The following is a 112,315-nucleotide window of genomic DNA, read 5'->3' as shown; positions in this document are numbered from 1 at the left end:
CCAGGCGCGCATTCCGATGGGGGCGAGCGCCGGCTTCCTCAACGGCCTGATGCACAAGCAGCTGATCGGCGACCTCTTCCTCGCCAAGCGCGACCCGGCCCGGCTGGAGGCGGCCGGCAAGAAGGACCTGATCCCGACCTTGCAGGCGCTCGCCGACGACGTGTTGAAGAACCCGGCGCGCTTCGTGGAGATCCTGCGCGAGAAGCGGGATTTCCTCGCCGCCAACTACGTGACCTGCGACCAGCTCGTCGAGAACGAAGGCCATCGCTTTGGCGAGGACCTCAGCGAAGCGGACAAGAAGGCCATCACCGCCTTCCTCGCCACCCTGTGAGAGGAGCGTCGCCATGAAGACCTCGTCGATTGCCGCCGTCCTGTCCTTCTCCGCGGTGCTGGGCCTGAGTGCCTGCAGCAAGAAGGTGGAGGCGCCGAACATCCCGTTCGCGCCCTACGACAAGAGCTATTCCTCCAAGCTGGACATGGCCCAGGTGGATTATCTCTACCCGATCCCCACCGCCGAGCTGGCCAAGCTGACGCCGGACTATCTGGCTACGCTGGACCAGGAGCAGCTCGACCAGATCTACGCCCGCCTGACCGCCGGGCCGATTCCCGACGGCGCCTTCGACGGCCGCATCCTGTTGCCCAAGGGCAGCAGCGGCAAGTTCCGCCTGTCGGAGATCGTCGGCGGCTTTGCCGGCACCGCGCTCAACCTGAAGGGGCTGGTGCTGGAGGACGTCGGTGAGGCCCTGTGGCGCGGCAAGGTCTTCTACCGCCAGGAGCGCGTGCTGCGCAACCGTATCGAGGACCTGGCCGTGCTGAAGAAGATCGGCCTGGTGCAGGGCGAGCCGAAGAAGATGGACTTCAACGGCAAGCAGACCTGGCTGCTGTTCCCCGCCAAGCTGTACTGCGGGCAGAGTCTGCTGGATGCGCGGCGGGAGTCGATCATCATCGACTACTTCTTCACCGACGAGATCCCCGGCTACCAGGAGAACCCGGACTTCCTCGCCGGCCGGCGCGGGCTGCGGGTGCGCGACGAGATCCGCATGATCCGGCCCGGCTTCTACCTGGGGCGCGCCTACCTGGACAAGGGCTTCGCGCTCAACTTCACGCTCTACAACAAGGACATGGACGACAAGGGGCAGGAGGCCTTCGTGAAGACCGGCGCGGTGCAGGAGGATTGCTGGCCGGGCACCCAGCAGCGCAAGGTCCTCGCGTCGGCGGGGCGCTGAGGGGCGGCGACGTGGAGCACTGCAATGAACGGCCCCGTGCGCTGCTGCGCCCGCCTGGTGGGTCTGCTGCTTGCTGCCACGGCAAACATGGTCGCGGCGGGGCCGCCTGATACACCGCAGACCGGCGGGGCGACGGCCTGGGTCGTGAATCCGGCCGAGCCCGGCGCGCATCTGCCGCCGCTCGGCCAGTCCCTGTTCGACCGCCTGTTCGCGGAGGAGGGCGGGGCGCACGATTTGCCCTTTCCCTTTGAAAGATTGCTGGCGCGCGTCGACCGTGAATTGGCCCGGGACCCGGCCAGCGCGCTGCCGCCGGTGAAGCGCGTGCTCATCCCGCTCGGGCGCTCATTGCAGCGCACCGCCGCGGCGCCGGATTACTTTGACTACCCGCGGGTGGTCGTCGCTGTGGATTCGCCACCGGCCGCTGGCTCGCCCTTCCTGCTGAAGGACCGCCTCTACATCGGCTACCAGGAGAAGTCGGCGGTGCTGGAGGTGATCAGCTACAACGAGGCCGCCGGCCGCTTCGAGTTCCAGCTGGTCAAGGACTATCGCCCCGGCGGGCGGCCGCAGGTCTTCTACGCCAACCGCAACATCTGCTTCGCCTGCCACCAGAACGGCGCGCCGATCTTCTCCCGCGCGCTGTGGGACGAGACCAATGCGAACCCGGCGGTCGCCGCGCTGCTGGCGGCCAGCGGACGATCCTTCTACGGAATTCCGCCGCAACGCGGCGTGGACCTGCCCTATGCCATCGACAACGCGGTGCGGCGGGCCAACCGTTTTGCGCTGGCCCAGCGCCTGTGGCGCGAAGGCTGCGGCGACGGCGAGGCCGGGCGGCGCTGCCGGGCCGGCCTCTTCACTGCGGCGTTGCGCCTGCGTCTGGCGGACGGGCGCATGGCGGTGCCGGACGCCGCTTTCGAAGAGTCGGTCGGACGTCCGCTGCAGGCTACGGCGGCACGCCGGTGGCCGGCTGGGCTGGCCCTTGGACGCTCGGACCTGCCCAATCGCAACCCCTTGCAAGGTACAACCGACTGGCCGTCGGCGCCGTTGGAGCGGGTTGCCTTGTCCCATGTGCCGGCGCGCTTCGAGCCGCTGCTGCCGCGACCGGCAGAGGCCTGGTGGCGGGGCGACGCGCCGGAGGCCATCGCCGACGCGGTGGCCGGCGTGGCGGAGTTCGTCGAGGACGGCGACTGGCCGCGGCTGCAGGCCGCGTTGGGGCGGCGGGCCGCGCGTCTGCCACGTCGTGAGGTGACGCTGACTTGTGCCGCCGCGCCCGGTGGGTACGTGGCTGACTGCAAGGGTGAGGGCGGCGCTTCTTTGCGACTCGATCGGCAGACGGGCCGCGTCGAACGCCTCAGCCTGGCTGGCGAACCGCCGCTGCCGGGTTTTTCGTTGCGGGGGGCGCAGGGTGGCGTTCGCGTGGCCGGTGGAAACGTGCTTGAGGCGGTGGACGTGCGTGGCCTGCGCGATGGCGCCGGCCCCTTGCGGTTGCGCCTGCGTGCTGATGGACAGGTGGCCGAGGCGGTCTTGTTGGGGATCGCTGCAAGCTCGCAGGGGGAAAGCCTGCTGGATGCGCCGGCGATTGCCGGCAGCGGCTTGATCCGCGCGGTGCTGGCGCAACTGGGGGAGCCCGTCGCGGCGGCCCGGCTGCCGGTGCCGGCCGCGCCGCGCCTGGAACGCCCGGCCAGTCCGCCGGGGGCGGCGATGGGCGGGCCGGTGCGTCCGGACCTGGCCGGTTTCTACGCCTGGTGTGCCGCGTGCCACCTGAGCGCCGAGTCCTTTCCGCCGAATTTCCTGCAGGGGCCGGCAGCTGAGTTGGAGGCCCGCATCCGCCAGTGCGCGCCGCGGATCTATGTACGCCTGGCGATGGCGCGCCGCGGGCCGTCTGAGCGGGCGAAGACGCCGATGCCGCCGGCGAGCATGTTGCCAGCCTTCCGCAGCGATCCGGAGGCGTGGGCGAAGAGCGGCGACCGGGCCGCGCTGGAGGCGGTGGTGGCGGCACAGTTGCGTAGCGAATCCGGGCGGGAGCCGGACGTGGATAGCCTGTTGGCAGGGGGCTACGAAGCGCTGCGCCCCTGTCTGGCGCCGGTGGCCGAGGCGCGATAGACGACGAGGAGAAGAACATGACGACTCCAGCTGTACCGCTTGCCAGCCGTTGGCGCCTGCGCTTCATGATCCTGTTCACTTTGACCGTGCTGCTGCCGGCGACGGTGGGCCTGTGGCTGCTCGGCCGCTTCAGCGGCGACTCGCCTGTGGACTACGCCGACCCCGTCGAGCACTTCAAGTACGGTTCCACCGGCGGCGAGCATGAGATGGGGTTTCCGTACTGGATCTGGCGCGCGCTGCCGCAGGTGTGTGGGCAATACCTGCCGGGCAAGGGATATGAGTCCCTCGGCATGATCTACGAGAAGGGGCCGAACGGGCACCTCCGCGATCTGCCGGTGGGCACGTCGAAGCGGCGCTACCAGGGTATCGACCGGGTCTTCGTGAATTGCGCGGTATGCCATACCAGTACCGTGCGCAAGGCGCCGGATGCGCCAGCCCAGCTGGTGGTGGGCATGCCGGCGGCGTTGTTCGACATGCAGGCCTTCGAGACCTTCTTCTTCAAGTGTGCGGCGGACCCGAAGTTTTCCACGGAGTATCTGGTTCCCGAGATCCAGCGCCTCGGCGCCGGGCTCGACCTGCTCGACCGGGAGGTGGTCTATCCGGTGGCCATCGCCATCATGCGTGACCGGGTGCTGGCGCTGAAGGGGCGCTTCGAATGGGTGTTCGAGCAGCAGCCGTGGGGGCCGGGGCGGGTGGATACCTTCAACTCGGCCAAGGTGATCTTCAACTTCCCGATGCACCTGCTCGACCCGAAGGAGCTCGATGCGCCGGCGGACTTTCCGTCGATCTGGCTGCAGCGTCCGCGCCGGGAGCCGCGGATGATGGAACTGCACTGGGACGGCAACAACACCGACATGACCGAGCGTAACAAGAGCGCCGCCTTCGGCACCGGCACCACGCCGCCGACCATTGACCTGCCGCGCATCAAGCGGGTGGAGGACTGGATTCTCGGCGCCGAACCGCCGGCCTTCGGCAAGCTGTTCCCCATCGACCAGGCCCTGGCGGCCCGTGGCGCGCCGATCTACAAGGAATACTGTACGAGTTGCCATGGCGCGTCGGGGCGGGATTTCAGCGGCGACCTGGTTGGGCGCGTGACGCCCATCGCGCAGATTGGCACTGACCGGCGGCGGCTGGATTCCTATACCTACACACTGGCGGTCAACCAGGCGACGCTCTACGCCGGTTATCCGTGGCGCTTCACGACTTTCCACAAGACCTACGGCTACGCCAACATGCCGCTGGATGGCATCTGGCTGCGCGCGCCCTACCTGCACAACGGCTCGGTGCCCAGCCTGTTCGACCTGCTGCAGCCGGCTTCCAGGCGGCCGGCGGTGTTCTACCGGGGCAATGACGTGTTCGATCCGCTGAAGGTGGGCTTCGTGTCCGACCAACCGGAAATGGATGGCCGCAAGTTCTTCCGCTACGACACCCGCCAGCCCGGCAACGGCAATGGCGGCCACGAGGGGCGGGCCTACGGCACCGAGTTGCCGGAGGCCGACAAGGCCGCGCTGATGGAATTCCTCAAGACCTTCTGAACGGGAGCCTGCCATGCTTGCCGACCGTCGTGAAACCCGCCGCGCCTGGCTTCGCGCCGGCCTGTCCGTGTTGCTGCTGCTGATCGTCGCCGGCGCCTACGTCGCCTGGGATCGGGGTTTCCGTGAGGAGGCGCAGCCGGCCTGGGTCTTCGAGTCGCCGGAGATGCGCTTCAAGTACGGCTCCATCGGTGCCGAGCACGATGCGGGGATTCCGTACTGGATCTTCTACGTCTTGCCACGGGTCTTCCCGGAGAAATTCCGCCAGGATGGGCAGACCGTGCCGGGCGGTTACGCAGCCCTCGGCGTGTCGTGGGAGCAGGGCCAGGAACTGCCGGCCGGCTTCACCAAGAAGACCATCGGCTTTCCGCGGGTCGCCAACAACTGCGCTGCCTGCCACACCACCAGCTATCGTAAGAGCACGGATTCCAACCCGGTGTTCGTCGTCGGTGGGCCAGGGCATACCCTCAACATCGAGAACTTCTTCCGCCTGCTGATCGACTGTGCTGCCGATCCGCGCTTCGAGCCGGACATCCTTATGGCGGAGATCAACCGGGTGACCAAGCTGGATCTGATCGACAAGCTGCTGTACCGCTTCCTGATCATCCCGATCACCAAGAAGCGCCTGCTGGAGCGGGAGGCGCAGTTCGCGTGGATCTACCGCACGGACTTTCCGGAGTGGGGGCGCGGGCGCGACGACAGCATGAATCTCACCAAGTACTTCATGATCCGCGCGCCGATGGACGACACCTTCGGCCCGGGCGATATCCCGGCGATCTGGAACCTGGGCAAGTATCACGCCGAGCGCGGCCAGCTGCCCAACTACGCGGGCGACAGCCACGACGTGCGCTCGGTGATCATCGATTCGGCCCTCGGTGTGCTGGGTGCGCCGCCGGCCGACAAGGCGGATTTCCTCAAACAGGTGCAGTGGCTGCAGGATTACCTCTCCAGCCTGCAGCCGCCGCGCTACCCCTTCCCGGTCGATGCCGGGCGGGCGGCGGCTGGCAAGGTGGTGTTCGACGCCCAGTGCGCCCGCTGTCACGCCAGCGAACGCACCGGCACGCGCATCCCCCTCGACGAGGTGGGCACCGACCGGGCGCGCCTGGATACGTGGAACAAGGGTGCGGCGATCAAGGCCAACCAGGTCGTCACCGCGATGGGCATCCCACGCAAGGGCTTGGTCGAGGAGGACCTCAACGGTTACAAGATCCCCTTCCTCGACGGCATCTGGCTGCGCGCGCCCTATCTGCACAACGGCTCCGTGCCGACCCTGCGGGATCTGCTGGAGCCTGCGGCGGCCCGCCCGAAGATCTTCTGGAACGGTTACGACGTATACGACCCGCAGCGGGTCGGTTTCATCACCGACGGGGATGAGGCCCGGCGCGTCGGCACCCATTTCGATACCGCCGCCAAGGGCGGCGGAAACCAGGGCCACGAGTTCGGCAGCGTCCTGCCGGCAGGCGACAAGGAGGCGCTGCTGGAGTACCTGAAGACCCTGTGATCATTACTGACTGCGGGTACTGGCAGGAAACTCCGCCAGCGCCTAAGATGGCGCGGCTCGCCGGTGGCATCAGCGCCGACGAGCAAATCACAACAACATCATCAATTTCCTACCCCAGGAGTGCCTCCATGTCTTCTACCGTTACCCTTGGCGGAAACCCCGTCCCCGTTGAAGGCGATCTGCCCCAGAAGGGCCAGACCGCACCGGCCTTCACCCTCGTCGCCAAGGATCTGGCCGATACCCCGCTGGCCAGCTTCGCCGGCAAGCGCAAGGTGCTGAACATCTTCCCGAGCATCGACACGCCGACCTGCGCCACTTCCGTGCGCAAGTTCAACCAGTCCGCCAGCACGCTGCCCAACACCGTAGTGCTGTGCATCTCCGCCGACCTGCCGTTTGCCCAGTCACGCTTCTGCGGCGCCGAAGGCCTGGAGAACGTGGTGACCCTGTCCACCCTGCGTGGCAGTGAATTCATCAAGAACTACGGCGTGGCCCTGGCCGCCGGTCCGCTGGCCGGCCTGACCGCTCGCGCGGTGGTGGTGCTCGACGAGAACGACAAGGTCCTGCACAGCGAGCTGGTGCCGGAGATCAAGAACGAGCCCAACTACGACGCTGCGCTGGCCGCTCTGGGCTGATAGCTAGAAGGAAGAAGGAACGATGACGGAGACCGACACTCAACTGACCGAGGAACACATCACCGCGCTGGTGCATGGCTTCTATGCCCGGGCGCGGGCCGATGCGTTGATCGGCCCCGTCTTCGCTGCCGAGGTGGGCGACTGGGATCACCACCACCTGGTGATCCGTGCGTTCTGGTCCCGCGTGCTGTTGGGCACCGACCGTTACGGCGGCTCGCCCTACCCGGTGCATGTGCGCCTGCCGGTCAAGGCCGAACACTTCGACCGTTGGCTGGAACTGTTCCGCGAGGCGGCGGCGGAGTTCCTGCCGCCCGCCGCGGCGCAGACGGCCATCGAAAAGGCCGACATGATGGCCGCCAGCTTCAAGGCCGGGATGTTTACGCTGACCGGCCGGGACGCCTGAACCGGGCGCTTCAGCGTAAGGTCTCAGCTCAGCAGGTAGGCGAGGCCGACGATGATCGCCACCAGCGTGGCGATCAGTACCGCACCGGCCGCCACATCCTTGGCGATGCCGATCTCCGGGTGCTGGCCCGGATGGAGCAGGTCGGCGAGGGTTTCGATGGCCGTATTGGCCATTTCCGCAACGAGTACCAATCCAACCGCGAGGGCCACCAAGGCCCACCACAGCAGCGGCGCGCCGGTGGCTGCCAGGAAGGCGATGACGCCGAGCACCGCCAGGCCGTGCACGCGCATGCTGCGCTCCCGGCGGAAGGCCATGACGACGCCGTTCAGCGCGTAGCCGAAACGGCGGAAGAGGGCTTGTCCTTTCATGGACGGGAATTTATACGGAAAAGCGGAGCACTGTCAGGCGAATATCGAGATGAGGTTGCCGACCATTCCCTCGTTCAGCGTGGCGGCGATCGCGACGCTGGCCAGGGCAGGTTCGGCTTGCATGAGGCTCAGCCATTCTCCGGTCATGCTTGAAGGCAGGGTGCCTGCCAGAATCCCGGTGGCGGAGTAGATCCCGGACTCCAGGGACGTTTGCATCAAGGCTGCGAGAATCGACGACGCCGACTCGGACTGTCCGCCGCCTTGGGAATTCACGCCAGTGGGGAAGGCGCTGGTGAGCGTGCCCGCATCGGCAATCGAGTTGAACAGCGAGACGGGGTTGGTGCTGCTGGCGGCCAACTGATCCCCGTTCAGGGCGCCCAGCAATTGCGCCTCCGCCGACAGGGATACCACGGTACTGGAAAGGATCGGCGTGCTCGACGATGCAACGGCCCGCCCTGTCGTCTGAACCGGCAGGTAGTACGCGTTCAGTGGAAGGATGGAGGAAATCGTCGTCATCTGCGTCGCTCCCGTCCTGCGCTCTGGAGGGATGCATCCGTGCACACCCAGTATAGGTCGCAGATGGCGATTGCCCTGCCGGGCTGCATGGCTGCGGCGGCGGGGCGGATGTCTGGTGGGTCGGCGGACTGACGGAACCAGGGGACTGACGGATCTGGCGGCGCAGATTGGCGCCCGGAAATGAAAAACCCCAGCCGATTCCGGCTGGGGTTGATCTGGTGGGCCCGCAGGGGCTCGAACCCTGGACCAAAGGATTCGTCACACTGCGACTTTCGTCGCCGATGCGTCTGCCGTAGGGCAGGGCGTCTTGCGTGCGCTGGACTATCTCATCGCCTTCACGTCGGCAGCTGCATTGACGTGTTCAGGCGTCGGGCGCTCGTGGCGGTCATTAAGGGAACTCGATCCCTCCGCTAGTCTCTGCACCTTCCGGAGCTGTAGCTCCGGCTTGGCTCAGGGTTGCCATTCGCATTTTCATGCGGGCAGGGTTCCCTGAATTCACCCGATTTTTCAATCGCCGTTTCCGGCGAAAGTCACCATTGATGAGTCCTCTGCTCTAACCGACTGAGCTACAGGCCCGAAACCGCGATTCTAGCAGCTGCGCCCCATCGAGGCGAGGCCGCTACCCGTCGTTCGGCATAAAAGCGGACCGGACGACGGAGTGGTGCTGTATTACGCCTCGTTGTCGAGGAAGCTGCGCAGGCGCTCGGAGCGGCTCGGGTGACGCAGCTTGCGCAGGGCCTTGGCTTCGATCTGACGGATACGCTCGCGGGTCACGTCGAACTGCTTGCCGACTTCTTCCAGCGTGTGGTCGGTGTTCATCTCGATGCCGAAGCGCATGCGCAGCACCTTGGCTTCCCTCGGGGTGAGGGAGTCCAGCACTTCCTTGGTGGCGTCGCGCAGGCTGGAGTACAGAGCCGCTTCGGCAGGGGCCAGCGTGGCGTTGTCCTCGATGAAGTCGCCCAGGTGGGAGTCGTCGTCGTCGCCGATCGGGGTCTCCATGGAGATGGGTTCCTTGGAGATCTTGAGGATCTTGCGGATCTTCTCCTCGGGCATTTCCATCTTCTCGGCCAGCGTCTGCGGATCGGGCTCGTTGCCGGTTTCCTGCAGGATCTGGCGGGAGATCCGGTTCATCTTGTTGATCGTCTCGATCATGTGCACCGGAATACGGATGGTGCGGGCCTGGTCGGCGATCGAACGGGTGATGGCCTGGCGGATCCACCACGTGGCGTAGGTGGAGAACTTGTAGCCGCGGCGGTATTCGAACTTGTCCACGGCCTTCATCAGACCGATGTTGCCTTCCTGGATCAGGTCGAGGAACTGCAGGCCACGGTTGGTGTACTTCTTGGCGATGGAGATCACCAGACGCAGGTTGGCCTCGGTCATCTCGCGCTTGGCGCGGCGGGCCTTGGCTTCACCGGTGGACATCTGCTTGTTGATGTCCTTGAGTTCCTTCAGCGGGATGCCGATGCGTTCTTCCAGGTCGATCAGCTTCTGCTGCTCCTCGAGCACGGCGGGCTGCATGCGCATCAACACCGGCGCATTCTTCGGGCCGTTGGCGATCTCCTTCTTCAGCCAGTCGAGGTCGGTCTCGTTGCCGGGGAAGCTCTTGATGAAGTGGGGGCGCGGCATGCTGGCCTTGTCCACACAGAGATGCAGGATCTTGCGCTCGTGGGCGCGGGCCTGGTCCACCATGTGGCGCACCGCGTCGCACAGCCTTTCGGTGGTGCGGGCAGTGAAGCGGATATTCATCAGTTCGGTGGAGACCTGCTCCTGGTACTTCAGGTAGGTCTTGTCCTGGAAACCCTTCTTTTGCAGGGTGGAGGACATTTTCTCGTAAAGGTCGCGCAGCGTTGCGAAGCGCTCCAGCGCATCGGTCTTCAGCTTGATGAGGGAGGCCGACTGAGCACCGCCACCGCCGCCTTCATCCTCGTCTTCCTCTTCCTCGGCGTCGTTCACGTCGTCCAGGTCCTCGCTGTCGGCGAGCTCCTCGATCTCCTCGACGGCGTTGGGATCGATCAGTCCATCGATCAGCTCGTCGATGCGCATCTCGTCCTTGGAGATCTTGTCGGCGGCTTCGAGGATGTCGGCGATCGTCGTCGGGCAGGCGGAGATCGCCTGGATCATGTGCTTGAGGCCTTCCTCGATGCGCTTGGCGATCTCGATTTCGCCTTCGCGGGTGAGGAGCTCGACGGTGCCCATTTCACGCATGTACATGCGGACGGGGTCGGTCGTGCGGCCGAATTCGGAATCGACGGCTGACAGGGTCTGCTCGGCTTCGGCTTCGGCCTGTTCGTCGTCCACCACCGTCGGGGCGACTTCGGACATCAGGAGATCTTCGGCGGCCGGGGCCACGTCGAAGACCTGGATACCCATGTCGTTGAAGGTGGTGATGATGGATTCGATCTGCTCCGCGTCCACCAGGTCGTCGGGCAGGTGGTCGTTGATTTCGGCGTAGGTCAGGTAGCCCCGTTCCTTGCCGAGGGCGATCAGGCTCTTCAACCGGGTGCGGCGAACCTCGGCCTCTTCCGCCGAGGGGGCCTCGGCGATCATCGGGGCGAGTTTGTCCTTGACCTTCGCTGCTCGCGGCTTGGCTGGTGCTTTGCGCGGTTGTTTGGCTTTGTCGGTGGTCATGGCTATCCTCGATGTGTCGTCGATTGGCTCGCGGCGAATTTCGCGAAACCGAAAATTATATTACGAATCCGATGCTTTTGTGCGTACACGGAGTTTCTGTTTGTGCAGTAGTAACTCTGCGAGCTGTCTTCTTTCGGCCGGATTGAGGCCGCTTTCCCGATCCCGGGTGGTCAATGATTCGATCTGGTGGCTGACGGCGTCGGCTTCGAGCTTCTGGATCGTGTCGTTGAACAAGGGTTCAATCGTCGCGTCGTCGAAGGCCGTATCGGCCAACTGACCGGCGATCTTGGCCAGAAGTTCGGCGTGCGGGGTGTCCCGGTAGTGTTCGAGCAGTGCGCCGATGCCGTGGGTCGGCAGATCGCCGACGCTCATCGCGTCGGTGATGGCGATCAGGGCGCGGCCTTCCGGTGTGTCGTCGGGCAACAGGTCGATGGGCAGGCGGGCGGCCCACAGGGGGTGCTGAACGACGACCTTGAGCAGGGCTTCGACCGGGCTCTGGGGCGCCTGGCGCGGCGCCAGGCGTGGAAAGCCGGAACCGTTGCGACGTCCGCCACGGAAATTGCGCTCGCCGTTCCAGTCGTCGCCGAAACGTCCCTTGCCGCGAAAGCCGCGATCGAAGGGCGGGTTGTCGTCGAACTGGCGCGGGGCCGCGGCAGCCTTGATGCCGAAGGCCTGCTCGACTTCCGTCTGGGTGAAGCCCGCCGCTTCGGCGAGCATCTTGATGACCTGCAGGCGCAGCAGCGGGGCGCCGATGCGGGTGACCAGCGGTTTGGCCTCATGGACCAGCTTGGCGCAGCCTTCGGCGGTGGACAGATCGATGTCCTTCCTGAGTTCGGCGAGCAGGAACTCCGCCAGCGGCAGGGCGCCGTTCATCGCGGTCCGGAAGGCATCGGGGCCTTCGGCGCGCACGAAGCTGTCCGGGTCATGCTCCTCGGGGAGGAACAGAAAATTGATGGTCTTGTTGTCGGCCAGGTGCTCCAGGCTGACCTCGAGGGCCCGCCCGGCGGCGCGGCGCCCGGCGGCGTCGCCGTCGAAGCAGAATACGACCCGGTCGGTGAGGCGCAGCAGTTTCTGGATGTGGTGCGGCGTGGCGGCGGTGCCGAGGGTGGCGACGGCGTTGGCGACCCCGAACTGGGCCAGTCCGACCACGTCCATGTAGCCTTCGACGACGAGGACGGCACCCTGCTCGCGGATGCTCTGGCGGGCCTGCACGAGGCCGTAGAGCTCGCGTCCCTTCTCGAAGATCGGAGTTTCCGGCGAGTTCAGGTACTTGGGTTCGCCCTTGCCGAGAACGCGTCCGCCGAAGCCGATCACGTTGCCGCGCTGATCCTGGATCGGGAAGATGATGCGATCGCGGAAGCGGTCGTAGCGCCGCCCTTGTTCGTTCTCGAGAACCAGGCCGCATTCGAGGAGGCTGGCGACGCTGTAGTCGGCAAATGCGGCCTGTAGGGACTGCCAGCCTTCCGGGGCGTAGCCGAGGCCGTAGCGGGCGGCGATCTCTCCGGTCAGGCCGCGGCCCTTCAGGTAGTCGATGGCGATTGGGCTGCGCTTGAGCTGTTCCTTGTAGAAACGGGCGGCCTGGGCCATCTGCTCGGTGAGGGATTGCTCGCGGCTGCGGTCATGCTTGGGCGTGAAGTCGTCCTGGGGGACTTCCATGCCTACGCCGGAGGCGAGCTCCTTCACGGCATCGACGAAGCCGAGGCCGTTGTATTCCATCAGGAAGCTGATCGCGCTGCCGTGCACGCCGCAGCCGAAACAGTGGTAGAACTGCTTGGTCGGGCTGACGGAAAACGACGCCGACTTCTCGCCGTGGAAAGGGCAGCAGGCGAAATAATTCGCGCCTCCCTTTTTGAGCGGCAGGTAGCGTTCGATGACCTCGACGATATCGACGCGGGCGAGAAGATCCTGGATGAAGGATTGCGGAATCATGATCTAGGGCAGGCGCGCTGGCGCGCCGTCCCCATGAATCCTAGTTGCCGAGGTGGCTTTTCACCAGTTTGGAGACCTCGGCCATGTCGGCCTTCCCGGCCAGTTGCGGCTTGAGGACGGCCATCAGCTTGCCCATGTCGGCCGGGCCGCTGGCGCCAGTGCTGGCGACGGCTGCGTCGATGATCGCAACGATCTGTTCGGTGCTCAGGCCGGCGGGCTTGTAGGCGGTCAGCACGTCGATCTCGAAGCGCTCTGCGCTGGCCAGGTCGAAGCGCTGGGCAGCCTCGTATTGGGCGACGGAGTCGCGGCGCTGCTTGAGCATCTTGTCCACGACGGCGACCACTGCGGCGTCGTCCAGCTCGATGCGCTCATCCACTTCTTTTTGCTTGATGGCGGCGAGAAGCAGGCGAAGGGCGGACAGGCGGGCAGTTTCCTTGGCACGCATGGCGGCCTTCATGTCGTCGTTGATGCGGACCTTGAGAGACATGGGGGTTCCTTGCTGGAGGCGGCCCGTAGGCCGGTGGCGCCGGAGGGACGAGTGTTCGGCGCAACGAAAAGCACAAACGCCACGCGCTCGCGCAGAAGCGCGTATCGCGTGGCGATCGGGAAGCGTGTACTCGCGGGTGTTGCTTAGTACATCTTCGGGGGCAGGGTCTGGCTGCGGAGGCGCTTGTGATGGCGCTTGACCGCGGCAGCCAGCTTGCGCTTGCGCTCGGCGGTCGGCTTCTCGTAGAACTCGCGGGAGCGGAGTTCGGGCAGCAGGCCCACTTTTTCGATGGTGCGCTTGAAGCGGCGGATGGCTACTTCAAACGGCTCGTTTTCTTTGACGCGGATACCCGGCATTGCGTGCTTCCTTGAAAATTCTTTGGACGGAAAGAATAAGAGTATAACCAAGTCGACTGGGTCTACCAAGTCCACTTTTCGCTTTGTCGTTCGTGGCAGGGTAAAATCCCGGTTTTTCCGCGGACCTCGCAATGCTTGTTCTGGGTATCGAATCCTCCTGCGACGAGACGGGTGTCGCGATTTACGACACCGACAAGGGCATGTTGCTGGCCCATCGCCTGCACTCCCAGATCAATCTCCATGCGGCCTATGGCGGCGTGGTGCCTGAACTGGCGTCCCGCGACCATATCCGGCGTCTGCCGCTGCTGTTGCGGGAGACCCTCGACGCGACGGGGCTGGGCATGGGCGATATCGACGCGATTGCCTACACTGCCGGTCCGGGGCTGGCTGGCGCGCTGCTGGTTGGTGCGAGTGTCGCCGAAGCCCTAGGGGTGGCGCTGAATGTGCCTGTTCTGCCTGTGCATCACCTGGAAGGGCATCTGCTGTCGCCGCTGCTGTCGGCCGATCCGCCCACCTTTCCATTCGTAGCTCTGCTGGTTTCTGGTGGGCACACGCAGTTGATGCGGGTGGCCGGCGTTGGCGACTATGTGCTCCTCGGCGAGACTGTCGACGATGCGGCGGGGGAGGCCTTCGACAAGACGGCCAAGCTCATCGGTCTGGGTTATCCCGGCGGGCCGGCGCTTGCGAAGCTGGCGCTGCAGGGGACGCCCGGTCGTTTCAAGCTGCCGCGTCCCATGCTGCACAGCAAGGATTTCGATTTCAGTTTCAGTGGACTGAAAACGGCAGTGTTGACGGCCGCAACGGCGCCGGATTTCCGTGAGGAGGATAAGGCCGATCTGGCGGCGGAGTTCCAGGCGGCGGCGGTGGAGGTCCTGGTCGCCAAGTCGATGGCGGCCATGCGCCATACCGGTCTGAAGCAGTTGGTCGTGGCTGGCGGGGTCGGTGCGAACCAGGTGTTGCGGGTTCAGCTGGATGCGGCCGCTGCAAAGCGGAAGGCCAGGGTGTATTACCCCGAACTGGAGCTGTGCACCGACAATGGGGCGATGATCGCATTTGCCGGCGCACTGCGCTTTGCGGCAGGGGAGCAAGGCGGCGATGGAAGCGGCCGCTTTGCGGTTCGGCCCCGCTGGAGCCTGCAGGAGATCGTTCAGCCCGTCGTGGCCTGAGTCGTGGGTTTCAGGCCGATTTCTTTTTGCTGCCGATACGCCCTTCCTGACCGGCGCGCAAACGTTTGATGTTGTCCTTGTGACGCCAGATCAGTAGGGCGGACATGCAAGCGATGGCGATGATCCAGATGTTGTCGAGCCCGAGCAAGGCGCTGAACAGGGGGGCTGCCAGTGCTGCGCTCAGGGCTGCGAGGGATGAATAACGGAAGGTGAAGGCCACGAAAAGCCATGTGCCGAGGGTGGCGAGCCCGAGCCAGCCGCTGGCTCCGAGCAGAACGCCGGCGGCAGTGGCGACGCCTTTGCCGCCCTTGAAACCCAGGAATATGGGGAAGAGGTGGCCGAGAAAGGCGACGAGGCCTGCCGCCGCGATGGCTGGCACGTCCAGTCCCTGAGAGGCGGCAAAGGACGCAGCCAGCGTGACCGCCAGCCAGCCTTTGAAGGCATCACCCAATAGCGTTAATGCGGCGGCGAGTTTGTTGCCGCTGCGCAGGACATTGGTGGCGCCAGGATTGCCGGAGCCGTAGGTGCGAGGGTCGGCCATGCCGAAAAGTCGGGAGACGACGACCGCGAAGGGAATGGAGCCGAGCAGATAGGCGGCGGCAAGCAGAAGCGCGAGTTGCATGTTGTTTTGGGCGCTGACCAGGGTGGGCGCAATTTTAGCTTGGACGAATGATGGATTTTATTTTTATCGAGGCATTGAGGGTGAAATCCCGTGTCGGGATTTATCCGCGCGAGAGAGTGGCCGCGCAGACGCTGGAGCTGAATCTCACTTTCGGGGTGCCGGATGCGGCTGCGGAGCATGATGACATTGCCGACACTATCGACTACGCAAAGGTGATCGAACGGATCCGCAATGAGTTGGCCGTTCGGCAATTCAATCTGATAGAAACGCTAGGCGAATTCATCGTCAATTTGCTGTTTGATGAATTCGGAGCCCCGTGGGTCAAGCTCGCCATAGCGAAGATCGGGGTAATGAAGGACGTGAAGCGTGTGGGCGTATTCATTGAGCGCGGCCGCGACGGACTGGCGCCGCCGCCACACTCTCCGACCGCGGGTTTGCCGCATTGAGCATGCGGCAAACCCGGTCGGCAATCAGGCTGCGGCGACAGGCGCGTCTGCGCGCAATTCGTCGAGGGGCTTGCCCTGGGCCAGCCAGTCGATTACCCATTGGGGCTTGCGGCCATGGCCGGTCCAGCCGATGGCGGCATTTTCCGGGTGGCGGAACTTGATTACCGATGCCGGCTTGGCGGCTGCCTTCTTGGCCGGCTTGGCTGCGGCTTTCTTGGGGGCGGCCGGTGCGGCTTTTTCCGGGTTTTCCTGGCCGATGACTTCGGTCAGGCTCATGCCGTGCTCTGCAGCCAGCTTCTGCATGCGCTTCAGCAGGTCTTTCTTGGCGGAATCGGAACGGCGCCGAATCTCGGTTTCGACTTTGGTTTGCAGGCGGCGCAATTCGGTAAGGGAGAGCGAGGAGATGTCCATGGCGTTTCATTCCTTCAGCTTGGAGCTGAGCTACTGTTGATGTGGTGAGGCGGTCGTAAGGTGCCGTCTTGTAGGATGTTTATTGCTGTTCTTATTTTGCCACCGTTTTCCGGTGATTTGGCAAGTGTTTTATTTCCATTTATTCGAGTGCCACGCTGACCAGCTTGGGCTTGAGTATTTGAAGCAGGTCGTGGGGGTGAACCCCTACGAGAAATCCGCGGCGCCCGCCGTTGATATAAATCAGGGGCAGGTCGAGGATGCTGTTTTCCATAAAGACGGGCAGTGTCTTCTTTGTGCCGAATGGAGAGGTGCCGCCCACGAGGTAACCCGTGTGGCGCTGCGCAACCGCGGGGTCGCAAGGGGTGATCTGCTTGTGGCCGGCCTGCCGAGCCAACTCCTTTGTGGAAACCTTGCGGTCGCCGTGCATCAATACGATCAGGGGCTGGCGTGCCTCGTCTTCCATTACCAGTGTCTTGACGACTGCATGCTCGGAAACATTGAGTTCCCGTGCCGATACACGGGTGCCACCATGCTCCTCGTAAGCGTAGAGATGAGTTGAGAAGGCTGCCTTGTGCTGGCGTAGAAAGCGGGTGGCCGGTGTTTCCGGTGCATTGTGATCTTGGCGGGCCATGGTTTTGCTGGAAATGAATCGTGAGTCACAGGTCAAGTTGACCGGAAATATCCCGTGGAGTTTCGAAGAGATTGCCCTGAATTTCATCACCAGGGCGCAAATTCCCTTCATGGGCCAATAGCCAGCGCTTGATGTCGATCAGATAGCCTTTTTCATTGTGGGCGAATCCGCCGATTCCGGAGTGCGTGACGACCCGGTGACAGGGAATGACGAGGGGAAAGGGGTTGTCGCCGCAGGCCTGCCCGACCGCGCGGGGAACGCTGTCTACATCCTTTGCGAGGTCACCGTAGGTGCGCGTTTGGCCGCAGGGGATGGCTGCAATGGCGGCCCATATCCGGCGGCGGTACTGGCTCCCCTGAATGAGCAGTGGCAGCGTGAATCGGACGTTGGGATCCTGCAGGTAGCGCTCTATTTGCGCGATGGCCTTTTCGGCCAGTTCGTCGTGTGCCGGTTGCAGCGGGTGCTCGTTCGGCAGAAAGACGATTTGGTCGATAAAGTCGGCACACGTGGCAATGCCGATGTGGCAGAATGGCATCGGCATGACCGCCGAGAACAAGGGCGATGGATTGCCAGCGCTGGGCAAAGGGGAGGAGGGCATGGCACGAATTGTGCGCCCCGCTTCGCCGGCTCGGCAAGAGTGCCCTCAGCTTTGCGGAACGGTGAGTTTCGAGCTTTCGGCCTGCGGCCTATTCGGGGTGGCGGATGCTTCGTTAGGCGTTGAGGAATACCGGGTCAGGCATATCGGTGGTTCGACTTGCCGATTTCGCGGTGGGCCTGGAACTATTGCCGGGGAGCATTTGACGCGAAGCCGTATGTCTTGATGCGCGGACTCGGGGGCGGGGGCTTAATTCCGGTGTGTTCGTGTAACACCGCGAGGCTGTCGGGTTTGTCGCGTTTGTCGAATTTGGGGGCTGCAATGTTGGGCGTGCCCGCTTTAAAGGCGTCCCCTTACACACAATTCAGCCCTGATCCATTTTCCTTGCCTGGCGCATGCCTTCGACAAAGACAGCCAGCTGCTGGAGACCGAGCCAGATTGTCTTGGCGCCGGGCTCACCATCATGTCGGCGGGCCAGGAAGCCTCCACGCTGGGCGATCAGGCGCAAGACGGTGTTCAGCGCGGGCACAGCTGTCGGGATGGGCTTCTTGTTCAGGATAAAGGCGGCCCGCCACTCATCGGCTTCGAACGCCATGTCGGCGGGTAAATCGGGCAGGCTCCGACCCAGGCGCATCAGGCGGTTGATCCGCCAGGCGATCACCATGTAAAGCGCCAGCGCACTTTGCAGGCGACGCGTGCCGGCCATCACCCGTTCCCACAGCCTCTCGCCTTCGGGCAGGACCCGGTTGTGCTGGCAGCGCACCACATAGTCGGCGGCATATTCCAGTTCCCGGGCCTTGAGCAGCAGGGCCAGGATGTCCGACTCCCGGTCTCCCACGCAGATGTGCCGGGTGCCGGGCAAGGCCCGCGCCTGCTCGGCGATCCGCTCGTAGCTCTCCACCCAGCGCACACTCTCCAGAATCCCGCCGCGCGGGGTATCCCCCTTCTTGAACTCCCGCGCCCAGGTCCAGGCATTGGTGACGCCCAGCGGCTCCCGTTCGGGGCTGACGACATAGGTCGGGTGCAGGTACAGGCCCCGCTGGGCTTCGTAAGACAGCGGCCCCAGCCCACTCATCGCCTGGCCGTTGTAGTCCAGCTCCGTGGTGTCCTGCAGGCACAGCACCACCGCATGTTCCTGTATCCGTGCCTGGCTGGCTTGCGCATGCGCCGTCAGGATCTCCTCCCAGCCCACCTGATCATGGCTCAGGAAACGATACGCCGCCGCCGTCTCCGCCCAGTTTCCACAGGCACCGGGATGCTCGCTCCAGGTTGCTGACCCAGCCGCTCGGCCAGCAGAACCGCTCGCTTGTTCAACCGCCGATCGCCCAGCTGTATCGTCCCGAACTCGTCTCTCGCCCAACTCATCAGCCAGCCTCGTCAGTTATTTGGCATGAAGCATACAGGCTGGAGAGTTGTGTGTAAGGGGATGCCTTTAAAGGGCCGGTGAGGGCTGCTCCGTTTCCTATTCGTCGAATAGGCTTTGTTCGCTTGCCGGGCAATGAAAACGCCCGCTCGTCGTGCATCTCTGCACTTTGAGCGGGCGTAGGGGCCCGGGTGCGATAACGCCCGTGGCGTTATCCGGCTATCCGGTTATCCGAGTCAGACGCGGACCTGGCCTTCGCCGAAGACAATCCATTTCTGGCTGGTCAGGCCTTCGAGGCCCACCGGGCCGCGGGCGTGGATCTTGTCGGTGGAGATGCCGATCTCCGCTCCGAGGCCGTACTCGAAACCATCGGCAAACCGTGTCAACGCGTTGATCATCACCGAGGAGGAATCCACTTCCCGCAGGAAGCGCATTGCTCGGGTGTGGTTCTCGGTGACGATGGCTTCGGTGTGTTGGGAAGAATAGGTGTTGATGTGGGCAATCGCTTCGTCGAGTCCGTCAACGATCTTGATGGCAATGATCGGAGCGAGGAATTCCTCGCTCCAGTCCGATTCCGACGCCGCCTTCAGCTGGGCGTCGGCAATGCCGGCTTCGCGCAGGATGGCGAGGGAGGTCGGACAGGCGCGTAGTTCGACGCCCTTGCTGGCCAGCATGGTGCCAATCGTGGGCAATTGGGCGCGGGCCACGCTGGCGTCCACCAGCAGGGATTCGGTGGTGTTGCAGGTGCCGTAGCGCTGGGTCTTGGCGTTCTCGACGATGGCGAGGGCCTTGGCGGGATCGGCAAACGCATCCACGTACACGTGGCAGTTGCCGTCCAGGTGCTTGATCACCGGCACCCGGGCTTCGTTGGAGATGCGCTCGATGAGGCCCTTGCCGCCGCGGGGCACGATGACGTCCACGAACTCAGGCATGGTGATGAGCTCGCCGACGGCGGTGCGGTCGGTCGTTTCGATGACCTGGATGGCCGCTTCCGGCAGTCCGGCGGCGGCGAGGCCGGCCCGCACGCAGGCGGCGATCGCCTGGTTGGAGTGCAGGGCCTCCTTGCCGCCACGCAGGATCGCCGCGTTGCCGGACTTCAGGCACAGGGCGGCGGCGTCAGCGGTGACGTTGGGGCGGGCTTCGTAGATGATGCCGATGACGCCGAGCGGTACGCGCATCTTGCCGACGGTGATGCCGGACGGACGACGCTTGAGGTCGGTCATCTCGCCGACCGGATCAGGTAGCGCGGCAACCTGCTCCAGGCCGACGGCCATCGCCTCGATGCCCTTCTCGGAGAGGGTCAGGCGGTCGATCATGGCCGGCTCGAGGCCGTTGGCACGGGCTTCTTCCAGATCCTGGCGGTTGGCGGCGGCCAGTTCGGCCTTGCGTGCGCGGATCTCGGCGGCCATCGCAAGGAGGGCCTTGTTCTTGGCGTCGGTGGAGGCTGCGGCCACGCCGCGCGATGCAGCGCGGGCCTGGCGACCGACGGTCTGCATATAGGTCTTGATGTCCATCTTCGTCATCTCGTCTCGGTTGGTGGCGCGGGGCTCAGCGCCGGGCCGCGGCTTGCTGGGCGGCTGTGGCGCGGGTGAGGCGCAGGCACAGTTGGAGGAATTCATCCCATACATCACCGCTGGCCAGACCCTTGATCATCCTGTCAATCTTTGCGGCGTGCAAGATCGATGTGCGCAGGACCGCGGAGTTCAGGCGCGGCAATGCACGCTGAATAGCCTGCTTGCGGCGTTCATCGTAGACGCGCTCGGCCTTCAGAAGGTTCGACAGGGGCTGGCCTTCGTCCACGCCGAGGCGGAGATTGGCGAGGGTACGGATCTCATTGGCGAGCGTCCACAGCACCAGCGGGGGTGCTTCGCCTTCACCCTTGAGGCCCTCCAGTAGGCGGGCACACCGGCCGGCGTCGCCTTCCAGCAGGGCCTGGCGCAGTGTGTCCACGTCGTAGCGGGCCACGTTGAGCACCGCGTCGCGCACCGTGGCCAGATTCAATTGTCCGGGTGGGTGGAGCAGGCCCAGCTTGAGGATCTCCTGGTGGGCGGCGAGCAGGTTGCCCTCTACGTGATCGGCGATGAAGTTCAGCGCGTCCGCATCCGCTTTTTGCTGCTGGCGGTTGAGGCGCAGTGCGATCCATTCGGGGAGGCGTTCCCGTTCCGGGGCATTGAGTTCGATGGCTACGCCGGCTTCGGCAAGCGCGACGAACCAGGCGGACTTGCGGGTTGCCCAGTCGATTTCGGGCAGCGTGACGAGGGTGACGACACCGTCGTCGAGATTGCGGGCGTAGCGCTGCAGCGCCTCGCCGCCTTCGCGGCCGGGTTTGCCGTTGGGGATGCGCAGGTCCACCAGCTTGCTGGCGCCGAACAGTGACAGGTTGCCGGCTGCGGCCTGCAGGGACTCCCAGCGGAAGCCCTGGCCGGCGACCAGCACCTCCCGTTCCTCGTAGCCCTGTTTGCGGGCGGCAGCGCGAATCGCGTCGCCGGCTTCGAGCACCAGCAGGGGTTCGTTGCCGTGCAACAGGTAGAGCGGGGAGAGGGGCTTGTCGAGTTGGGCGGCGAGCTGCTCCGGACGCAGATTCACGGCTTGGGCTCGGCTTCCGGCATTTTCGCCGCAGCCAGGCGGCGCATCAGCTGCTGCACCAGATCACCCTGCATGTCCCGGTAGAGCAGGACTTCTTCCTGTTCTTTGGCAAGCAGCTGGGAGTCGTCAAAGGCCAGGTCGCGCTTCAGATAGATTTCGTTGGGAGCGACGACCTCGTGGCCGGCCTTGTCCACTACCCGGAAGTAGAAGCGCTGGCGCAGTTGGTACTCGCGTACACGGCCCTGAGCGTTGAGGGCCAGGATCGCCTTCTCTTTTGCATCGGCGAGCACCTCCAGGCGGACCTGGGCCTCTTCCGGCTGGTCGACGATTTGAGTGTTGCCGCTGGCCCGGATCTGACGCCGGATGGCGGCGGCCAGGTCGGAATACTGATACATGCCCAGATAGATCGACTCGAAGGGCATGGGGCGCGGCCCGCGCAGTTGGAAGCCGCATCCGACCAACAGCAGCGGAGCGGCGCCGAGCGCGGCGAGGGCCCGGCGACGGGCGAACGAAGTAGGCTGGCTCATGGGAGCGATTCCTTCTTTAGGCGCTGCCGTTCCTTGGTGTAAGCATCGAAATCGGGGCCCGCGGGGTCGGGCGCCACGTCGCGACCCGGCTCGCCTTGCCGCCGGGTGTTTTCCTGCCGGATTCCTTCGTAGACAGCCCTCTCCCCCTGCGTGCCGCAGGCGGAGAGCAGAGCGAGGGGGAGGAGGTAAGCGACGCTACGCACGATGCTGGCTCCGAGATCAGCAGACGATATTGACGAGGCGGCCCGGGACGACCACGACCTTCTTGGCCGGCTTGCCTTCCATGAACTTGACCGCGGCCTCGTTGGCCAGCGCGGCCGCTTCGATCGCGTCCTTGGCCGCATCGGCCGGCACGCGCAGCGCGCCGCGCAGCTTGCCATTGACCTGCAGCATCAGTTCGATCTCGTCCTGCACCAGCGCGGCGTCGAGGGGCTCCGGCCAGGCGGCCTTGAGGATGTCCTCGCCGTAGCCGAGCTCGGCCCACAGGGCGTGGCTGATGTGCGGAGTGAGCGGCGACAGCACGCGCAGCAGGATGCCGAAGCACTCCTCGATCACCTCGGCAGCCAGTGCGCCTTCACGCGGGGCTTTTTCCAGAGCGTTGAGCATCTTCATGGTGGCGGAGGCCACGGTGTTGAACTGCTGCTTGCCCAGGTCGTAGTTGGCTTGCTTGAGGAGCAGGTGGATCTCGCGGCGGAAGCTGGCCAGCGCTTCGGGCAGCTTGGCGCCGTTCAGGCTGCGCTCGGCGCCGATCTGCGGGCGGATCTCGCTGGCGAGCAGGTGGCCGAAGCTCCACACCCGGCGCAGGAAGCGGTAGGCGCCTTCGACGCCGGCGTCGGACCACTCGAGGGTCTGTTCGGGCGGCGCGGCGAACATCATGAAGAAGCGCGCGGTGTCGGCGCCGTATTGCTCGATGAGCGCCTGCGGGTCCACGCCGTTGTTCTTGGACTTGGACATGGTGGTCAGCTCGTGCTCGAGCACGGTGCTGTCCTTCTTCAGCGTCGCGCCGGTGATCTGGCCCTTGGCATCCTTCTGAACGTCGATCTCGCTTTCCCAGAAGTAGTTCTTGCCGCCGCCTTCGGGCTTGTGGAAGAAGGCGTTGTTGAGAACCATGCCCTGAGTCAGCAGGTGGGCGAAGGGCTCGCGGTAGGTGACCAGGCCGATGTCGCGCATCACCTTGGTCCAGAAGCGCGAGTAGAGCAGGTGCAGGATGGCGTGTTCGATGCCGCCGATGTACTGGTCGACGGTCATCCAGTAGCCGGTTTCGTCGTCGACCATCTTGTCGGCGCCGAATTTGGTGGCGTAGCGGGCGTAGTACCAGGACGAATCCACGAAGGTGTCCATGGTGTCCGTCTCGCGCTTGGCGGGCTTGCCGCAGCACGGGCAGGGGGTATTCAGGAAGTCCGCGCGCTTGTGCAGCGGGTTGCCGGAGCCGTCCGGCACGCAGTCTTCGGGCAGCACCACCGGCAGTTGGTCGTCGGGCACCGGCACCGGGCCGCAGTCTTCGCAGTGGATGATGGGGATCGGGCAGCCCCAGTAGCGCTGACGGGAGACGCCCCAGTCGCGCAGGCGCCACTGGATCTTCTTCTCGCCAACGTTCTTGGTGGCCAGGTCGGCGGCGATCGCGTCGACGGCGGCTTCATAGCCGAGGCCGTCGTACTTGCCCGAATTCACGCAGACGCCATCCTTGCTGCCGTACCACTCTTCCCAGGCGTCGGTAGAGTAGGGCTTGTCACCGAGGGCGACGACCTGCTCAATCGGCAGGTTGTACTTCTTGGCGAAGGCGAAGTCGCGCTCGTCGTGGGCGGGCACGCCCATTACGGCGCCGTCGCCGTAGCTCATCAGCACGTAGTTGCCGACCCACACCTCGACCTGTTTGCCGGTCAGCGGATGGGTCACGAACAGACCGGTGGGCAGGCCTTCCTTCTCCATCGTGGCCATGTCTGCTTCCATCACCGAGCCGTGCTTGCACTTTTCGATGAAGGCAGCCAGCGCCGGATTGTCCTTGGCTGCATGCAGGGCCAGCGGATGTTCGGCGGCCACGGCGCAGAAGGTGACACCCATGACGGTGTCGGCGCGGGTGGTGAATACCCACAGTTCGCCATTGTTGATGAGCTGGCCGTCGTCGCCCGTGATGTCGTGGCTGAAGGCAAAGCGCACGCCGGTGCTCTTGCCGATCCAGTTGGCCTGCATCAGCTTGACCCGCTCGGGCCAGCCTTCCAGAGTATCCAGGTCGGACAGCAGCTCGTCGGCGTAGTCGGTGATCTTCAGGTAGTAGCCGGGGATCTCGCGCTTCTCGACGAGGGCGCCGGTGCGCCAGCCGCGGCCGTCGATGACCTGCTCGTTGGCGAGCACGGTCTGGTCGACCGGGTCCCAGTTGACGACCTGGGTCTTGCGCTCGGCAATGCCCTTTTCGAGCATGCGCAGGAACAGCCACTGGTTCCACTTGTAGTACTCGGGGGTGCAGGTGGCCAACTCGCGGCTCCAGTCGATGGCGAAACCCAGCGACTTGAGCTGCTGCTTCATGTAAGCGATGTTGTCGTAGGTCCACTTGGCCGGCGGAACCTGGTTCTTGATCGCGGCATTTTCGGCGGGCAGGCCGAAAGCGTCCCAGCCCATCGGCTGCAGGACGTTGTAGCCCTTCATCTTGTGGAAGCGGGACAGCACGTCGCCGATCGTGTAGTTGCGCACGTGGCCCATGTGCAGCTTGCCCGACGGATACGGGAACATGGACAGGCAGTAGTACTTGGGCTTCGACGCGTCGGCGACGACGCGGAAGGCTTCGGTGCTGTCCCAGTGCTGCTGGGCGGCGCGTTCGATATCGGCGGGAAGGTATTTGTCCTGCATGGGCGGAAAAGTCGCGGATGGAACGAAACCGCGCATTATAAACCGGTCCGGTGAAGCCCGCTGGAGCGCTCTCAAGACATTGATGTCATGAGATATTTCCCCTTCATGTTTGGGTTTGGTGCATGTCATGGCCAAATGCGTCTGCTACAATCGCGCTCCCGCAACGCAGCATTTTCCTATGTCCGAGCCCCTTGTCCGTCTTGAGAATGTGCGCTTCGCCTATGGCGAGCGGATGATCCTGCGCGACATTTCACTGTCCATTCCGCGTGGCCAGGTGGTTGCCATCATGGGGGGGAGCGGTTGCGGCAAGACCACGCTGCTGCGCCTGATCGGCGGGCAGGAGCGTGCCGTCGGTGGCCGCGTGCTGGTTGATGGTCAGGATGTCGGGGGGCTGGATCGTGAGGATCTGTACGCGCTGCGCCGGCGTATGGGCATGTTGTTCCAGTTCGGCGCCTTGTTCACCGACATGACGGTGTTCGACAACGTGGCTTTCCCGTTGCGTGAGCACACCGACCTGTCGCCAGAGCTGATCAACGACCTGGTGCTGATGAAGCTGCATGCTGTCGGCCTGCGCGGTGCAGCCCAGCTGCGGCCGGGGGAGCTTTCCGGGGGCATGGCGCGGCGCGTCGCGCTGGCGCGGACGATCGCCCTTGATCCGATGCTGCTGATGTACGACGAGCCCTTCACGGGTCTCGACCCGATTTCCCTCGGCGTGATCGGACAGCTGATCCGCCGCCTGAACAATGCGCTCGGCGCCAGCTCGCTGATCGTCACCCACGACATTCAGGAGTCCCTCCAGATCGTGGACTACATCTATTTCATTTCCGAAGGGCGGGTCGTGGCCGAGGGAACGCCGGACGAGATCCGCAATACCTCCGATCCCTTCGTGCATCAGTTCGTCCATGCCGAGGCCGACGGGCCGGTGCCTTTTCACTATCCCGCCGGCGACTACGCGACGGCACTGGTCGGAGGGGCCGGCTGATGGGGGATGTGTTTCGCAAGTTGGGCTCCCTGGCGATCAGTGGGGTCTGGCAGCTGGGCTTCATCGCCCGTTTCTTCGTATTGATACTGCGTTACTCGGGGCAGTCCTTCATGCGGCTGCACCTGACGATCCGCGAGCTGTACTTCAGCGGCGTGCTGTCGCTGCTGATCATCTTGGTGTCTGGCCTGTTCGTCGGCCTGGTGCTGGGGCTGCAGGGCTATGAAATCCTGCAGCGCTATGGTTCCAGCGAGGCGATGGGCACGATGGTGGCGTTGTCACTGTTGCGGGAACTCGGTCCGGTGGTGGCTGGTCTGCTGTTCGCCAGTCGGGCCGGCTCGGCGGTGACGGCGGAAATCGGCTTGATGAAGGTCACCGAGCAGCTCAAGGCGATGGACATGATGGCGGTCAATCCGATTGCTCGTGTAGTGGCGCCGCGTTTCTGGGGCGGCGTGGTGTCCATGCCGCTGCTGGCTGCGCTGTTCTCGACGATGGGGATTTTCGGTGGCTGGCTGATCGGGGTGGTGTTCATCGGTGTCGATGATGGTGCCTTCTGGTCGCAGATGCGAGCGGCCGTCGATTTCCGTTACGACGTGCTCAACGGGGTGTTCAAGAGCGCCGTGTTCGGCGTTGCCGTCGCGTTGATCGCCGTGTTCGAAGGCTACGACTGCGTGCCGACCGCCGAAGGGGTGTCCCGGGCGATCACGCGTACCGTCGTGAGCTCTGCGCTGGCCATTCTGGCGCTTGATTTTGTAATGACGTCTTTCATGTTCCGAGGTCTATGATGAGTCGCACGACGCTCGACCTGTGGGTCGGTGTTTTCGTGGCAATGGGTATCGCCGCGTTGTTGTTCCTGGCCCTCAAGGTCGCCAGCATTTCCGGGTCGGACATCCGGTCGCCCTATACCCTCAGCGCCCGTTTCGACAACATCGGTGGCCTCAAGGTGCGTGCGCCGGTCAAGAGTGCTGGCGTGCTGGTGGGGCGGGTCACCGAAATTCGCTACGACAATGAACACTTTCAGGCTGAAGTTGTCTTCTCGGTGGACGGGCGTTACAAGTTCCCGACTGATACGTTCGCCAACATCCTGACCTCCGGTTTGCTCGGCGAGCAGTACCTCGGCCTCGATCCCGGTGGAGAGGAAAAGGCCCTTGCACCCGGTGATGTCATCAAAAAGACCCAATCCGCCGTTGTTCTCGAAAAGCTGATCAGTCAGTTCATGTTCAACAAGGCGGCTGACGGAGAGCAGGCGCCCGCAAAGTAAGGAAGGCTGCGGGGGCGGATCAATACAGAGAGCGCCTCGCCGAGTGCGGGCCGGAATGACAATGAACAAGAACAGCAAACCTGAATCGACCTTGCTGCGACGGAGCACGCTGGCCATTGGGCTGGCGTTCGCCGTGGCGGGCTGTGCAGGGCCCGGCGGGCATCCCAAGGATCCCCTTGAGCCGATGAACCGCGCCACTTTCCAGTTCAATGAAAAGGCGGACAAGTACGTGATGCGCCCGGTGGCCGAGGTCTATGATCAGGCGCCGCTGCCGCTGAAGACTGGTGTCGCGAACTTCTTCGGCAACATTGCGGACGTCTGGATCGGCGTCAATAATCTGCTGCAGGGCAAGTTCGTCGATGGCCTCTCCGACGGCGGACGCTTCCTGCTCAACTCCACGGTGGGTTTGCTGGGTGTCTTCGACGTTGCGAGCGAAATCGGTCTGGAGAAGCACGACGAGGATCTGGGGCAGACGCTGGGCTATTGGGGCGTTGGCGATGGTCCCTACCTTGTGCTGCCCTTGCTGGGGCCGAGCAATGTCCGGGATGGCGTGTCGCTGATCGGCGACTTCCATTTCGATCCGCTCATGCAACTCGAGGATGTCGGTGCCCGCAACAGCCTGACCGGCCTGCGCTTCGTCAGCAAGCGAGCTGCGCTGCTGGGGGCCGATACGGCTGCAGAAGAGGCAGCCCTGGACAAGTACGGCTACATGCGCAGTTTCTACATGCAGTACCGCCGCAACCAGATCTTCGACGGCCAGCCTCCGCGCGAAAAGGATCCGGACGAGGACGACTCCTCCGACAGCGACAACGATAAGGCAGCGACCGACGCGAATGCGGCCGGTGGCGCTGCTGATAAAACTCCCTCCCCCGACAAGAAGGAAAGCCAATGAAACGCTTCACCTCCCTGTTTGCCGCGCTGGTGTTGGGCCTTGGCATCCAGTTCAGCGCCGCAGCCAATACCGTGGCGCCCGATGCCCTGGTCAAGAGCGTCAGCGATGACGTGATTTCCATCGTCCGCCAGGACAAGGCGATCCAGTCCGGCGACACCCGCAAGGCCGTCAGCTTGGTCGAAACCAAGGTGCTGCCTTACTTCGACTTCGCCCACATGACCCGTCTGGCCGTCGGCAAGGACTGGAAGCAGGCCTCCGCCGACCAGAAGGGCACGCTGACCCAGGAGTTCAAGACGCTGCTGGTGCGCACCTATTCCAATGCGCTGACCAAGTACCGCGATCAGCAAATCGATTTCGAGCCACTGAAGGCCAAGCCCGAGGACACCGACGTGATCGTACGTACCAAGGTGCGTCAGGCGGGCGCCAAGGCGGTGCAGATCGATTACAACCTCGAGAAGCAGGGCGACAACTGGAAGGTCTACGACGTGCTGGTAGCGGGCGTAAGCCTCGTCACCAACTACCGTGACGAGTTTGGTCAGGAAGTGCGCGCCGGCGGTATCGATGGGTTGATCAAGTCCCTGAAGGACAAGAACAAGCAGATCGATCCTGCTGTGGCTGCCAAGAAATGATCCAGGCTGAAGGCGCTCGCCTGAGCCTCAGCGGCCCCCTGACCATCGCCACCGTTGCGGCGCTGGTGGAGGCCGGGCGCGAGCACGTTGCCGGTGGTGACCGTGTCGTCGATCTGTCCGGCGTGACGCAAGTGGATTCCGCGGCGCTGGCCCTGTTGCTGAGCTGGCAGCGCAGCGCCCGGGCTGCCGGACGGCAGCTTTCCATCGACCGGGCGCCGGTGGCGCTGGTCAGTCTCGCGTCCCTCTACGACGTCGATTCCATTCTTTCTCTGGCTCGCTGAGCCTGTCGTCCGTCTCATGAGTCCAGCGATCCGTATTGCCGGTGTCACCAAGCGTTTCCGTTCCCTGCAGGCCCTGGCCGGCGTCGACCTCGAGGTGGCCCAGGGCGAGTTCTTCGGGCTGCTCGGTCCCAACGGGGCCGGCAAGACCACCCTGATTTCATCCCTGGCGGGGCTGGCGCGGCCTGACTCCGGCACGCTGGAGGTCATGGGTCATGACGTGGTCCGCGATTACCGCGCCGCGCGCCTGGCTCTTGGTGTGGTGCCGCAGGAACTGGTCTTTGATCCGTTCTTCAACGTGCGCGAGATGCTGCGCATCCAGTCGGGCTATTTCGGGATCCGCAACAACGACGACTGGATCGACGAGATCCTGCATCATCTGGATCTCACCGAAAAGGCCAGCTCCAACATGCGCATGCTGTCGGGCGGCATGAAGCGTCGGGCGCTGGTGGCCCAGGCGCTGGTCCATCGTCCGCCTGTCATCGTCCTTGACGAGCCGACAGCCGGCGTGGACGTGGAGTTGCGTCACGGCTTGTGGCAGTTCATCCGCAAGCTGAATCAGGATGGTCACACCATCGTGCTGACCACCCATTACCTTGAAGAGGCCGAGTCCCTGTGCGGGCGCATCGCCATGCTGAAGGCGGGGCGCATTGTGGCGCTGGACACGACGGCCAACCTGCTGCAGCGTTTCGCCAGCCATACGCTGCAACTGCGGCTGGCGAAACCCGTTGTCGTATCGCCGGAACTGGAGGGGCGCGTGCTTTCCCGGGATGGCCTGCAATGGACGCTGGGTTTCGATAATTTTGACGAGGTCGGGCACCTGCTTGCCGGCCTCAAGTCCGCCGGTGCCGAGATCGTCGACATGGCCCTCGGCAAGCCTGACCTGGAACAGGTCTTCGTTGGCGTGATGAACCAGAACTGAGGCAGCATGGAAGGTTTCAAGACCCTGTTGTACAAGGAGTGCCTGCGCTTCTGGAAGGTGGGTTTCCAGACGGTGTTGTCGCCGGTGCTCAATGCGGTGCTCTATCTATTGATCTTCGGCCATGTGCTTGAGGATCACGTTCAGCCTTTCCCGGGCGTCAACTACACGGCCTTCCTGGTGCCGGGCCTGGTGATGATGACGGTGCTCCAGAACGCCTTCGCCAACAGCTCGTCGTCGCTGATCCAGAGCAAGATCACCGGCAACATCGTGTTTGTGCTATTGCCGCCAATTTCGTACCGGGAGTTCTATTCCGCCTACGTGCTGGCGGCGGTGCTGCGCGGCAGCCTGTGCGGGATCGGCGTGCTGCTGGCGGCCTTGCCCTTTGCACACCTGCCTTTCGCCGAGCCGTTGTGGATCGTAGCCTTTGCACTGGTCGGAGGCGCGTTTCTTGCGAGCCTCGGCGTGATCGCGGGGATCTGGGCTGACAAGTTCGACCAGTTGGCAGCCTTCCAGAACTTCCTGATCATGCCGCTGACGATGTTGTCCGGCGTGTTCTATTCGATCCATTCGCTGCCGGGTTTCTGGCAGGGGGTGTCGCATTTCAACCCGTTTTTCTTCATGATTGACGGGTTCAGGTATGGCTTTTTCGGAGTCTCCGATGTGTCGCCGTGGGCGAGCCTTGGGGTCGTGACTGTCTGTTTTGTCGTGCTCGCGGTGCTTACCCTGCAAATGCTTGCCAGGGGCTACAAGCTGCGGGCCTGAGGAGTGATTATGTTTCCGGCTAGCGAAATCGAGCGGTTGATTGCTGCAGGTCTCGAGTGTGATTTCCTGCAGATCGAAGGGGATGACGGCACCCATTTCACGGGCATCGTCGTCAGCCCGGCATTTGAAGGCAAGCCGCGGGTGCGTCAGCACCAGGCGGTGTATGCCACCCTGGGCAAGCTGATGGGCAACGAGATCCACGCCCTTCAGTTGTCGACCTTTACGCCCACCCAGTGGGCCGAATTGCAGAAGGAACTGGGCTGATCGCCCTTTGATGCATGGATAAACTGCTGATCGAAGGCGGCGTCCGCCTGTCCGGCGAGATCGCCATTTCCGGTGCCAAGAACGCCGCGCTGCCCATCCTGTGTGCGGCGCTGCTGACCAGCGAACCGGTGACCTTCACCAATGTGCCGCGTCTTAACGACATCGGCACGCTGCTGCGCCTGCTCGAACAGATGGGCGTCAAGGTGAGCCGTGATGGCGACACTGTCACGCTGGATGCCGGCGGGGTGAACAACCCGGTCGCGTCCTACGAGATGGTCAAGACCATGCGCGCTTCCATCCTGGTGCTTGGCCCGCTCGTCGCCCGCTTCGGTGAGGCGCAGGTGAGCCTGCCCGGCGGCTGCGCGATCGGCGCTCGCCCGGTGGACCAGCACATCAAGGGCCTGCAGGCGATGGGTGCCGAGGTCAAGGTCGAGCATGGCTATGTGCACGCCAAGGTGCCCAAGCTGAAGGGCGCCCGCCTGTTCACCGACATGGTCACCGTGACCGGCACCGAGAACCTGATGATGGCGGCCTGTCTGGCCGACGGCGAGACCGTCATCGAGAACGCGGCCCGCGAGCCGGAGGTGGTCGATCTGGCCAACTGTCTGGTGGCGATGGGCGCGCAGATCTCCGGTGCTGGCGGTGACGTGATCCGCATCAAGGGTGTGCCGGCCCTGCATGGCGCAACCCACCGCATCATGCCGGATCGCATCGAGACCGGGACCTACCTGTGTGCGGCAGCGATCACCGGCGGCGATGTCCGCGTGACCGGCACGTCGACCTGCTACCTGGACGCCGTCGTCGACAAGTTAATGGATGCCGGCTGTGAAGTGATCGGCGAGCGCGACGCGATCCGTCTGAAGGCGCCGGCGCGGCTCACGTCGGTGAGTCTGCGTACCGCGCCTTACCCGGCTTTCCCGACCGACATGCAGGCCCAGTTCATGGCGATCAATGCGGTGGCCAATGGCACGGCAGTGATTCGCGAGACCATCTTCGAGAACCGCTTCATGCACGCGGTCGAACTGCAGCGTCTCGGGGCTGACCTCCGCATCGACGGCAACACGGCCTTCGTGAAGGGCGTCGAGCGTCTGCAAGGGGCGACGGTGATGGCGACCGATCTGCGTGCGTCGGCGAGCCTGATCATCGCGGCGCTGGTGGCCGAAGGCGAAACCACGGTGGATCGCATTTACCACCTGGATCGCGGCTACGAGCGACTGGAAGAGAAGTTGTCTGCGCTCGGTGCCCGCGTCCGGCGGATTCGCTGAATAGCGCATGACGGGTGGGCCGCCTCGGCGGCCCATGGCTGAGGCGGGGCTAGCTGCCCGGCGTCACGGCCAGCACTTTCAACTGGATGGCGTGGCCGTCAGGGGTGTGCCAGTCGATGATCTGTCCTACCGACAAGCCCAGCAGGGCGCTGCCGGCCGGGGAAAAGATGGATACCTTGCCGTCGCCGCTGCCCGCATCGTGGGGCCAGGCGAGGGTCAGATCGTACTCGCGTCCGGACATTTCCTCGCGGAAACGGGCGCGGCTGTCCATGCTGATCACGTCTTCGGGCATCGCGTCGTCGTCGAGGACGGTGGCCCGTTCGAGCTCGGCACGCAGGCCGTCGAGATCGCTGCGGTTGCGGGTGGGCGGCTTGGAGAGCAGGGCTTCGAGGCGTTCGAGGTCGCGGGTGGACACGATGATTTCGGGTTTCACTGGGTACTCCTTCGGTTAGTTCAAAAGAAAATGGCCGATCCCGCCGGACGGCGGTTCAGCCACGAGCCACAGGCTAGCAGAAAGGGGACGCTGCGCAAACGTCCCGCCGCATTGGGCGCGAAGGGCTCCCCGAATCGGATAGAATCGCGCTTTACGCACACAGAGCATCATCTTGAACGGCATTACGCTTGCCCTCTCGAAGGGCCGAATCTTCGAGGAAACCCTGCCGCTGCTCGCTGCCGCGGGGATCACGCCGACCGATAACCCGGAGACCTCGCGCAAGCTCATTATCGGCACCAACCGGCCGGATGTGCGGCTGGTCATCGTGCGCGCCACCGATACGCCGACCTATGTGCAGTACGGTGCGGCGGACATGGGCATCGCCGGCAAGGACGTGTTGCTGGAGCATGGTGGCGCCGGTCTGTACCAGCCGCTGGATCTCAATATCGCCAAGTGCCGCCTGTGCGTGGCCGTGCCGAAGGAGTTCGACTACGCCGCCGCCGTCCAGCGCGGTGCACGTATCCGCGTAGCGACCAAGTACGTGAAGGCGGCCAAGGCGCACTTCGCGGCCAAGGGCATGCACGTGGACCTGATCAAGCTCTACGGCTCCATGGAGCTCGCGCCGCTGGTCGGCCTGGCCGACGCGATCGTCGATCTGGTGTCCACCGGCAGCACGCTGAAGGCCAACAACCTGGTGGAAGTGGAGGACATCATGCCGATCAGTTCCCGCCTCGTCGTCAATCAGGCCTCCCTCAAGCTCAAGCGCGAGCTGATCCAGCCGGTGCTGGAGGCCTTTGCAGGAGCCATCAAGAAATGAGCGCCCAGATCCGTCGCCTGTTCTCCGCCGAACCCGACTTCATCGCCACGCTGGATGCGCTGCTGGCCTTCGAAGGCAGCACCGATGCGGCCATCGAGCAGGCGGTCGGCGATATCCTGACGAATGTGCGCAAGAACGGTGACGCCGCCGTTGTCGAGTACACCCGCCGCTTCGATCATCTGGACGTCAGCGACATGGCGGCGCTGGAGCTGCCGCGGGCTGATCTCGAGGCTGCGCTGGCGGGCCTCAGCGACGAGCAGCGCCAGGCGCTGGAAGCCGCCGCCGCGCGCGTGCGCACCTATCACGAACGTCAGGTGCTCGAATCCTGGCGTTACAACGACGAGTCCGCAGGCATGGCCGGCACTCGCCTGGGCCAGAAGGTCACGCCGCTGGACCGCGTCGGCCTGTATGTGCCGGGCGGCCGTGCGTCCTACCCCAGCTCGGTGCTGATGAATGCGATTCCCGCCAAGGTGGCTGGCGTCGGTGAGCTGATCATGGTGGTGCCGACGCCTCGTGGCGAGCGCAGCCAGCTGGTGCTGGCCGCTGCGGCGATCACCGGAGTGGACCGTGTGTTCACCATCGGCGGCGCCCAAGCCGTTGCCGCGCTGGCTTATGGCACGCAGACCATCCCGCAGGTGGACAAGATCGTCGGGCCGGGCAATGCCTATGTGGCGAGCGCCAAGCGGCGCGTCTTCGGCACTGTCGGCATCGACATGGTGGCCGGGCCGTCCGAAGTGCTGATCATCTCCGATGGCACCGGCAATCCGGACTGGGTGGCGATGGACCTGTTTGCGCAGGCCGAGCACGATGAGCTGGCCCAGTCGATCCTGCTGTGTACCGACGAGGACTTCATCGCCCGGGTGGAGACGAGCATTGCCCGCCTGCTGCCGGAAATGCCGCGCCGTGACACGATCGCCACGTCGTTGGCCAATCGTGGTGCCTTGGTGCTGGTGCGTGACCTGGCGGAAGCCTGTGAGGTTGCCAACCGTATCGCACCCGAGCACCTGGAGTTGTCGCTGGCCGACCCGTACCAGTGGATCGACCAGATCCGCCATGCTGGTGCGATCTTCATCGGCCACTATTCGGTCGAGGCCCTCGGTGACTACTGCGCCGGCCCCAACCACGTGCTGCCGACGATGCGCAGCGCGCGTTTCTCCAGCCCGTTGGGGGTGTACGACTTCCAGAAGCGCACCAGCCTCATCGACATTTCGGAGCAGGGCGCCCAGACCCTCGGCAGGATCGCCTCGGTGCTGGCCCATGGCGAAGGCCTGCAGGCCCACGCCCGCTCGGCGGAGATGCGTCTGAAGGGGTGATTCGCTTCTCCGGCTGGATGTGAAAAAGCCGCACCCGAGGGTGCGGCTTTTTTGTGTACGTCAGTACTCGAAGAATCAGGCCAGGATCGCCTTCAGCGCCTGAATGAGCTGTGCGCACTGGGCATCGGTGCCCACGGTGATGCGCAGGAACTGGTCGATGCGGGGTGCCTTGAAGTGGCGCACGATGATGCTGCGTTCGCGCAGCGCGGCGGCCAGGGCGGCGGCGTCGTGGGCCGGATGGCGGGCGAACACGAAGTTGGCCGCGGACGGCAGCACCTCGAAGCCCAGCGTGGCGAGATCTTCGGACAGGGTGTCGCGGCTGGCGATGACCTGCCGGCGGGTCTGCTCGAAGTAGGCTTCGTCATCCAGCGCGGCGCTGGCGCCGACTAGGGCCAGGCGGTCGAGAGGATAGGAGTTGAAGCTGTCCTTCACGCGGGTCAGGGCTTCGATGAGCTCCGGCTGGCCGATCGCGAAGCCGGTGCGCAGGCCGGCGAGGGAGCGCGACTTGGATAGGGTCTGGGTGACCAGCACGTTGGGGTAGCGCTTGACCAGCGCCACGGCGGTGGGGATCGTGTCGAGTCCGCCGAAATCCACGTAGGCCTCGTCGATGACGATCGGGCTGTCCGGCAGGCCCTCCGCCAGGCGGGCGATCTCGTCGAGTGTCAGCAGGCGACCGGTGGGGGCGTTCGGGTTCGGGAAGATCACGCCGCCGACCTTGTCCGCACCACGCGACAGGTAGTCGTCCACGCGGATCGCGAAGTGCTCGTCGAGAGGCACGGCATCAAAATCGATGCCGTACAGCCCGCAATACACCGGATAGAAGCTGTAGCTGATGTCCGGGAACAGCAGCGGCGCGTCGTGCTTGAGCAAGGCATGGAAGGTGTGGGCGAGGACTTCGTCCGAGCTGTTGCCGACGAAGACCCATTCTGGCGCCACGTCGAAATGGCGGGCGACGGCAGCCTTCAGCTGTGCGCCGGTCGGATCCGGGTAGAGCTTCAGGCGGTCTGCGTCGTCACCGAGCTCGGCGCGGATGGCCTCGAGCACGCGCGGGCTCGGCGGATAGGGGTTCTCGTTGGTGTTGAGCTTGACCAGGTTGGCGAGCTTGGGCTGCTCGCCGGGAACATACGGGGTCAGGCCGTGGACGACGGGGCTCCAGAAACGGCTCATGGCAGGTCGGTGCGGCACGGCTAAGTGCCGCAAGGGACTGTAAAAACGCTAGATGCTATCATGGCCCCATTCGTTCCAAGTCCATCACCGTTTTTCTGGAAATAAGCGCAATGCGGCAAGCCGAAATATCCCGCAATACCCTTGAGACGCAGATCCGGGTCAGGGTCAACCTGGACGGCTCGGGCAAGAGCCAGCTCAATACCGGTATCGGTTTCTTCGATCACATGCTCGATCAGATCGCCCGCCATGGCTGCTTCGATCTGGACATCGAAGCCACCGGGGACCTGCACATCGATGGCCACCACACCGTCGAGGATGTCGGCATCACCGTTGGCCAGGCCTTCGCCAAGGCGCTGGGCGACAAGAAGGGGCTGACCCGCTACGGTCATGCCTACGTGCCCCTCGATGAAGCCCTGTCGCGGGTCGTCGTCGATCTGTCCGGCCGTCCGGGCCTGGAGTTCGACGTACCCTTCACCGCCGGTGCGATCGGCGCGCTGGACACCCAGCTGGTGTACGAGTTCTTCCAGGGCTTCGTGAATCACGCCGGTGTCAGCCTGCACATCGACAACCTGAAGGGCCGCAACGCCCACCACCAGTGCGAAACGGTGTTCAAGGCCTTTGGCCGTGCGCTGCGCATGGCGGTTACGCCGGATCCCCGTCAGGCCGGCGTGGTGCCTTCCACGAAGGGGGCCCTGTGAGCAAGATCGCAATCATCGATTACGGCATGGGCAACCTGCGTTCGGTGGCCAAGGCCATCGAACATGTCTCCGACGGGGTTGAGGTCGTTGTCACCGCCGATCCGGCCGAAGTGCTGTCGGCGGAGCGGGTGGTTTTCCCGGGACAGGGCGCGATGCCTGACTGCATGCGCGAGCTGGATGCCCGTGGCCTGCGTCCGGCGGTGCTCGAGGCAGCCCGCAGCAAGCCGTTCCTGGGGATTTGCATCGGCCAGCAGATGCTCTTCGAGCACAGCGAGGAAGGCAATGTGCCGGGGCTTGGCATCTTCCGCGGCGAGGTGCGTCGCTTCCCCGCCGACAAGATGGTGGCGGCCGACGGTTCGCGCCTGAAGGTTCCGCACATGGGCTGGAACGAGGTGTGGCAGAAGCAGGCGCATCCCCTGTGGGCCAACATCGAGGACGGCGCCCGTTTTTATTACGTACACAGTTATTACGTCGATCCGGCAGATCCTGCCATTGTGGCGGCTACCACGGACTACGGCATCCCCTTTACCGGCGCGGTAGCGCAGGCTAATATCTTCGCCATTCAATTCCACCCGGAAAAGAGCGCGCACGCGGGCCTGCAACTGCTGTCCAACTTCGTTACCTGGAATCCCTGAGATTCCTGAAGCGCGGCTTTTCGTCATCCCGCATTCCGTTTCAACTCCTTACCGTCTTTCCTCTTATGCTGCTGATTCCCGCTATTGACCTCAAGGACGGTCACTGCGTGCGCCTGAAACAAGGCGAAATGGACGCTGCCACGGTCTTCTCCGAAGACCCACGGTCGATGGCCCGCCACTGGGCCGACCAAGGTGCCCGGCGCCTCCACCTGGTGGACCTCAACGGCGCCTTCGCCGGCAAGCCGAAGAATGAAGCGGCGATCAAGTCCATCCTGCAGGAAGTCGGCGACGAGATCCCGGTCCAGTTGGGTGGCGGCATCCGCGACCTGGACACCATCGAGCGTTATCTCGATGCCGGCCTCAGCTATGTGATCATCGGCACCGCTGCGGTGAAGAATCCGGGCTTCCTGCACGACGCGTGCAGCGCTTTCCCGGGCCACATCATCGTCGGCCTGGATGCCAAGGATGGCAAGGTGGCCGTGGACGGCTGGTCCAAGCTGACCGGCCATGATGTCGTGGACCTCGCCAAGAAGTTTGAGGATTACGGAGTCGAAGGTGTCATCTACACGGACATCGGCCGCGACGGCATGCTGTCCGGCGTGAACATTGAGGCTACCGTCAAGCTGGCCCAGGCCCTGCGCATCCCGGTCATCGCCAGCGGCGGCATCGCCGCGCTGGCCGATGTGGAGGCTCTGTGCGCCGTCGAATCCGAAGGCATCACCGGCGCCATCACCGGTCGCGCGATCTATGAAGGCACGCTGGACTTCGCTGCCGCTCAGGCTCGTGCCGACGAGCTGAGCCCGGCGGACTGATTCATGCTGGCCAAACGCATCATTCCCTGCCTCGACGTCAGCGCTGGTCGTGTAGTCAAGGGCGTCAATTTCGTCGAGCTGCGCGATGCTGGCGACCCGGTCGAGGTCGCCCGCCGCTATGACGAGCAGGGTGCCGACGAGATCACCTTCCTCGACATCACCGCCAGCTCCGACGACCGCAACATCATCCTGCACGTGGTCGAGCAGGTCGCCGAACAGGTCTTCATTCCGCTCACCGTCGGTGGCGGTGTGCGGACCGTCGATGACGTGCGCCGCTTGCTCAATGCCGGTGCCGACAAGGTCAGCATCAACACCGCCGCGGTGAATAACCCGCAGGTGGTGGCCGATGCCTCAGGCAAGGTCGGTAGCCAGTGCATTGTGGTGGCCATCGATGCCAAGCAGGTGGCGCCGGGCAAGTGGGAGGTGTTCACCCACGGTGGGCGCAACCGCACCGGCCTCGATGCCATCGAGTGGGCGCGACGCATCGAGTCCCTCGGTGCTGGCGAGATCCTGCTCACCAGCATGGACCGGGACGGCACCAAGAACGGCTTCGACCTGGAGCTGACCCGCGCGGTATCCGATGCGGTGTCCATCCCGGTCATCGCCAGTGGCGGCGTTGGCAGCCTCGACCATCTGGCCGATGGTGTCACCAAAGGGCGGGCGGACGCGGTGCTTGCCGCCAGTATCTTCCATTTCGGTGATCACACTGTGCGCGAAGCCAAGGAGCTGATGCGCGCCCGCGGTATCGAGGTGCGCCTGTGAGCAATTCTGCATGGCTCGACGAACTGGCCTGGGACAAGGACGGCCTGATCCCGGCCATCGCCCAGGATGCCGAAACCGGTGATGTGCTGATGTTCGCGTGGATGAACCGCGAGGCCTTGGCCAAGACTGCGGAACTCGGCGAAGCCGTGTATTTCTCGCGTTCCCGTGGGCGTCTGTGGCACAAGGGCGAGGAGTCCGGCCACACGCAGAAGATCCGTGAGATCCGCGTCGATTGCGACAACGACGTGGTGCTCCTGAAGATCGAGCAGGTCGGTGGCATTGCCTGTCACACCGGGCGGCGCAGCTGCTTCTTCCAGAAGTACTTCGCTGACGGCCGCTGGGAGACTGTCGAACCGGTTCTCAAAGACCCGAAGGACATATACAAATGATCGATATCGAAGTGCTGCACCGGGTGGCGCAAACCCTTGCGGAGCGCAAGGAAGCCAGTCCCGATTCCTCTTATGTTTCCAGCCTGTTCCACAAGGGCACCGACGCCATTTGCAAGAAAGTTGCCGAGGAAGCCGCTGAGACCATAATGGCGGCCAAGGACAAGGATTTGCTGCACGTGGTGTGGGAAGTCACCGACCTGTGGTTCCACACCATGGTCCTGCTGGCCCACTATGGGCTGTCGGTGGACGACGTGCTCGCTGAATTCCGCCGCCGCGAAGGCGTGTCGGGCATCGATGAGAAGAAGTCCCGCAGCGCCAAGTAAGGGAATTTTCGCGATGCAAGACTGTCTGTTCTGCCGTATCGTCCGGGGCGAGATCCCGGCGGCAAAGGTGTATGAGGACGACGAGGTGCTGGCTTTCAAGGACATCCAGCCTCAGCGTCCGGTCCACGTGCTGGTCATCCCGAAGAAGCATGTCACGTCGCTGGCACACGCCACGCCGGAAGACATCCCCGTCTTCGGCAAGATGCTGGTCCTGGCCAACCAGATTGCCGCCGATCAAGGAAGTCCCGATGGCTTCCGGTCCATCATCAATACCGGTCGCGTCGGCGGGCAGGAAGTCATGCATGTGCACATGCACATCGTTGGTGGGCAAGAGCCGGTCGGGCCGATGCTTAAACGGTAGTTTCAAGGAGATTTTTGAATGGGTTCATTCAGCATTTGGCACTGGCTGATCGTTCTGGTGATCGTGATGCTCGTGTTCGGCACCAAGAAGCTGCGCAACATCGGGCAGGATCTCGGTGGGGCGGTCAAGGGCTTCAAGGAAGGCATGCGTGATGCCGACCAGGGCGCCGGCGACGCGAACCAGAAGATCGCCTCTGGCGGCGGTCAAACCATCGACGCGGAAGCGCGGGAAAAGAACAAGTCCTGATCCCGTTCCCGCGTCAGTCGCGGAGTAGGGGCGCATCACGCCCCTTTTTCGTTTCTGGCGCGTTGCGCCCGCGATCAGCGCTCACTCTCCTTAGGCAGATGGAATGTTCGACATCGGTTTTTCTGAACTCGTAGTCATCGGTATCGTAGCTCTGTTGGTACTTGGGCCCGAGCGTCTGCCCAAGGTGGCGCGAACGACTGGGCACCTCCTGGGGCGTCTGCAGCGCTATGTGGCCGACGTCAAATCGGACATCAACCGCGAGATGCAGCTCGACGAGCTTAAGCGCCTGCAGGAAGAAGCCCGTAAGTCGGCGATGGAATTCGAATCCACGGTCCGGAGCGAGGTCGCCGGCATTGAAAGCGGCGTTGCGTCGTCTCTGCGGTCCGCGTCGTCGGCTGTTGCCGATCTGGAAAGCAGCTTCAAGGCTTCGGCGGATCCCGTTGGAGAGTCGGCGGTGTCTGCGTCTGCCACGAGGCCACTGGATGCAGAAACCATGCCCGATACGATGTTGATGCCCGATCCGGAACTGGACGAGCGCCAGTTGGCTCTCGATATCGACCGTCCTGAGCCTGCATCCAAGAGTTCCAAGACAACATGAGCGTTCAGGAAGACAGTTTTATCTCCCACCTCATCGAACTGCGCGACCGCCTGCTGCGCTGCGTGGTTGCGCTGCTGGTCGTCTTCGCTTGCCTGATGCCCTGGGCCGGCGATATCTACGACGTTCTCGCCCATCCGATGATGCAGGCCCTGCCCGAAGGCACCCGCATGATTGCCACCGGCGTGGTCACGCCGTTCTTTGTGCCGATGAAGGTCACCCTCATGGTGGCCTTTGTCATTGCCTTGCCCTTTCTGCTCTATCAGGCCTGGGCTTTCATCGCGCCGGGGCTGTATGCTCACGAAAAGCGTCTGGCCCTGCCGCTGGTGATTGGCAGTACGGTGCTGTTCGTGGCAGGGATGGCATTCTGTTATTTCTTCGTCTTCGGTACGGTCTTCAAGTTCATTGCCACATTTGCGCCCAAGAGCATCACGCCGGCGCCGGATATCGAGCAGTACCTTTCCTTCGTGATGTCCATGTTCCTGGCTTTCGGCATCACTTTCGAGGTGCCGGTCTTCGTCATCATCCTGACCAAGATGGGGGTGGTGGACGTGGCCAAGCTCAAGGAGGCGCGTCCCTATGTGATCGTTGGGGCCTTCGTGGTTGCCGCCGTCGTCACGCCGCCGGATGTCGTTTCCCAACTCATGCTGGCCATCCCGATGTGCCTGCTGTACGAGCTCGGTATATTCCTGGCCCGCTTCGTCAGTAAGGGGCGCATAGAGGCCGCAGCGGAGTGAAAACAAAAGGGGCGCGTGCAGCGCCCTTTTTTTTCGAGTCGTACGGGCTGCTGTCTTTGCTCGTGGGTATCGAGCCGGCGCTGTGCGATTGCAGGATCGACCGGAGATGGTTTGATTGATGACATAAGGGTATTTGTTGTGCATTATTTTGGCCTTCCACGATCCCTTGCAGGAGGCCTCGATGAATCTTCCAGAACTGCTGTCCCCGCTTGAAAATCTAGATGGCCCGTGTGGCGAGGACTTGTCGTTCTCGGCGGAGTTCGATGCGCTCCAGGAGGCGCGGCGCTTCGACGATCCGACTCTCGCCCAGGGCGAGTGGGTAGCGGAGATCAAGGAGGCGGATTGGGCCGCTGTCGTACGCCTGAGTGCGGAGCTGCTGGCCCACCGAACCAAGGATCTGCGCGTTGCCGCTTGGTTTGCCGAAGCCCGTTGCAAGCGTGACGGCCTGGCTGGCCTTGCTGATGGCTACGAACTCCTGCTCGGCCTGTGCGAGCGCTTCTGGGACGGGCTGCATCCCCTGCCGGAGGAGGATGGAAACCAGGAGTCCCGGGCCGGTGTGTTCGACTGGTGGCTGGTGCAGACGACGCGCTTGCTGCGGGAGCTTCCCTTGTCACACTCACCCAAGGGCGTCGTCAGCCTGCTGGCCAGGGAGCAGGCGCGGAGCCATGCTGCAGGCGCGGAACAGTCGGGGCATGAGTCCGAGATCGGTCGTCCCGGCGATTTGCTGGCAACCCTCGATGCTGCGATGCGTGACACGCCGCGGCAGCACCTCGTCGATAGTCTCGGCGAGATTGAGCGCCTCACGGTCTGCATGCAGGGGCTGCGTAGCTTGCTCGAGGCGCGGATGGGCGAGTCTGGCCCGTCATTCGCTGCCAGCCTTGATGTTCTCGATGATCTATCCAGAAGTATCAGGCCGTATCTGAGAGCAGACGGAGAAAGCGGTGCAGTGGAGGAGCCCGACGGCGTCAAGTCTGGCTTCCTTCATGTCTCCGCTCAGGAATGGGGGCCTGGCGTGGAGTTCCACGTGCAGGCTATCCATTCGCGTATCCAGGCTATTCACCAGCTCGAACTGATCGCCGCGTATTTCCGGCAGACCGAGCCCCATAGTCCGGTGGCCTACCTGGCCGACAAGGCTGTCCGATGGGGACGCATGCCCCTGCATGAATGGCTGCGCAGCGTGGTGAAGGATGAGGCCGTCCTGTACCGGATGGAAGAGTTGCTGGGGGTGGAGGGCGTGGCTGCTCCGGCTGCGGATTGACGGCGGCCCCGTGTCTACGTGCAGCTTTCCTGGCGCGGCCAGGCCGTCAGGGGGCCACGTAAAGGCTTTCCTTCAGTTCCTCCATCACCACATAGCTGCGGGAGTCAGCGTGGGGCGGCAGTTGGTGGAGGATGCTGCTCAACAGCTTGCGATAGTCGTGCATTTCGGCGAGCCGGGCCTTGACGAGATAATCGAAGTCTCCGGAGACCATGTGGCACTCCATGACCGATGGAATCTTCAGCAGTTCTTGTTTGACCTTGTCGAAGATCTCCTCGCATTTCGCGCTGAGGCGGATTTCGACAAAGACAAGCAGTTTCAGGCCTAGCGCATGGGGGTTCAGGTGGGCGTGATAGCCGGTGATGAAGCCTTCGCGCTCCAGCCGGCGGACCCGTTCGGTACAGGGCGTGGCTGACAGACCGATGCGCGTGGCCAGATCGGTCATGGTGATACGACCATCCTGTTGCAGGTGGTCGAGGATGTTTCGGTCGATCGGGTCGAGGTCGCGCATCGGGTGCATTCCTTATGAGTTGAAGAGAGTGGGTTTCAGCATCGAGCTGGGGGGCCGCTGAAAAGGAGTTGTCCAGATCGCTCATCGGCGATCTGGACAACTCACGGACGATATGCTTGCCGGAACCTGAGCACCTGCGTGGGAACGGATCGCTCAGCCACGCCGTGCCGGAGCGCGGCCGTCAGCGGGGGGCGAGAGCTGCGGATGGCGGAAGCCGCGGGCTTCGAATTCGGCCTTGCGCTCGTCCGCCTTCTTGCGCTGTTCCGGGGTCAGAATCTGATAGACCTTGTTTAGATTCGCGGCGCGGAGTTCGGCCATTTCGGCTGCGGCCTTGGCGCCTTGCTCGGCAAGTGCCTTGACCTTGGCTTCGTCGTACTGGGCCGAGAAGGTGAGGGCGCGAAGCTCCTCATGGCTCTTGCGGATCTCCTTGGCCTTCTCCCGGACCGCTGGGGCCTGTTCGTGGAAGACCTTGAAGATCTGGTCTCGCTGGCCTTCGGTCAGATTCAGATCGCGCAGGAAGGGGAGCGGGGGAATGCCGTCACTATGCATTCCGAATTCCATCCCCGGCCCAAAACCATGCTGGGCCGGTCCATGGCAGTGGCCGCCGGTTCCGCCTGCATGGACGGCGAAGGGAATGGCGGCGATGCCGACGCTTACCACCAGAGCGGAAAGAAGATTTCGAGGCAGTTTCATTGCAGTCTCCAAACATTGATTGGGTACATCAGGGGGATCAACCTGATGACTGAAATTCTCGCGGTGAACCGGGTAAAGGGCGGTCATCTGCCTGTAAATGCCGGTAAAGAGAATTTTTCCGCGTGTTTGGCGGACATCCCCCTGGTTTGCTGCTCTTCCTTCTGTCTGGCGCGGAGAGCGTCGAGCCGGCTTTCCACGATGAGCTGGTCGCGCTGGTCGCCATCCGCGCTCTTCAATGCCAGTTCGAACTGTTCGAGGGCGCTGCGGATGTTGCCGATGGCGGCGTAGTACTCCCCTTGGTGGAAATGCGACTTCTGGTTGAGGCCCTGGGCCGCAGCGGCTTCCGCTGAAATCTGGTGCAGATCGGGGTCCTGCGGGCGCTGCACGAGATGCGCCTCGGCAAACTGGAGCGCAGGCCCGAAGTCACGGGTCTTGATCAGCAGGCGGGGGTAGTCGTAGACCAGTTGCAGATGGCCGGGATAGCGTTTCAGCGCGGCTTCGTAGCGCAGTCGGGCGGCGCCGTCTTGCCCAGACTGGGTGAGCACCTGGCCGGCGAGCGCCTCGATCATCGGGTGATGGACCTTGTCCCGCTCCAGCCCGGAGAGCTCCTTCTCGGCTGCGGCAAAATCCTGCGCACGCAGATAGGCGGCGGCGAGGCCGTAGCGGACGGCGTTGCGATCTTGGTAGCGGCCTTCCTGCAGGTCGGTGGTGAAGCGGGCCACGGCTTCCTGCGGCTGGCCTTCATAGCTGCGCAGCAGGGCGCGGACAAGGTTGTATTCCTGGCTGTCCGGCACCTGCTTATAGGTGCTGGCGAATGCCCGGTCTTGGGCCTCAGCGATACGTTCGTGGGTCAGCGGGTGGGTCCGCAGGTAGGGGGGGACGCTGGCAGAGTCGGCCAGGCGGGTGGCTTGCTGGAGGCGCTCGAAGAAGCTGGCCATGGCGCGCGGGTCGAAGCCGGAGTTGGTAAGCAGTTGAAAGCCGATGCGGTCGGCTTCCTGTTCGTGTTCGCGCGTGTAGTTGATCTGGCTCTGGATCTGGGCAGCGCTGACGCCCGTCATTGCGGCCATCGCAGCCTGGCCGTTGCCGGTGCCCGCCGCGATAAGGGCACCAAGCATCGCGGCGATGGAGAGGGCCTGGTTGCCCGCTTGGCCGGCGATCTGACGCGCGATGTGGTGTTGCGAAACGTGGCTGATTTCGTGGGCCATTACCGATGCCAGTTCGCTCTCGCTTTGCGTGGCAAGGATCAGGGCAGTATTGATGCCCACATGTCCGCCGGGCAGCGCGAAGGCGTTGAGTTCATTGGATGCCACGGCGAAGAACTCGAAGGGCTCGCGGGCCGTCTCGGGGTCGCCCTGCAGCAGGCGCCGCCCCAGGTTTTCCAGGTAGGCATTGACTTCCGGGTCATCGAGCCAGGCGCCGCTGGCGTGTAGGCTCTGCATGCTCTGGGCACCGAGGGTCTGTTCCATCTGCGGACTGACGACGGCCGCCGATGCTTCGCCCAGATCTGGCAACGGTGCGGCACCGGCACTTGCGCTGAAAAGTAGGGCAGTGGCAAGGCTCGTCAGGAGAAAGCACTTATTCATGACAAAGATGGAGATGCCGCGGAAGTTGAGTGAAATCTTCGCGGAGCGGGCTGTTAATCCCGGTTTGCGACGTGTAAAGGGATGTAAATGCGGGTAAAAACACCTGCCGTCGCGCGTGGCCCGGGCCGCGCCCGCACGTATCATTTCCGCTGAGGTCATGAAGGTAGATACGAAATGAGCAAGGTTTTGCTGGTGGACGACGACGTGGAACTGTCTTCCATGTTGAGCGAATACATCGCGCAGGAAGGGTTTGACGCGGATTGCGTGCATGATGGGGAGGCTGGCGTCGCCGCGGCGCTGGCCGGCGGTTACGATATCGTCGTGCTCGATGTGATGATGCCGCGGGTGGGCGGGATCGAGGCGCTGCGCCGTATCCGCGCCCAGAGCAAGGTGCCAGTACTGATGCTGACCGCCAAGGGCGACGACGTCGACCGCATCGTCGGTCTGGAACTGGGTGCCGACGATTACGTACCGAAACCATGCACGCCGCGGGAACTCGTCGCGCGCCTGCGGGCAATCCTGCGGCGGACCCATGCGGCGGCGTCCACCGAGGCTGCCAATGGGGGGCCGCTGCTCGCCGGCACGCTGTGCATGTGGCCGCAGATGCGCCGCGCACAGTGGCAGGGGGCGCCGCTGGAGCTGACCAGCACCGAATACAATCTGCTGGAGGTACTCGCCCGCAACGCCGGCCGGGTGGTGAGCAAGGCGGAGCTGTCCGAGCAGGGCCTGGGCCGACCGCTGGCGCGCTTCGATCGCAGCATCGATGTGCACCTTTCCAGCATTCGCCACAAGTTGGGCACGCGTCCTGACGGGCGGTCGTGGATCGAGACGGTGCGTGGCCTGGGTTATCAGCTGGTGCGCGAATGAGACTGGGCCGGCTGTTCTGGAAGTTCTTCTTTGCGTTCTGGTTGGCGCTGCTGCTGGCTGGTGCCGGCGTCGGGACCGCGGTGTGGTTCCATCATCAGAGTGAGATCGAGCGCCTCGGGCGGGAGCGGGATCCGTTCGTCGCAGGGGGAGGGCGGGCAACAACGGCGGTGGCCGTGGCTGCGTCCGTATTGCGGCACGGTGGGCCGGCCGCCTTGCGGTCCATGCTGACCGAGCTGTCGCACGAGCGCTGGCCCCAGCTGCTGGTGGTGGACGCGAAGGGCGACGACTTGCTCGGACGGCCGATGTCCCCAGCGTCGGTGGCGGCCGCCAGACAGCAGGCTGCGCTGAGCGAGGCGCATCGGGCCGCGCGTCTGGTCGAGCTGCCGGCCGGTGGTGGTAGCTGGTTGTTGTTTGTGCCTGCTGGCGGGCCCGAGTTGCGTCCTCCGCTTCCCCCCCTGTCTCGTCTTGCAGGACAGCCGGGTGAGCCGCCGCGGGAGTTTCGTCCGGGCTTCGGTCGGCCAGCCGAGCCTAGCCCGTGGATGCCGGTGGGAATCGGCCTGGTAACCAGTGTGGCGTTCAGTGCGCTGTTGGCATGGTATCTGTCCAAGCCGATCAGAAACCTGCGTTGGGCGCTGGGGGCCGTTGCCGAAGGCCGGCTGGAGACCCGCGTCAAGCCATTGATGGGTGCGCGGCGCGACGAAATTGCCGACCTCGGCCAGGACTTCGACCGTATGGCCCAGCAGTTGCAATCTCTGATCGGCGCCCAGCGCCGTCTGCTGCACGATGTGTCCCACGAACTGCGTTCCCCGTTGGCGCGCCTGCAGGTGGCTATCGGGCTGGCGCGACAGGACCCTGCCAAGCTTGATGTGACGCTGGACCGTATCGAACGCGAGGCTGTGCGGCTAGATGAAATGGTCGGCCAGTTGTTGACCATCGCGCGGCTGGATGCGGGCACCCGCGATAGCCGGGAGGACGTGCTCGAGCTGGTGGACTTCGCCGCGGTGATTGCCGATGATGCCCGTTTCGAAGCCCAGTCGAAAGGCCGTGAGCTGCATTTTGCCGGGCGAGGTGAGGCGGAACTGCGGGTCCGCGGTGAGCTGATCCAGCGTGCTTTCGAGAACGTGATCCGCAACGCGGTGAAATATACCGGTGAAGGCTCTGGCGTGGATGTTGAGGCCTGGGTGGAGCAGGGGCAGTTCGTGCTGCGGGTGGCTGATCGTGGGCCGGGTGTGCCGGAAAGCGATCTGGAGGCGATCTTCGAGCCCTTTTACCGGGCCGCGAACGGGAGTTCCGCAGGCGGCTTCGGGCTTGGTCTGGCTATCGCCCGGCGGGCGGTGACGGCGCATGGCGGAGATATCCGCGCCCGCAACCGGGACGGCGGCGGGCTGGTGGTCGATATCCGACTGCCGCTGAATTTCCGAAAGGATTAGGCGCGATGGGGGCAAGCTGTTAGAATGCGTCGTGGCGGGTCTCCCCGCATTGCAGCGCGGTGAACCTGGTCAGGGCCGGAAGGCAGCAGCCACAGCCGTTCCCTGCAAGTGCCGGGGGTCAGGCTCGCCACCCCGAATTCAGAAAAGGGCGTCCCGGCGAGACGCCCTTTTTGTTTTTGTGTTTCTGCATCTCCTTGCCCGTATCCGCCGGACTGACCGGCGGCCGGCCTGCTAGAATTCCGCCATGGCTTACCAAGTACTTGCCCGCAAGTGGCGCCCGCGCAGTTTCGAGACGCTCGTCGGGCAGGAACATGTCGTGCGCGCGCTGACCCATGCGCTGTCCACCGGACGTCTGCACCACGCCTACTTGTTCACCGGTACGCGGGGGGTTGGCAAGACGACCATCTCGCGGATCCTGGCCAAGGCGCTCAACTGTGAGACGGGTGTGACGGCGACGCCGTGCAACCAGTGTTCGGCCTGTACTGCCATCGACGCCGACCGCTTCCCCGACTACGTGGAAATGGATGCTGCCTCCAACCGGGGGGTGGACGACATGGCAGCACTGCTCGATCAAGCGGTCTATGCGCCGGTGCAGGGGCGCTACAAGGTCTACATGATCGACGAAGTACACATGCTCACCGGGCATGCCTTCAATGCGATGCTGAAGACCTTGGAAGAGCCGCCCGAGCACGTCAAGTTCATCATCGCAACCACCGATCCACAAAAGATCCCGGTTACCGTGCTGTCCCGCTGCCTGCAGTTCAATCTCAAGCAGATGCCGCCGGGGCACATCATCGGCCACCTGACGCGCTTGCTGGAGGCCGAGGGCGTACCTTTCGAGCCGGGCGCGCTGCGTCATATCGCCAAGGCGGCCAACGGCTCGATGCGGGACTCCCTGTCCTTGCTCGACCAAGCCATCGCCCACGGTGCCGGCAAGGTGGAAGAACTGGCCGTGCAGGACATGCTTGGCACGGTGGGCGACGATCACCTGTACGCGGTCCTCGATGCGCTGCGCAGCAACGACGTGCAGGCCCTGATGGCCACTGTCGAGGTCATGGAGGCGCGCAGCCTGTCCTTCGAGTCGGCGCTGCAGTCGCTGGCCGGCCTCGTCCATCGCATCGCGCTGGGCCAGTTGGCGCCGACGGCGCTGGCCGACGAGAGTGAAGCCAGCCGGCTGGCGCCTTACATCGAGGCCTTCGACGCGGAATTCCTGCAGCTGGCTTACCAGATCGCGGTGCACGGGCGGGATGAATTGCCGCTGGCGCCGGACGAGGTCACCGGCTTCTCGATGACGCTGCTGCGCTTGTTCGCGTTCCGGCCGGAGCAGCCGGCTGCGCTCGGTGGTGTGCTGGCAGGAGGTGGTGGAGCAGGGCAGGGGCGCACGTTGCCGGAGGCTGCTCCGCGTCCTGTCGCGCCGCGTGCCGTTGCGGGTGTTGCGCCTTCGGCGGCTGCTGCGCCCATTCAAACCGCGCGGCCTCCTGTGACCATGCCGGAGCCGTCGGGGCGCCGCCCCGATGAGCTGCGCACCCAGCCGAAACCCGTCGAGACTCCGCCTCCAATGGAGCCGCCGCGTGTAGCACCCGCAGCCGCGACGCCGCGGGAAACGTCATCGGATTACGGCAGCAGCGTGCCGCCATGGGAGGATCTGCCGCCCGAGGCCCATGAGCTTGCTCCTGCCCGCCACTCCGAGCCGCGTCCGGCCCAGGCTGAGCGGGTCGAGCCGGTCCGTCCGGTCGAACCGGTGCCGGTCAGGGCCCGCGAACCTGCCGGCATGCTGCCGACGTCCGGTGACGACTGGCATGGATTGTTGAACCAGCTGGGGCTGGGCGCGCTGAATCTGCAACTGGCCCAGAACTGTGAATTGCTGGGTGTCGAGGGTGACAGCTTCAGGCTGCGCCTGTCCGAGTCCCACCAACACCTGCTGCAGATCAACCGCAGCGGCGCCGAGCGCCTGCAGGAGGCGCTGACAGCCCATCTCGGCAGACCGGTCCGTGTCGGCATCGAGGTCGGTACCATCGCAACCGAAACGCCGGCCCAGCGTAATCAGGCCGAAAAGGCCGAGCGTCATGCCGCGGCGGTTGCGTCTCTCGAGCAGGACCCCTTCGTCCGCGAACTTATCCAACGTTTCGATGCGAGGCTTGAAGAAGCCTCGGTCAAACCCCTTTGAACCTATCTGGAGTACATCACCATGATGAAAGGCGGCATCGCCGGCCTGATGAAACAGGCCCAGCAAATGCAGGACAACATGAAGAAAATGCAGGACAGCCTCGGCGGTATTGAGGTTGAAGGCCAGTCCGGCGCCGGCATGGTCAAGGTCACGATGACCTGCAAGTACGACGTGCGTCGTGTGAACATCGACCCGTCCGTGCTGGACGACAAGGAAATGCTGGAAGACCTGATCGCCGCGGCGGTGAATGACGCCGTGCGCCGTGTCGAGACGACGACCCAGGAGAAGATGTCAGGCTTCACTGCCGGGTTGAACCTGCCCCCCGGCTTCAAGCTGCCGTTCTGATTGGTCGCATGACCGCTTTCAGCATGCCGGGCCTTCGATGAGTTCGCCGTCCAGTCTCGACGTTCTGATCGAAGCCCTGCGCTGTCTGCCGGGCGTGGGGCCGAAGTCCGCCCAGCGGATGGCCTTCCATTTGCTGCAGCGCGACCAGCGCGGCGCAGCGCGGCTCGCGACGGCCCTTGGCCACGCGCTCGAGGTGCTGCGCCATTGCTCCCGCTGCAATACCTTCTGTGAAGAAGAGATCTGCAGCCGCTGCGCCAATCCCCAACGGGATGCGACCCAGTTGTGCGTCGTCGAGATGCCGGCCGATCTGGCCATGTTGGAGCAGACGCACAGCTACCATGGTCTGTATTACGTGCTGATGGGGCGCCTGTCGCCCCTCGACGGCATCGGGCCGCGGGAGCTGGGGCTCGAAAAATTCCTGCATCGCGCCTGCGACGGCCTGGTGCAGGAGGTCATCCTCGCCACCAACTTCACCAACGAGGGTGAGGCGACCGCCCACATGATCTCCGAACTCCTGCGTAGCCGCGGCATCAGGGTCAGCCGCATCGCGCGCGGCATCCCGGTCGGCGGTGAGCTGGAGCATACGGATACTGGCACCATCGCCCAGGCGCTGGTCGAACGCCGTTCCCTTTAGCCTTTCTCCGTCTTTTCGCCGCGAGGCTGTTCATGAGCCAGGAAGTCAAACCCCTTGCCGGGGTCAAGGTGCTGGAACTCGGCACCCTGATCGCCGGGCCTTTCTGTACCCGCATCCTTGCCGAATTCGGCGCCGAGGTCGTCAAGGTCGAAGCGCCGGACGGTGGCGACCCGTTGCGCAAATGGCGCAAGCTCCACGAGGGTACGTCCCTGTGGTGGTCGGTGCAGGCTCGCAACAAGAAATCGCTGACCGCGAACCTGAAGCATCCGGAAGGCCTGGCCATCGTGCGCCGGCTGGCGGCGGAGGCCGACATCGTTGTCGAGAATTTTCGCCCCGGCGTGCTCGAGAAACTCGGGCTCGGCTGGGATGTGCTGTCGGCGGCCAATCCCGGTCTGGTGATGGTGCGGCTGTCCGGCTTCGGCCAGACCGGGCCCTACAAGGATCGCCCGGGTTTCGGGGCGATCGGTGAGTCGATGGGGGGGCTGCGCTACGTCAGCGGCTTTCCGGATCGTCCGCCGGTACGTACCGGTATCTCCATCGGCGATTCCATCGCTGCGCTGTGGGCGGCCATCGGCGCGTTGATGGCGCTGCGCCACCGGGAGGTGAACGGCGGCGCTGGTCAGGTGGTGGATGTGGCGCTGTACGAAGCTGTCTTCGCAATGATGGAGAGCATGGTGCCGGAGTTCGATGTCGCCGGTTTCGTGCGTGAGCGCACCGGCAACATCATGCCCGGCATCACGCCGTCTAACACCCACACCACGCGCGACGGGCGCCATATCATCATCGGTGGCAATGGCGATGCGATCTTCAAGCGTCTGATGCTGGCCATCGGCCGGCAGGATCTGGCGGAAGCGCCGGACCTCGCCGACAACGCCGGCCGCGACCGTCGTGCCGCCGAGATCTACGCGGTGATCGATGCCTGGGTGGCGGAGCGCGACGGCGACGCCGTGCTGGCGGCGATGGAGGCCGCCGAGGTGCCGGCCAGTTCGGTGTTCTCGGTAGCGGACATGTTCCGTGATCCGCAGTTCATCGCCCGCGGCATGTTCGAGTCGGTGCATCTGCCGGATGGCAAGCCGATGCGCATTCCAGGCATCGTGCCACGCCTGACCGGCACGCCCGGCTCAACGGAATGGCTTGGCCCCGGCCTTGGCGAGCACACCAATGAGATCTTGCGCGGCCTGGGCTACGCGGATGATGCCATCGCCGATTTGAGGAAGCAGGGCGCGATCTGAACTCCGTCCATGCGGGAGGGAGGGTATCTCGCGGTATCATCCTGGCATTATCTGCCACCCGGAAATTCGCATGCCCACCATCCTAGTCACCGGCGGCGCCGGTTACATCGGGTCCCACACCTGCGTCGAACTGTTGGCCGCCGGCTACGATGTCGTCGTTGTGGACAACTTCTGCAACAGCAAGCCGGAAGCCTTGCGCCGCGTTGAAGAGATCGCCGGGCGTGCGCCGGCGGCCGTGCATCGCGTGGACATCCGAGACAAGGCGGCGATGCGCGAAATCTTCCGTGCTCACACCATTGATGCGGTGATCCACTTTGCGGCCCTCAAGGCGGTCGGTGAGTCGGTGGCCAAGCCGTTGATGTACTACGAGAACAACATCGCCGGGACGGTGGCGCTGGCCGAGGTGATGGCCGAGGCTGGCGTCAAATCCCTGGTCTTCAGTTCGTCGGCCACGGTTTATGGCGATCCGGCCAGCGTGCCGATCCGCGAGGATTTCCCCACCGGTCCGACCAATCCCTATGGCCGTACCAAGTGGATGATGGAGTTCGTGCTGTCCGATCTGGCGGCTGCTGATCCCGAATGGCGGGTGGCACTGTTGCGTTACTTCAATCCGGTCGGCGCTCATCCGTCAGGGCGCATCGGTGAGGATCCGAACGGCTTGCCCAACAACCTGATGCCCTATGTCAGCCAGGTGGCTGTGGGGCGTTTGCCGCAGCTGCGGGTTTTTGGTGGCGATTATCCGACCCAGGACGGAACCGGCGTGCGGGATTACATCCACGTCGTGGACTTGGCGGTCGGTCACGTGGCGGCAGTGCGACGCCTCACTGAACGTCCCGGCGTTCTGACGGTCAATCTGGGTACGGGGCGGGGCTACAGCGTGCTCGAAGTCGTGAAGGCATTCGAAAACGCCAGCGGTCGCAAGGTGGCTTATGAGATCGTCGCGCGACGCCCCGGAGATGTGGCCCAGTGTTATGCGGAACCAGGTCTCGCCGAGCGTGAGCTTGGCTGGCGGGCGACCCGCGGCATCGAGCAAATGTGTGCCGACGCGTGGCGCTGGCAGCGTTCCAATCCGCAGGGGTATCCCGATTGAGCACTGAAGATCTTCCTGTCAGCAATGCCCTGAATGTGCTGGGAGGGCCGCTGCTGGCCTGCAGCTACGCTCCGCTGACCGGCTGGGAGCGGACTGGCTGTTGCGATGCCAGTCCGGACGATCTCGGCCGCCACCACGTCTGCGTCAGGGTGTCGGCCGAGTTTCTGCGTTTCAGTGCAATGCGCGGCAACGACTTGAGTACAGCGCGCCCCGAGTTTCGCTTTGCTGGCTTGAAGCCCGGCGATCGCTGGTGCCTGTGTGCAATGCGCTGGCGAGAGGCTTGGGAGGCTGGTTACGCGCCCCCCGTGGTGCTGGCTGCGACGCACATCGCCGCCCTCGAAGTGATCCCCCTTGAAGCCCTCCGCGAGCACGCCTATAAAGGCTGATCGACGTGGCGTAGGCGTTTCAGCGGTTTGCCACCCATTCCAGCACAGCGTCCTGGCTGTCCCGGCCGGCGCTGGCATTGGGGTGGTTGATCAGCAGCACCACGGCGTAGCGGTGCCCGTTGCGTGCGAGCACGTAGCCGGCCAGGCTGCGTACGCCATCCAGCGTGCCTGTCTTGACGTGGGCTGAGCCCCGCGCCGGGCTGTCCGTCAGGCGCTTGCTGGCCGTACCGTCGATGCCGGCGATCGGTAGCGACGCGATGAGTTCCGGCATCGTGCGGCTGCGCCAGGCGGCCACTAGCAATTGTCCAAGGCTGCGCGCTGTGATGCGTTCGATGCGCGACAGCCCGGCACCGTTCTCGATGACCAATTGTTCCGTGTCGATCCCGTTTGCGGAGAGGCTGCGGACAACCCGTCGGGCGCCGGCTGTGGGCGAGTCCTCCCCGGGTTCTGCCGTCGCGCCCAGTGTGGCGAGGAGGGTGCGCGCGATCACGTTGTTCGACCACTTGTTCATGTCCCGCAGCACCTCGGGAAGGCTGGAGGAACGGCTTTCGGCGAGCAGGCACGCATCGGGTGGCGTCCGACCGTCCCGGAAGCGACCATCCAGTTCGCCGCCCAGTTCGCGCCACAGACTGCGGAACAGGCCTTCAAAGAGCTGCTCCGGCGGCAACGGGGCGAAGTTCCAGTCGAAGGCTTCGGTACAGGCGAGGGGCAGATTGCCCTCGATGCTCAGGTTCGTGTCTCCGTTGCCGGCCACGGAGGTCGTTGCGCTGAGTTGGGCGGTTGGATCACCGCAACTACCGTTGCCCACCCTGCGGATATGGCTGTTCAGTGATAAACCGGTGGGAAGAGGGTCGATGACGGCGCCGACGCCGTCTGAGGAAGGCCTGAAACGCACGCTCACCGCGCCGTAATCCACACTCAGCGCGTCCGGACCTACGTTGTAGGGGCGGAGTGGGCGCTGGTCGAAGGCGCCCGGGTCATGGGGGGAAGCCTGAAGAACGAGCGGTCGGTAATCACGTCGCCCGCGATACGCCGGATGCCCTGGGCCCGTAGATCGCGCAGCAGCAGCCACAGCCGTTCCCGCGACAGGCGAGGGTCGCCGCCGCCGGTGATGAACAGGTCCCCGGGCAGTACTTCTCGCCGGGGACTTGCGTCCGTGGCACTCGATATGCGGGTGGTCCAGCTGAATGCGGGGCCAAGCTGGTCCAGTGCGGCAAAGGCGGTGACCAGTTTCATGACCGATGCAGGGTTCATGGCCTGGGTGCTGCGGTGTTCCAGCAGCGCGGGGCCGCCGTCCACATCCTGCACGAGCACGGCAACCGCGGTGCGCGGGATGCCCGCACGGGTGAGGCTGGCATCGAGTGCTGCAGGCAGCTCCTCTCCATGGGCATGGCCGGTGAGGACGAGCGGCAGCAGCAGGACAAGCCTGCGGGCAAGGCGGGATGTAATCCGTTTCAAGGTGTTGGAGAAGACAGGAGTGGTCGACGGCGGTTCCGGATTATGCCGTCGCTGTGTCCCAATTGTCTGTCGCACTGCAATAAAAGCGCACTTTCGATAGGCGCGAAAAGGATCTTTCATGCCTCGATAAAGAGCCCTCAAATTCCATATTCTCCAATGCTGGCGCGGGTTTAGCTTATTGGGACTTTTTTTGGATAAGGGTTTTCGCTATACTCCGCAAGTTTTCCGTATTGCGATCTTCGAAGTCTCTTTTATTGAGGTTAGTGGGCCATGAGCGTGGATCAAAAAATGGACGGTGGGCGACGCCAGTTGTTGCTGGCAACGTCGGCTGCGGGGGGCGTGGCCGCAGTGGCCGTCGCCGTTCCGTTCGTCGGTAGCCTGACTCCGTCCGAACGAGCTAAGGCAGCCGGTGCTCCGGTTGAAGTGGATATCAGCAAGCTGCAGCCGGGTCAGATGATGACCGTCGAGTGGCGCGGCAAGCCGGTGTGGATCATCAACCGCACCAAGGACATGCTGGATTCCCTGAAAAAGACGGATGAGCTTGTCAGCGACCCGAAGTCCGACAAGCCGCAGCAGCCTGAGTATGCCAAGAACGAAACCCGCTCCATCAAGCCGGAGATCATGGTTGCGGTCGGCATTTGTACTCACCTGGGCTGTTCTCCTTCCGACAAGTTCAAGACCGGTGCCGAGAGCGGCGTGAGCGCCGACTGGGCAGGCGGCTTCCTGTGCCCCTGTCACGGTTCGACCTTCGATCTGGCTGGTCGCGTCTACAAGAACAAGCCGGCGCCGGACAACCTCGAGGTTCCGCCGCACAAGTACCTGGCCGATACCAAGATTCTGATCGGCGAAGACGGAAAGGCATAAACGATGACCACCAAAGCTCAAGCGGTACTGGATTGGGTTGACGCGCGCTTCCCGCTGACGTCGTCCATCAAGGGGCACCTCACCGAGTACTACGCACCCAAGAACTTCAACTTCTGGTACTTCTTCGGTTCGCTGGCCCTGCTGGTGCTGGTGATCCAGATCGTGACCGGCATCTTCCTGGTCATGCACTACAAGCCGGATGCCGCCCTCAACGCTTCCGGCATCCCGGCGGCCTTCGCGTCCGTCGAATACATCATGCGCGATGTGCCGGGCGGCTGGATCATCCGCTACCTGCACTCCACCGGCGCCTCCGCGTTCTTCGTGGTGGTGTACCTGCACATGTTCCGCGGCCTGCTCTACGGTTCCTACCGCAAGCCCCGTGAGCTGATCTGGGTTTTCGGCACCCTGATCTTCCTGGCCCTGATGGCCGAGGCCTTCATGGGCTACCTGCTGCCCTGGGGCCAGATGTCCTTCTGGGGCGCTCAGGTCATCGTGAACCTGTTCTCCGCGATTCCCGTCATCGGTCCCGATCTCTCCATCGTGATCCGTGGTGACTTTGTGGTGTCCGACGCGACCCTGAATCGCTTCTTCTCCTTCCACGTCATCGCCGTGCCGCTGATCCTCATCGGCCTGGTCGTTGCCCACATCGTCGCTCTGCACGAAGTTGGCTCCAACAACCCTGATGGTGTCGAGATCAAGAAGAAGAAGGGCGCTGATGGCCACCCGCTGGACGGCATTCCCTTCCACCCCTACTACACCGTCAAGGACATCGTGGGCGTGGTTGGTTTCCTGATCGTCTTCTCCTTCATCGTGTTCTTCGCACCTGAAGGCGGCGGCTACTTCCTCGAGTACAACAACTTCATCCCAGCCGATCCGCTGAAGACCCCGCCGCACATTGCGCCGGTGTGGTACTTCACTCCGTTCTACTCCCTGCTGCGTGCGATGGTGTGGCCGCTGTTCGGCCTCGACGCCAAGTTCTGGGGCGTGGTTGCGATGGGTGCTGGCGTGGTGATCCTGGCCTTCCTGCCGTGGCTCGACCGTAGCCCTGTGAAGTCGATCCGTTACCGTGGCCCGATCTACAAGTCCCTGCTGGCTCTGTTCGTCGTCGCCTTCGCGATCCTTGGCTTCCTCGGTACCAAGCCGCCTTCCTATGCTTTCTTCGGCGTGATTCCGGGCGCTCCCGTGGCCCAGCTGTTCAGCCTGTACTACTTCCTGTTCTTCATCACCATGCCGTGGTGGTCGAAGATGGACAAGTGCAAGCCCGAGCCCGAACGCGTGACCGGTTAATGAGAATGAAAGCCATGAAAAAACTTTTGACAGCTCTTCTGTTCACGCCGCTGATGGCTCTGGCCAACGGCCCTGAACTGCACCTGGACAAGGCTCCGATCTCCACCGAGCCGGCTGCCCTGCAGAACGGCGCCAAGCTGTTCGTCAATTACTGCCTGAACTGCCACGGCGCCAGCTACATGCGCTACAACCGCCTGCAGCAGATCGGTTTGTCCGAGCAGATGATCAAGGACAACCTGATGTTCACGGCCGACAAGATCGGCGAGCCGATGCGCATCGCGATGCAGCGTGACGAAGCCAAGGCGTGGTTTGGTGCCGCGCCTCCGGACCTCACCGTGATCTCCCGTTCGCGCGCGTCCGAGTTCGGCAGCGGTGCAGACTGGCTGTACACCTACCTGCGCAGTTTCTACCGTGACGACGCCCGTCCGACCGGCTGGAACAACAAGGTCTTCGAAAACGTCGGCATGCCGCATGTGCTGTACGAACTGCAGGGTGAGCCGACCGCCAAGATCAACGAGCACGACGACGGCCATGGCGGCAAGTCGAAGGAAATCGAGATCGAGGCGCCGGCCAAGCCGGGCAAGATGACTGCCGAAGAGTACGACCACGCCGTGGCAGACCTCGTCTCCTACCTGGTCTGGATGGGCGAGCCGATGGCGGAGACGCGCAAGTCCATCGGTACTGCCGTGATCGCTTTCCTTGGCCTTCTCTTCGTTCTTTCCTATCTTCTGAAGAAGAACTACTGGAGAGACGTGCACTAATCTGCGCGTTCCGGTCGATGCTGTCCCTTGCTGTCTTTTAGCAAGACGCACCACGCGCTTGGCGCGTGGTGCATGATTTTTTGTATCCGTGGGGTAACACAACGATGATGAATTTGTATTCCGGAACGACAGATCCTTTCAGTCACCGGTGCCGTATCGTGCTCTTTGAAAAGGGCATGGATTTCCAGGTGATTGACGTTGATCTCTTCAACAAGCCGGAAGACATCGCGGTCATCAATCCGTACAACCGGGTTCCGGTGCTGGTGGATCGCGATCTTGTGCTCTATGAGTCCAACATCATCAACGAATACATCGACGAGCGTTTTCCGCATCCCCAGTTGATGCCGCCCGATCCGATCATGCGCGCCCGCGCTCGTCAGCTGCTGCACACCTTCGAACTCGAGCTGTTCTCGCATATCGATGCGCTGGAAAAGAATCCCAAGGGCGCCGACAAGGAGCGGGCTCACGTGCGTGACCAGCTGACCCAGCTTGCGCCGATGTTCACGAAGCAGAAGTTCCTTCTTGGCGAAGAGTTCTCCATGCTCGACGTGGCCATCGCACCGCTGCTGTGGCGCCTGGACCACTACGGTATCGAGCTGCCGCGTTCCGCGGCGCCGCTCATGAAGTACGCCGAACGTATCTTCAGCCGCCAGGGCTTCATCGATGCGATGACCCCGTCCGAAAAGGTCATGCGGCGCTGATTGCCAACGGGGGCCGCCGAGTGGCGGCCCCGCTGCGACTCTTCATCTTGGCACTCACCGGAAAGTCTTCGTCATGAGCGAAATCTCCACCAAGCCTTACCTGATCCGGGCGATTTTCCAGTGGTGTACCGATCAGGGCCTGACGCCCTATCTTGCGGTCGCCGTCGACAGGCACACCATCGTGCCGCACAACTTCGTGCAGGATGGCCAGATCGTGCTCAACGTCAGTCCCACTGCGACGCAGAGCTTGGTCATGGGAAACGAGCTGATCGCCTTCCAGGCACGTTTCGGCGGCGTCGCCCAGAACATCTCGATTCCTGTCGAGAATGTGACGGCGATCTATGCTCGCGAGAACGGGCACGGGATGGCCTTCGAGGTTTCCGGATTGCCCGATGGCGAGGCCGATCTGGACTCCGAGGTTTCCGAGTTGGCATCGGCGGAGCCGGACGACACGCCTGAGCCGCCCAAGGGTGGCCTCCGCAGTCACCTCAAGCTCGTCAAATAAAACTGCGCCGGGGCCCGGGTGGTGCTTGATCTGGCTCAGGGTCAGGCGGTGCCGTTCGGGTTAGAGTTGCGCCCTGTTTCACTCTTCGAGGTTTCCCGTTATGGCTGCCATGGAATGGACTGACAAACTCGCCCTCGGCCTGGGGCCGATGGATCAGACCCACCAGGAATTCGTCGAGGCCTACAACGCCATGCTGGATGTGTCTGGCGAAGCCCTGTTGGCGGCGATGGATGCCTTCATCGAGCACACGGTCGAGCATTTCGACCAGGAAAACCGTTGGATGGAAATCGTTGGTTTTCCTGGCTGCCACAAGGCCGAGCATGATCGCGTGCTGGCAGTTTGCCGTGATGTCCGCAAGCGCCTGGAGCGGGGAGATGCGGCCCTCGGCCGGCAGTTGATTCAGGAATTGCCGCTGTGGTTCGACAATCACGTGGCGTCGATGGATGCGGCGCTCGCCGCTTATCTCGAGTCCATCGATTTCGATACGGAAACCGGCGAAATCCGTAATCCCCCGAAGGATGAGGGCTGCGCCGACGGTTCTTCCGCCTGCTGCACGCCGCCTGCCAAGACCGAGGCTGAGTCCGAGGCAGTCTGAGGCGGAATCCGCGGGGCGATCCGTGAATATCTTCGATTGCCTGGCGGAAGAGCGGATCCGAGATGCGATCGCTCAGGGCCAGTTGTCCGGATTGCCTGGAGAAGGACAGCCTCTCGTGCTGGATGATGACCTCCTGGTTCCTGTCGAAGTGCGGATGGGTAACCGGATCTTACGCAATGCCGGTTATGTGCCGCCGGCTGTGGCGGATCTGCAGGAATTGCGCCGGCTGTGTGCTCAGAATTCGTCATCGGATGACCGGTCGGCCAATCGGCGGCGTGTCCAGCGGATCACCGCGCTGTTGACGCGAATCGAGGCGGCCGGGCTGGCCCATGTGTCAGCTGCCTTGCTGCAGCGTGTTGCAGCATCTTCGGACGCAAAATAGTGTTGCGGGCAGACTTCGGGACCGGCTATTTCTAAAGTCGTCATGTGGCGTGTCGATATCTGCCTCACATTGGGCAGACAGTGGGTGGCTTATGTCTTACATGCGAATCAGGGCCGGTGACATCGAGGTCGGCAAGCCGGTCGAATGGCCACTCTACGATGAGAAAAAGCAACTACTGCTGGCTCGCGGTGTCGTGGTCGAAACGGAGAGCCAGAAGCAAGCGCTGATGGAGCGCGGCCTGTTCCGTAAGCTCAATATTCGAGAGACGCGGCTGAACACGGATAGCGGCGAACGCCCGACGGATGATCTGTGCGCCTTTGAAGACATCAAGCTCGACATCGGCGATACCTTGCAACTGCAGGTACAGAATGACGCTGGACCGCAGCGTTATTACGTGAAGTTGATTGGTTTCCTGAAGGGCAAGAGCGTCCTGGTGACCACGCCGAGCCAGGACGGCAAGGTGCTGCTGATGCGGGAGGGGCAGACCTTCGTGGTCCGCATGTTCTCCGGCAAGAGCGTGTATGCCTTCGGTACGACGATCTTCAAGGTCGCGAACGTCCCGTTTCCCCACCTGCACCTGACTTACCCCGGCCAGGTTCGTGGCCTGGTCGTCCGTCGCGGGGCACGGGCGCGGGTCCACCTGATTGCTGCGGTAAGCGGCACGGACGGGCGTTCCCATGCGGCAACAATTCTCGATCTGAGCACCGGAGGCGCGATGCTGGTCGCCAAAGCGCCGATGGGGGTCAGGGAAGACCGGATCGCGATCAAGTTCCGGGTTGTGATCAATGATATCGAGGAATATCTGACGATCCCAGCCGTGCTTCGCTCGGTGCATGCCACTTCTACTGCCGTGGCGGAGGGGGAAAAACCCCAGGTTCACCATGGCGTCCAGTTCGAAGAGATGCCGCACGCCGAGCAGGTCGTGTTGTCGGCCTTCGTTTATCGCATCCTGTTCGAAGAGTCGGCCGACGCCTGATTTACCGGCGTCAGCGGGAGCGGAGGAAGGGGAAGTCCGGTTCCGGTTTTTGACCGGTCACAATATCGGCGAGTGCTCGGCCGGACCCGCAAGCCAGTGTCCATCCCAGCGTACCGTGCCCAGTGTTGAAGAACAGTTTGCCGGTGCGGGCCGGTCCGATCAACGGGACGTTGCCCGGTGTTGTCGGGCGCAGGCCGCACCAGTGTTCGGCTTGGCTGGCATCGGCGACACCTGGCAAATGTTCGTTCAGCCATTGCGTGATCGCGGCGCTGCGTGCCGGATCGGGCTCCAGGTTGTAGCCATTGAGTTCGGCGGTACCGGCGACACGCAGAAAATTGCCCAGCCGCGAGCAGACCACGCGTCGCGCCTCGTCGGTCAGGCTCAGACGTGGCGCCCGTTCGGCATCGATGATGGGGGCCGTGATGGAATAGCCCTTGACCGGATAAATCGGTAGCCGTTCGCCGAGCGATTGCGTCAGCAAGGGGCTGTAGCTGCCTGCCGCGAGCACGTAGGCATCGGCCCGCAGCATGCCGCTGCGGCCGTCCGCATCCTCCACGCGAAGGCCGCTGATGGTTTGCCCAAGGGCCTCGAAGGCGTTCAGCGTGGTGTTGAAGAGGAAGCGGACGCCGGCTTCCTGGGCCTTCGCAGCCAATGCGCGGCAGAACAGGTGGGCATTGCCGCATTCGTCATCGATGCCATGCAGTACGCCGACGAGTCGGTTACGCATGGCGGCGAGTCCGGGCTCCAGTGCCGTGGCCTGATCCGGGTCGAGGATCCGGGCTCGGATGCCGAGGTCCAGCAGGATCTGCAGTTTGGCCGGGACGTGTTCAAAGTCCCTGGCGTCCATGAACAGGTGCAGGATGCCGCCGGTGCCGGCTTCGTATTCGATGCCGGTGGACGCGCGCAGGGCCCGTAACTGGTCGCGGCTATAGTCGGCCAGATGGGCGATGGCTGCGGTGTTGCGGGCCGTGCGTGCCGGCAGGCATTCGCGCAGGAAGGCCAGGGCCCAGCGCCATTGGGCCGCATCGGCGCGGGGATGGAACAGCAATGGGGCATCCTTGCGGCCAAGCCAGCGCAGCACCGTGGCCGGTGCGCCGGGATTGGCCCAGGGTTCGGGATGACTGACCGAGATCTGCCCGCCATTGGCATAGCTGGTTTCCAGACCCGGACCGGGCTGGCGCTCCACGACAGTGACTTTGCAACCGGCCTGGCTGAGATACCAGGCGCTCGTGACGCCAGCCAGGCCGGCGCCGATGACGAGGACTTCCATGATGCCTTGTTTATAGTTTTCGGAAGGGGCGGGCGACCGTCCCGGGCAATCCAGCTGCTAATCATAAACGACGGAGGGCATCGATCCGGGCGATAATCCGTACTTTCACAGGCAATTCCGGAGAATCGAGTCATGCGTCGAGTCACGCTTACCCAGTTTTTGATCGAACAGCAGCGCAAGGGCCTGATGGGCGCCGACCTGCGCCTGCTGATCGAAGTCGTCGCGCGTGCCGTCAAGGCCATCGCTGTCAATGTGTCCAAGGGTGCCCTGGCCGGCGTGCTCGGCGAGGCCGGCAGCGACAACGTGCAGGGCGAGGCCCAGAAGAAGCTGGACGTGATCGCCAACGACATCCTGATCCAGGCCAACGAATGGGGCGGCCACCTGGCGGCAATGGCCTCGGAAGAAGTCGAGGAGATCCGCCCGATCACCGGCGACTACCCGAAGGGCGCTTACCTGCTGTTGTTCGATCCGCTCGACGGCTCATCCAACATCGACGTCAATATCTCGGTCGGTACGATCTTCTCGGTGCTGCGCTGTCCGGAGGGCGTCAGCGCACCGACTGAAGCCGACTTCATGCAGCCTGGCACCGCTCAGGTGGCGGCCGGCTACTCGGTATACGGCCCGTCCACTCAACTGGTGCTGACCGTTGGTGACGGCGTGCATGGTTTCACCCTCGACCGGGAGATGGGCAGCTTCATCTATACCCACCCGTACATGACGATCCCTGAGGACACCAAGGAATATGCCATCAATGGCTCCAACGAGCGCTTCTGGGAGGCTCCGGTGCAGCGCTACGTGCGCGAATTGCGCGAAGGCACGGAAGGCCCGCGCGGCAAGGACTTCAATACCCGCTGGGTGGCGTCGATGGTGGCCGATGTGCACCGCATCCTGACCCGCGGTGGCATCTTCATGTATCCCCTCGACAGCAAGATGAAGGACAAGGGCGGCAAGCTGCGCCTGATGTACGAAGCAAACCCGATGGCGATGATTGTCGAAGCCGCCGGCGGTGCGGCTACTACCGGGCGCGAGCGCATCCTCGACATCCTGCCGACCAAGCTGCACCAGCGCGTGCCGGTGGTGCTCGGCTCCAAGAACGAAGTCGAGCTGGTGACCCGCTACCACCTGGAAGGCTGAGCGCCTTTCCTGATTGAAAACCGGGCCTGCATGCGGGCCCGGTTGAATCGTTTTCTCTGGCCGTGGTCGAACCGGGCGTACGCAGCTTTCGCCTGGTGATGACATGACCGCGCCATTCGACCCCTCATGCTTGTCTTCCGATGCCGACTTGGCCGCCTTGCGCCGTCGCATCGAAGATGCTGCCCGACGACCCGAGGCGGAAGTGCTGGAGGCGCTGATCGATGGCGCCCGCTTTTCCGAACAGCAGACTGCCCGCATCTCGGCGCTGGCCGCGTCCCTCGCCGCCAGCGTGCGCAGTACGCGTTGCCGGGCGACCGGCGTCGATGCGCTGATGAACGAGTTCTCCCTCGGCAGTAGCGAAGGGGTGGCGTTGATGTGCCTCGCCGAAGCGCTGCTGCGCATTCCCGATGCTGCGGGGCGCGACGCACTGATCCGCGACAAGCTGTGCCACCGGGACTGGTGGGGGCATATCGGGCACAGTCCTTCCCTGTTCGTGAACGCGGCAGCCTGGAGTCTCGCGCTGACCGGCCGCCTGCTGACGCCCGACGACGAGCGGCGTATGCCCGGTGCCTTGCTCGGCTTGTTGCAACGGAGCGGCGGGGCCTTGCTCCGCGAGGCGATGGAGCGGGCGATGCGCCTGGTCGGCCAGCAGTTCGTCGTTGGGGAAACCATCCAGGACGCCCTGACACGCACTACCAGTGGCGCAGCCGCGAGTTATCTGTACTCCTTCGACATGCTCGGCGAGGCGGCCGTCACCGCCGACGACGCGGCCCGTTATGCCACCGCTTACGCCCAGGCCATCCATGCGGTGGGCGAGCATGGACGCTGGCACGGCGTACAGCAGCGCAACGGCATTTCGATCAAGCTGTCGGCCCTGCATCCCCGCTACGGCTGGGCCCAGCACCGCCGCGTGATGCGCGAGCTGGTGCCGCGGGTGCGTCAGCTGTGCCTGCTGGCCAAAGCCCAGGACATCGGCCTGACCATCGATGCGGAGGAGTCCGACCGTCTCGAACTGTCCCTCGACGTCCTGGCCGCGCTCGCCGCCGACCCTGCGCTGAGCGGCTGGCAGGGGTTGGGCTTTGTCGTGCAGGCCTATCAGAAGCGCGCGCCGGCCGTCATCGACTGGCTGACGGCGTTGGCGCGCAGCAAGCGCCGACGCCTGATGGTGCGCCTGGTGAAGGGCGCCTATTGGGACACCGAGATCAAGCGGGCCCAGCAGGACGGCCTGAGCGACTACCCGGTATATACGCGCAAGGCCCATACCGACCTGGCCTACCTGGCCTGCGCTCGTGCGCTGCTGGCGGCGCCGGATGCGCTGTTCCCGCTGTTCGCGACCCACAACGCCCATACGGTTGCCGCAGTGCTCGAAATGGGGGGCGCCTTCCGCCTCGGCGATTATGAATTCCAGTGCCTGCATGGCATGGGCGAGACCCTGTTCGAACAACTTGTCCAGGCCGAAGATCCGGTACTGCGTCGTCCGGTGCGCATCTATGCGCCGGTGGGCAGCCATGCCACCTTGCTCGCCTACCTGGTGCGCCGCCTGCTTGAAAACGGCGCCAACAGCAGTTTCGTGAACCGGGTCGTGGACGAGTCGGTGCCCTTGGCAGACCTGGTGGCCGACCCGTCGTGCGGCGTGCTGGCCAGTGGCGGCAACCCTCATCCGCAGATCCCGCTGCCCGCCGACCTGTATGCGGATCGGCGCAACAGCCGGGGCTTCGACCTGGCTGCGGCCGGAGTGCGCAGAGCCTTCCTCAGTGCCCTAGAGCGCAGCCGGGAAGAAACCCCGCATGCCGGGCCGTGCATTGCGTCGGGAGGGGGGGAGGCAGCGGCCGAGCGAGCGATTCAAAACCCGGCGCAGCTCGATGAAGTCGTCGGCCTGGTGCGCTGGGCCGTCCCGGCGGACGTGGAGGCGGCGTTGCAGACAGCTGCCGCGCACGCATCGGGCTGGGCTGTCGAAGCGCCGGAGCAGCGCGCTCTGTGCCTGGAGCGGGCGGCCCTGGCGCTCGAGGCACACAGCCACGCGCTGGTGGCGCTTATCGTGCGGGAGGCCGGCAAGACTTTCGCTGCCGCCCAGGGCGAGGTCCGAGAGGCGGCGGATTTCTGCCGCTACTACGCCAGCCGTCTGCACGCCGGCGATCTGGCCGGCAGCCGTCCCTTGGGGCCGGTGGTGGCGATCAGTCCGTGGAATTTTTCGCTGGCGATCTTTGTCGGGCAGATTGCTGCCGCGCTGGCCGCCGGCAACCCGGTGCTGGCCAAGCCCGCCGAGCAGACGCCCCTCATCGCCGACCGGGCCGTGGCGTTACTGCATGAAGCGGGCGTGCCGCGTCCGATGCTGCAATGCCTGCCTGGGCCGGGCGAAACCGTCGGTGCGCGCTTGGTGGCCGACCCGCGTGTCTGCGGGGTGATGTTCACCGGCTCGATGGCGGTCGCCGCGGCCATCCATCGGGTGCTGGCAGCCCGGGGCGATGTGCCGCTGATCGCCGAGACCGGCGGCCTCAACGCGATGATCGTCGATTCGACGGCCTTGCCCGAGCAGCTCGTCGCCGACGTGCTGAGCTCAGCCTTCGACTCCGCTGGCCAGCGCTGCTCGGCACTGCGCCTGCTGTGCGTACAAGAGGACATCGCCGAGCACGTGCTCGACCTGCTCGACGGGGCGATGGCCGAGCTGAGTGTCGGCCGTCCTGACGACTTCGCCACCGACGTGGGGCCGCTGATCGATGCCGCGGCCCGCGTACAGATCGATGCCTACGTGGATGCCATGCGTGCTAACCGCTACCCGGTGGTGGCGCGCAGCCTGCCGGATGGCTGCCTGAAAGGGCATTTCGTGGTGCCGACGGTGATCGAGCTGAATGCGCCGGACGAACTGCAACGGGAAGTCTTCGGTCCCGTGCTGCACGTGGTGCGGTATGCGGCGGGGGAACTGGATGCCTTGCTGAATACGTTGGCGGCGAGCGGCTACGGGCTGACGCTGGGTATCCAATCGCGGGTGGATGCCTTTGTCGAGCACGTCGTGCGGCGCATGCCGGTCGGCAACGTGTATGTGAACCGCAATATGATCGGTGCGGTGGTCGGTGTGCAGCCCTTCGGCGGAGAGGGCTTGTCGGGCACCGGGCCGAAGGCTGGCGGGCCTCTGAGCCTGCGCCGTCTGGTACGTGGCGCGCCGCCGCCTTTGCCGGATCTGGAGCGTCCGGCAAGAGCCGGGCTCGATGTGCTGGAGGCCTGGCTGGCGGGGCCGGTGTTGTCCCTGCCCGACGAGTCGATCAAGGCCGGACTGTGCGAACGGATTGCCGCCTATCGTCGAGCGTCACTGGCGGGCCTGAGTCTCCCGCTGCAGGGGCCGACGGGGGAGCGCAATACTCTCTATTTCCATTCCCGTGGCGCCGTCCTGGGGTTGGCAGATCATCCGGTGGCGTGGTTACACCAGCTTGTCGCCGCGTTGGCCACCGGCAACCGCCTGCTGCTGCCGGCGGAGGATGAGGCTGCGGCAGCTTGGTTGTCTTCTCTGCCAGAGGCGCTCCGTCGCTGGATCGAACCTTGCGCGGACGTGCTCACCTGCATGTGGGTCGCTGTGCTGGCGGATCTGCCGCCGGAGGACACGGCCCGCTGGCGGAAAGCATTCGCGGACAGGGACGGTGCGATCCTGCCCTTCCTGGTCCCTGCGCCAGACTATGCATTGGAGCGCCTCGTCCATGAGCGTTGCATCACCGTGAACACCTCGGCGACAGGCGGCAACACCGGCCTGCTGCGGCTGGGGGAGGGGTAGTGCATGGGGCTTGCGGCAGCACGTGGATGGGCGCGTGGATGGAATAGGGGCTGCTAGAATCCGCCCCGTGCTGCGCCGCTCATCCGCCCTTCGCCTGTCGTTCGCTTGCCTCGTCTTTGGGGCGGCGGCCTGGGTGCAGGCCGCCGATACCCGCGTCGAGCTGGTGGCGCCGGATGACTTGCGGACCCTGCTCGAGAAGCATGTGGATTTTCTCGACCAGCGGCCGGAAGGCGGGCTGGACGAGGGCGGGCGGGTGGCCATCCTGCGGCGCGCGCGCAAGGAGATCGGCGAGATCCTGGCGACCGAAGGCTATTTCTCCCCGTCCATCGAGAGCGCCGAGGCGGGCGAGGTCTTCCGCATCGTCGTGACGCCTGGGCGGCGGACCGTGATCAGCCAGGTGAACCTGCATTTCAGTGGCGATGTGATCCGCGCCGAAGGCGAGCGTCCGGCGCGGATCGAGGCCTTGAAGGCGGCCTGGGGCCTGCCCGTTGGCCGCCCCTTCCGGCAGGCTGACTGGGACACGGCCAAGCAGCAACTGATGGATGCGCTGGGTGCCCGCGATTACGCTGCGGCGAGCATGACCGCCAGCCATGCACTGATCGACCCGGAGACGGCCACTGCGACGCTGAGCGTCGATGTGGATTCCGGGCCCGTCTTCCGTTTTGGCCGGATCGACATCACCGGGCTGAGCAGTTACGACCCGTCGCTGATCGAACGCTATCAGCCACCGAAGGAGGGCGAGCCTTACAGCCTTGACCGCCTGCTGCGCTTCCAGACTGCGCTGCAGAACACGCCGTATTTCGCCTCTGTGGTGGTCGATGTGGACCGCGAGTCGGCCACGCCGGACGCGGTGCCGGTACGCGTCCAGCTCTCCGAGGCCTTGCCGCGCCGCCTGGGGTTCGGCGTCGGTGCCAGCAGCAATACCGGCTACCGGGTCGAGACCACCTATCGGGATGCCCATTTCTTCGATCGGGCCTACAACCTGGTCAGCGGCATCCGCCTCGAACAGCGCCGCCAGCTCGGCTACGCAGATGTGTTCCTGCCGCCGTCCCCGACGGGCTACCTGGACAGCGTCGGCGCGCTGATCGAGCACACAGACATCTCCGGGCTGCAGACCCAGCGCCAGTCCATCGGCGTGGTGCGTACCATTCCGCGTGGCAACATCGAGAACCGCCTGTCCCTCAATTTCCAGCACGAAACCCTGACCCCAGACGGCAGCCTGCCGTCCAGCCGGAAGGCCCTGGCCGCCAATTGGTCGTGGACCCGGCGGGCGGTGGACAACATCCTCGACCCGCGGGATGGCCAAGTGCTCAACCTGCAGGTCGGCGGCGCGGCCCAGATGCTGTTGTCCGACCGCAACTTCGCGCGCTTCTACGGGCGCTACCAGCTCTTCGTGCCGGTGGCCAAGCGCGATGTGCTGATCCTGCGGGCGGAGGGCGGCGTCACCGTGGCGCCGTCCCGCGATGGGGTGCCACAGGATTTCCTGTTCCGTACTGGCGGCGCCCAGAGCGTGCGCGGCTATGCTTACCAGAGCCTGGGTGTGCGTGATGGCACGGCAACGGTCGGCGGGCGTTACCTGGCAGTGACCAGCGCCGAGTATGTGCACTGGTATTCCGGCGATTGGGGGGTGGCCACCTTCGTCGATGCTGGCAATGCCAATGACGAACGCAAGCTGTTCAAGATGAACTTCGGCTACGGCTTCGGTCCTCGCTGGAAGAGCCCGGCAGGCCCCATCGCGCTGGATCTCGCCTACGGCCAGCGGGACCACCGGGTACGCCTGCAGTTCGCGGTGGCGATCGCTTTCTGACACTGCACAACTTTTGCTTGGACCGGGGCTCCAACGCACGACGCCCTACAAAGCCGACAAAACCCAGCGGGAGCCCCCCAATGCCCAACCGACTGCAGCACGAAACCTCACCCTATCTCCAGCAGCATGCCGACAACCCGGTGGACTGGTGGCCGTGGAGCCAGGAGGCCCTCGACCTGGCCCGCCGGGAAGACCGGCCGATCCTGCTGTCCATCGGCTACTCGGCCTGCCACTGGTGCCATGTGATGGCCCACGAGTCCTTCGAGGATCCCGAGGTGGCCGCGCTGATGAACCGCCTGTTCGTCAATATCAAGGTGGATAGGGAAGAGCGCCCGGATCTGGACCAGATCTACCAGGCCGCCCACCAGATGCTGGCGCGGCGGGGCGGGGGGTGGCCGCTGACAGTGTTCCTGACGCCGGACGGCAGCCCCTTCTTCAGCGGTACCTACTTCCCGAAGGCGCCGCGCTACAACCTGCCGGGCTTCCCGGATCTGCTGCAGCGGGTCCATGAGGCCTTCACGACCCAGCGCAAGACCATCGACGAACAGAACCAGGGGCTGCGCGCTGCGCTGGCCCGCAGCGACGTGACCGGCAGCACCCATCCGTCCGATTTCAGCGGTGCGCCCCTGCGTGCGCTGCAGGATGGGCTGGCGTCCACCTTCGACGAGGAGCACGGCGGCTTTGGCGGCTCTCCCAAGTTTCCGCACCCGGCCGATCTGGATTTTCTGCTGCGCCGCTTTGCCGCGACCGGCGACGTCACAGCCCGCGATATGGCGTTGAAGACCCTGCGCGGCATGGCCGAAGGCGGCATCTTCGACCAACTGGGCGGTGGTTTCGCCCGCTACAGCGTGGATGGCTGGTGGAACATTCCCCACTTCGAGAAGATGCTCTACGACAACGGGCCCTTGCTCGCGCTGTATGCCGATGCCTGGGCGCTCACCGGCGACCCGCTGTTCGCCCAGGTTGCCGAGCGCACGGCCGAATGGGCGTTGCGCGAGATGCGTCTGCCGGAGGGTGGTTTCGCGTCCTCGCTGGACGCCGACTCTGAACACGAGGAGGGCAAGTTCTACGTGTGGGACAAAGCCGAGGTGCACGAATGCCTCGACGATCTTGAGTACCGCGTACTGTCCCAGCACTACGGCGTGGCGCGGCCGCCCAATTTCGAGGAGACGCACTGGCACTTCTACGTGGCGAAGCCGCTGGCTGGCGTGGCCGACAAGCTCGGCATGACGCTCCCCGACGCGGAGGCCGCGCTGGAGCGCGCCCGTGCCAAGCTGTTCGCCCGCCGGGAGGGGCGCGTGCGCCCCGGTCGTGACGACAAGCTGCTGGTCAGCTGGAACGCGTTGATGATCCACGGCCTGGCCCACGCGGCCCGCATCTTTGGCCGCGACGATTGGCTGGCGGCGGCGACCCAGGCCATCGATTTCATCCGTCGGACCCTCTGGCAGGACGGTCGCCTGCTGGCAACCTACAAGGACGGGCGGGCCCATCTGAACGCCTACCTGGACGATCATGCGCTGTTGATCGCCGCATTGATCGAGAGCCTGCAGGCGGCCTACCGGCCGGAGGATCTGGAATTTGCCGAAGACCTGGCCGACGGGGTGCTCGACGCCTTCGAGGACCGGGCGGGTGGCGGCTTCTTCTTCACCCGCCACGATCATGAAGCGCTGATCCACCGCCCGAAGAGCGGCCACGACAACGCGATGCCTTCTGGCAACGGCATTGCTGCACAGGTCTTCGGGCGGCTCGGCCACCTGACCGGCGAGACGCGTTATCTGGCGGCCGCCGAGCGGACGCTGCAGGCCTTCCATGCCGCTATGGTGGGCAGTCCGATGGGGTTTGCGAGCCTGGCCGTCGCGTTGGCCGAACACCTGCAGCCGCCGTCCTTGCTGGTCTTGCGCGGGGTTCCTACGGCTTTGCCCGAGTGGTTGAGCTGGGTGATGGAAAGCTATCGACCCGGCCTGCTGTGCGTGGGGTTGCCGCCGGGCGTGCCCGACCTGCCGCCGGTGCTTGACAAGCCGGCTGGGGATACCGTCAACGCCTGGTTGTGCTCGGGCGTTACTTGTCTGCCACCGTTTGCTGCCCGGTCGGCGCTTGATGCTGCACTCGCGGCAATTGGCAAACCCGAAGGCGGGGCGTAGACTCCGCGCAGCTTTTTTCCGCCACACAACTCGAGAGGATCACAATGAAGAAACTCGTTGCTGTCGCCGCCATCGCCGGTCTGATGGGCACTTCCGCCGCCTTCGCCGACGCCGGTCTGGATCTGGCCAAGGCCAAGAACTGTCTGGCTTGCCACGCCGTGGACAAGAAGGTTGTCGGCCCCGCCTACAAGGACGTGGCTGCCAAGTACAAGGGCGACAAGACCGCCGAGGCCAAGCTGGTCGAGAAGGTCCAGAAGGGTGGCTCCGGCGTCTGGGGCCAGGTCCCGATGCCTCCCAACCCGCAGGTCACCCCGGCCGAAGCCAAGACCCTCGTGTCCTGGGTGCTCAGCCAGAAGTAAGTCGCCGGCTTTGCCGTCGCATAAAAAACCAGCCTTCGGGCTGGTTTTTTTATTTCTGGCGTCTGTCGCTCAGTGATGCCCGGCGGTCTTTGCGGGATGGTCTTGCTTGTCGTTTGATGCCTGTTCCCAGCCACCGCCGAGGGCCAGGAACAGGTTGACCTGGTCCAGGGCCAGCTGACTGTCCGACACGGCGAGGGCTGCATCGGCGCTGGTGAGGTTGCGCCGGGCGTCCAGATCGTTGATGTAGGGTGCGCGTCCGCCGCGGTACAGGGTTTCCACCTGGCGCGCTGCCTCGGCGGCGTCCTTGCGGGCGGTGCGCAGCGAGGCATTGCGGTCGAGCTCGCGGGCATACACCGCCAGGGCTGTCTCCGTGTCGCGCAGCGCACTGAGCACAGCACCGTCGAAGTGGGCCAGGGCGGCTTCGGCGCCGGCCTTGGCGATCTCGATGCGGGCGTATTCGAGGCCGCCGGGAATTGTCCAGCTGATCAGCGGACCAATGCCCCAGCGTTGGGTGTCGGGCTGACCGAGGTCGCGGAGAAGGCCGGTGAGACCCGCGCTCAGGCCGATGGATACCGTGGGGTAGAGGGCCGCCGTCGCCACGCCGATGCGCGCCGTCGCGCCGGCCAGCGCCCGTTCGGCCTGGCGGATGTCGGGGCGGCGCTTGAGCAGCGCGGTGCCGTCGCCGACAGGGATCGGCGCGTTCAGCTTGGGAAGCTGCGTGCAGCTTGCGACGACCTTCGGAAACTCCGCCGGCGGCCGGCCGGTGAGTACGGCCAGTGTGTACAGCGCGGTGCTGCGGCGAGCCTCGTAAGCCGGTAGCGAGGCGCGGATCTGTTCGACCTGGGCCCTGGCGCGGATCACGTCGGTGACCGTGCCGCGGCCAGCGTCGGCCAGCTTGCGGGCCACGCCGAGGTTGTCTTCCTGCTGCTGCAGGGCGCGTTCGATGACTTGCTTCTGGTAACCGGCCGAGCAGGCTTCGACGTAGGCCCGGGCCACGTCGGCAGCGATATTGACGCGCACCAGGTCGACGGCGGCCTGGCTGGCTTCGGCGTCGGCTTCGGCCGCTTCGGTGAGGCGCCGCAACTGGCCGAACAGGTCGAGCTGGTAGGAGGCGGCGAGACCGCCGATGCCAAGGTTCATCGGCGGAATGCTCTCCTTCAGCAGGTAGGCTTGGCCGGCAACCTTTTCACGGGCGACGCCGCCGCTGAGGCGTGCGCCCGGCTCGCTGGCCGATTCGGCCTCGGCGACGATGGCATGGGCCCGCGCCAGGTTGGCCGAGGCCACGCGCAGCTGGGTGTTGGCGCTGAAGGCGGTCTCGATGAGGCCGTTGAGCGTGGCGTCGTCGTAGAGCTTCCACCAGTTGGCGGGCAGCGGTTCGCTGCGGACGCTGGTGTTGCTGCTGCCGACGAAGGCGCCTTGTGCTGCCGGCAGGTTGATGGTGGCCTTTTCCGGCAGGTGGTAGTCGGGGCCGACCGTGGTGCAGGCGCCCAGACCAAGGGCGAGCCCGACCACGCCGAGGGTGTGCAGGGCTTTCATTTGACGGCTCCGCCCTTGTTTGCGGGGGACGCACCCTCGACCTTGCCGTCCTTGTCGACGATGGCTACGGTGGCGGTCAGGCCGGCAACCAGCTGGAGGTCCTTCGGCACTTCGTCGAGGGCGATGCGCACCGGAATCCGTTGGGCCAGGCGCACCCATGTGAATACGGGGTTCACGTTGGGCAGCAGGTTGTTGCCGTTGGCGCGGTCGCGATCCTCGATACCGGCGGCGATGCTCTCCACGTGGCCGCGCAGTTCCTGCTCGCGGCCCATGATGCGGATCTTGGCACCTTGGCCGATCTTCACGCCCTGCAGCTTGGTTTCCTCGAAATAGCCGTCGACATGGAAGGAATGGGTGTCGAGCACGGCGAGTACCTGCTTGCCGGCGGTCACGTAGTTGCCCGAGCGCAGGGACAGGTCGCTGAGGTAGCCATCCACCGGCGCGACGATCTTGGTGCGGGCCAGGTTGAGGGCGGCGAGGTCGCGATTGGCGATGGCCTGGGCGAGTTGGGCTTCGCCGAGTTCGACTTTCTCGCGGCTCTGCTCGACGGTCTCCTGGGCTACCAGGCTGGACAGCTGCGAATTGCGGCGGGCTTCGCGGCGGGCTTGTTCGAGGTTGGCGCGCACGGTGGCGACCGCCGCGTCGGCCTGCTTGACGGCCAGGCGGTAGCGCTCGGTGTCGATCTGGAAGAGTTCCTGCCCCTGCTTCACGAACTGGTTGTCGTGGATCGCCACGTGGGTGACGAGGCCGGAGACATCGGGCGTGACCGGCACGATGTCGGCGCGCACGCGGCCATCGCGGGTCCACGGTTCGACCTGGTAGTGATCCCACAGGCGCTGGGAGGCGAAGAGGGCAAGGACGACCGCCGCGAGGGTCACAGCGATGCGGAGGAGCTTGAGATAAAGCGGTTTCACGGGAGCATTACCTTCAATCAAAGGGAGGGCATGGGCAGGCGGATGACGAGGGACCAGACGATCATGAACACTGCGGCGTCGAACAGGGCGGGGTGCCACACGATGCGGTACAGCCCGACCAGAGAGAAGACCCGGCGCAGTAGGAAGGAGAAGACGAAGGCGAGGGGTGTCGACACGAGGATCGACGAAACCAGGACGCCGTCGAGGTTAAGTTCCCCGATCATGTTGAAGGTCCTTTCATCGAGAGCGGGGCGGTGGCTTGGTAGGCCGCGGCTTTGGGAAACAGATTGCCGCGCAGGCCGACCATTGCCGACAAACCGGCGAGCTTGGCTGTTGACGGCGGCTGTTCGGCGATGACGTGCAGTGCCTGGTCGATGTCGGCCAGCAGGCTGGCAGGAGCGTCTGTCAGCCGCCCGGCGGAGCGCTGCGAATAATGCTCGCCCACACCGGCGAGTGCCCTCTCGGCGAGATCGCGGGTGATGGCGTCGAAGCTCGGGCTGGCTTTCTGTAGCGTGACCAGATTCATGCCGATGCGTAGATCGTGCAGCACGTCGACGCCGCGGAGTTCGCCGCTCTGGGAGACGGCGGCGAGCTTGGGCGTGAGCAGGGTCAGGCGGTCGAGCAGGCGGCCGGCCAGCGCAATGGGGTCGGCTGCCGCGCCGGCCCGGGCGTGGTGGGCGAGATCCCGCCAGTTGTGGCGCAGCAGGCGGCGCGCGCTGGTCTCGACGCTGATCGTGCGCATGAAGCCGGTGACCCACAGGGCGATGAGGACGCCGACGAACATGGCGGTGTTCACGTTCATGAAATCGGCGAAGTCCTGGTGGTTCAGGGTTTCCTGCAGGGCCAGCGCATTGCAGACCCCGGTGATCATCGCCATGGCGGGCACCAGGGTGCGCGGCGCAGCCATGTAGATGCCCATCGGAATGAAGATCGGGGCCAGGGTCAGGACCAGCATCGGGAAGTCATTGACGCGGGGCAGTACGGTGAACTGGAAGACCGCAGCGATCGGCAGCGCGACCAGATTGAAGAGGCCGAAGCTGGCGATGGTCGGCTTGGGGTCGTCCATCGTCGCGAAGAAGCAGCACACCACCGCGGCGATCATGGCGGCCGCGGCGCCGTCCCGCCAGCCGCTCATGATCCACAGCGCGCAGCACAGTAGCACTGCAAGGCTGGCGGCGGCGGCGGACAGAAAAGCCATGCCGTAGTCCTTGTGCAGCGAGCGGTGTTCGTGGGTGCCAACCTGCTCTGCCAGCTCCGCCGACAGTGGTTTGTTGCGGCGCACGTGATCGAGCAGGGTGTGGCTGTCGCCCAGCGTCTCGACCAGATCGACCAGACGGGTCAGCAGGCTAGCGGAGAGCAACGTGGCCCAGTCGGCGTCGTGGGGTGTGGCGGCTGCGACGGTTTTCAGCTCGGTGAGCAAGGGGTCGGCGCGATCGCGCTCTGCTCCGTCCGAGATCCATGTGGCGACGGCTTCGATCAGGCGGGCGACCTCGGGCGAAAGCGCATGGCCATCAGCACGCAGCGCGCTGAGCCGGTCGTTCAAGCCATCGATGATCGGGATAAGGACCAGCGTGCGGCTGTGCAGCGCATGGACGACGTTGGTGATCTCGCGCAAGTTGGACGTGTCGAAGGGCAGGTGCTTGGAGAGCAGGTGGATCTCCGTCTCCGCGGCGGCGAGCTGGCGGCGTTCGCGGTCCGTTTCGGCGGCGCTGCGCCCGTGGAGCACGTCGAGGGCCCACTGGTCGGCGCTGCCCAGCCAGCTGGTGAGACGGCCGACTAGCGGGCCGCCGACCGGGCGCGGAAAGATGAGGCTATGGACGACCGTGGCGCAGACGATGCCGATCGAGATCTCCTCGAAGCGCGCGACAGCCACGTCGAAGATCAGGTCCGGTGCATTGACGCTCGGGAAGGCGATGATCGCCGCCGTATAGCCGGCCAGCATCAGCACGTAGCTGCGAGGGGTGCGGTCGAGCAGGGAGACGAACAGGCAGACGCCGATCCACAGCGCGATCACCAGGCACAGCAGCACCGGCGAATCGACCAGTGGCGGCACCAGCAGCAAGGCGACCGTCGAGCCGACCAGCGTGCCGCCCAGCCGGAAGATCGCCTTGGAGCGCACGGCGCCGGCCAGCGGATGGCTGACGATGTAGGCCGTCATCATCGCCCAGTAAGGCCGCGGCAGGCCGATGCTGAAGCCCACGTACAGCGCAAGCATGGCCGCCGCGAAGCTGTTGAAGGAGAACAGCAGTGCACTCCGCTCGAAGCGCAGGGCCGTCAGTAGCTTACTCATTGCCGCTCTCGGGATGCAGTGCGGCATCGAAGGCGGCGAAGACCCGCAGGGCGGCCTCGAGGTCTTCGTTTGCCACGCGGGCGAGCAGCTTGCTGCGCAGGTCTTCGATCAGCTTCTCGACGGTGGCGGCCATCGCGTGGCCTTGCTCGGTGAGGTACAGCAACCTGGCCCGCTTATCGGCCGCGTCGCCACGGCGCTCGATCAGGCCGGCCAGGCACAACTGGTCGAGCAGGCGGCCCAGCGACGGGCCTTCGATTCCCATGTCTTCGGCCAGTACGCCATGCCGCACGCCGTCACCGAGACGGCCCAGGTGGATGATGGGCAGCACCCGCGCGTCGGACAGGCCGTGGGCGAGGGCTGCGTCGTTGACGGCGCGTCGGTAGATGCGCGACAGGCGCACCAGATTACTGGTGACGGCGGCCTCACGAAGAATTCGGTTCTTGTCCATGATGGAAACGGGTCCGGCAATGGCGACGATCAATAATATATAGCAAGCTTCCTATATTAATGCTGTGCCGCACACTGTGTAAAACCCGTACATCTGCAAGCCTTGCAATGCGGCTCCTGTGTGGCGCGCTTGGTCTCCGTCTTTCGTGTTGCGAACTTGCAACACTCCGATGCGGCTTCGCATCCAAAAAACAACGCTGTCCTTGCCCTCGGCTTTGCCAAGCGCTGACAATGCAGGCCAACTTCTCGTTAGAGAGGTGAAATTGGTCGGCCCTGCGCAAGCAGTGCGTGCCAGTCTTCAATCAAGAGGAGAAACATATGCAAAAGAAACTGATCGCTCTGGCCGTTGCCGGCCTGGCCTCCACCGGCGCCTTCGCTCAAGCTAACGTTACCGTCTACGGTATTGCTGACGGCTCCTTCGACGTGGTCCGTGTTTCCAACACCAACGGCAACACCGACCTGGGCAACACCAACCGTGTTTCCACCAACTCTTCCTACATCGGTTTCAAGGGCGCGGAAGCCTTGGGCAACGGCCTGACCGCCGTGTTCCAGTACGAAAGCGGTGTTTCCTTCGACAACAACGGCGGCCTGTCCACCAGCCGTGACAGCTTCGTTGGCCTGTCCAGCGCCAATCTGGGTACCGTGGTTCTGGGTAACCTGACCGGCCCGACCCGCGCTCTGGGCGTGTCTCTTGACGTCAATGCCGGCGCTACCGGCATTGGTGCCAACTCCGCTCTGCTGGGCAAGCTGGGTAACAACCTGGTCGGCACCACCAGCAGCACCGGCGACTACGCTGGTGGCGGCAACTGCGCCCGCTCCGCTGGCTGCTCTTCCATCTTCGATACCCGTTGGAAGAACGCCATTGCCTATGTTTCTCCGACCTACTACGGTTTGAATGCCACCGCTGCTTACGTGGCTAACGAGAACAAGGCTTTCCACAATGTGGTCTCCACCGGTGTCAACACCACCGGCTATGACCTGGGCCTGAAGTACGCCAATGGTCCGATCCTGGCTGGTCTGACCTACAACGCTGTTAGCCTCGGCAACGACGCTGGCACCAACATCTCCGACCTCCGCCTTGGCGGCATGTACGACTTCGGTATCGCCACTGTGCGTGCCGTGTTCGACCATGCCCGTGCCGACCACTTCGGTGGCAACGGTGTTAGCCAAAACGTCTGGGGCCTTGGTGGTACCTTCAACGTGACCCCGGCTGGCAAGATCCTGGCTCAGGCCTATTTCGCTCGTGACCTGAAGGTCAACGGCAGCAGCCAGAACAGCACTGGCGCCAAGCTGTTTGAAGTTGGCTACGAGTACAGCCTGTCCAAGCGCACCATGCTGAAGGCTGTGTACGCTCACCTGAACAACGACAACAACGCTTCCTACGACTTCGGCGTGAACGCTGTTGGTCTGAACGGCTCCGCCAACGGCGCTACCGCTGCTCAAGTGGCTGGCGCTACCGTTCAGGGCATCCAGCTGGGCCTGCGTCACTCCTTCTAATTCAGACTCGTCTGAATCGGAAATTGACGGGCACCTTCGGGTGCCCGTTTTTCATGGGGTTGTCGTTCGGTGTGGTGAAGGATGAGTCCAAAAGCAAATGGCCACCGAACGGTGGCCATTTGCTTTTGATGGTAGGGCGATACGTGTCAGCCGATCTTCACCAGATTGTCGCGATGGATCAATTCTGGCTCTTCGGAGAAGCCGAGCAACTCCTCGATTTCGCTGGATGCGTGGCGGGCGATGCGGCGGGTGTCGTTGCTCGCATAATTGATCAGGCCGCGAGCGATCTCCTTGCCGCTTTCGCTGCGACAGGCGACAACGGAGCCGCGGGAGAACTCGCCATCCACTGCGATCACGCCGATCGGCAACAGGCTCTTGCCGTCTTTCAGGGCTTCGATGGCTCCGGCGTCGAGGGTCAGGCTGCCAGCCAGTTGCAGGTGGTCGGCGAGCCACTGCTTGCGCGCGGCCAGTGGTGTGCTGGTGGCGTAGAGCAGGGTTCCGATGCTGTCGCCGGCGGCAACGCGTAGCAGCGCGTCGGTTTCGCGGCCGCTGGCGATGCAGGTGTGGGCGCCGCTGCGCGCTGCGCGCTGGGCGGCGCGCACCTTGGTGATCATGCCGCCTTTGCTGATGCCGGTGCCGGCGCCGCCGGCCATGGCTTCGAGGGCGGTGTTTTCGGCGCGGTCCTCGGAGATCAGCGTGGCGGCCGGATCCTTGCGCGGATCGGCGGTGTATAGGCCTTGCTGATCCGTGAGGATGATCAGCGCATCTGCGTCGATCAGGTTGGCGACCAGGGCGCCCAGCGTATCGTTGTCGCCGAATTTGATTTCGTCGGTGACGACGGTGTCGTTCTCGTTGATGATCGGCACGACGCCCAGTTCGAGTAGCGTGACGAGGGTCGAGCGGGCGTTGAGATAGCGCGTGCGGTCGGCCAGATCCTCGTGGGTCAGCAGGATCTGGGCGGTGTGCAGGCCGTTCTGCGAGAAGACGCTCTCATAGGCCTGGGCCAGGCCCATCTGGCCGACGGCGGCTGCCGCCTGCAGCTGGTGCATTTCCTGCGGGCGGCTGGTCCAGCCGAGGCGCTGCATGCCGGCTGCAATGGCGCCGGAGGAGACGAGGACGATTTCCTTGCCGGAGGCGGCGAGGCTGGCGATCTGCCGGGCCCAGTCGGCCAGAGCTTCGACGGCCAGTCCTTCGCCGTTGTTGGTGACGAGGGCGCTGCCAACCTTGACGACCAGTCGGCGGGCGTTACGAATTTCGGATCTCATCGTTGCCCTCTTCGTCTTCGTAGTCGGTTTCGTCGTCGTCGATGTGCTCGGCGTCGTCCGCCTCCTCTTCCTCGTCATCGATGCCGGCTGCGGCGCGCGCTGCGGCTGCAGCATCGGCGGCTGCCTGGGCGGCGGCCTTTTCTTCGTCGAGGATGTCCTGGATCGCGAAGACAACCTCTTGGCAGCCAGCTCGGCTGATCGCGGAAACTTCGAAGTGACGCTCCACCGGGCCGTAGGCTTCGAGGAAGGCGGCGATGCGCTCCTGGCGTTCGTCGTCGTCGGGGATCAGGTCGAGCTTGTTCAGGACCAGCCAGCGGCGCTTGCTGACCAGCTCCTCATCGTACTTGCGCAGCTCCTCGACGATCGCGTGAGCGTCGCGAACCGGGTCGGCCTCCGGGTCGAAGGGGGCGATGTCCACGATGTGCAGCAGGATGTGCGTGCGCTGGAGGTGGCGCAGAAACTGGTGGCCGAGGCCGGCGCCATCGGCGGCGCCTTCGATCAGGCCGGGAATGTCGGCGATGACGAAGCTGCGGTTCTCGGAGGTACGCACCACACCCAGATTGGGGGCGAGGGTCGTGAAGGGGTAGTCGGCAACCTTCGGCTTGGCGGACGATACCGCGCGGATGAAGGTGGATTTGCCAGCGTTGGGCATGCCGAGCAGGCCGACGTCGGCCAGCACCTTGAGCTCCAGGTTGAGGCTCTTGCGCTCACCTTCCTGGCCCATCGTCTTCTTGCGCGGGGCGCGGTTGGTGCTGGTCTTGAAGTGCAGGTTGCCTAGGCCGCCGCGACCGCCCTTGGCGATCATCACGCGTTTGCCGTCAAGGTCCAGGTCAGCGATGACTTCGCCGGTTTCCTGTAGCGTGATGATGGTGCCGACTGGCATGTGCAGCTCGATGTCGTCGCCGCCCTTGCCGTAGCAGTCGGCGCCGCGGCCGTTCTCGCCGCGTTCGGCGAGGAAGGTGCGCTTGTAGCGGTAATCGATCAGGGTGTTGAGGTTGCGGTCGGCGACGGCGTAAACGTCGCCGCCCTTGCCGCCGTCACCGCCATCCGGGCCGCCCATGGGAATGTATTTTTCGCGGCGAAAAGTGGCGGCGCCGTTTCCGCCGTCGCCGGCGATGACTTCAATACGGGCTTCGTCGAAAAACTTCATGGGAGCTTCCGGTTGGGGCGTTTGGTGATGCCCTGAAAGAAAAAAGCCCTATCCACAGATAGGGCTTTGAGCGTGCGCGAGCTGAAGTTATTCAGCTGCGGCGGGCACGATGTTCACGGTGCGACGCTTGGTGGCGCCCTTGACGGTGAACTGAACGGTGCCTTCGGTCAGCGCGAACAGGGTGTGATCCTTGCCGATGCCGACGTTTTCGCCCGGGTGGTATTCGGTGCCGCGCTGGCGAACGATGATGTTGCCGGCGAGAACGAATTGACCGCCGTAGCGCTTGACGCCAAGGCGTTTGCTTTCTGAGTCGCGGCCGTTACGTGAACTGCCGCCAGCCTTTTTGTGTGCCATGTCGGATTCTCCTTAGGCCGAGATCGCGTCGATGCGCAGCTCGGTGTAGTTCTGACGGTGACCCTGATGCTTCTGGTAGTGCTTGCGACGACGCATCTTGAAGATCTTGATCTTGTCGTGGCGGCCGTGGGAAACCACGGTGGCCGTGACGGTGGCGCCAGCCACAACGGGGGTGCCGATCTTGACCGACTCGCCTTCGCCGACCATGAAGACTTGGTCGAGAGTGATTTGCGAGTCCACGTCAGCCGGTATCTGTTCTACTTTGAGTTTTTCGCCGACGACGACACGATACTGCTTGCCGCCGGTTTTTATGACCGCGTACATGGATGTACTCCGAGTAAAGAGTTTGCAGGAAACGCGCAAGTATATGTGAGGATGAGCGGGTCGTCAAACCGACCTTGCTTTCCCTTCAGGGAAGGCGCAACAGGATGCGGGCACCGGGTGGAACGTCAGTACGTTCCATGTAGCCGACCAGGTTGGGCGTATCAATCAGCCATTGGCGTGCTTCGGCGATCGAGTTGGCTTCCCGGGGAGGCAGGGCGCGACCCGTGAATACCAGGCGGGACCAGTAAGCGCGGATCTGCGCCGGATTCTTGCCGGTCAGCTTCAGATAGAAGTCGTCGCGCGAGGCTCCGTTGGGCAGGTCCATGAGCTTGACGGGGGTGCCGTCAGCCAACGTGGTGGTGGAGCCCAGGTAGAGGTTTTCGGCGCGCTCATGGCTGAGTTCCATGGCCGGGTTGCGTACGCTGGCAACCAGCACGAGTTCCGCGTGGCTGAAGGCCGGCGCAAGCAGGCCGGAAAAAAGCAGGAGGAGGGTTCTGGCCGAACGCATGGGGCTCAAAACACGAAGTCCACGGCAAGACTCAGGACGTGGGTCGGCCCATCCGGCCTCAGGTAGTCGGCGAGTTGGGTGGGGAGGAGGATTCCGAGCCCGCCGGGGCCGGGCTGGATGCGCTCGAACTGGGCTTTCACTGCGACATTGCGTCCGGCGTCCCAACGCAGGCCGGCGCCGATGCTGCGCTGGGCCTTGTTGCGTCCGGCGTTGAAGGCTGCCAGACCGTTATCGAGTACGGCGACCCCGGTGGCCGCAGTGCTGACCGGAGAGATTTCCCGCTGGCGGGCCAGGGTCAGGTAAGGCGTGAAGGCTCCCGTCCTGTAGCCGGCAGTGACATACCAGCCGAGTGCGGTGTCAATGTAACGGTCCACATTGCGGCGGGCGATTTCGGCTATCAGCAGCAGGCGGTCCTGGTCGTATTGCAGAGCGGCCGACATGAAGCTGGTCTTGCCGTCGGTGCCGGAGAGCTCTGGCACGATGGCGTCGTGGCCGGTCGCAATGAGGGCCTGCCTCAAGCTGAGGAAATAGGCGTCCGACCAGCGCAGGGACATGTCCGCCCGGGCGTAGCTGATCTGGGCCGTGAGGCCGCCGCGGCTGAAGGAGGCTTTCAGGCCCCGGATCTTGTCGAGATTGGCCGAGCCGCCACGGATGTTCATCGCGCTGCTCCCGGTATAGGCATGCAGTTCGATGTCAGTGTCGGCGAACTGCCGACGGTACAGCGCATCGGCACCGTCGATGTCGGAGAGTGGGTTCAGGCTGTAGACCTCGACGGGGGGCCGGATCCACGGATTCGCATAGTTGAGGTTCAGCGAATCGGAATACATGAAGAAGGGCAGCCGCGTGCGGCCGATCCGCAACAGTAGTTCCGGGGTCGCCTGGTAGCTCGCGAAGGCCCAGGTGATGCGCGGGTCGTAGCTGCCCGTGGGGCTCTTGCGGACCACGGATTGCACGGTCAGGTCGAGGCGATTGCCGAGTTGCAGGGACCCTTGTACGCCGAGCACGGAGTCGACGGACAGGTCGAAGGCGGCACCGGCACCGGAGTCGCTGACGCTGTTGGCGCGGAAAGCCCGGTCGGCGTTGTCAGTACGTGCAGCGCCCACGGTGCCGAAACCGGATACGCTCAGCGGGGATGGAGTGTCCGCTTGAGCCACCTGTGCAATCAGCGTTGCAAGCGAAAGCAGCAGTGCATTCAGGCGCTTCATGTGCCACCTCTCTGGGCTTCAAGGCGCTGTCGGATCTTGTCGGCGGGCTCGGCGGCGGCAAACAGGTAGCCTTGGCCGTAGTCACAGCCGAGATCCCGGAGCATGTCGGCCTGGCTGGGGGTTTCGATGCACTCGGCGACGACGCTCATGCCCAGTTCGTGGGCCAGGCGGATGCTGCCCTCGACGATGGTGCGCAGGCGGGGAATGGTCTCGATTTCGCGGACGAAGGAGCCGTCCAGCTTGATCGTGTCGCAGGGAATCGAATGAAGATAGCTCAGGGAAGAATAGCCGGTGCCAAAGTCGTCGATGAGGATACGCAGGCCCTTGGCCCGCAACTTGCCGAGTTGGTGCATGGCCAGTTCCTTGCGCGTGACCAGGGTGCCCTCGGTGATCTCCAGCTTGAGGGCTGCTGGCGGCAGGCCGTGGCCCTCGATGCATGCGACGATCTGGTCGGCCAGGTCAGCCTGGCTGAGCTGGCGGGCCGAGAGGTTGACACTGATCGACAGCTTCTCGTCGGCCAGCCCCTGCTCGCGCCAGGCCTTCAGGCAGATGCAGCTCTGGTCGAGCATCTGCATGCCGAGTTCGTGGACCAGGCCGAGGGATTCGGCGACGGGGATGAAGACGTCCGGGCCAATGCGCCTGGCGCTGGCCTGAGGCCAGCGGACGAGGGCTTCAAAGCCTGTCGTGCGGCCGTCGCGCAGATCGACGATGGGCTGGAAGTGAGCGACCAGTTGGTGACTGCTCAGGGCTGCCCGTAGTTGGGATTCGATCTGCAGGTCGCGGAGGACCTGTTGATGCATGGCCGACTGGAAAACCGTGATGGAGGCTTCCGCGCTACTGCGGGAGCGGTGCATCGCATTGTCGGCATCGCGCATCAGGTCTTCCGCGCTGTGGAAGCCGCCGCTGCCGAGTACAACGCCGATGCGTGTCTTGGGGTAGAGCTGATGGCCGTTGAGTTCGGCGCTCTCGGCCAGTTGGGTCTGCAGGTTTTCCGAGAAGCGGATCGCCTCGCCGGCGTCCGGGATGTCGTTGAGCAGCACTGCGAACTGATCGCCGGCCACCCGCCCGACCACGTCGCCGGGACGGGCCAGTGTGCAGATCCGGGATGCAACGAGGCGCAGCAGGTCGTCGCCGGCCGAATACCCCAGACTGTCATTGACCACGTGGAAGCGCTCGATGTTGATGTGCAGGACTGCGAACAGGTTGCCGGTGGCCCGGTCCGCGTGGAGAAGGGTGTTCTGCAGGTGCTCGACGAAGAGCGCCCGGTTGGCGAGCCCCGTGAGTCCATCATGCAGGGCGTCATGGATGAGTTGGTCTTCGGCCCGCTTGCGTAGATTGATGTCGCTGATCGAACCCGCCATGCGGATCGCCCGTCCGCTGGTTGGGTCGTAGACCGCCATGCCGCAGATGAGGATCCAGCGGTAGTCGCCATCTGCATGGCGGATGCGGTGCTCGGCCATCAGCTGGGCGGACTCCCGCTTCAGGTGGGCGATCACGCGCAGACGAAAGGGCTCCCGGTCGTCCGGATGGAGGTAATCGATGATCGAGCGCTTTTCCTCGGTGAAGGCGTTGAACGACAGACCGAGGATTTCGGCGAAGCGCGGGGCAAAGTAAGTCTGAGCGTTGGCGATGTCCCAGTCCCACAGGCCGTCATTGGCGGCCCGCGTGGCCAGCGCGTAGCGTTCCTCGCTGAGGGCCAGTTGGCGGGCGGTGCTCTCCAGTTCCTGGATGCGCGACTGCAGTGCGGCGGCCATGCGGTTGAAGTGACGACATAGTTGCGCCAGTTCGTCGTTGCCCTGCTCTGGCAGGCGGTGGGACAGGCGTCCGGCTGCGATGGCCTGGCTGCCGCGCAGCAGACGCCCCAGGTTGCGGGTCAGCAGATAGCCGATGGCGCCGAGCAGCAGCAGGGTGAGTAGCACCTCGGCACTGGCGATGGCAATGCCCTGGTTGAGGATGCGCTGCTTGGCCAGCACCAGCGGAGCAATGGACACGCCGAACTGCACGAAGCCGACCTGGTTGTGCTCCAGCAGCACCGGGCGGTGCACGTGGATCAGTGTCTGTCCGACATAGTTGCCGAGGCTCTCGGCGCTGTCTTCATTGGGGGGCGGCAGCGCGTCCATCTCAGGCATTCCGGCGCGGACCCGCAGTTGTCCGGCGCTATCGACGATGCGGACATAGACCAAGCCTTCGTGGTTGTTGCCGAGCAGTTCGCCAAGGGCATCCTGAAGATCCTGGTAGCGCCCCTGGGGTACGTAGGCTGCAGTGACCACATTGAGGATGGCGGCGTTCTGGGTGACGAGGGTGCTCAGGCTGGCGGTTGTCGCCTCGTTGATCAGTCGTCCGCTGTTGGTCAACAGCAAGGTCAGCATGACCACTTGGACCACGGTACTGACCAGCAGGAGACGGACGCGGATCGAGAGCTTGCTCAGCATCGTGTCGGGCCTTGGAGGCTTGGGATGTGCGCTGCCGGTTGAGGTGCGACTGCAGCGGTGAATTTGTTCAGGATACCTGCAGCGCTATTCACTTGTACTCGGCTATTGTGCCCATTGCTTGACACGAGTGCATCCTCGGCTGCATGTTCGTTGCGGATAATTCCGCACGCATTGCTCTGGGCTGATTTGGGGAGCGCTGCACCTGCACCTTCTCCCCGTGGCCGGCTTGCGCCGCACCGCGGGAAGAAGGTGCCCGGAGAGGGCCGGGCGGCCGACCCGGGCAATTACCGTTACTTCTTCCAGGTATCCCTGAGGGTGACGGTGCGGTTGAAGATCGGCGCACCGTCGCGGGAGTCCATGCGATCGGCCACGAAATAGCCGTGGCGCTCGAACTGGAAGCGAGCTTCCGGTTTGGCGGCGCGCAGCGCCGGTTCGAGCTGGGCGGTGATGACTTTCAGGCTGCTCGGGTTGATGTCGTCGAGGAAGTTGCGTTCGAGGTCTTCCGCATCGCCTTCCCGACGGGCGCCTGGATAGGCATGGGCGAACAGGCGGTCGTAGAGGCGCACTTCAGCCGTATAGGCATGGGCCACCGACACCCAGTGCAGATTGCCCTTCACCTTATAGTTGTCGGCGCCCGGCGTGCCGGACTTGGAGTCGGGCATGTATTCGCACAGCACTGCGGTCACGTTGCCGTCCGCATCCTTCTCGCAACCGGTGCATTTCACCACGAAGCCGTAGCGCAGGCGTGCCATGTTGCCCGGGTAGAGGCGGTGGTAGCCCTTGACCGGGGTTTCCATGAAGTCTTCGCGCTCGATCCACAGCTCGCGGCTAAACGGCATCTCACGCTTGCCGAGCTCCGGGTGCAACGGATGGTTGGGGGCGTGGCAGCGCTCGGTCTGGCCTTCCGGGTAGTTGGTGATGATCAGCTTGAGCGGATCGAGCACGGCGACGCGGCGTTCGGCGGCTTCGTTGAGGTGCTCGCGCATGCAGTCTTCGAGCACGCTCATGTCGATCCACGAGTCGGACTTGGAGACGCCGATGCGCTCGGCGAACATGCGGAAACCCTCCGGCGTGAAGCCGCGGCGGCGTGCGCCGACGAGGGTCGGCAGGCGCGGGTCGTCCCAACCGGCCACGTGCTTCTCGTCAACCAACTGGATCAGCTTGCGCTTGGAGAGCACCACGTAGGTCAGGTTGAGGCGCGCGAACTCAATCTGGCGCGGCACCGGGCGCGGGAAGAAGCCACCTTCGGCGAGGTTGTCCAGCAGCCAGTCGTAGAACGGGCGCTGATCCTCGAACTCGAGGGTGCAGATGGAGTGGGTCACGTCCTCAAGCGCATCCTCGATCGGATGGGCGAAGGTGTACATCGGATAGACGCACCAGCGGTCGCCGGTGCGGTGGTGCGTAGCATGGCGGATACGGTAGATGGCTGGGTCGCGCAGGTTGATGTTGGGCGAGGCCATGTCGATCTTGGCGCGCAGGATATGCGTGCCGTCGGGGAACTCGCCGGCCTTCATGCGCTGGAACAGCTCAAGGTTCTCGGTGACGCTGCGGTTGCGGTAGGGGCTGTCCTTGCCGGGCGCAGACAGCGTGCCGCGATAGGCGCGCATTTCCTCTGCGGACAGAGAGTCCACGTAGGCCTTGCCGACGGTGATCAGGTGCTCGGCCATCGCGTACATCTTGTCGAAGTAGTCCGACGCGAAATACAGGTGCTCGCCCCAGCTGAAGCCCAGCCACTGCACGGCCTCGATGATCGCGTCGACGTATTCCTGTTCTTCCTTGGTCGGGTTGGTGTCGTCGAAGCGCATGTGACAGGCGCCGCCGTAGGCTTCGGCGAGGCCGAAGTTCAGGCAGATGCTCTTGGCGTGGCCATAGTGCAGGTAGCCGTTGGGCTCCGGCGGGAAGCGGGTCTCGACCCGTCCGTCCCATTTGCCGAGGCGGCGGTCCTCGTCGATGAGGCTGCGGATGAAATTGCTGGGTGTGGCGGCTTCGTCGGCCGGAGAAGTGGGTGCAGTCATCTGGTCTTACCTTGACGGGCGGGCTGTGTGCCGCCGGAATGCCGGGAGAAAAATGTTGCAATTGTAGCCGATGGGCGCCGGGCGGCGGACAGGCTGCCCGTTTGTGAATTTTGGCACGGGCCGCTGCCGAAGCGCCGGGAGTTGGCTATCGGGTGCGTATTGTTAGGCATCAGGCGGGACGATGTTTGGGTAAAACGGTGGCCGTTGGCGGGGCGTTGGGCCCCGCAGCTGTCGCAGACCTTGTCACCGGTGAGCACCTCGATGCATCGAATCCCCGCCAAATCCTTCTTCCGGCCCGTCGTCCGGAGTCGCTTCCTGTGGCGTCCGGTCGCAGGCCGCAGGTCGAAGGCACTGACGCGCGGCGAGCCGGCGTTGGATCTCGCTATGCTGATGGCGCTACCTGGGGTGAACGGCAATCGGTCTGCGCCGATGTTGAAGCGTCTGCTGCCGCTGTTCGTCGGCGAGACCGAGCGTCATGTGCAGGGCCTGTGGGCGAGCCTGGCTGCCGGCGATGCGGAGGCCGTGCGTGCGCTGGTGCACAAGATGAAGTCCGGTTGCCATGCGATGGGCGCCTTGCGTCTGGCGGCCTGCGCCCGGGGTCTGGACGAACGTATCAAGGCTGGGCAAGTGCCGCGGCCGGAGGATGTGGAAAGTATTGCCGAAGCTTGGGAGGCCTGCTGGTTAGCGCTGCGCAACGAGGGGTTGATCGACGAGGATGCACCCCGATGCACATGATCCGGAAGAGGGCCGGTAGGGACGATGACTGAAAGCGAACGCGCGCGCATCTTTGTGGTGGATGACGATCCGCTGACCCGCATGATGGCAACGGAAGCCCTGCGGGAAGGGGGCTTTACGGTGTCGGAGGCCGAGGATGGGGCGCAGGCGCTGGCCCTCTTCGATGAGGTCCAGCCCGATCTGGTACTGCTCGACGTGATGATGCCGGGCCTGAGCGGTTTCGACGTGTGCCGGCGTCTGCGCCAGTTGCCGGCGGGGCGCTTGGTGCCGGTGATCATGCTGACAGGCCTGGACGACAGCGAATCGATCGAGCGGGCCTTCGATGCCGGTGCGACCGATTTCATCTCCAAGCCGATCAACTGGACCCTGTTGCGTTTCCGCATCCGCTACGTGCTCCGCTCTGCCGAAGTGACGCAGGAATTGAGCCTCAGCCAGGAGAGCCTGTCGAATGCCCAGCGCATCGCCCGCCTGGGCAGCTGGGAGTGGGTGGTGAGAAGCGGGCGGGTCCGGCGTTCGGCTCAGTTCTACCGGCTGTTTGGCTGCGAAAGGGGCGACTTCGGCGATGACATGGAGGCGATCCTTGCACATGTTTATGGTCCCGACCGCGCCGCCATGCAACTCGCCCTGGCCGGCGCCCGGGATGGGATCGGCTACCAGCTGACTTACCGGGTCGTGTGGCCCGACGGCAGCGTACGCACGGTGCAGGAAACCGTCGAGCCGGTGCGTCGTGGCGATGGGCGCGGCACCGGGGGGCTGATCATGGAGGGTAGCGTGCAGGACATCACCGAGCAGGTCGATGCCCAGCGGCGCATCCGCCAGCTGGCTTACTTCGATCACCTCACCGGCCTGCCCAACCGGGAGTATTTCCGCGAGAGCCTGCTCGGCGCCACCGCCCGTGGTCTGCGCTACGGCAGCCGTTGCGCGGTGATGGTGGTGGATATCGACCGCTTTGCGCGCATCAACGACAGCCTGGGGCCGGACCGGGGCGACCAAGTGCTGCAGCTGATCGCTCATCGCCTGCGGGAGGACATGGGGGACCGCCAGCCGGCGGAGGCCGCGGGAGGAGGCTATTCGACCCGTTTCAGGGTAGCTCGCCTGGCCGCCGACGAATTCGGCGTGCTGGTGAACGACGTGGGCTCGGCGGCCGATCTGCTCGATACGGCTGAACGCCTGCTGGAGGTCGTGCGGGCGCCGATCCGCGTGCCGGGGCAGGAGATCACTTTGTCGGCGCGTATCGGCATGGCGGTGATGCCGGATCATGCAACGGATGCCGACGCCTTGCTGAAGGCGGCCGAGACGGCGCTCAACCATGCCAAGCGCAGCCGCGGCGACCCACTGGCGTTGTTCTCCGAAGACATGAAGGTCGCGGCTTTCCTGCGTTTCACGCTGGAAACCGACCTGCGCCGCGCCATCGGCGAGGACGAGATGCGCATGCGTTACCAGCCGATCGTCGACATCAGGCGGCGCGCGGTCGTCAAGGCCGAGGCACTGCTGCGCTGGCCCCACGCCAGCCGGGGGGCGGTGCCGCCGCCGGAGTTCATCTCCCTGGCTGAAGAAACCGGGCTGATCGTACCGCTGACCCGCAGCGTGCTGGAGAAGGTATGCGCCGACCTGCTACGCCTGGAGCACCGGCTGGCACCTGATTTCCGCATCAGCATCAACCTGTCCGGCGTTAACTTCATGGATACCCAGCTGATCCCCACTGTGCGGGAGGTGCTGGCAATCACCGGCGTGGCGGCGTCCCGGCTGGAATTCGAGTTGACCGAGACCGTTCTGATGCGCGACCTCGACCATGCCACGGCCATTCTCGCCCAGTTGCGTGACATGGGCGTGCGCGTTGCGGTGGACGACTTCGGCACCGGTTATTCGTCGCTGGCCTATCTGCGCCGGCTGGCGGTGGATGCGCTGAAGATCGACCGTTCCTTCGTCAGCGAACTGGAGGACGGGCAGGGCGTGGCGATCGTCGAGGCGGTGATCGGCCTGGCCCACAGCCTGGGGCTGGAGGTGGTGGCCGAGGGCGTGGAGACGGTAGCCCAGCTGGATGCCCTGTGCCGTCGGGGGTGCCACCTGATCCAGGGCTATCTGTTTGCAATGCCAATGAGTAGTGAGGCGCTGGCGGACATGCTTGGCAGCCCCTTCTTCATTCCCGAGGAAGTGCTGCCACTTCTGCCGCCGCCGGCGGAGGCCTGAGGCGCTGCGGGCTATTTGCGTTCTGGACGGATGGCGATCGCCAGCCGGATGCCCTCCGAGGCTTCCAGCTCGCGTAGTTGGCGGATCAGATTCTCGTCGAGCACGAAATCTGCGGCCAGCAGCATTACGCCGTCGCGGGTCACCAGGTCGCGGGCTAGCACCATGCCGGGCTTGAGGGACGAAGGAGAGTGCTCGTTGCCAATGGCCGCTGCGGCGTCGGCTGCGCCCAGCTCGGCGATCAGCGCATCCACCACCTGCGGGCAATAACGCTTGCCGCGGTTCTGCTGGATGAAGGTGACGGCCTCTTCGGCCTTCAGCTTGCGCGCCGACAGGGCGCCGATCTGCAGGCCGTCGAAGTCGTTGGCCACCGCCAGTACCCGTGCTCCGTAGGGAATCGCCAGGCCGGACAGGCGGTCGGGGTAACCTTGGCCGTCCCAGCGTTCGTGGTGGCCGCGGATGAAGGTGCCGGCGCGGCGCAGGTTTTCCAGGCCCATCAAGGCCGCCTGGCCGGTTACCGGATGCTTGCGCAGCACGCCGAGTTCGTCGCCGCTCATGTGCGACACCGGCTTGGCGAGCAGTTCGTCAGGCAGTCCGATCTTGCCGATGTCGTGCAGCAGGCCGGCGACCATCACGTCCTGGGCTTCGGCAGGGGCGAAACCCAGCCGGTTGGCGAGCTTGCGGCCTAGATCGGCAACCCTGCGGGAGTGGCCCGAGATCAGGCCTTCGCGTAGTTCGATGAGGTTGGAGAACACCCGGATCGACGTCAGGAAGTTCTGCTTGAGCTTCTCGTGGGCGGTCTTCAGCTCGGCGGTGCGGACCTCGACCTTCTGTTCGAGGCTGGCGTTGAGGTTCTTCAGTTCTTCGTTCTGGGCGCGCGTCAGCGCTTCGAGGCGGGCCTTCTCCCGCTCCAGCGCCTTGCGTTCGAGAGCCTCCCGTACCGTCAGGATCACGTCCTGGTCGTTCCACGGCTTGGCAATGTAGCGGGCGATCTGGCCCGCGTTGATCGCGGCGATGGTCGATTCCATGTCGGCGTAGCCAGTGAGCAGCAGGCGCACCGTATCGGGGTACCGCTTGCGCGCCTCGGCGAGAAAGGTGGCGCCGTCCATCTCGGGCATGCGCATGTCGGAGATGATCAGGTCCACACGCTCCTTGGCCAGCATTTCAAGGCCCTCGGCGCCGCCGCCGGCCACCAGCACGGTGTAGCCGTGAGGGCGGAACAGGCGGCGCAGCGCTGACAGGATGTTGGCTTCGTCATCCACGCAGAGAATTGTGAAACTGGTGTTGTCGCTTGTCGGGGTTAGGGTCATTGGGGCGTTCCGGCGGAGGCCTTGCGATGGATGGGCAACGTGATGCGGAAAGTGGTGCCGGTGCCGGGCGTGCTGCTGACGGCGATCTGGCCTTGGTGCTTCTGGATGATGCCGTAGGACAGGGACAAGCCGAGCCCGGTACCCTTGCCGACCGGCTTGGTGGTGAAGAAGGGATCGAAGATCCGGTCGCGCACGTCCGGCGGCATGCCCTTACCGTTGTCGGCCACCTCGATCCATGCGTCCTCGCCTGCTGTGCCGGTGCGCACGGTGATGGTGCCGCGGCGGCCGTCGGGCATCGCCTGGGCAGCATTCACGAAGAGGTTCATGAAGACTTGGTTGAGCTGAGGCAGCAGGCATTCGACGAGGGGCAGGCTGCCATATTCGCGTACCACGTCGGCCTTGTACTTGATCTCGTTGCTGGCGATGTTGAGGGTACTGTCGAGTCCGTGGTGCAGGTCGGCGGCCTGCCATTCCTGGCTGGTGTCGGTGCGGGAGAAGTCGCGCAGATCGTGGACGATCTTGCTGACCCGTTCGGTGCCCTCCTGCGATTCGCTGATCAATTGGCTGATGTCGTCGCGCAGGAAGTCGAAATCCGCGGCTTTCCTGGCTGCCTGGATGCGCTGGCGTTCGGCGGCCGGCAATGCCGCCTCGCAGGACTCGTAGACATCGATTACCTCCAGCATCTGCGCCATGTAGCCCTTGAGGCTACGGAGGTTGGAGTTGACGTAGCCGATCGGGTTGTTGATTTCGTGGGCGACGCCGGCGGCGAGTTGGCCGATGGACGCCAGCTTTTCGGACTGGACCAGTTGCTGTTGGGTTTCCTGCAGGCGGCAGTTGAGTTCGGTGAGTTCGGCGTAGCGTTTTAGGAGTTCGGTTTCGGCCGTTTCCCGTCGCTCGATGTCCTGCTCCAGGGAGGATTTGGCCTGCTGGAGCTCGGCCGTGCGTTCGGTGACCTTTGCCTCCAGGTCGGCCTGCATGGCGCGCAGTTCCATTTCGGCGTTTTTGCGCTCGGTGATGTCCTGCAGGGTTTCGATGGCGCCGATGATCTTGCCGGCGGCATTGCGCAGTGGTGCGGCGCTGAAGTACAGCCAGCGCCCGTGTGCGCCCATGCGGGGAAAGAAGTCCTCGGCCTCGTAGGCGCCGTCGATCACCGGCGAGCGACGCAGCTTCTTGCTGCCGTACAGATTCAGCAGGCCGTCGATTTCACCGCTCATGATCAGGTCGGCCATGATCGGCCGCTCGCTCGGGTAGAAGGCGGCCCATTGGCGGGTGGTGCCGACCATCTCACCGGCGGGGATGCCGATGACCTGCTCGCAGGCGCGGTTCCAGTGGGTGACCGTATGGCGGGCATCGATGACCAGCGTCGGTACCGGATCGCTGTCGATGATCTGGGTAAGTAGTTGCTGGGCCTGGAGCTGGGCGGCTTCGGCCTGCTTGCGGATGGTGATGTCGATGAAGCAGCCGATCACTGTGCGCTCGCCGAGGATCTCCCGGTGGGAGATCGACAGCTCGATCCAGCGCAGTTCGCCGGTCTGCGTCACGATGGCCGTCTCGCAGCGGGAGGTTGGTGCCCGTGCGTGCGCGAGATGCGCCCCGGTCCGCTCGCGAATGCGCTGCTGTACGCCGGGCTGGAATAACGCCCAGTAGTCGAGCGCCATCAGTTCGGCCGGTGAGTAGCCGGTGAGGCGCGACATGGTGCGATTGGCGAACAGGATCTTGCCGCCCCGGTGCAGCATGATGCCTGCACTGAGGGATTCCGCGAGGGGAAACAGGTCGGCGGGCAGCGGATAGGTGTCATTGTCCCGCATGGCTTAGCCCAGCATCAGCCGATAGCTGTCGAAGCGGCTCTGCGTCTCGGCGAGGACAGCCAGCAGGGTATTCCAGTCCAGGCCGAGCTTGACCACAGCGTCTTCCTGCAGGCGGGCGACCTGGCTGTCTTCCGCGTCATCCAAGTCGAGAGCCTGGGCGATGGCGTCGGCGTAATGGACGATGGCGGTCAACCCGTCCGCCTTGCCCCGCTCCGGTTGATGGTGCCAGGCGAGGGCGTCCGCGATTTCCGCCGGAAAATGCCAGTGTTCGGCGAGGCTGGCGCCGACTGCCGTGTGGTCGAAGCCGAAGTGTTCCAGTTCCATCTCCTGCAGCCTGCGGTCCTGCTCGCGGGCTGCGGCCAGCGTGGTCGCGTAGCGGGCTGGATAGAGGACCACCAGTGCAAGGCGTCCGATGTCGTGCAGCAGGCCGGCGATGAAAAGGGCTTCGGACGGACGGCCCAGGCGCTTGCCGATGGCCTGCGCAGCCGCTGCGGTGCCCAGCACATGGCGCCAGAAGCGTTCCTGGTTGAAGCCCGTGCAGGGGCCGCCCGGCAGGCTGGCCATCACTGCGGCGGCCAGCACCAGCGAGCGTACCGCCGAGAAGCCGAGCACGACGATGGCGTCATGGATGGAGGCGACCCGCGACTGCAGGCCGTAGAACGGCGAGTTTGCGACGCGCAGAACGCGGGCCGTGATGGCTTGATCCTGCGCGATGCGGCGGGCCAGATCTGCCAGATCGGCCGACGAGGCGTCGCTTTCGGCGAGCGTGTGCAGCAGTTCGAGCGCCACCGTCGGCATGGCCGGCAGGCTGCGGATGCGTCCAGCCACGTCGGCGAGGGTCGGTGTGTCGGTCATCGCACTTGCTCCTGGCGGAAGGCCAGCACGGCCTGCAGCAAGGCCTGGGCGGCCGGGTCGTTGTCGGTGTGGCGAAACAGGTACAGGACCCGTTCTCGGACCTTTTCGCGGCGGCGCGCCAGTTCCGCCGGATCGGGGGGCGCCGTGACGTTGAGCGCGGCAATATTGCGGCGGTGCAGGCTGGCGAGGTGTGCCTCGGTAAGCCTCAGGCCGGCCGGCAGCAGCACCGTGCCGCGGGCGTCGGCGACGGCTTCGGCCAGTACTGCGCCGGGCTGGATTGCGTCGAGGGGCAGGCGTTGGATATCGCTCATGGGTCAGGCTGGGTGTTGGCAGGTGAAGCACAGTAGGGTACCGCGATGGCGACCATTGCCGCCAAGGGGGTGGGCCTCGATGTGGAACTGCACGCCGCCGACCAGGCTGTCGCAGTCTCCCCCGCCACTGCTTGCGAGGGCGACGAGCGGTGGGGGCAGGACTTCGTCGGCGTTCAGGCCCATCAGCGGTGCCTGCCCGGTGAACAGGCTTTCGGCGGCCTGGTTGGCAAAGGCGATCATCCCGTCCGGGGCGATGCCCAGCAGCGGCAGTGGCATCACCGCGAGGGCTTCCTGGGCCAGCGTCAGCGCGGCTTCGTCCACGCCGAGGCGGTGCTGCTGGTCGGCCAGCAGGCCTTCGAGGCGGGCGTTGATGCGTGCCAACTCCTGGTTGGCGTGCTGCAGTTCGCTGGCGAGACGCTGGTTCTCGTCGGTCAGGGCCTTGCGCCGGAAGGCTTCCTCGATGTTGGCGCGCAGCATCGCGTCGTCCCACGGCTTGGTGAGGAACTTGTAGATCGCGCCTTCGTTGATCGCGTCGGTGACCGATTGCAGGTCGGTGTAGCCCGACAGCACCAGGCGCACGCTGTCCGGGCACATGTCCTTGGCCTTGCGCAGGAATTCCACGCCAGTCATGCCGGGCATGCGCTGGTCGGAGACGATCACATCCACCCGGTTGGCGGCGAGCACTTCGAGTCCTTGCTTGCCGTCGCTCGCGGTGAGGATCGTGTAGCCGTCACGGCGCAGCAGGCGGCGCAGGGCCGAGAGGATGTTGTCCTCGTCATCCACCAGCAGCAGCGTCCGCTCGGTGGCGGGGCCGCGCAGCAGCGCCGCATTGAGCCGGTAGCCGCTGGCCAGCAGGGCCGTGAGGCCTTCCGCCGCCAGCGGGGCCGCGGCCAGGGGGCCTTGCAGCGTGTCGGCGCCGGCCGCCGTCATCACTGCTGCAGCCTGGGCACTGGCAATATCCATCGCACACACTTGGCGCCCCATGCGATGGGCGCGGGTGAGCAGGGCGCGCACGATGGCCACGCCTTCCGGTGCGGCCGCCACGTTCTCGACGAGACGGGCCGGTACCTCGATGCTGTCGATCGGTAGCTGGGCGGTCCACGCTACCCGGGTGCTGGCCGGGCTGGTGGCGCAGAGCGCGAAGCGGATGCCGAGTCGGTGCAGTTGTGCCAGCGCACCGAGCATGTCGTCCGGTACTTCGTCGCGGGGTGTGATGATGCTGATTTCCAGGCTGTGGGGCTCCAGTCGCGTCTCCCGCAGGATGGCGCCGAGGGTGTGGGCAAAGCCCTGTTCGCACAAGGTATCGAGGCGGGCGCCAACCGTCAGGCCCAGTGGCCGGCCGGCGCTGCCTTGCCAGAGCGCAACCTGCAGGCAGGCCATGCGCAATGCATCGAGCTCGGCCGGGCTGCCGGCGACAAGCAACTCCGGGGCCGGGTGCTGCGGGCCTTGCCGCAGAGCCTGCACGCCGGTCAGCTCACCGCGATGGCAATCGAAGCGCGCCTGATAGAGCAAGGGAGTGGATGCCGCGGGCGGGCTGTCGGGGATGTTCATCGTGTCTCCATGTATGCAGCGGTCTTTCGGCATCGCCGAGCCGCCGCCTGTCTGCGCCTTGCCGCAGCAGCTTCCTGCGGGGCGCACATTTGTGTGGATATGACCGCTATCGGCGGCATCACGCCGGTTCTTGAGGCATTTGCCGGCGGCGTCGGCGTCGCCGGGGTAAAATCCGCAGCCATGTCCGATCATGCCCAACACTTTCCGACCCTGGCACTCGTCGCCATCGGCATCGGTGCGGCCCTCGGCGCCAACCTGCTCGGTGGCTACTTGGTGGGCGTGGCGATAGCTTTTTTCGCCCTTCGGCCGGAGATTCCGCCGGAGGCGCGGCTGTTCGTCATTACCGGCTTTCTCGGTGGCCTGACCACCTTTTCGTCCGTCTCGGCGGAGGTCGTGCCGCTGATCAACACCGGCCGCTATGGGTGGGTGTTCGGTGCTGCCCCATTGCATCTGGGCGGCTCCCTGAGCATGACCGTGCATAGCTGGCGTAGCTGAGAGTTCGAACCCGTCGCCTGCGGTTCGCTGCCGATTGGCGCGCGGGCCTCCATCAATCGTTTTTCGCTGTATTCCCACATGGCATCACCGCAACCCCGGCCCGACCGCAACGATCCTTATTCCCTGCTCGAAGAATGCCTGTCGGCCGACCGGCCCGGCCTGCGCCGTGACCTGCGCCGTCTGCCCAAGCGCCCGCGCAGCCTCGACGAGTTGCCGGAGGCGCTGCGCCTGCGCATCGCCGGTTCGGCGGCCAAGCGCATTGCCCGTGCCAACGCGCTGCCCAAGCCGGACTTTCCGCCCGATCTGCCGGTCAATCAGCGCAAGGACGAGATCGCCGCGGCGATCCGCGAGCACCAGGTGGTCATCGTCTGTGGCGAGACCGGCTCCGGCAAGACCACTCAGCTGCCCAAGATCTGCCTGGAGCTCGGCCGCGGCGTGTCGGGCCTGATCGGCCATACCCAGCCGCGGCGGATCGCCGCCCGCGCCACCGCCAGCCGTATCGCCCAGGAACTGAAGAGCGAGCTGGGCAGCACCGTCGGCTACAAGATCCGCTTCACCGACCGCATCGGCCCGCAGAGCTACATCAAGTTGATGACGGACGGCATCCTGCTTGCTGAAACCCAGGGTGACCCGCTGCTCTCGGCCTATGACACCTTGATCATAGACGAGGCCCATGAGCGCAGCCTGAATATCGACTTCCTGCTCGGCTACCTGCGCCAGCTGCTGACCAAGCGGCCGGACCTGAAGCTGATCGTCACGTCGGCGACGCTGGACGCGGAGCGCTTCGCCCGCCATTTCGGCAGCGAGGACAAACCGGCGCCGGTCATCGAAGTGTCCGGCCGCCTGTTCCCCATCGAGATGCGCTACCGGCCGGTAGAGCGCGACGAGCCCAAGCCGGCGCGGCCGGGCGAAGCGCCACCGCGCCAGGACAACCGCGGCCCGGACCGCGACCTCTACGACGCGCTGGTGGACGCCGTCGACGAAGCCCACCGCAGCGGCCCCGGCGACGTGCTGGTCTTCCTGCCCGGCGAGCGGGAGATCCGCGAAGCTGCCGAAGCGCTGCGCAAGGCCCATCACGCCGCCGGCACCGAGATCCTGCCCTTGTTCGCGCGCCAGTCGGCGCAGGAGCAGGCACGGGTTTTTGCGCCGTCGAAGGGGCGTCGCGTCGTGCTGGCCACCAACGTGGCGGAAACCTCGCTGACCGTGCCGGGCATTCGCTACGTCGTGGATACCGGCCTGGCGCGGGTCAAGCGCTACAGCCATCGCAACAAGGTCGAGCAGCTGCAGATTGAGAAGGTCGCCCAGTCCGCCGCCCGTCAGCGGGCTGGCCGTTGCGGCCGCGTCAGCGACGGCATCTGCTTCCGCCTCTACGACGAGGACGACTTCAACAAGCGTCCGGCCCACACCGATCCGGAAATCCTGCGCTCGTCCCTGGCCGGGGTGATCCTGCGCATGAAGTCCCTGAAGCTCGGCGAAGTGGCCGAGTTTCCGTTCATCGACGCACCGCTGCCGCGCATGGTGGCGGATGGCTACCAGCTGCTGGCCGAGCTGGGCGCGGTGGAGGAGGTCGAGGGCGCGGCGACGATGAACCTCACGCCGATCGGGCGCGAGCTGGCCAAGCTGCCCCTCGACCCGAAGATCGGCCGCATGATCCTGGCCGCCCGCGACCGGGCCAGCCTTTCGGAGGTGCTGGTGATCGCCGCCGCGCTGTCGACGCAGGACGTGCGCGAGCGTCCGCCCGAGCGGCAGGCTGCCGCCGACCAGGCCCACGCCCGCTTCCGCGGCCCGGAGGAAAGCCAGAAGTCCGAGTTCCTGTGGTACTGGAACCTGTGGAAGGCCTGGGACGAAGTCCAGCGCCATGAGAGTTCCAGCAAGCAGAAGGCCTGGTGCAAGCAGAACTTCCTGTCCTGGCTGCGCCTGCGCGAATGGCGCGACGTGTTCACCCAGCTGCATACCCTGTGCACCGAGCACAGCTGGAAGGAGAACAAGGAGCCGGCCAGTTACGAGGCGATTCACAAGGCCTTCCTCACCGGCTTGATGGGCCACGTGGGCTGCAAGATCGAGGATGCCTCCGGCCCCGCTGCCGGCAGCTACCTGGGTGCCCGCGGCATCAAGTTCTGGCCGCATCCGGGCTCCGCCATCGCCAAGAAGGCCGGCAAGTGGATCGTGTGCGCCGAGCTGGTGGATACGTCACGCCTGTTCGGCCGCTGCCTGGCGCGCATCGAGCCGGAATGGCTGGAGGAAGTCGGCGGGCATCTGCTCAAGCGCAATATCTCGGAACCCCACTGGTCGAAGGCCAGCGGCGCGGTGCGCGCCTGGGAGCGCGGCACCCTGTACGGGCTGACCGTCTATCCGCGCCGCGGCGTGAGCTACCGGGAGATCGACCCGGCCTTGTGCCGCGAGCTGTTCATCCGCGAAGGGCTGGTGCAGGGCGAGATCGCTGAGGGATCAGCCCGCGGCATGGCTTTCCTGGCCCACAACCGGCGCCTGGTGGCGGAGATCGAGCGCTTGGAGCACAAGTCCCGCCGCCCCGACGTGCTGGTGGACGAAGAGCTGATCTACGCCTTCTACGATGCCAAGCTGCCGCCGGAAGTGCTCGACATGGCCAGCTTCGAGGCCTGGCGCAAGGCCGCCGAGAAGAAGGCGCCCAAGCTGCTGCAGCTGTCCCGCGACCAGCTGATGCGCCACGACGCCGAAGGCATCACCACCGACCGCTTCCCGTCGAGCCTGGAAGTGCTCGGCCAGAAGCTCAAGCTTGCCTACCTGCACGAGCCGGGTGAGGCTGACGACGGGGTGACGCTGACGGTGCCGCTGGCGATGCTCAACCAGATCCCCGCCAACCGCTGCGAATGGCTGGTGCCGGGCCTGCTCGAAGAGAAGGTGAATGCGCTGCTGCGCACCGTGCCGCAGAAGCACCGCCACCGCCTGCAGCCGATGGCCGACAGCGCGGCGGCCTTCATGGAGCGTTACGACGCCAGCGAGTTCGACACGGACGAGCCGCTGATCAAGATGCTGCAGCGCTTCGTCGAGGAGCGGGTGTCCCTCAAGCTGCCGATGGAGAGCTTCCGCCCGGAGAACCTCAATCCCCACTGCTTCATGAACTTCCGCGTGCAGGACGAGCACGGCCGCATCCTCGGCCAGTCCCGCAATCTGGCCGAGCTACGCGCCAAGTTCCGCGACCAGGTGGCGGCGCGCTTCCAGAGCGCGCGCATCGTGCCGGCGGCGCCGGACGCGCCGCAGCAGAAGAAGGCTGTTCCGCCCGCTGGCGGCAAGGCCGCAGTGGCATCTACCGCGGCGCTGGCCACCGTTGCCGAAAAGACCTTGTCCGGCTTTACCGGCTGGACTTTCGGCGCGTTGCCGGAACTGCTCGAAGTGAAGGTCGCCGGCCGCGAGATCGTCGGTTTTCCGGCGCTGCACGACGACGGCAGCAGCGTGTCCCTGCGTCCCTACGACACCCCGGAGGAGGCGGCCAAGGTCCATCGCGGCGGCCTCGCGCGGTTGTTCGCGCTGGAGCTGTCGGCTCAGGTGAAGGCCATCGAGAAGCTGCCGGGCATCCGCGAGCTGGCCCTGCAGTTCATCAGCTACGGCACCGAGGCGGAGCTGAAGGCCCAGCTGGTGACCGCGACGCTGGAGCGCTGCTGCCTGCTCGAACCCCTGCCGGCGGACGCCGACAGCTTTGCCAAGCGCTGCCAGGAAGCCAAGCCGCGCATCACGCTGGTGGCCCAGGAGCTGATGCGCCTGACCGGCCAGCTGATCGTCGAACACGCCACGCTGACCAAGCGCCTCGCCGGCCTGAAGACCTTCCCGGAAGTGGTCGCCGACATCAATGCCCAGGTCGCCAAGCTGATGCCGAAGAACTTCCTGGTGGCCTTGCCCTACGAGCGCATCGCGCAGATTCCGCGCTACCTGAAGGGGGCCACCGTGCGCATCGACAAGCTGCGCAGCAACGCGCCTCGTGACGGCCAGCTGATGGCCGACTGGAGGAGTCTGGCCCAGCCCTTCGAGCGGGAGTGGCTGGCCAAGGCCAAGGCGGGCGTCACCGACCCACAGCTGGAGGAGTTCCGCTGGTTGCTGGAGGAGTTGCGCGTCGGTCTGTTCGCGCAGGAACTGAAGACGCCGATGCCGGTATCGGTGAAGCGCCTGCAGAAGATCTGGGACAGTCGGCCGCGCTGAGGGGCCGTGCCGGCTGCGCTGTCTTGAAGGCGGCTGGACATTCCCCATATGCAGGTTTTGCCAAACCAACAAACCATTGCCAGGAAGCCCCATGACCGATTTCTCCATCGACATCACCGAAGCCGATTTCGAAACCGCCGTCCTCGCCCGCTCTCGCGAGGTGCCGGTGCTGGTGGACTTCTGGGCGCCGTGGTGCGGCCCGTGCCGCACCCTCAAGCCCTTGCTCGAAAAGCTGGCCGGCGAATACGGTGGCCGCTTCGTGCTGGCCAAGCTCAATTCCGACGAGGCACCCTCCGTGTCGGCGCGCTACGCGGTGCGCAGCATTCCGGCGGTGAAGCTGTTCGTCGACGGCGAGATGGTGGATGAATTCATGGGTGCCTTGCCGGAAGGGCAGGTGAGGGCCTTTCTGGACGGTCATCTGCCGGACGAGGCGGAGAAACTGCGTCGTGCCGCGGGTGGGCTGACAGATCCATGCGAGCGGGCCGAACTGTTGAGGCGTGCGGTGGCGTTGTCGGATGGCCGCCAGGCCATCGTTTTCGATCTGGTGCAGGCGCTGATAGACGCCGGTCTGCCCGAGGAGGCGCTGGCCGCCCTGGAAGCAGTCGAGCCGCGGGGGCGGGACGAGCAATGGCTCAAGCTCAAGGCCCGGCTGGATCTGGCGCAAGGCGTCGGCGCCACCAGCGAGGCCGAACTGCGGGCACGCATCGCCGCCGACGCGAAGGACTTCGAAGCCCGCTTCGTGCTGGCCACCGTGCTGGCCCAGCAGGAAGCCTGGCCGGCGGCCTTCGAACAATTGCTGGAGATCGTGCTGCGCGACCGGGGCGAGGCCCGCAGCCAGGCACGCGGCCGCCTGGTGGAGTGGTTCCCGCTGTGCCCGGATCTCAAGGCGGTGATGAATGCCCGCCGGCAGCTGTCGATGTACCTGAACTGAGGCCCCCGACGCTCAATGGCACGAGGGCGACCCTGCTAAAGGCCGCCCTCGCTGATGCCTTCTTTTCTTTTATTGCTCGCCGCCGCGCTTGCCGGCGTGTTCGCGGGCGAGGCGTTGCTGCACTTCGGCCGGGGCCGCTTCGTAGTGGCTGAAGGCCACGCTGCAGCTGCCGTCGCCGCCGCTGATCGACTTGAGGCGGGATTCGAAGCCCTCCATCTCGGCCATCGGCACCACGCTGGTGATCTCGGTCCAGCCCGGCTGCGGGCTGTCGGTGCCGGTGACGCGGCCGCGGCGGCCGGACAGCTCGGCGCTGATGCCGCCGAAGTGCTCATCGGCAACCCGCACGGTGAGCGTCACCAGCGGCTCCAGCACCACCGGGCGGGCGCCCTGCACGGCTTCCTGCACCGCGTGGCGGGCGGCGGTGACGAAGGAGACTTCGTTGGAGTCCACCGTGTGGTGCTTGCCGTCGAAGACCACCACGCGGATGTCCTGCAGCGGAAAGCCGCTCAACACGCCCTCGATGATGGCCTGGCGGACACCTTTCTCCACTGCCGGCATGAAGTTGCCGGGAATGGTGCCGCCCTTGACCTCGTCGGCGAACTGCACCCCGGCGCCACGCTCCAGCGCCTCCACGCGCAGAGCGACTTCACCGAACTGGCCGGCGCCGCCACTCTGTTTCTTGTGGCGGTAGCGGGCTTCCGCCGTGCCGGCGACGGTTTCCCGGTAGGGGATGGCCGGCGGCTTGGTGGTGAGGTTGAGGTTCCAGCGTGCCTTGAGGGTTTCCAGCAGCGACTTGAGATGCACTTCGCCGAGGCCGCGGATCACCGTTTCCTTGGCCTGCAGGTCATGCTCGACGGTCAGGCAGGGGTCTTCGTCGAGGAGGCGGTGCAAGGCTTCGGACAGCTTCTGCTCGTCGCCGTGCTTTTCGGCGGCCAGGGCCAGGCCGAATACCGGTTGCGGGTAGGCCGGCGGGGCGAGGTAGTAGTGGTCCTCGTCGTGGGCGTCGTGGAGTACCGCGTCCCGGTGGATCTCGTCGATGCGTGCCACTGCGCAGATGTCGCCGGGAATGCCCGCCTCGATCTCGACCTGGTTCTTGCCCTGTACGCGCAGCAGGTGGCCGACTTTGAAGGGCTTGCGGGCGTCGCCGATGAAGAGCTGGGTGTTCGGCGTGACGGTGCCTTGATGGATGCGGAACAGGCCGAGCTTGCCGCGGAAGGGGTCGTTGCTGACCTGGAAGACATGGGCGATGACGTGTTTGCCCGCGTCGGTGCTCACGGATACCGGCGCGGCGGCCGGCCCCTCGCCCTTGAGGAAGCGCGGCGGGTTGCCTTCTGTGGGGTCGGGCAGCAGGCGGCCCATGATGTCGAGCAGTTCCTTCACGCCAGCGCCGCTGCGCGCTGATGTGAAGCACACCGGGATCAGGTGACCTTCGCGCAAGGCCTGCTCGAACGGGTCGTGGAGCTGTTCGGGTTGCAGGGACTCACCTTGTTCCAGGTACAGGGCCATCAGCTCTTCATCCACCTCGACGACCTGGTCGACGATGCGGTCGTGGGCTTCGCGAACGCTGGAGAAGGCGGTAGCCGCGGCGTAGTCCGGCGCGAAGAAGCAGTCGATGACCGTCTCGCCGCCGGGTGCCGGCAGGTTGATCGGCAGGCATTCCTTGCCGAAGCTGGCGCCGATGCGTTCCAGCAGCGCACCGAAGTCCACGCCCGGTGCGTCGATGCGATTGACGACGATCATCCGGCACTGGCCGGCGGCGGCTTCCATGACCTTGCGGGTCACTGTCTCGACGCCGGCGGCGGCGTTGATCGCGACGACGGCGGTTTCCACCGCCGGCAGGGTGGCCAGTGCACGGCCGAGGAAGTCCGGCAGGCCCGGTGTGTCGATGGCGTTGATCCAGTGTTCGGCCCATTCGAGGTGGGCAACGGTGCTGTTTAGGGAATGGCCGAGGGCCTTTTCCTGGGGATCGTAGTCGCTGATGGTATCGCCCCGCTCGACCGTTCCGGGGCTGCCGATGGCGCCGGCGGTGGCCAGCAGCTTCTCGAGCAGGGTGGTCTTTCCGCTCCCGGACTGGCCGAGCAGGCTTAGGTTACGGATATCGCGTACCGAGGTCGGTGTCATGAGGCGCTCCCTTGTTGTCTGTCCGAAAGCTTGAATGCCTGATTGGGTATCAGTATCTGCTTCTGCAAGGGGCACTACAACGACTCCGGTCAACAAAGTCCGGCGTACTCACCACTCGAATCCGCGGCGCACGTCGGCCGGCCGGATGCCGTCGAGGCCCGGCAGCAGGTGCTGCAGCGCGTGATCCTCGGTGCGGTAGCTCGCGTGTTCGGCGAGGAGGCTGCGCAGCCCGGTGCGCTCCATCACCTCGAGAACCTGCTGTTTCAGGCCACAGCAGGCCAGCGTACGGCCGGCTTCGGCCAGTTGGCGGTGGACCCGGCGCAGGGCCTCGACGCCGCTGGCGTCCATGTCGTTGATGCCGCCGCAGGACAGCAACAGCACCTTGAGGCCCGGATGGTCGCGTTCGACGGCCAGCACCGCGTCCTCGAAGGTCGCGGCATTGACGAAATGCAGCGGACCGTCGAAGCGCAGGATGCTCAGCTGGGGATGGGCCGGTGGCAGGCCGAAGCGCGCCGCGTCGCGCCAGGTGCCGTCCGGATGGCGGCCGAGCACCGCGACGCGGGGCTTCATGCTGCGGTAGATGAGCAGTGCAAGAGACAGGATCAGCCCCGACAGGATGCCGATCTCGATATGCGGCGCGAAGGCCAGTGTGGCGACGAAGCACACCGTGCCGGCCAGGCCGTCGTCCCGGTTGGCCCGCCACGCTTCCTTGAGTTGGGTTGGCGACAGCAGTGCGGCGAGGGTTACGAGGATTACCGCTGCCAGCACCGGCAGCGGGATGTGGGCGATCAGGCCGGGCATGCTGAACAGCGCAGCCAATACCATCAAGGCGCCGATCACCGAGGCCAGCCCGGTGCGCGCGCCATGGGCGAGCAGGAAGGCAGAGCGGCCGAAGGAGCCGCTGACCGGGTAGGCCTGGCACACCGACGCGGTGATTTTGGCGAGGCCCTGGCCGATCAGCTCCTGGTTGCCGTCCCAGCGCTCCCCAGTGCGTGCCGAGGCAACCTTGCAGCTCGACATGGCTTCCAGGAAGCTGACCAGCGCCAGGACGAAGGCCGATGGCAGCAGGTCGGTGATCTGTGCCCAGTCCGCACGTGGCAGCGCGAAGGCCAGGGTTTCGTCGGGCAGCAGGCCGACCGTGCGCCCGCCGTTGTCCTCGAAGCCGGTCAGCCAAGCCACCGTGCTCAGGCCGGCGACCACGATCAAGACCCCCGGCCAGCGCGGCAGCAGGCGTTTGAGGGCGATCAGCAGCACGGCGGCCGAGAGGCCTAGGGCGGCGGAATGGAGGTGGGCGTCGGGCAGTGCGCTGCCCAGGTCTACCAGGGCCTCGAAGAAGGGGCGCTGACCGGCGCTGCGCAGGCCGAGCAGGGTCGGCACCTGGGCCACGCAAATCAGCAGCGAGCAGGCGTTGATGAAGCCGTGCAGCACCGGGTGCGACAGCAGGTCGGCAAAGTGGGCCAGGCGCAGCGCGCCGAAGGCCAGCTGCAGAAGCCCGGCCAGCAGCGCGAGTTGCACTGCCAACACCAGATAGGTCTCCGAGCCGGGCAGGGCCAGTGGTGCCAGTGAGGTCGCGGTGAGCAGGCTGGTAAGGGCTACCGGCCCGGTGCTGAGCTGGCCCGACGATCCGAACAGCGCGCCGACGATGCTCGGCAAGAGCGATGCGTAGAGCCCCACGTAAGGCGGCAGGCCGGCCAGCTGGGCATAGGCCAGGGCTTGCGGGATCGCCACCAGGGCCACCGTGAAGCCGGCCTGCAGGTCGGCCCGCAGGCCGGTGGCACCCAGCTGGCGGCGCCAGGCGAGAAAGGGCAGCAGGCGGGCAAGCATTGGAGACATGGGCCGAGGGCGTGGAAGGACCGAGAGTTTAGCTTGCAGCCCCGCCTGCGGCACATTTCACAATTGCTGTTAGACCAGGGTCAAGAAGCTGCATGGAAGAGACGATAAGCAATGGATAATACTGATTCAGAATGAACCGGTCCTGCGGTTCGTCCGGCTCCTGGAGCGAGGGCACGCGTTGGCGTTTTCCCCAAGGGGTCGGTTTCCAGGTCAATCCACTTCCACGATGACGCCGCCCCTGTCTTCTCCCAAGCCCGACGACAATCCGTCACTCCAGCCGGCGACGGTGCTGATCGTCGACGATCTGCCCGAGAACCTCGAGGTGCTCGGCGAATTGCTGCAGCCGCTGTACCGGGTGCGCGGCGCCCATAGCGGTGCGCGGGCGCTGGCCGTGGCGAGCAGCCATCCAGTGCCCGACCTGATCCTGCTCGATGTGATGATGCCGGGCATGGACGGTTATGCGGTGTTCGACGCATTGCGTGCCGATCCGCTGACCCGCGACATCCCGGTGATCTTCGTGACCGCCCTCGATGGCATCGAGGCCGAGGAGCGTGGCTTGGAGCTGGGGGCGGTGGACTACATCACCAAGCCGATCCGGCCCAGCATCGTGTTGGCGAGGGTGCACAACCAGCTGGAGTTGAAGCGCGCGCGGGATCGCCTGCGCGATCAGAACCTCGTTCTGGAGGCCGAGATCGCCCGCCGGATGAGCGAGAATCTGTTGATCCAGGACGTCAGCATCCGTGCGCTGGCGCGGCTGGCGGAGATCCGCGATCCGGAAACGGGTAACCATGTGCGGCGTACCCAGGCCTACGTTGCGGTACTCGCCCGCCGCCTGGCTGCCGATCCACGCCATGCTGAGACATTGACGCCGGAACATATCGGCCTGATCGTCAAGTCCGCGCCGCTGCACGACATCGGCAAGGTCGGCATTCCCGACCACATCCTGTTGAAGGAAGGCAAGCTGACGGGCGACGAATGGGTCATCATGAAATCCCATTCGCGCCTGGGCTGCGAAGCGATCCACAATGCCGAGGAGGATGCCGAGCGTCCGGTGCCCTTCCTGGCCTACGCCAAGGAGATAGCCCTCTATCATCACGAGCGTTGGGACGGCTCCGGTTATCCCGAAGGGCTGGCTGGTGAGGCGATCCCCTTGTCGGCGCGCTTGATGGCGCTGGCCGACGTGTTCGATGCGCTGGTGTCGCGTCGGGTCTATAAGGCCGCGGTGGCGCTGGAGACCGCCCGCGACATGATCTGTGCCGAAGATGCCCGTCATTTCGACCCCGCCGTGGTGGAGGCCTTCGTGGCCGAGTTCGAGCGTTTCGCCGACATCGCGACCCACTACCGGGACGAGGAGAGCCGATGAACGGCCGCATTGCCCGCGTGGTGCTGGTCTATGGGCTGCTGGCTACCGGCTGGGTGCTGTTCTCCGACAGCCTGGCGAGCCTGTTACTGCCTCAACCGGAGGACCTGCTGCTGGCCAGCACCCTGAAGGGCTGGATCTTCGTCGGCGCGACGTCCTGGGCCCTGTGGGCCGTGCTGCACCGTTTCAGCGGTGGTCCGGCGGCCGAGACGCCGCGCCCCAGACTTTGGGCCTGGTTGCGGCAGGAACGCGCGGCGTTGCGTCTGCTGGTGCCTTTCTCGATGTTCGCGTTGGTGGTGGTGGCGCTTGGTGTCGGAAGTGCGATGTTCACGACGCACGACCGGGAAACCCAGGAGCTCCGCCGCATGGAGGCGGTGGCCGATTTGAAGCTGGGGCAGATATCGTCCTGGCTCGACGAGCGTCGTGCCGATGCGCTGGCGTTGGCCGGCGATCCGAGCTTCGAGCTGCTGCATGCGCAATGGGCGCGTCCGGAGGCCCAGGAGAGTCTGCGCGAACATCTCGAAATGGTGCGTCGGGCCTATCGCTATGGCCGGGTTGCCGTCTTCGACGCTGATGGCCGTCCTGTCATCTCCTCCGGCCCGCCCTTCGAGGTGCCGGACGTGTTGCGCACCGCGGTGCGCAAGGCGCTGGCGGAGGGGCGGGCGGTGGACACCAATTTCTATCGGGATGGCAGTGGCGACAAGGCCCAGGTCCGACTGGATTTCGTGGCCCCGCTGAAGGGGGGGCCGGGGGCGCCGCGCTGGGCAGTGGTCCTCGAGGTGGATCCCCACGCCTTCCTGTTTGCCTACCTGCAGGGCTGGCCTGTGCCCAGCCGGACCGCGGAAACCCTGCTGTTGCGCCAGGACGGGGATAGGGTGGTCAACCTCAATCCCCTGCGCCATCAGGACATTCCGGCGCTTGGCCTGCATCTGCCACTCGGCAGCGAGTCCGTTCTCGCCGTTCAGGCGGTCAGGAATCCCGAGCACCGTCCGGCCATCATGGGGGCGCTGGATTACCGCGGCGTGCGGGTGGTCGGAGTCGGGCGGTCTGTGCCGGGCACCGACTGGACGATGGTCGTCAAGGTGGACGAGGACGAGATATACGAGGGCTCGCGCCGCCAGGTCTGGTGGATCGCGTTGGCGATGGGCTTCGCTCTGTTTGCTACTGCAGGGGCGGCGCTGCTGCTGTTCCAGTATCGGGAGCTCCAGCTCACCCGCCAGCGGGAAGAGGCCCAGGGGCGGCAACTGCGGGCGCTGCAGGTGCTCGACGCGATCGTCGGGCAGGCCGTGGACGGCATCGTGCTGCTCGATGTGGAGACCCTGCGTTTCGTGGAGTTCAATGACTCTGCCTGTCGGGGGCTGGGTTACACGCGGGAAGCGTTTGCGGCGATCCGCCTGTCCGACATCCAGGTCAGCCTGTCGCCGGAGGAGGTTGCCAGACGGGTGCAGGACATCCGGGCACGCAACGAGCCCGTGATGTTCGACAGCCGCCAGAAGCGTGCCGACGGCAGCGTGCGCGACGTGGAGTTGAGCTACACGGGGCTGGAGATCAACGGCCGCAGCTACCTGGCCGGCATCTGGCGGGATGTCACCGAAAAGCGCAAGGCCGCCGAACAGCTCCTCAAGCTGTCGCTGGCGGTGGAGCAGAGCCTGGCCAGCGTGATCATCGTCGACCTGGATGGCCGTATCGAGTATGTGAACAAGGCCTTCCTCGGTGGCGCTGGCTACGAGTTGCACGAGGTCATCGGCCAGCGGGCAGGCTTCCTCAAATCGGGGCTGACACCGCCAGAGACCTTTGCCGATCTGTGGCGGACCCTGCGCGCCGGCCGGCCGTGGGAAGGCGAGTTCATCAACCGGAGGCGCAACGGTGAGGTCTGCGTCGAGTTCGCACGCATCTCGCCGATCGTGCAGCCGGATGGGCGGACCACCCATTACCTGGGTATCCAGGAGGACATCACCGAGCGCAAGCGGGTCGAGGAAGAGCTGGCCCGTCATCGGAATCATCTCGAACAACTGGTGGCCGAGCGCACCCATCAGCTTGAGGAAACCAACCACACACTGTCCGAGCGTTCCGCCGAGCTGGAGGCGGCACGCCAGGCGTCCGATGCGGCCAACCGGGCCAAGAGCGCCTTCCTGGCCAACATGAGCCACGAGATCCGCACTCCGATGAACGCCATCATCGGCCTGACCCACCTGATGCGCCGGAATGCGGAAAACGACGAGGCGCGCATGCGACTGCAGAAGATCAGCGATGCGGCCGACCATCTGCTGTCCATCATCAACGACATCCTCGACATCTCGAAGATCGAAGCCGGCAAGCTGACTCTCGACGATGCCGAGTTCAGCCTTGAGGACGTGGTGCGCAACGCCTGCGCGCTGGTGGCCGACAAGGCCATCCAGAAGGGGTTGGAGCTGGTCGTGGATACCCACGCGGTGCCTGCGCTGCTGCGCGGGGACGCAACCCGCCTGGGGCAGATGCTGGTCAACTACCTGGGCAACGCGGTCAAGTTCACCGACGCCGGCCGGGTCATGCTGCGGGCTTGCTGCGAAACGGACTCCGACGATGCGGTGCTGTTGCGCTTCGAGGTCGTCGACAGCGGTATCGGCATCCAGCCCGAGGTGCTGGCCCGTCTCTTCAAACCGTTCGAACAGGCTGACGGCTCGACGACCCGGCGTTTTGGCGGTACCGGGCTGGGCCTGGCGATCGTTGGCCACCTGGCCCGCATGATGGGGGGCGCGACCGGTGCGGACAGCCAGCCGGGGCAGGGCAGCCGCTTCTGGTTCACTGCGCGTTTCGGGCGGGTTCGCCGCGAGGTGCCCGCACCCTTGCCTTTGGGTGGGGTGCGGGTGCTGATTGCCGACGACTTGGCCGAGGCAGGCGAAACCTTGGCCGATATGCTCGGCATGCAGGGGGCCAGTGTCGAATGCTGCAATTCGGGACGCGCGGCCCTCGAGCGCCTGCAGCAGGCCGAAAAGGCCGGGAGAGCCATGGACCTGCTGTTCGTCGATGGGATGATGCCTGAGATGGACGGCTTCGATACCGCACGTGCGGTGGCGGGACTCGAACTGGCGTCCCCGCCGCGCTGCATCGTGCTGACCCAGGAGGACGAGCCGTCGGCCGTAGGGGGGGAGGGCATCCGGGCGTTGCCGCCACATTGGCCAAGCCGGTCCTGCTGTCCAACCTGCAGCGGATGCTCGCCGGCCTGATCGAACGCGGCCATCCGCGGGCTCCGGCCGACGAGGCGCACCAGGACGAGGCCCGGCTGAGCCGCGAGTACGGCGGCGCCCGTGTCCTTGTCGTGGAGGACAGTCACATCAACCAGGAGGTGGCGGTGTCCCTGCTGCACAGCGTCGGCCTGAATGCCGAGCTGGCGGAGAACGGCGCGGTGGCGGTGGACAAGGCCGCGACCGCCGATTTCGACCTCATCCTGATGGACATGCAGATGCCGGTCATGGACGGTATTGAGGCGACGGAAGCGATCCGCGCCCACGGGCTGACGCTGCCGATCCTGGCGATGACCGCCAATGCCTTCGGTGAGGATCGGAAACGCTGCCTGCAGGCCGGCATGAACGATCACCTCTCGAAACCTGTCGATCCGGCGGTGCTCTACGCCAAGCTGTTGCAGTGGCTGCCGGCATCCAGCCGACATCCGGCGGAAGCCCGGTTGCCTTTCGCTCCGCCGCTGGAAGAGGCTGTTTCCGCGTCGCCGCCCACGCTGGAGGTGGCCTTGGAGGCGGTGCCCGGGCTGGATGTGGGCTACGGTCTGAAAAACCTGCGTGGGCGGATTCCCAACTACCTGCGCTTGTTGCACAAGTATGCGGCCGGACATGAGGCCGACGGCGCCAAGATCCGCGTCCAGTGGGAGGCGGGCAGCCAGACCGAGGCGGCACGCCTGGCCCACTCCCTGAAGGGGGTGGCTGGCATGATCGGCATGCGCCAGGTGCAGATCCTGGCGACTCGTCTGGATGCGGCGCTGCGCGGCGACGAAGGGGGGGACATCGATGCCTTGCTGACCGAGCTGGATGCGGCGCAGACGGCTGCGGTCACGGCGATCCGGGCCTTGCCCGACCCGGAAGCCGTGGCGGTGGAAACCTGTACGGAGGATCGTTCCACAGTGCAGGAGGCGCTGGCCCGCCTCGACGCGCTGCTGGCCGAAGACAACGTGGCGGCGGTGCGCGTCGCGCGGGAATCGGCGGAATGCCTGCGGCCGGTGCTCGGCAGCCTGTGGCCGCGCTTCGAGCGGGAGGTGGCATCCTACGATTTCCCGGCGGCACTGGTCACGCTGCGCGCGCGTAAATCCTGATTGACCGGCAGCGGGCGTCTGGGGGATGCTCGGCGGCCGATGAAAAGCGGCCCGCGGCCGTGCTCCCGTCATGACGTCATCTTCCCTCTCCGCCTCTTCGCCTGCCGGCGCCTTCTGGCCGCTGGTGCTCACCGCCTCGGCGGTGCTGATGATCACGATGGGCGTGCGCCTGTCCCTCGGCCTCTACGTGTCGCCGATCAATACCTCCACCGGCATGGGCATCGCCGCGATCAGCTTCGCGATGGCGATCGGGCAGTTTATGTGGGGCGCCTCGCAGCCGGTTTTCGGCGCCTTGGCCGACCGCTACGGTCCAGGCAGCTCGTTGTTCACCGGGGCTGTCATGCTGATCCTCGGGCTGGTGCTGACGCCCTTCGTCAGCACCGAGTTCGGCCTGGCCGTCACCCTCGGGCTGCTGGTGTCGGCGGGCGCTGGGGCGGGCAGCTTCTCGATCCTGATCGGTGCGCTGGCGCAGCGCCTGCCGCCGCCGCGGCGCGCCTTCGCGTCGGGCTTCATCAACGCCGGCGGCTCCTTCGGCCAGTTCGTCTTCGCGCCGCTGTCCCAGTTCCTGATCACCGGTTTCGGTTGGGTCACGGCCCTCTACGGGCTGGCGGCGATCTGCCTGCTGACGATTCCGCTGTCCTGGCCGCTGCGCCACAAGGTCGAACATCCGCCGTCGTCGGCGCCCGACCTGGGCCTGCGCCAGCAACTCAAGGTGGCGCTCGGTGACCGCAGCTACTGGTGCCTGCATGCGGGCTTCCTGACCTGCGGTTTCCATATCGCCTTCCTGGTCACCCATC

General features: G+C 64.9%; 106 protein-coding genes, 1 other RNA gene and 1 pseudogene (2 of these 108 cut by a window edge). 64 read left to right on the top strand and 44 right to left on the bottom strand.

Annotated elements, in window-relative coordinates:
* The 7 genes from AC1PQG_RS18845 to AC1PQG_RS18815 form a co-directional block, all read left to right on the top strand.
* Positions 1-331: the end of a cytochrome c gene (locus AC1PQG_RS18845; protein WP_481119328.1), read on the top strand. The gene continues 2,306 nt to the left of window position 1, outside the view; only the last 331 of its 2,637 coding nucleotides appear in the window; its start codon lies off the left edge, out of view; it ends in the stop codon at positions 329-331.
* A 13-nt stretch (positions 332-344) separates the two neighbouring features.
* The gene (locus AC1PQG_RS18840; protein WP_481119327.1) at positions 345-1,226 is read left to right on the top strand and encodes a hypothetical protein; all 882 of its coding nucleotides are present in this window, start codon (positions 345-347) and stop codon (positions 1,224-1,226) included.
* A gap of 24 nt (positions 1,227-1,250) precedes the next feature.
* On the top strand, positions 1,251-3,326 hold the full coding sequence (locus AC1PQG_RS18835; RefSeq protein ID WP_481119326.1) for a hypothetical protein: 2,076 nt from the start codon (positions 1,251-1,253) through the stop codon (positions 3,324-3,326).
* 17 nt (positions 3,327-3,343) lie between these two features.
* Positions 3,344-4,861 (top strand): c-type cytochrome, encoded by a 1,518-nt coding sequence (locus tag AC1PQG_RS18830; protein WP_481119325.1) that lies wholly within the window; start codon positions 3,344-3,346, stop codon positions 4,859-4,861.
* A gap of 13 nt (positions 4,862-4,874) precedes the next feature.
* The gene (locus tag AC1PQG_RS18825; protein ID WP_481119324.1) at positions 4,875-6,359 is read left to right on the top strand and encodes a c-type cytochrome; all 1,485 of its coding nucleotides are present in this window, start codon (positions 4,875-4,877) and stop codon (positions 6,357-6,359) included.
* 128 nt (positions 6,360-6,487) lie between these two features.
* On the top strand, positions 6,488-6,991 hold the full coding sequence (gene tpx, locus AC1PQG_RS18820) for a thiol peroxidase (RefSeq protein WP_481117683.1): 504 nt from the start codon (positions 6,488-6,490) through the stop codon (positions 6,989-6,991).
* A 22-nt stretch (positions 6,992-7,013) separates the two neighbouring features.
* Positions 7,014-7,394: a group III truncated hemoglobin gene (locus AC1PQG_RS18815; protein WP_481119323.1), complete on the top strand. Its 381-nt coding sequence runs from the start codon at positions 7,014-7,016 to the stop codon at positions 7,392-7,394.
* A gap of 23 nt (positions 7,395-7,417) precedes the next feature.
* Here AC1PQG_RS18815 and AC1PQG_RS18810 read toward each other — a convergent pair whose 3' ends face one another.
* The 6 genes from AC1PQG_RS18810 to rpsU form a co-directional block, all read right to left on the bottom strand.
* Entirely contained in the window at positions 7,418-7,762 is a 345-nt protein-coding gene (locus AC1PQG_RS18810) for a diacylglycerol kinase (protein ID WP_481119322.1), read from the bottom strand.
* Between the two features lie 33 nt (positions 7,763-7,795).
* Positions 7,796-8,278, bottom strand: coding sequence for a hypothetical protein (locus tag AC1PQG_RS18805; protein WP_481119321.1), 483 nt, complete (start codon positions 8,276-8,278; stop codon positions 7,796-7,798).
* A 669-nt stretch (positions 8,279-8,947) separates the two neighbouring features.
* Positions 8,948-10,909: an RNA polymerase sigma factor RpoD gene (rpoD, locus tag AC1PQG_RS18800; protein WP_481119320.1), complete on the bottom strand. Its 1,962-nt coding sequence runs from the start codon at positions 10,907-10,909 to the stop codon at positions 8,948-8,950.
* A gap of 60 nt (positions 10,910-10,969) precedes the next feature.
* A complete protein-coding gene (gene dnaG, locus AC1PQG_RS18795; RefSeq protein WP_481119319.1) occupies positions 10,970-12,838 on the bottom strand; it encodes a DNA primase in 1,869 nt (622 codons plus the stop codon).
* A 40-nt stretch (positions 12,839-12,878) separates the two neighbouring features.
* Positions 12,879-13,325 carry a GatB/YqeY domain-containing protein gene (locus tag AC1PQG_RS18790; protein WP_481119318.1) on the bottom strand — a complete coding sequence of 149 codons (447 nt, stop codon included), beginning with the start codon at positions 13,323-13,325 and terminating at the stop codon, positions 12,879-12,881.
* 143 nt (positions 13,326-13,468) lie between these two features.
* Positions 13,469-13,681 carry a 30S ribosomal protein S21 gene (rpsU, locus tag AC1PQG_RS18785; RefSeq protein ID WP_079432811.1) on the bottom strand — a complete coding sequence of 71 codons (213 nt, stop codon included), beginning with the start codon at positions 13,679-13,681 and terminating at the stop codon, positions 13,469-13,471.
* Positions 13,682-13,812: 131 nt separating this feature from the next.
* Between rpsU and tsaD the strand changes: the two genes are divergently transcribed.
* Positions 13,813-14,847, top strand: coding sequence for a tRNA (adenosine(37)-N6)-threonylcarbamoyltransferase complex transferase subunit TsaD (gene tsaD, locus AC1PQG_RS18780; RefSeq protein WP_481119317.1), 1,035 nt, complete (start codon positions 13,813-13,815; stop codon positions 14,845-14,847).
* Positions 14,848-14,857: 10 nt separating this feature from the next.
* Here tsaD and plsY read toward each other — a convergent pair whose 3' ends face one another.
* Complete coding sequence (gene plsY / locus AC1PQG_RS18775) at positions 14,858-15,469, bottom strand: glycerol-3-phosphate 1-O-acyltransferase PlsY (protein ID WP_481119316.1); 612 nt, start codon at positions 15,467-15,469, stop codon at positions 14,858-14,860.
* A gap of 50 nt (positions 15,470-15,519) precedes the next feature.
* Between plsY and AC1PQG_RS18770 the strand changes: the two genes are divergently transcribed.
* The gene (locus AC1PQG_RS18770) at positions 15,520-15,915 is read left to right on the top strand and encodes a dihydroneopterin aldolase (RefSeq protein ID WP_481119315.1); all 396 of its coding nucleotides are present in this window, start codon (positions 15,520-15,522) and stop codon (positions 15,913-15,915) included.
* A 24-nt stretch (positions 15,916-15,939) separates the two neighbouring features.
* Here the strand turns inward: AC1PQG_RS18770 and AC1PQG_RS18765 are convergent, their stop codons facing one another.
* The 9 genes and pseudogenes from AC1PQG_RS18765 to leuS form a co-directional block, all read right to left on the bottom strand.
* Entirely contained in the window at positions 15,940-16,326 is a 387-nt protein-coding gene (locus tag AC1PQG_RS18765) for an H-NS histone family protein (protein ID WP_481119314.1), read from the bottom strand.
* Positions 16,327-16,465: 139 nt separating this feature from the next.
* The gene (gene ybaK / locus AC1PQG_RS18760) at positions 16,466-16,957 is read right to left on the bottom strand and encodes a Cys-tRNA(Pro) deacylase (protein WP_481119313.1); all 492 of its coding nucleotides are present in this window, start codon (positions 16,955-16,957) and stop codon (positions 16,466-16,468) included.
* A 25-nt stretch (positions 16,958-16,982) separates the two neighbouring features.
* Positions 16,983-17,555, bottom strand: a complete 573-nt coding sequence (locus AC1PQG_RS18755) for a methylated-DNA--[protein]-cysteine S-methyltransferase (RefSeq protein WP_481119312.1) — start codon at positions 17,553-17,555, stop codon at positions 16,983-16,985.
* A gap of 361 nt (positions 17,556-17,916) precedes the next feature.
* A complete protein-coding gene (locus tag AC1PQG_RS18750) occupies positions 17,917-18,744 on the bottom strand; it encodes an IS4 family transposase (protein WP_481123030.1) in 828 nt (275 codons plus the stop codon).
* A gap of 57 nt (positions 18,745-18,801) precedes the next feature.
* Positions 18,802-18,917: pseudogene (locus tag AC1PQG_RS18745) on the bottom strand (IS4/Tn5 family transposase DNA-binding protein); the annotation flags it as partial.
* Positions 18,918-19,151: 234 nt separating this feature from the next.
* Positions 19,152-20,429, bottom strand: coding sequence for a glutamate-5-semialdehyde dehydrogenase (locus AC1PQG_RS18740; protein ID WP_481123029.1), 1,278 nt, complete (start codon positions 20,427-20,429; stop codon positions 19,152-19,154).
* Between the two features lie 34 nt (positions 20,430-20,463).
* Positions 20,464-21,501: a DNA polymerase III subunit delta gene (holA, locus tag AC1PQG_RS18735; protein ID WP_481119311.1), complete on the bottom strand. Its 1,038-nt coding sequence runs from the start codon at positions 21,499-21,501 to the stop codon at positions 20,464-20,466.
* Positions 21,498-22,028: an LPS-assembly lipoprotein LptE gene (locus AC1PQG_RS18730; RefSeq protein WP_481119310.1), complete on the bottom strand. Its 531-nt coding sequence runs from the start codon at positions 22,026-22,028 to the stop codon at positions 21,498-21,500. Before AC1PQG_RS18730 ends, holA begins: the two co-directional genes overlap by 4 nt.
* Before the next feature lie 219 nt (positions 22,029-22,247).
* Positions 22,248-24,872, bottom strand: coding sequence for a leucine--tRNA ligase (gene leuS, locus AC1PQG_RS18725; RefSeq protein ID WP_481119309.1), 2,625 nt, complete (start codon positions 24,870-24,872; stop codon positions 22,248-22,250).
* 178 nt (positions 24,873-25,050) lie between these two features.
* On the opposite strand from leuS, the gene AC1PQG_RS18720 reads away from it, so the two are divergent.
* The 10 genes from AC1PQG_RS18720 (at position 25,051) to murA (ending at position 32,124) form a co-directional block, all read left to right on the top strand.
* Entirely contained in the window at positions 25,051-25,854 is an 804-nt protein-coding gene (locus AC1PQG_RS18720; protein ID WP_481119308.1) for an ABC transporter ATP-binding protein, read from the top strand.
* A complete protein-coding gene (gene mlaE / locus AC1PQG_RS18715; protein WP_481119307.1) occupies positions 25,854-26,636 on the top strand; it encodes a lipid asymmetry maintenance ABC transporter permease subunit MlaE in 783 nt (260 codons plus the stop codon). The genes AC1PQG_RS18720 and mlaE overlap by 1 nt, the downstream gene beginning before the upstream one ends.
* Entirely contained in the window at positions 26,636-27,112 is a 477-nt protein-coding gene (mlaD, locus tag AC1PQG_RS18710; RefSeq protein ID WP_481119306.1) for an outer membrane lipid asymmetry maintenance protein MlaD, read from the top strand. Before mlaE ends, mlaD begins: the two co-directional genes overlap by 1 nt.
* A gap of 61 nt (positions 27,113-27,173) precedes the next feature.
* Positions 27,174-28,004, top strand: coding sequence for an MlaA family lipoprotein (locus tag AC1PQG_RS18705; protein WP_481119305.1), 831 nt, complete (start codon positions 27,174-27,176; stop codon positions 28,002-28,004).
* Positions 28,001-28,633: an MlaC/ttg2D family ABC transporter substrate-binding protein gene (locus tag AC1PQG_RS18700; RefSeq protein ID WP_481119304.1), complete on the top strand. Its 633-nt coding sequence runs from the start codon at positions 28,001-28,003 to the stop codon at positions 28,631-28,633. The genes AC1PQG_RS18705 and AC1PQG_RS18700 overlap by 4 nt, the downstream gene beginning before the upstream one ends.
* On the top strand, positions 28,630-28,914 hold the full coding sequence (locus AC1PQG_RS18695; RefSeq protein ID WP_481119303.1) for an STAS domain-containing protein: 285 nt from the start codon (positions 28,630-28,632) through the stop codon (positions 28,912-28,914). The genes AC1PQG_RS18700 and AC1PQG_RS18695 overlap by 4 nt, the downstream gene beginning before the upstream one ends.
* Positions 28,915-28,930: 16 nt before the next feature.
* Positions 28,931-29,833, top strand: a complete 903-nt coding sequence (locus AC1PQG_RS18690; RefSeq protein WP_481119302.1) for an ABC transporter ATP-binding protein — start codon at positions 28,931-28,933, stop codon at positions 29,831-29,833.
* 6 nt (positions 29,834-29,839) lie between these two features.
* On the top strand, positions 29,840-30,595 hold the full coding sequence (locus tag AC1PQG_RS18685) for an ABC transporter permease (RefSeq protein ID WP_481119301.1): 756 nt from the start codon (positions 29,840-29,842) through the stop codon (positions 30,593-30,595).
* A 9-nt stretch (positions 30,596-30,604) separates the two neighbouring features.
* Entirely contained in the window at positions 30,605-30,859 is a 255-nt protein-coding gene (locus AC1PQG_RS18680) for a BolA family protein (RefSeq protein WP_079432829.1), read from the top strand.
* Between the two features lie 14 nt (positions 30,860-30,873).
* The gene (murA, locus tag AC1PQG_RS18675; protein ID WP_481119300.1) at positions 30,874-32,124 is read left to right on the top strand and encodes a UDP-N-acetylglucosamine 1-carboxyvinyltransferase; all 1,251 of its coding nucleotides are present in this window, start codon (positions 30,874-30,876) and stop codon (positions 32,122-32,124) included.
* A 49-nt stretch (positions 32,125-32,173) separates the two neighbouring features.
* Here murA and rnk read toward each other — a convergent pair whose 3' ends face one another.
* Positions 32,174-32,557 (bottom strand): nucleoside diphosphate kinase regulator, encoded by a 384-nt coding sequence (gene rnk, locus AC1PQG_RS18670; protein ID WP_481119299.1) that lies wholly within the window; start codon positions 32,555-32,557, stop codon positions 32,174-32,176.
* 172 nt (positions 32,558-32,729) lie between these two features.
* Here rnk and hisG point away from each other — a divergent pair, with 172 nt between their 5' ends.
* Complete coding sequence (gene hisG / locus AC1PQG_RS18665) at positions 32,730-33,374, top strand: ATP phosphoribosyltransferase (RefSeq protein WP_481119298.1); 645 nt, start codon at positions 32,730-32,732, stop codon at positions 33,372-33,374.
* Positions 33,371-34,687 (top strand): histidinol dehydrogenase, encoded by a 1,317-nt coding sequence (gene hisD, locus AC1PQG_RS18660; RefSeq protein WP_481119297.1) that lies wholly within the window; start codon positions 33,371-33,373, stop codon positions 34,685-34,687. Before hisG ends, hisD begins: the two co-directional genes overlap by 4 nt.
* Positions 34,688-34,762: 75 nt before the next feature.
* On the opposite strand, the gene hisC is transcribed toward hisD, so the two are convergent.
* Complete coding sequence (gene hisC / locus AC1PQG_RS18655; RefSeq protein WP_481119296.1) at positions 34,763-35,854, bottom strand: histidinol-phosphate transaminase; 1,092 nt, start codon at positions 35,852-35,854, stop codon at positions 34,763-34,765.
* Positions 35,855-35,964: 110 nt separating this feature from the next.
* Here hisC and hisB point away from each other — a divergent pair, with 110 nt between their 5' ends.
* From hisB to tssA, 11 genes are all read left to right on the top strand, one after another.
* Positions 35,965-36,552: an imidazoleglycerol-phosphate dehydratase HisB gene (gene hisB, locus AC1PQG_RS18650; RefSeq protein WP_481119295.1), complete on the top strand. Its 588-nt coding sequence runs from the start codon at positions 35,965-35,967 to the stop codon at positions 36,550-36,552.
* On the top strand, positions 36,549-37,187 hold the full coding sequence (gene hisH, locus AC1PQG_RS18645; RefSeq protein WP_481119294.1) for an imidazole glycerol phosphate synthase subunit HisH: 639 nt from the start codon (positions 36,549-36,551) through the stop codon (positions 37,185-37,187). The genes hisB and hisH overlap by 4 nt, the downstream gene beginning before the upstream one ends.
* Before the next feature lie 65 nt (positions 37,188-37,252).
* The gene (hisA, locus tag AC1PQG_RS18640; protein WP_481119293.1) at positions 37,253-37,999 is read left to right on the top strand and encodes a 1-(5-phosphoribosyl)-5-[(5-phosphoribosylamino)methylideneamino]imidazole-4-carboxamide isomerase; all 747 of its coding nucleotides are present in this window, start codon (positions 37,253-37,255) and stop codon (positions 37,997-37,999) included.
* 3 nt (positions 38,000-38,002) lie between these two features.
* Positions 38,003-38,761 (top strand): imidazole glycerol phosphate synthase subunit HisF, encoded by a 759-nt coding sequence (hisF, locus tag AC1PQG_RS18635; protein ID WP_481119292.1) that lies wholly within the window; start codon positions 38,003-38,005, stop codon positions 38,759-38,761.
* On the top strand, positions 38,758-39,150 hold the full coding sequence (gene hisI, locus AC1PQG_RS18630; protein ID WP_481119291.1) for a phosphoribosyl-AMP cyclohydrolase: 393 nt from the start codon (positions 38,758-38,760) through the stop codon (positions 39,148-39,150). The genes hisF and hisI overlap by 4 nt, the downstream gene beginning before the upstream one ends.
* Positions 39,147-39,473 carry a phosphoribosyl-ATP diphosphatase gene (locus tag AC1PQG_RS18625; protein WP_481119290.1) on the top strand — a complete coding sequence of 109 codons (327 nt, stop codon included), beginning with the start codon at positions 39,147-39,149 and terminating at the stop codon, positions 39,471-39,473. The genes hisI and AC1PQG_RS18625 overlap by 4 nt, the downstream gene beginning before the upstream one ends.
* Positions 39,474-39,486: 13 nt before the next feature.
* A complete protein-coding gene (locus tag AC1PQG_RS18620) occupies positions 39,487-39,834 on the top strand; it encodes a histidine triad nucleotide-binding protein (RefSeq protein WP_481117719.1) in 348 nt (115 codons plus the stop codon).
* An 18-nt stretch (positions 39,835-39,852) separates the two neighbouring features.
* Positions 39,853-40,080: a Sec-independent protein translocase subunit TatA gene (tatA, locus tag AC1PQG_RS18615; protein ID WP_481119289.1), complete on the top strand. Its 228-nt coding sequence runs from the start codon at positions 39,853-39,855 to the stop codon at positions 40,078-40,080.
* A 103-nt stretch (positions 40,081-40,183) separates the two neighbouring features.
* Positions 40,184-40,678, top strand: a complete 495-nt coding sequence (gene tatB / locus AC1PQG_RS18610; RefSeq protein ID WP_481119288.1) for a Sec-independent protein translocase protein TatB — start codon at positions 40,184-40,186, stop codon at positions 40,676-40,678.
* A complete protein-coding gene (gene tatC, locus AC1PQG_RS18605) occupies positions 40,675-41,412 on the top strand; it encodes a twin-arginine translocase subunit TatC (RefSeq protein ID WP_481119287.1) in 738 nt (245 codons plus the stop codon). The genes tatB and tatC overlap by 4 nt, the downstream gene beginning before the upstream one ends.
* Before the next feature lie 181 nt (positions 41,413-41,593).
* A complete protein-coding gene (gene tssA / locus AC1PQG_RS18600) occupies positions 41,594-42,670 on the top strand; it encodes a type VI secretion system protein TssA (RefSeq protein ID WP_481119286.1) in 1,077 nt (358 codons plus the stop codon).
* Positions 42,671-42,716: 46 nt separating this feature from the next.
* Here tssA and AC1PQG_RS18595 read toward each other — a convergent pair whose 3' ends face one another.
* From AC1PQG_RS18595 to AC1PQG_RS18585, 3 genes are all read right to left on the bottom strand, one after another.
* Complete coding sequence (locus AC1PQG_RS18595; protein WP_481117724.1) at positions 42,717-43,178, bottom strand: winged helix-turn-helix transcriptional regulator; 462 nt, start codon at positions 43,176-43,178, stop codon at positions 42,717-42,719.
* Between the two features lie 153 nt (positions 43,179-43,331).
* Entirely contained in the window at positions 43,332-43,871 is a 540-nt protein-coding gene (locus AC1PQG_RS18590; RefSeq protein ID WP_481119285.1) for a Spy/CpxP family protein refolding chaperone, read from the bottom strand.
* Between the two features lie 83 nt (positions 43,872-43,954).
* On the bottom strand, positions 43,955-45,337 hold the full coding sequence (locus AC1PQG_RS18585; RefSeq protein WP_481119284.1) for a M48 family metalloprotease: 1,383 nt from the start codon (positions 45,335-45,337) through the stop codon (positions 43,955-43,957).
* Between the two features lie 291 nt (positions 45,338-45,628).
* On the opposite strand from AC1PQG_RS18585, the gene AC1PQG_RS18580 reads away from it, so the two are divergent.
* The 9 genes from AC1PQG_RS18580 (at position 45,629) to AC1PQG_RS18540 (ending at position 53,605) form a co-directional block, all read left to right on the top strand.
* The gene (locus AC1PQG_RS18580) at positions 45,629-46,321 is read left to right on the top strand and encodes a response regulator (protein WP_481119283.1); all 693 of its coding nucleotides are present in this window, start codon (positions 45,629-45,631) and stop codon (positions 46,319-46,321) included.
* Positions 46,318-47,751, top strand: coding sequence for a sensor histidine kinase (locus tag AC1PQG_RS18575; protein WP_481119282.1), 1,434 nt, complete (start codon positions 46,318-46,320; stop codon positions 47,749-47,751). Before AC1PQG_RS18580 ends, AC1PQG_RS18575 begins: the two co-directional genes overlap by 4 nt.
* Positions 47,752-47,784: 33 nt before the next feature.
* Positions 47,785-47,883, top strand: an RNA gene (gene ffs / locus AC1PQG_RS18570) — signal recognition particle sRNA small type.
* Positions 47,884-47,995: 112 nt separating this feature from the next.
* On the top strand, positions 47,996-49,918 hold the full coding sequence (gene dnaX, locus AC1PQG_RS18565) for a DNA polymerase III subunit gamma/tau (RefSeq protein ID WP_481119281.1): 1,923 nt from the start codon (positions 47,996-47,998) through the stop codon (positions 49,916-49,918).
* Positions 49,919-49,939: 21 nt separating this feature from the next.
* Positions 49,940-50,263, top strand: coding sequence for a YbaB/EbfC family nucleoid-associated protein (locus AC1PQG_RS18560; protein WP_481119280.1), 324 nt, complete (start codon positions 49,940-49,942; stop codon positions 50,261-50,263).
* Between the two features lie 37 nt (positions 50,264-50,300).
* The gene (gene recR / locus AC1PQG_RS18555) at positions 50,301-50,897 is read left to right on the top strand and encodes a recombination mediator RecR (RefSeq protein WP_481119279.1); all 597 of its coding nucleotides are present in this window, start codon (positions 50,301-50,303) and stop codon (positions 50,895-50,897) included.
* 32 nt (positions 50,898-50,929) lie between these two features.
* Positions 50,930-52,129 (top strand): CaiB/BaiF CoA transferase family protein, encoded by a 1,200-nt coding sequence (locus tag AC1PQG_RS18550; RefSeq protein ID WP_481119278.1) that lies wholly within the window; start codon positions 50,930-50,932, stop codon positions 52,127-52,129.
* A gap of 70 nt (positions 52,130-52,199) precedes the next feature.
* Positions 52,200-53,219, top strand: a complete 1,020-nt coding sequence (galE, locus tag AC1PQG_RS18545; RefSeq protein WP_481119277.1) for a UDP-glucose 4-epimerase GalE — start codon at positions 52,200-52,202, stop codon at positions 53,217-53,219.
* Positions 53,216-53,605, top strand: coding sequence for a DUF2237 family protein (locus tag AC1PQG_RS18540; RefSeq protein WP_481119276.1), 390 nt, complete (start codon positions 53,216-53,218; stop codon positions 53,603-53,605). Before galE ends, AC1PQG_RS18540 begins: the two co-directional genes overlap by 4 nt.
* Before the next feature lie 19 nt (positions 53,606-53,624).
* On the opposite strand, the gene dacB is transcribed toward AC1PQG_RS18540, so the two are convergent.
* The gene (dacB, locus tag AC1PQG_RS18535) at positions 53,625-54,500 is read right to left on the bottom strand and encodes a D-alanyl-D-alanine carboxypeptidase/D-alanyl-D-alanine endopeptidase (protein ID WP_481119275.1); all 876 of its coding nucleotides are present in this window, start codon (positions 54,498-54,500) and stop codon (positions 53,625-53,627) included.
* 38 nt (positions 54,501-54,538) lie between these two features.
* On the bottom strand, positions 54,539-55,183 hold the full coding sequence (locus tag AC1PQG_RS18530; RefSeq protein WP_481119274.1) for a D-alanyl-D-alanine carboxypeptidase: 645 nt from the start codon (positions 55,181-55,183) through the stop codon (positions 54,539-54,541).
* Positions 55,184-55,333: 150 nt separating this feature from the next.
* Here AC1PQG_RS18530 and petA point away from each other — a divergent pair, with 150 nt between their 5' ends.
* From petA to AC1PQG_RS18490, 8 genes are all read left to right on the top strand, one after another.
* Entirely contained in the window at positions 55,334-55,927 is a 594-nt protein-coding gene (gene petA, locus AC1PQG_RS18525) for a ubiquinol-cytochrome c reductase iron-sulfur subunit (RefSeq protein ID WP_481119273.1), read from the top strand.
* 3 nt (positions 55,928-55,930) lie between these two features.
* Positions 55,931-57,214 (top strand): cytochrome b, encoded by a 1,284-nt coding sequence (locus AC1PQG_RS18520; RefSeq protein WP_481117737.1) that lies wholly within the window; start codon positions 55,931-55,933, stop codon positions 57,212-57,214.
* Between the two features lie 14 nt (positions 57,215-57,228).
* The gene (locus tag AC1PQG_RS18515; RefSeq protein ID WP_481117738.1) at positions 57,229-57,975 is read left to right on the top strand and encodes a cytochrome c1; all 747 of its coding nucleotides are present in this window, start codon (positions 57,229-57,231) and stop codon (positions 57,973-57,975) included.
* Between the two features lie 104 nt (positions 57,976-58,079).
* The gene (locus tag AC1PQG_RS18510; RefSeq protein ID WP_374486684.1) at positions 58,080-58,676 is read left to right on the top strand and encodes a glutathione S-transferase N-terminal domain-containing protein; all 597 of its coding nucleotides are present in this window, start codon (positions 58,080-58,082) and stop codon (positions 58,674-58,676) included.
* A gap of 73 nt (positions 58,677-58,749) precedes the next feature.
* Positions 58,750-59,181: a ClpXP protease specificity-enhancing factor gene (locus AC1PQG_RS18505; protein ID WP_481119272.1), complete on the top strand. Its 432-nt coding sequence runs from the start codon at positions 58,750-58,752 to the stop codon at positions 59,179-59,181.
* 109 nt (positions 59,182-59,290) lie between these two features.
* Positions 59,291-59,776, top strand: a complete 486-nt coding sequence (locus tag AC1PQG_RS18500; protein ID WP_481119271.1) for a hemerythrin domain-containing protein — start codon at positions 59,291-59,293, stop codon at positions 59,774-59,776.
* Between the two features lie 22 nt (positions 59,777-59,798).
* Positions 59,799-60,158, top strand: coding sequence for a DnaJ family domain-containing protein (locus AC1PQG_RS18495; protein ID WP_481119270.1), 360 nt, complete (start codon positions 59,799-59,801; stop codon positions 60,156-60,158).
* Positions 60,159-60,258: 100 nt separating this feature from the next.
* Positions 60,259-61,134, top strand: a complete 876-nt coding sequence (locus tag AC1PQG_RS18490; protein ID WP_481119269.1) for a flagellar brake protein — start codon at positions 60,259-60,261, stop codon at positions 61,132-61,134.
* A 10-nt stretch (positions 61,135-61,144) separates the two neighbouring features.
* Here the strand turns inward: AC1PQG_RS18490 and AC1PQG_RS18485 are convergent, their stop codons facing one another.
* Positions 61,145-62,404, bottom strand: a complete 1,260-nt coding sequence (locus tag AC1PQG_RS18485; protein ID WP_481119268.1) for a D-amino acid dehydrogenase — start codon at positions 62,402-62,404, stop codon at positions 61,145-61,147.
* Between the two features lie 132 nt (positions 62,405-62,536).
* Between AC1PQG_RS18485 and AC1PQG_RS18480 the strand changes: the two genes are divergently transcribed.
* The 5 genes from AC1PQG_RS18480 (at position 62,537) to AC1PQG_RS18460 (ending at position 71,608) form a co-directional block, all read left to right on the top strand.
* Positions 62,537-63,538: a class 1 fructose-bisphosphatase gene (locus tag AC1PQG_RS18480; RefSeq protein ID WP_481119267.1), complete on the top strand. Its 1,002-nt coding sequence runs from the start codon at positions 62,537-62,539 to the stop codon at positions 63,536-63,538.
* Positions 63,539-63,641: 103 nt separating this feature from the next.
* Positions 63,642-67,301 carry a bifunctional proline dehydrogenase/L-glutamate gamma-semialdehyde dehydrogenase PutA gene (gene putA, locus AC1PQG_RS18475; RefSeq protein WP_481119266.1) on the top strand — a complete coding sequence of 1,220 codons (3,660 nt, stop codon included), beginning with the start codon at positions 63,642-63,644 and terminating at the stop codon, positions 67,299-67,301.
* Positions 67,302-67,368: 67 nt separating this feature from the next.
* Positions 67,369-69,108, top strand: a complete 1,740-nt coding sequence (locus tag AC1PQG_RS18470; protein ID WP_481119265.1) for an autotransporter assembly complex protein TamA — start codon at positions 67,369-67,371, stop codon at positions 69,106-69,108.
* Positions 69,109-69,188: 80 nt separating this feature from the next.
* Positions 69,189-71,249, top strand: a complete 2,061-nt coding sequence (locus tag AC1PQG_RS18465; RefSeq protein ID WP_481119264.1) for a thioredoxin domain-containing protein — start codon at positions 69,189-69,191, stop codon at positions 71,247-71,249.
* Between the two features lie 44 nt (positions 71,250-71,293).
* Positions 71,294-71,608: a c-type cytochrome gene (locus AC1PQG_RS18460; RefSeq protein ID WP_481117748.1), complete on the top strand. Its 315-nt coding sequence runs from the start codon at positions 71,294-71,296 to the stop codon at positions 71,606-71,608.
* 69 nt (positions 71,609-71,677) lie between these two features.
* On the opposite strand, the gene AC1PQG_RS18455 is transcribed toward AC1PQG_RS18460, so the two are convergent.
* Genes AC1PQG_RS18455 through AC1PQG_RS18435 form a run of 5 tightly spaced genes read right to left on the bottom strand, consistent with a single transcriptional unit; the run spans position 71,678 to position 76,796 of the window.
* The gene (locus AC1PQG_RS18455; RefSeq protein WP_481119263.1) at positions 71,678-73,144 is read right to left on the bottom strand and encodes an efflux transporter outer membrane subunit; all 1,467 of its coding nucleotides are present in this window, start codon (positions 73,142-73,144) and stop codon (positions 71,678-71,680) included.
* Positions 73,141-74,058 (bottom strand): efflux RND transporter periplasmic adaptor subunit, encoded by a 918-nt coding sequence (locus AC1PQG_RS18450; protein ID WP_481119262.1) that lies wholly within the window; start codon positions 74,056-74,058, stop codon positions 73,141-73,143. Before AC1PQG_RS18450 ends, AC1PQG_RS18455 begins: the two co-directional genes overlap by 4 nt.
* A 17-nt stretch (positions 74,059-74,075) precedes the next feature.
* Entirely contained in the window at positions 74,076-74,282 is a 207-nt protein-coding gene (locus tag AC1PQG_RS18445; RefSeq protein ID WP_481119261.1) for a DUF1656 domain-containing protein, read from the bottom strand.
* Complete coding sequence (locus tag AC1PQG_RS18440) at positions 74,279-76,348, bottom strand: FUSC family protein (protein ID WP_481119260.1); 2,070 nt, start codon at positions 76,346-76,348, stop codon at positions 74,279-74,281. The genes AC1PQG_RS18445 and AC1PQG_RS18440 overlap by 4 nt, the downstream gene beginning before the upstream one ends.
* The gene (locus AC1PQG_RS18435; RefSeq protein WP_481119259.1) at positions 76,341-76,796 is read right to left on the bottom strand and encodes a MarR family winged helix-turn-helix transcriptional regulator; all 456 of its coding nucleotides are present in this window, start codon (positions 76,794-76,796) and stop codon (positions 76,341-76,343) included. Before AC1PQG_RS18435 ends, AC1PQG_RS18440 begins: the two co-directional genes overlap by 8 nt.
* 317 nt (positions 76,797-77,113) lie before the next feature.
* On the opposite strand from AC1PQG_RS18435, the gene AC1PQG_RS18430 reads away from it, so the two are divergent.
* Positions 77,114-78,292, top strand: coding sequence for a porin (locus AC1PQG_RS18430; RefSeq protein WP_481119258.1), 1,179 nt, complete (start codon positions 77,114-77,116; stop codon positions 78,290-78,292).
* Positions 78,293-78,438: 146 nt separating this feature from the next.
* On the opposite strand, the gene proB is transcribed toward AC1PQG_RS18430, so the two are convergent.
* From proB to AC1PQG_RS18390, 8 genes are all read right to left on the bottom strand, one after another.
* Complete coding sequence (proB, locus tag AC1PQG_RS18425) at positions 78,439-79,557, bottom strand: glutamate 5-kinase (protein WP_481119257.1); 1,119 nt, start codon at positions 79,555-79,557, stop codon at positions 78,439-78,441.
* Positions 79,538-80,707 carry a GTPase ObgE gene (gene obgE / locus AC1PQG_RS18420; RefSeq protein ID WP_481119256.1) on the bottom strand — a complete coding sequence of 390 codons (1,170 nt, stop codon included), beginning with the start codon at positions 80,705-80,707 and terminating at the stop codon, positions 79,538-79,540. Before obgE ends, proB begins: the two co-directional genes overlap by 20 nt.
* Positions 80,708-80,794: 87 nt before the next feature.
* Positions 80,795-81,061, bottom strand: coding sequence for a 50S ribosomal protein L27 (gene rpmA, locus AC1PQG_RS18415; RefSeq protein WP_481117757.1), 267 nt, complete (start codon positions 81,059-81,061; stop codon positions 80,795-80,797).
* 12 nt (positions 81,062-81,073) lie between these two features.
* Entirely contained in the window at positions 81,074-81,385 is a 312-nt protein-coding gene (gene rplU, locus AC1PQG_RS18410; RefSeq protein ID WP_299863693.1) for a 50S ribosomal protein L21, read from the bottom strand.
* An 85-nt stretch (positions 81,386-81,470) separates the two neighbouring features.
* Positions 81,471-81,893, bottom strand: a complete 423-nt coding sequence (locus AC1PQG_RS18405; RefSeq protein WP_481119255.1) for a hypothetical protein — start codon at positions 81,891-81,893, stop codon at positions 81,471-81,473.
* 5 nt (positions 81,894-81,898) lie between these two features.
* A complete protein-coding gene (locus AC1PQG_RS18400; protein ID WP_481119254.1) occupies positions 81,899-83,098 on the bottom strand; it encodes a hypothetical protein in 1,200 nt (399 codons plus the stop codon).
* Positions 83,095-85,530 carry an EAL domain-containing protein gene (locus tag AC1PQG_RS18395; protein ID WP_481119253.1) on the bottom strand — a complete coding sequence of 812 codons (2,436 nt, stop codon included), beginning with the start codon at positions 85,528-85,530 and terminating at the stop codon, positions 83,095-83,097. The genes AC1PQG_RS18400 and AC1PQG_RS18395 overlap by 4 nt, the downstream gene beginning before the upstream one ends.
* Positions 85,531-85,820: 290 nt before the next feature.
* The gene (locus AC1PQG_RS18390) at positions 85,821-87,545 is read right to left on the bottom strand and encodes a glutamine--tRNA ligase/YqeY domain fusion protein (protein WP_481119252.1); all 1,725 of its coding nucleotides are present in this window, start codon (positions 87,543-87,545) and stop codon (positions 85,821-85,823) included.
* A gap of 429 nt (positions 87,546-87,974) precedes the next feature.
* On the opposite strand from AC1PQG_RS18390, the gene AC1PQG_RS18385 reads away from it, so the two are divergent.
* Both AC1PQG_RS18385 and AC1PQG_RS18380 read left to right on the top strand, forming a co-directional pair.
* Positions 87,975-88,280 carry an Hpt domain-containing protein gene (locus tag AC1PQG_RS18385; protein WP_481119251.1) on the top strand — a complete coding sequence of 102 codons (306 nt, stop codon included), beginning with the start codon at positions 87,975-87,977 and terminating at the stop codon, positions 88,278-88,280.
* A gap of 24 nt (positions 88,281-88,304) precedes the next feature.
* Positions 88,305-90,470 carry a putative bifunctional diguanylate cyclase/phosphodiesterase gene (locus AC1PQG_RS18380; protein ID WP_481119250.1) on the top strand — a complete coding sequence of 722 codons (2,166 nt, stop codon included), beginning with the start codon at positions 88,305-88,307 and terminating at the stop codon, positions 90,468-90,470.
* Positions 90,471-90,481: 11 nt separating this feature from the next.
* On the opposite strand, the gene nosR is transcribed toward AC1PQG_RS18380, so the two are convergent.
* Genes nosR through AC1PQG_RS18355 form a run of 5 tightly spaced genes read right to left on the bottom strand, consistent with a single transcriptional unit; the run spans position 90,482 to position 96,302 of the window.
* Entirely contained in the window at positions 90,482-91,777 is a 1,296-nt protein-coding gene (gene nosR, locus AC1PQG_RS18375; RefSeq protein WP_481119249.1) for a response regulator c-di-GMP phosphodiesterase, NosR family, read from the bottom strand.
* Positions 91,774-93,585 (bottom strand): PAS domain S-box protein, encoded by a 1,812-nt coding sequence (locus AC1PQG_RS18370; RefSeq protein ID WP_481119248.1) that lies wholly within the window; start codon positions 93,583-93,585, stop codon positions 91,774-91,776. Before AC1PQG_RS18370 ends, nosR begins: the two co-directional genes overlap by 4 nt.
* Before the next feature lie 3 nt (positions 93,586-93,588).
* Positions 93,589-94,440 (bottom strand): HDOD domain-containing protein, encoded by an 852-nt coding sequence (locus tag AC1PQG_RS18365; RefSeq protein ID WP_481119247.1) that lies wholly within the window; start codon positions 94,438-94,440, stop codon positions 93,589-93,591.
* The gene (locus AC1PQG_RS18360; protein WP_481119246.1) at positions 94,437-94,751 is read right to left on the bottom strand and encodes a hypothetical protein; all 315 of its coding nucleotides are present in this window, start codon (positions 94,749-94,751) and stop codon (positions 94,437-94,439) included. Before AC1PQG_RS18360 ends, AC1PQG_RS18365 begins: the two co-directional genes overlap by 4 nt.
* Positions 94,752-94,754: 3 nt before the next feature.
* On the bottom strand, positions 94,755-96,302 hold the full coding sequence (locus AC1PQG_RS18355; RefSeq protein ID WP_481119245.1) for a response regulator: 1,548 nt from the start codon (positions 96,300-96,302) through the stop codon (positions 94,755-94,757).
* A gap of 99 nt (positions 96,303-96,401) precedes the next feature.
* Here AC1PQG_RS18355 and AC1PQG_RS18350 point away from each other — a divergent pair, with 99 nt between their 5' ends.
* From AC1PQG_RS18350 to AC1PQG_RS18340, 3 genes are all read left to right on the top strand, one after another.
* On the top strand, positions 96,402-96,797 hold the full coding sequence (locus AC1PQG_RS18350) for a CrcB family protein (RefSeq protein WP_481123028.1): 396 nt from the start codon (positions 96,402-96,404) through the stop codon (positions 96,795-96,797).
* A 78-nt stretch (positions 96,798-96,875) separates the two neighbouring features.
* Positions 96,876-100,970: an ATP-dependent RNA helicase HrpA gene (gene hrpA / locus AC1PQG_RS18345; protein ID WP_481119244.1), complete on the top strand. Its 4,095-nt coding sequence runs from the start codon at positions 96,876-96,878 to the stop codon at positions 100,968-100,970.
* Positions 100,971-101,061: 91 nt separating this feature from the next.
* The gene (locus AC1PQG_RS18340; protein ID WP_481119243.1) at positions 101,062-101,901 is read left to right on the top strand and encodes a tetratricopeptide repeat protein; all 840 of its coding nucleotides are present in this window, start codon (positions 101,062-101,064) and stop codon (positions 101,899-101,901) included.
* Between the two features lie 69 nt (positions 101,902-101,970).
* On the opposite strand, the gene fusA is transcribed toward AC1PQG_RS18340, so the two are convergent.
* Positions 101,971-104,022, bottom strand: a complete 2,052-nt coding sequence (gene fusA, locus AC1PQG_RS18335; RefSeq protein WP_481119242.1) for an elongation factor G — start codon at positions 104,020-104,022, stop codon at positions 101,971-101,973.
* 108 nt (positions 104,023-104,130) lie between these two features.
* A complete protein-coding gene (locus tag AC1PQG_RS18330; RefSeq protein ID WP_481119241.1) occupies positions 104,131-105,855 on the bottom strand; it encodes a SulP family inorganic anion transporter in 1,725 nt (574 codons plus the stop codon).
* Positions 105,856-106,081: 226 nt separating this feature from the next.
* Here AC1PQG_RS18330 and AC1PQG_RS18325 point away from each other — a divergent pair, with 226 nt between their 5' ends.
* From AC1PQG_RS18325 to AC1PQG_RS18310, 4 genes are all read left to right on the top strand, one after another.
* Positions 106,082-107,218 (top strand): response regulator, encoded by a 1,137-nt coding sequence (locus AC1PQG_RS18325; RefSeq protein ID WP_481119240.1) that lies wholly within the window; start codon positions 106,082-106,084, stop codon positions 107,216-107,218.
* The gene (locus AC1PQG_RS18320) at positions 107,215-110,421 is read left to right on the top strand and encodes a PAS domain S-box protein (protein ID WP_481119239.1); all 3,207 of its coding nucleotides are present in this window, start codon (positions 107,215-107,217) and stop codon (positions 110,419-110,421) included. The genes AC1PQG_RS18325 and AC1PQG_RS18320 overlap by 4 nt, the downstream gene beginning before the upstream one ends.
* A complete protein-coding gene (locus tag AC1PQG_RS18315) occupies positions 110,370-111,518 on the top strand; it encodes a response regulator (protein ID WP_481119238.1) in 1,149 nt (382 codons plus the stop codon). The genes AC1PQG_RS18320 and AC1PQG_RS18315 overlap by 52 nt, the downstream gene beginning before the upstream one ends.
* Positions 111,519-111,588: 70 nt before the next feature.
* Positions 111,589-112,315, top strand: partial view of an MFS transporter gene (locus tag AC1PQG_RS18310; RefSeq protein WP_481119237.1) — the 5' portion only. Its footprint extends 488 nt past the window's final position; 727 of the gene's 1,215 nt are visible here — the first part of the coding sequence; it begins with the start codon at positions 111,589-111,591; its stop codon lies beyond the right edge, outside the window.

The sequence above is a fragment of the Zoogloea sp. GDB6 genome (assembly GCF_056724105.1).
The sequence above is the reverse complement of the archived record's forward strand: the minus strand, read 5'-3'. Positions and strand labels throughout refer to the sequence as shown.

Bases quoted from the DNA above. Each gene is read 5' to 3' on its own strand.
- AC1PQG_RS18840 (WP_481119327.1), top strand. From the start codon at position 345: ATGAAGACCTCGTCGATTGCCGCCGTCCTGTCCTTCTCCGCGGTGCTG.
- AC1PQG_RS18835 (WP_481119326.1), top strand. From the start codon at position 1,251: ATGAACGGCCCCGTGCGCTGCTGCGCCCGCCTGGTGGGTCTGCTGCTT.
- AC1PQG_RS18830 (WP_481119325.1), top strand. From the start codon at position 3,344: ATGACGACTCCAGCTGTACCGCTTGCCAGCCGTTGGCGCCTGCGCTTC.
- AC1PQG_RS18825 (WP_481119324.1), top strand. From the start codon at position 4,875: ATGCTTGCCGACCGTCGTGAAACCCGCCGCGCCTGGCTTCGCGCCGGC.
- tpx (WP_481117683.1), top strand. From the start codon at position 6,488: ATGTCTTCTACCGTTACCCTTGGCGGAAACCCCGTCCCCGTTGAAGGC.
- AC1PQG_RS18815 (WP_481119323.1), top strand. From the start codon at position 7,014: ATGACGGAGACCGACACTCAACTGACCGAGGAACACATCACCGCGCTG.
- AC1PQG_RS18810 (WP_481119322.1), bottom strand. From the start codon at position 7,762: ATGAAAGGACAAGCCCTCTTCCGCCGTTTCGGCTACGCGCTGAACGGC.
- AC1PQG_RS18805 (WP_481119321.1), bottom strand. From the start codon at position 8,278: ATGACGACGATTTCCTCCATCCTTCCACTGAACGCGTACTACCTGCCG.
- rpoD (WP_481119320.1), bottom strand. From the start codon at position 10,909: ATGACCACCGACAAAGCCAAACAACCGCGCAAAGCACCAGCCAAGCCG.
- dnaG (WP_481119319.1), bottom strand. From the start codon at position 12,838: ATGATTCCGCAATCCTTCATCCAGGATCTTCTCGCCCGCGTCGATATC.
- AC1PQG_RS18790 (WP_481119318.1), bottom strand. From the start codon at position 13,325: ATGTCTCTCAAGGTCCGCATCAACGACGACATGAAGGCCGCCATGCGT.
- rpsU (WP_079432811.1), bottom strand. From the start codon at position 13,681: ATGCCGGGTATCCGCGTCAAAGAAAACGAGCCGTTTGAAGTAGCCATC.
- tsaD (WP_481119317.1), top strand. From the start codon at position 13,813: ATGCTTGTTCTGGGTATCGAATCCTCCTGCGACGAGACGGGTGTCGCG.
- plsY (WP_481119316.1), bottom strand. From the start codon at position 15,469: ATGCAACTCGCGCTTCTGCTTGCCGCCGCCTATCTGCTCGGCTCCATT.
- AC1PQG_RS18770 (WP_481119315.1), top strand. From the start codon at position 15,520: ATGGATTTTATTTTTATCGAGGCATTGAGGGTGAAATCCCGTGTCGGG.
- AC1PQG_RS18765 (WP_481119314.1), bottom strand. From the start codon at position 16,326: ATGGACATCTCCTCGCTCTCCCTTACCGAATTGCGCCGCCTGCAAACC.
- ybaK (WP_481119313.1), bottom strand. From the start codon at position 16,957: ATGGCCCGCCAAGATCACAATGCACCGGAAACACCGGCCACCCGCTTT.
- AC1PQG_RS18755 (WP_481119312.1), bottom strand. From the start codon at position 17,555: ATGCCCTCCTCCCCTTTGCCCAGCGCTGGCAATCCATCGCCCTTGTTC.
- AC1PQG_RS18740 (WP_481123029.1), bottom strand. From the start codon at position 20,429: ATGGACATCAAGACCTATATGCAGACCGTCGGTCGCCAGGCCCGCGCT.
- AC1PQG_RS18730 (WP_481119310.1), bottom strand. From the start codon at position 22,028: ATGAGCCAGCCTACTTCGTTCGCCCGTCGCCGGGCCCTCGCCGCGCTC.
- leuS (WP_481119309.1), bottom strand. From the start codon at position 24,872: ATGCAGGACAAATACCTTCCCGCCGATATCGAACGCGCCGCCCAGCAG.
- AC1PQG_RS18720 (WP_481119308.1), top strand. From the start codon at position 25,051: ATGTCCGAGCCCCTTGTCCGTCTTGAGAATGTGCGCTTCGCCTATGGC.
- mlaE (WP_481119307.1), top strand. From the start codon at position 25,854: ATGGGGGATGTGTTTCGCAAGTTGGGCTCCCTGGCGATCAGTGGGGTC.
- mlaD (WP_481119306.1), top strand. From the start codon at position 26,636: ATGAGTCGCACGACGCTCGACCTGTGGGTCGGTGTTTTCGTGGCAATG.
- AC1PQG_RS18705 (WP_481119305.1), top strand. From the start codon at position 27,174: ATGAACAAGAACAGCAAACCTGAATCGACCTTGCTGCGACGGAGCACG.
- AC1PQG_RS18700 (WP_481119304.1), top strand. From the start codon at position 28,001: ATGAAACGCTTCACCTCCCTGTTTGCCGCGCTGGTGTTGGGCCTTGGC.
- AC1PQG_RS18695 (WP_481119303.1), top strand. From the start codon at position 28,630: ATGATCCAGGCTGAAGGCGCTCGCCTGAGCCTCAGCGGCCCCCTGACC.
- AC1PQG_RS18690 (WP_481119302.1), top strand. From the start codon at position 28,931: ATGAGTCCAGCGATCCGTATTGCCGGTGTCACCAAGCGTTTCCGTTCC.
- AC1PQG_RS18685 (WP_481119301.1), top strand. From the start codon at position 29,840: ATGGAAGGTTTCAAGACCCTGTTGTACAAGGAGTGCCTGCGCTTCTGG.
- AC1PQG_RS18680 (WP_079432829.1), top strand. From the start codon at position 30,605: ATGTTTCCGGCTAGCGAAATCGAGCGGTTGATTGCTGCAGGTCTCGAG.
- murA (WP_481119300.1), top strand. From the start codon at position 30,874: ATGGATAAACTGCTGATCGAAGGCGGCGTCCGCCTGTCCGGCGAGATC.
- hisD (WP_481119297.1), top strand. From the start codon at position 33,371: ATGAGCGCCCAGATCCGTCGCCTGTTCTCCGCCGAACCCGACTTCATC.
- hisC (WP_481119296.1), bottom strand. From the start codon at position 35,854: ATGAGCCGTTTCTGGAGCCCCGTCGTCCACGGCCTGACCCCGTATGTT.
- hisB (WP_481119295.1), top strand. From the start codon at position 35,965: ATGCGGCAAGCCGAAATATCCCGCAATACCCTTGAGACGCAGATCCGG.
- hisA (WP_481119293.1), top strand. From the start codon at position 37,253: ATGCTGCTGATTCCCGCTATTGACCTCAAGGACGGTCACTGCGTGCGC.
- hisF (WP_481119292.1), top strand. From the start codon at position 38,003: ATGCTGGCCAAACGCATCATTCCCTGCCTCGACGTCAGCGCTGGTCGT.
- AC1PQG_RS18625 (WP_481119290.1), top strand. From the start codon at position 39,147: ATGATCGATATCGAAGTGCTGCACCGGGTGGCGCAAACCCTTGCGGAG.
- AC1PQG_RS18620 (WP_481117719.1), top strand. From the start codon at position 39,487: ATGCAAGACTGTCTGTTCTGCCGTATCGTCCGGGGCGAGATCCCGGCG.
- tatA (WP_481119289.1), top strand. From the start codon at position 39,853: ATGGGTTCATTCAGCATTTGGCACTGGCTGATCGTTCTGGTGATCGTG.
- tatB (WP_481119288.1), top strand. From the start codon at position 40,184: ATGTTCGACATCGGTTTTTCTGAACTCGTAGTCATCGGTATCGTAGCT.
- tatC (WP_481119287.1), top strand. From the start codon at position 40,675: ATGAGCGTTCAGGAAGACAGTTTTATCTCCCACCTCATCGAACTGCGC.
- tssA (WP_481119286.1), top strand. From the start codon at position 41,594: ATGAATCTTCCAGAACTGCTGTCCCCGCTTGAAAATCTAGATGGCCCG.
- AC1PQG_RS18595 (WP_481117724.1), bottom strand. From the start codon at position 43,178: ATGCGCGACCTCGACCCGATCGACCGAAACATCCTCGACCACCTGCAA.
- AC1PQG_RS18590 (WP_481119285.1), bottom strand. From the start codon at position 43,871: ATGAAACTGCCTCGAAATCTTCTTTCCGCTCTGGTGGTAAGCGTCGGC.
- AC1PQG_RS18585 (WP_481119284.1), bottom strand. From the start codon at position 45,337: ATGGAACAGACCCTCGGTGCCCAGAGCATGCAGAGCCTACACGCCAGC.
- AC1PQG_RS18580 (WP_481119283.1), top strand. From the start codon at position 45,629: ATGAGCAAGGTTTTGCTGGTGGACGACGACGTGGAACTGTCTTCCATG.
- AC1PQG_RS18575 (WP_481119282.1), top strand. From the start codon at position 46,318: ATGAGACTGGGCCGGCTGTTCTGGAAGTTCTTCTTTGCGTTCTGGTTG.
- dnaX (WP_481119281.1), top strand. From the start codon at position 47,996: ATGGCTTACCAAGTACTTGCCCGCAAGTGGCGCCCGCGCAGTTTCGAG.
- AC1PQG_RS18560 (WP_481119280.1), top strand. From the start codon at position 49,940: ATGATGAAAGGCGGCATCGCCGGCCTGATGAAACAGGCCCAGCAAATG.
- recR (WP_481119279.1), top strand. From the start codon at position 50,301: ATGAGTTCGCCGTCCAGTCTCGACGTTCTGATCGAAGCCCTGCGCTGT.
- AC1PQG_RS18550 (WP_481119278.1), top strand. From the start codon at position 50,930: ATGAGCCAGGAAGTCAAACCCCTTGCCGGGGTCAAGGTGCTGGAACTC.
- galE (WP_481119277.1), top strand. From the start codon at position 52,200: ATGCCCACCATCCTAGTCACCGGCGGCGCCGGTTACATCGGGTCCCAC.
- AC1PQG_RS18530 (WP_481119274.1), bottom strand. From the start codon at position 55,183: ATGAAAGATCCTTTTCGCGCCTATCGAAAGTGCGCTTTTATTGCAGTG.
- petA (WP_481119273.1), top strand. From the start codon at position 55,334: ATGAGCGTGGATCAAAAAATGGACGGTGGGCGACGCCAGTTGTTGCTG.
- AC1PQG_RS18520 (WP_481117737.1), top strand. From the start codon at position 55,931: ATGACCACCAAAGCTCAAGCGGTACTGGATTGGGTTGACGCGCGCTTC.
- AC1PQG_RS18515 (WP_481117738.1), top strand. From the start codon at position 57,229: ATGAAAAAACTTTTGACAGCTCTTCTGTTCACGCCGCTGATGGCTCTG.
- AC1PQG_RS18510 (WP_374486684.1), top strand. From the start codon at position 58,080: ATGATGAATTTGTATTCCGGAACGACAGATCCTTTCAGTCACCGGTGC.
- AC1PQG_RS18505 (WP_481119272.1), top strand. From the start codon at position 58,750: ATGAGCGAAATCTCCACCAAGCCTTACCTGATCCGGGCGATTTTCCAG.
- AC1PQG_RS18500 (WP_481119271.1), top strand. From the start codon at position 59,291: ATGGAATGGACTGACAAACTCGCCCTCGGCCTGGGGCCGATGGATCAG.
- AC1PQG_RS18490 (WP_481119269.1), top strand. From the start codon at position 60,259: ATGCGAATCAGGGCCGGTGACATCGAGGTCGGCAAGCCGGTCGAATGG.
- AC1PQG_RS18485 (WP_481119268.1), bottom strand. From the start codon at position 62,404: ATGGAAGTCCTCGTCATCGGCGCCGGCCTGGCTGGCGTCACGAGCGCC.
- AC1PQG_RS18480 (WP_481119267.1), top strand. From the start codon at position 62,537: ATGCGTCGAGTCACGCTTACCCAGTTTTTGATCGAACAGCAGCGCAAG.
- putA (WP_481119266.1), top strand. From the start codon at position 63,642: ATGACCGCGCCATTCGACCCCTCATGCTTGTCTTCCGATGCCGACTTG.
- AC1PQG_RS18465 (WP_481119264.1), top strand. From the start codon at position 69,189: ATGCCCAACCGACTGCAGCACGAAACCTCACCCTATCTCCAGCAGCAT.
- AC1PQG_RS18460 (WP_481117748.1), top strand. From the start codon at position 71,294: ATGAAGAAACTCGTTGCTGTCGCCGCCATCGCCGGTCTGATGGGCACT.
- AC1PQG_RS18455 (WP_481119263.1), bottom strand. From the start codon at position 73,144: ATGAAAGCCCTGCACACCCTCGGCGTGGTCGGGCTCGCCCTTGGTCTG.
- AC1PQG_RS18445 (WP_481119261.1), bottom strand. From the start codon at position 74,282: ATGATCGGGGAACTTAACCTCGACGGCGTCCTGGTTTCGTCGATCCTC.
- AC1PQG_RS18440 (WP_481119260.1), bottom strand. From the start codon at position 76,348: ATGAGTAAGCTACTGACGGCCCTGCGCTTCGAGCGGAGTGCACTGCTG.
- AC1PQG_RS18435 (WP_481119259.1), bottom strand. From the start codon at position 76,796: ATGGACAAGAACCGAATTCTTCGTGAGGCCGCCGTCACCAGTAATCTG.
- AC1PQG_RS18430 (WP_481119258.1), top strand. From the start codon at position 77,114: ATGCAAAAGAAACTGATCGCTCTGGCCGTTGCCGGCCTGGCCTCCACC.
- proB (WP_481119257.1), bottom strand. From the start codon at position 79,557: ATGAGATCCGAAATTCGTAACGCCCGCCGACTGGTCGTCAAGGTTGGC.
- obgE (WP_481119256.1), bottom strand. From the start codon at position 80,707: ATGAAGTTTTTCGACGAAGCCCGTATTGAAGTCATCGCCGGCGACGGC.
- rpmA (WP_481117757.1), bottom strand. From the start codon at position 81,061: ATGGCACACAAAAAGGCTGGCGGCAGTTCACGTAACGGCCGCGACTCA.
- rplU (WP_299863693.1), bottom strand. From the start codon at position 81,385: ATGTACGCGGTCATAAAAACCGGCGGCAAGCAGTATCGTGTCGTCGTC.
- AC1PQG_RS18405 (WP_481119255.1), bottom strand. From the start codon at position 81,893: ATGCGTTCGGCCAGAACCCTCCTCCTGCTTTTTTCCGGCCTGCTTGCG.
- AC1PQG_RS18400 (WP_481119254.1), bottom strand. From the start codon at position 83,098: ATGAAGCGCCTGAATGCACTGCTGCTTTCGCTTGCAACGCTGATTGCA.
- AC1PQG_RS18395 (WP_481119253.1), bottom strand. From the start codon at position 85,530: ATGCTGAGCAAGCTCTCGATCCGCGTCCGTCTCCTGCTGGTCAGTACC.
- AC1PQG_RS18390 (WP_481119252.1), bottom strand. From the start codon at position 87,545: ATGACTGCACCCACTTCTCCGGCCGACGAAGCCGCCACACCCAGCAAT.
- AC1PQG_RS18385 (WP_481119251.1), top strand. From the start codon at position 87,975: ATGTTGAAGCGTCTGCTGCCGCTGTTCGTCGGCGAGACCGAGCGTCAT.
- AC1PQG_RS18380 (WP_481119250.1), top strand. From the start codon at position 88,305: ATGACTGAAAGCGAACGCGCGCGCATCTTTGTGGTGGATGACGATCCG.
- nosR (WP_481119249.1), bottom strand. From the start codon at position 91,777: ATGACCCTAACCCCGACAAGCGACAACACCAGTTTCACAATTCTCTGC.
- AC1PQG_RS18370 (WP_481119248.1), bottom strand. From the start codon at position 93,585: ATGCGGGACAATGACACCTATCCGCTGCCCGCCGACCTGTTTCCCCTC.
- AC1PQG_RS18365 (WP_481119247.1), bottom strand. From the start codon at position 94,440: ATGACCGACACACCGACCCTCGCCGACGTGGCTGGACGCATCCGCAGC.
- AC1PQG_RS18360 (WP_481119246.1), bottom strand. From the start codon at position 94,751: ATGAGCGATATCCAACGCCTGCCCCTCGACGCAATCCAGCCCGGCGCA.
- AC1PQG_RS18355 (WP_481119245.1), bottom strand. From the start codon at position 96,302: ATGAACATCCCCGACAGCCCGCCCGCGGCATCCACTCCCTTGCTCTAT.
- AC1PQG_RS18350 (WP_481123028.1), top strand. From the start codon at position 96,402: ATGACCGCTATCGGCGGCATCACGCCGGTTCTTGAGGCATTTGCCGGC.
- hrpA (WP_481119244.1), top strand. From the start codon at position 96,876: ATGGCATCACCGCAACCCCGGCCCGACCGCAACGATCCTTATTCCCTG.
- AC1PQG_RS18340 (WP_481119243.1), top strand. From the start codon at position 101,062: ATGACCGATTTCTCCATCGACATCACCGAAGCCGATTTCGAAACCGCC.
- fusA (WP_481119242.1), bottom strand. From the start codon at position 104,022: ATGACACCGACCTCGGTACGCGATATCCGTAACCTAAGCCTGCTCGGC.
- AC1PQG_RS18330 (WP_481119241.1), bottom strand. From the start codon at position 105,855: ATGTCTCCAATGCTTGCCCGCCTGCTGCCCTTTCTCGCCTGGCGCCGC.
- AC1PQG_RS18325 (WP_481119240.1), top strand. From the start codon at position 106,082: ATGACGCCGCCCCTGTCTTCTCCCAAGCCCGACGACAATCCGTCACTC.
- AC1PQG_RS18320 (WP_481119239.1), top strand. From the start codon at position 107,215: ATGAACGGCCGCATTGCCCGCGTGGTGCTGGTCTATGGGCTGCTGGCT.